Below are 88,268 nucleotides of genomic sequence, written 5' to 3'. Positions count from 1 at the left end.
TCCCAATATTCCTGGTGGTAATCCTCTGCCGGATACCAGGTCGCTGGCCCCTCGATCGTGGTCACGGCCTGCTGGCCCGGATGCTCTGCATTCCAGCGCGCAATTGCCGCCTCGGCATCGGCGCGGTCGAGATCGTCACTGAGGAAAATCGCGCTGCGATATTGCGTGCCGACATCATTGCCCTGGCGGTTCAGCTGCGATGGATCATGCGTACCCATGAAGACATCGAGGATCTCGGCGAGCGCAATCGCATCAGGGTCAAATGTCACCCGGATCGCTTCCGCATGGCCACTATTGCCGCTGCACACTTCGCGATAGGTCGGGTTTTCGGTCGATCCGCCAATATAGCCGCTTTCGACTTCGCTCACGCCCACCACATCGCGGAACACCGCTTCGGTGCACCAGAAGCATCCGCCGGCGACTATCGCCTGTTTGTTTGTATTCATCTGCATGGCCTCATTTTCGTGACAGATAGGTCGGACGTTACAGATTGTCATCAGGCCCAAGCGGCTGCGCGCGATGGACTTGCCGGCGGCAGGCGAATAAAGGCGGCGGCATGAGAGAGATCACTGTCGCCGCCCTGCAGCTCGCGCTCGGACGCGAGGATGAGGCTGAGAACATTGCCGAGGTTTCCGCGCTGGTCGAACAGGCCGCGGCGAAGGGCGCGCAGGTGGTGCTGCCACCCGAACTCTTCTCCGGCCCCTATTTCTGCAAGGTCGAGGAGGAGGCGCTGTTCGCGCTTGCGCGGCCCACGCTCGATCATCCTTCCGTCATCGCCATGCGCGGGTTGGCGGCGAAGCTGAAAGTGGCGATCCCGACCAGTTTCTTCGAACGCGACGGGCATCACTATTACAACACGCTCGCCATGATCGGGCCCGATGGCGAAGTGATGGGCACTTACCGCAAGAGCCACATTCCCGACGGGCCGGGCTATGAAGAGAAGTTCTATTTCCGCCCCGGCAATGATGGGTTCAAAGTGTGGGATGTCATGGGAACCCGCATCGGCGTCGGCATATGTTGGGATCAATGGTATCCCGAATGCGCGCGGGTAATGGCGCTGATGGGGGCAGAGCTACTGTTCTATCCCACCGCGATCGGCTCCGAACCCTATGACGTCGATCTCGACACCAGCCGCATGTGGCAGCGCGCGATGCAGGGGCATTCGGTGTCGAACTGCATGCCGGTCGTGGCTGCCAACCGGATCGGGGTGGAAGGCGAAACCGGCAGCGACCAGGCCTTTTACGGCCACAGCTTCATCACCGACGAATGGGGCGACAAGATCGAGGAATTCGGCGCAGAAGAAAGCGGCGTGCTCATCGCCACGATCGATCTAGACCGGGCCGCCAGACACCGCGCGGGCATGGGCTTCTTTCGGGATCGCCGCCCGCAACTCTATGGCCGAATCTGCGAGGATATCTGAGCAGCGCCTATGAGTAGCGTCTATCTCGTCGCGCTGGGTTCCAACCGGCGGCACCATCGCTACGGCTCGCCGCGTGCCGTGGTGCTGGCGGCGATGGAGGAGCTTGCCGCGCTTGGCACGGTGATGGCACGCTCGCGGGTTGTCTCGACAGCTCCACTGGGGCCTGCGCAACGGCGCTTTGCCAATGCCGCGGCGCTGGTCGAAAGCGAGCTCGATCCGCAGGCGATGCTGGCGGCGCTCCAGCGGATGGAGCGCGAGTTCGGGCGGCGGCGCTGGCGGCGCTGGGGCGACCGCGTACTCGATTGCGATATTGTGCTGTGGAGCGAGGGCGCGTGGCACAGCGAAGACTTGCAGGTGCCGCATCCGCAGTTCCGTGCACGCACTTTCGTGCTTGGTCCGGCGGCAGAGATCGCGCGCGGCTGGCGCGACCCGGTGAGCGGGCTAAGCGTGGCGCAACTGTTTGCGCGCTTGACCCAGCCACGCCCCGCCCCTAGGTGAGCCACCGCGCCACCCAGTCGCTTGGCCGGCGGGGCGGCATACAGCCACATTTCAAGGCTATGTGGGCCCGTAGCTCAGTCGGTAGAGCAGCTGACTTTTAATCAGCGGGTCACAGGTTCGAATCCTGTCGGGCTCACCACTTTTCGCAATGGCTCTAGATCGAACTGGCCTTTGTGTACCTCTGCCGTTTCGATTCGAGATCGGCTCTCACGGTTTCGATGGTTTCTTCCTCGATCGCGAACAGGAGATGTTCGATCACGGCCGAGAGGTGCGCGCGCATTGCCTGCCGTGCCCGATTGGCGTCGCGCGACCTCAGGGCCGCCACGATCGCCAAATGCTCATCGACAACCGGCTGCACATTGGCGGTGCGCGCTTTCTCCAACAGTAGTGCACATTCGGGCGAGGCGGACCGCATTTCCCACAGGGAGCGGACAACCTCTTCGACTGCCTTGTTGCGCGATGCCCGCGCAACGAGTTTGTGGAACGCCTCGTCCGGCGCTTCACCCCTTCCATCTCGCCGGTTCGCGGCAGAAATCTGGTTGACCAATTTGTCCAGCTCGTCGAGTTCATAGTCGGTGATGTGGAGCGCGGCGAGTGCGGCGGCTTCGCCTTCGAACAGGACGCGCGCCTCCATCAGTTCAAATGCGCTGACATCGAACTGCGGTTCTGCACCGTGGTCAGGCAAGGCGACGACATAGGCGCCCGAGCCGATCCGGACTTCAACCAGACCCAGGACCTCAAGCGCCAGCACCGCTTCGCGTATGGCAGGACGGCTTACCCCGTGGATAGCAGCCAGTTCGCGTTCCGCCGGCAGCCTTTGCCCGATCGCGTAGAGACCCTTGCGAAGTTCGGACAGCAAGGCCCGCGCGACCTTCTGATAGAGGCGTTCGCCGCTGATCGAATCTCCCCGGCCCCCATCGATTGGCCGCCCCATGGCATTCTTGAATGGCGAAGCTCTGGACATCGAAATACCCTTTTAGGTCTGACCAAATTGGTATAACCAATATTCACATCCAATGTCTGGAAATCAAGCTTTGGCTCAAGGTGAATTCATGAAGATCGAAAATGCACGCGTCATCGTAACCTGTCCCGGGCGCAATTTCGTGACCCTGAGGATCGAGACCGATCAGGGCGTCCATGGGATCGGTGACGCAACGATCAACGGGCGCGAGCTGTCGGTGGTGTCCTATCTCGAGGATCATGTGATCCCCTGTATCCTGGGCAAGGATCCGCGCCGGATCGAGGATATCTGGCAGTATCTCTATCGCGGTGCCTATTGGCGGCGCGGGCCGATTACCATGCGCGCCATCGCGGCGGTCGATGTGGCGCTGTGGGACATCAAGGCCAAGATGGCGGGAATGCCGCTTTACCAGTTGCTCGGCGGCAAGAGCCGCGAGCGGGTGATGGTCTATGGCCATGCCAATGGCGACAATATCGAACACACGGTCGAATCGGTCGGTCGCTACATTGATATGGGCTACAAGGCGATCCGTGCTCAGACAGGCGTGCCGGGCATCAAGGACGCCTATGGGGTCGGCCGCGGCGACCTCTATTACGAGCCGGCCGATGCGCGACTGCCGAGCGAGACCGGCTGGGACACGCGCAAGGCGCTCAACTATGTGCCCAAGCTGTTCGAGAAGCTGCGCGAAACCTATGGCTTCGATCATCACCTGCTGCACGACGGGCACCATCGCTACACGCCGCAGGAAGCGGCCAATCTGGGCAAGATGCTGGAGCCCTATCAGCTGTTCTGGTTCGAGGATTGCACGCCTGCCGAAAACCAGGAGGCGTTCAAACTGGTGCGTCAGCACACGACTACGCCGCTGGCAGTGGGGGAGATCTTCAACACGATCTGGGATTGCAAGGATCTGATCGAGAACCAGCTGATCGACTATATCCGCGCGACCATCGTTGGAGCGGGCGGGGTCACGCATCTGCGCCGGATCGCCGATCTGGCAAGTCTCTATCAGGTGCGCACGGGCTGCCATGGGGCGACCGACCTGTCGCCGGTTACGATGGGCACGGCGCTGCATTTCGACACCTGGGTGCCCAATTTCGGCATCCAGGAATATATGCGGCACAGCGAGGAAACCGATGCGGTGTTCCCGCATGATTACCGCTTCGAGGATGGGCACCTGATCTGCGGCGAGACGCCCGGCCATGGCGTCGATATCGACGAGGAACTGGCCGCCAAGTACCCCTACAGCCAGGCATGCCTGCCGGTTGCCCGGCTCGAAGACGGGACCATGTGGAACTGGTAACGGACTTCTGGACGTCTAGCGGCTGGCGGCCTCGATCAGGGCGTCTGCCAGTTCGCGCGGGCGCGAGAGGAAAGGCGAATGGTCAGCATCCAGTGTAACGACCTTCGCGCCGGGCGACATCGCCTGCATCCGCCTCTGGCTCGAGATCGGGATCGTGCGATCTTCGGTGCATTCGATATAGGTCCGCGGCAGGCTGCCCCAGCGCTCGGGCGTGGGGTAGAGCCTGGTCGAACGCGGCCCATGGGGCTCCGCGACAAGCCGTTGCATGGCGGGTTCGACCAGTTCGGCAGGCGATAGCTGAGCGAAAACCCGTTCGGGATGCTCACCAGTGATCACAGTGCCGTGCCCGCCGGCGGTGGGCTGGATCAATGCGTCGAAGGCCGGGTTGGATTCCTCCATCGCCTTGAACTCGGCGCGCGACATGCCGCTCGGCATCATCATGGCGCAGATATAGACAATAGCGTCCATCGCTTGGGGATCGGACTCCGCCGCCTGCGTCACCACCAGCCCGCCGCGGCTGTGCCCGGCAAGCACGACCGGGGACTGGCTGGCCTTGCGGCATTGCTCGACAGTGAAATTGCCCCAGCCCTCGAGCGTCACCGCGCCCAGTTCCTCTTCATTGCCGCCCATGCCGGGAAGGTCGGGGGCAATGACTTCATGCCCCTCCGCCTCAAGCAGGCGGCGAACTTCGTCGAAGCACCAGCCGCCGTGCCAGCTACCGTGGATCAGTACGAATGTCGCCATCGCTCAGGAGCCGTTCTCAGCGTGCCTCGCCGGTCCATGTGCGGAGAGCCGGATTGGTATGGTCGGGCATGGCGAGCGCTTGCTTCACGCCTTCGCGCGCATTCATCCGGTCGCGCCAATCGACCAGGCGGGGATAGTTCTTCGCGACCTCCAGTTCGGGGAACATGCGTTCGACCATCATCCCGCAATGGCAGAAGAAGTTGATGTCGGCGGTGGTGTACATCTCGCCTGCGAGCCACTTGCTCTTGCCGAGCTGGTCCTCGACCTTCTGGCAGGCATAGGTGATCTTGTCGGTCGCATTCTGCAGGTCTGCCTCGGAGAAGCCCGAACGCGCCGTCTTCCACTTCTTGCGCTGGTCTGGAAGCGGGATCTTCTCGACGAGCTTCTCGAAATCGCCGCTTTCGATGTTTCGCGCGATGACGCCGATCATCCGATGCCAGCCATGCATGGAGACATGGTTCATCACATGTTCGTCGACGAATTTGTTCCAATAGCGCATTCGCGCCTTCCCAACCGGATCATAGGGACGCAGCGGAATCTCCGGGAAAACGTCTTCGAGATATTCGTTGATCACTGTGGTGTGCGTGATGATCGTGCCATTGTGGTCAAGCACCGGTACCTGGCCTTCCGGATTGACCTTTATGAACCATTCGGAATGCTGTTCGAACTTGTGCAGGTCGACATAGACACTCTCGAACTCGAGCTGCTTTTCCTTAAGCGGAATCATGGACTTCAGGGAATTCGCGGCCGGTTCCGCGTGATAGTATTTCAGTGCCAAATTGCCTCTCCCAATATTCTATACCTGCAATGTTTCCATGATGCCGCCGTCCACCGAAAGCGACTGGCCGGTGATGTGGCTGGCGCGATCGGACAGGAGGAAGGCGGCTGTCCGCAAGCTCGACCGGCAGGCCGAGCCTGCCCTGCGGCACTTTCGATGCGAGGTGATCGCGTGCGTCTTGAGGCACCTCGGCCATCATCGACGTGTCGATGAAGCCGGGGATCAGGCAGTTCACCCTGATCCCTTGCGGTGCGAGTTCCAGCGCGGCAGCGCGCACGATGCCAAGCAGCGCGTGTTTCGACGCGACATAGCCAATATTGTTGGCCATCCCGCGAGCGCTCGCCAGGCTGCCGGTGGCCAGGATCGCACCGCCGCCATTCGCTGCCATCGAACCAGCAAGGTGGCGGATCGCCCAGAATGCGCTGGCGGCGTTGACCTGCATGAGCTGGTCGAATTGCTCATCCGAATAATCGCCGATGGGGTGGAAACCGCCGCCTACGCCCGCATTGAGGAACAGCCCTGAGATCGGACCGTTCTTCGCGCTGGCAGTATCGAGTGCGGCGAGAAGCCCGTCCTTGTCGCTCACATCCGCCGCGGTGAAGCCCGCGCCTTGACCAAGCTCCTGCGCGATGGCGGCAAGCACTTCGGCCCGGCGCGCGATCAGCGTCACCCTTGCCCCGCGCGAATGAAGCAGCCGCGCGCTCGCTTCACCGATGCCGGAAGAGGCACCGGTGATGACGATGTGGCGGCCGCCGAAATCCATCAGGCAAGGCCGAACAGTTTGGCTGCGTTGTCCTTCATGATGAGCGGCAGGACATCGTCCTTGAAGCCGACATCCTGCGCCGCCTTGATCCATTTGTCCGGGTGGATCAGCGGAAAGTCGCTGCCGAACAGCATCTTGTGGCGCAGTTGCGTGTTGGCATATTGGATGATCTGCGGCTGAAAATATCTGGGGCTCCAGCCCGACAGGTCGATGAAGACATTGTCCTTGTGCAGCGCCATGGAAAGGCTCTCGTCCACCCAGGGCCAGCTTGGGTGCGCGAGGATGATCTTCATATCGGGAAAATCGACCGCGACGTCATCGACCAGCATGGGCTGGCCGTATTTGAGCTTCACGCCGCCGCCGCCGCGCATTCCCGTGCCCATACCCGAATGGCCGGTGTGGAAGATGGCGGGCAAACCGTATTCCGCGATCACTTCATAAATCGGATAACCCATCCGGTCCGCCGGATCGCAGTTCTGCATGATGTGGTGGAACTTGAAGCCCTTGACGCCATAGTTCTCGATCAGGTCGCGCGCTTCGCGAGCGCCCAGCTTGCCCTTGTGCGGATCGATGCTGGCGAAGCCCATGCAGATATCGCTGTTTTCCGCGGCGAACTCGGCCACTTCGTAGTTCGAGACGCGCTTGGCCCCGATCCCGCTCTCGCAATCGACCGTGAACAGGCAGAAGGCGATGTTGGTCTCGCGGTAGAGGTCCGCGATTTCGGGCATCTTGGGCCGTTCGCGCGGTGCCTTGAAATAGGCGCTGGCTGCATCGAAGAATTTGCCCATCACCGCATCTTCCGGATCGTGACAGGAAACCTCTGCGTGCACATGCACGTCGATGGCGCGGATTTTGTCGATGTCGATTGGCATGGGGTCCACTCTTTGCCTTGGTGAGGGTGGGGCGGCACCGTGCCGCCCTTCCTTCCATCAGACTTGCACGATTACAGCTTCGCTGGCGAGACTGGCCTTGCGTGGCCGATTGTCACCAACTCTGTCATCGCGAACATCCTTTCCCAATGATACGGTCCCTGAAATTGGACTCGTTCCTAAAATTTGTTAGTAATACATACAATCATGATCTGCCGTTGCAACCGCAATTGGCTGGCTGGATGTGCCGCCAGTGGCCGGGACGGCATCGCGACAGGTCAAAAAGGGAAAGGACGGCCATTTATGCTTCGCTGGGTCATATCCGAAGGGGGCGACAGTCTGGACGACATGCGTCTGGACAAGATCGAGCCGGATTCTCCAGGGTCGGGGGAAGTGCTGGTTCGCGTCCGGGCCTGCTCGCTGAATTATCGCGATCAGGCGATCATGACGGGCAATTACTTTGGCGGGCGGGTCTATCGCGACCAGGTCCCGCTGTCGGATGGCGTGGGCGAGATCGTCGAGCTGGGCGAAGGCGTTACCGGCTTTTCCGTGGGTGACCGCGTGTCCAGCACCTTTTTCATGGACTGGGAAGATGGTCTGCCCAATCCGGCGGCCGGTCCGGCACTGGGTGCGCCACCCGCGCCTGGAATGCTGCAGGAACTGGTCGTGCTGCCCGCCCATGCGCTCATCCCGATGGCGAAAAGCCTGAGCTTCGAACAGGCCGCCTGCCTGCCCTGCGCTGGCGTGACGGCCTGGAACGCGCTGATGGAGGGGCCGCGCAAGGTGGGGCCGGGCCGCAGCGTGCTGGTGCTGGGCACGGGCGGAGTCTCGCTGCTGGCGCTTCAGATCGCCAAGGCTGCAGGTGCGACGGTGATCGCGACTTCATCATCCGACGAGAAACTTGAGCGCGTGCGCGCCCTGGGGGCCGATCACACGATCAACTATCGCGAGACGCCCGACTGGGGTGCGCGTGCGGCCGAGCTTTCTGGTAACGGCGTCGATCATGTGGTCGAAGTAGGCGGAGCGGGCACGCTCGCCCAGAGTATCGCTGCGGTCGGCTTCAATGGAGAGATTGCGCTGATCGGCGTGTTGACGCGCGCAGGCGACACAAGCCCGCACGGGTTGATGCTCAAGGGTGCCTCGATCCGGGGTATCTTCGTCGGTTCGCACAAGATGGCGCGGGATCTCAACGATCTGATCGACCGTCACAATATCGAGCCTGTCGTCGATCGTGTGTTCCCGGTCGAAAAGGCGCTGGACGCCTATCGCTACCAGGCCTCGCCCGATCTCTTTGGCAAGGTGGTCATTTCGCTGAACGGAGACGAGTAGGATGGATCGGCTGGGGTGGGGGCAAAAGCTCGGCGCTGTCGCGCAATTCGCCTATGTGGTCGAGGATCTCGACCAGGCGATAGGGCACCTCATCCGCGATTGTTCTGCCGGCCCCTTCTTCGTGATCGAACATTTCCTGCAGCCGGGGCAGGTCTATCGTGGGCAGGAAAGTACAGCCGATCTGCGCCTTGCGATGGGCTTTTCCGGGCAGAGCTGGATCGAACTGATGCAACCGCTCGACGATCACCCGTCGATCTATCGCGAAGTGATCGAGCAGCGCGGCTTCGGCCTGCATCACCACGGCATCGCCTTCGAGGATTGCGAGGCCGTGCTGGCGCAATACCAGGCGCGCGGCTGGCGCGAAGCCTATCGCTCGCCGGTCCCGACGGGCGGGGACGTGATCTTCATCGAAAGCGATGAGCCCTCCGCTGCACCCTTTCTCGAACTGCTGCCTGCGAGCCCGGCGATGGACGCGCATTTCACCGGCTTCTGGAAGGCCGCGCAGAATTGGGATGGGTCGGACCCGATCCGGCCATTCGCCTAGGAGAAATGTGAACACCACAAAACAAAGGGAGAGAATGCCATGGCAACCACAATGAAAGGCCCGCCGTCGAACCTGGCCGAGATCGTCGACGTGGGCTTTCCGTTCAAACATTATGTCGACCGGCTGAGCCCGGGCGGGCGCTATATCGACGCGCAGAGCGATGTCGACAGCCCCTGGGTTCCCTTCGGCGACAACGCTGCGATCAAGCACCTTGCCTTCGACGTGCGGCAGGGCATTTTCTCCAACATACTGTGGGTCAAGGAAGCCGCAGCGATCGGCACGCACCTCCATCGCGGTACGATCGTGATGGTCTGCCTGGAAGGGACAGTCCGCTATCTCGAATATGACTGGGTGGCGACGCCGGGCGGGTTGATCCTGGAAGTGCCGGGTGAAAGCCACACGTTGGTCACCGAGAACCCCGAGGGCTGCAAGCTGTTCGGCTGGATGCAGGGGCCGATCGAGTTCTACGACGAGAATGGCGAGAACCCGTTCACAGCCGATGTGTGGTGGTTCATCGACCACTATGAAACCTATTGCCGCGAGAACGACATCCCGATCAACGAGAAGCTCTATCTCTAGGAAGGGGGCGTGCGATGTATCTCAGGAATGCTTGGTATGTTGCGTGCTGGGCTCATGAGCTTGGCGACGCGCTGGAAACGCGCACGATCTGCGAACTGCCGATCTTGCTTTACCGCAAGACCGACGGGGAAGCCGTCGCTATCGGCGATCTCTGCCCGCACCGTTTCGCCCCGCTTCACATGGGGCGGCGAGAAGGGGATAATGTCCGCTGCATGTATCACGGTATGCTGTTTGGCGAGAGCGGCAAATGCGTGGAGAATCCGCACCATGGCGGGGTGATTTCTCCCAAGATGTGCGTCCCCAAATATCCGGTGGTCGAGAAATACGGACTGATCTGGGTCTGGACTGGCGATGCCGAGGCGGATGAAAGCCAGATTCCCGACTTTGGCTGCTACAGCGCATCGGGTTTCAAGACGATCCACGGCATGATGGACGTGCAGGCGAATTACCAACTCATCACCGACAACCTGCTCGATCTGACTCATGCGGATTTCCTCCATGACGGCACATTGTCGAGCGAGGCAATTACGACCAGCAAGCTGGAAACGCTGGAACAGGGATCGACCGTCTATGCCAACCGCTGGTGCCCGGACGGGGATCCGCCCCCGGTATGGGGTCAGTTGATGGAAAGCCAGATGGGAATGAAGCAGGACCAGCGAATCGATCACTGGCTCTATATGCGCTGGGACGCCCCGGCTCACCTGCTGCTCGATGTCGGCATCTCGCCGGTGGGGAAGCCGCGTGAGGACGGTGCCTGGGTCTATACCGGGCACCATCTTACTCCTGTCTCACCCACGCGAACGCTCTATTACTGGACGGTGGTTCGCAATCACGGGGTCGATGATCCCGATGTCGAGAAATTCTGGCAAATGTCGATCGAATATGCCTTCGGGGTTCAGGACAAACCGATGATCGAAGCGCAGCAGGCAGCGATCGGCACCTGCGATATCGACGAGTTGGGGCCCGTCGCCATTCCGGCCGATCTTGCCGGCGGCAAGGCTCGGCGCAAGCTGATGCAGCTTATCAAGGGTGAGGAGCGGGGCGAACGGCCAAGGCCGGGTGCGTCACCGCTCGATGAATTGCTGGCGCGGAGCGCCAAGAGTGCGGCACCCGTATTGCCGGTAGTTTGACGATCACAACATTCGCACAGGTCTAGACCTGTGCCTCCGCGCCGTGGGGCCGGCCGATCACGACAAATCTGGCGGGCTCCTGCAACCTTATGGCAATGGTGCGCGGCTGATGAAGGCCGGCGGCAAGGGCGGAGGGCTATTTGCCTTCCAGTGCCTTGTCCTCGTTGGCACGCTTGATCAGATACTGCCGGATCGCTTCGGCATCGTCCGCTGACAGAGCCGATTTGAACGATACCATGCCGTTGTGCTGCAACGCCCCGTCGATCACCACCGAGCGGATCGCGTCGGCAGAGCCGATCGCTGCCGAATGCCGCAGGTCGGGGTTGAGAACGCCGCCCACTGCGGCATCGCCATGGCAGACCGAACAATAGCGGCCATAGAGCGCACTACCCTGCAAGACCTGCTCCTCTGTCCCGCTGAAGGCAGGAGGATCGAGCACCATCTCGCTCAGCGCCGGCGGCGCGGGCAACTCGCCCTTTGCGCCCAGCTTGAACACCAGCAACCGGCTGATGTTGCGGACATTGCCCTTGTTGGCGACGACCCCGGTTGCGACATCCCAGACCCCGCCCCATCCGGCCATCACGGCAACATATTGCTCACCGTCGATCGAATAGGTCATGGGCGCAGCGATCACGCCGGTCTGCGCGCCGAAGGACCATAGCTTGCTGCCCTTGTCAGCACTGAAGGCGGCGAAATTACCGAAAGCATCGCCCTGGAAGACGAGATTGCCCGCCGTTGCCAGCGTGCCGCCGTTCCACGGCGCGGGATAGTCGACGCGCCAAGCTTCCTTCTGGGCAACCGGATCCCAGGCCACGAGCGCGCCGGTGGTGGCCGAGAGTGCTGCCGAGCGCACGCCCTTGTCTGCAGGCATGGCAACGCTGGCAAGGTCGACACCGGTTTGGAAACCGATGTCCGAAGCCTCCCAGTCCTTGGCGCCGAGATAGGGGAAGGCCGAGATATTGACCGGAATGTAGACCAGTCCTGTGTCGCGGCTCATGCTCATGGGTTGCCAGCTATGTGCGCCGCCGGGGCCCGGCGTGCCGATATAGGGCGTATCCGCCTCGTCATAGCGAGCAGCCGGATTGATCTCGGGCTTCCCGGTCTCCGGATCAATGCCAAGCGTCCAGCTTTGCGGAGCGAAGCTGCCAGCGGAGATAAATTGGCCGGTCGCGGCGTCAAGAACGTAGAAATAGCCGTTCTTGGGCGCGTGCAAGGCGACGTGGCGCGTCTTTCCGTCGATCTCCAGGTCGGCGATCGTGATCTGGGCGTTGCTGTCATAATCCCAGCGGTCTTCCGGCGTTTCCTGGAAATGCCAGCGATACTCGCCGGTATCGGCATCCACGGCCACGATCGAGCCGGTATAGAGGCTGTCGCCCGCCCCGCGGTCATTGGCGCCTGGATTCCACGGTTCGGCATTGCCGGTGCCGAACAGAACCAGATTGGTGGTAGGATCATAGGTGATCGAATCCCACACGGTGCCGCCGCCGCCCAGCTTCCACCATTCGCCGCTCCAAGTATCAGCGGCTTTCTTCATGGCGTCATTTTCGAAGCCGTCCGCCGGGTTTCCGGGCACGGTGTAGAACTTCCACACTTCCTTGCCGGTCGCATGGTCATAGGCCGCGATATAGCCGCGCGCCTTGTATTCGGCTCCGCCGCTGCCGATCAGCACCAGCCCGTTGGCGATGCGCGGCGCGCCGGTGATGGTGTAGTCTTCCTGATTGGGAACGACGGTCTTCGCCCAGTCGACTTCCCCGGTCTTGCGGTTGAGTGCGACAAGCCGCCCGTCGAGCGTCGCGACATAAACCTGGTCGCCATAAATGGCGACGCCGCGATTGACCGCATCGCAGCATGCGCGAACCAGCGTGTCGCGCGGGACCTCAGGATCGTAGCTCCACTTGAGCTCGCCGGACTTGGCGTCAAAGGCGTAAACCTTGCTCCATGCGCTGGTGGTGTAGAGCGTGCCGTCATAGACAATCGGCGTTGCTTCCTGGCCGCGAGCGGTATCGAAGTCATATGACCATGCCAGGCCAAGATCACCGACCGTTTCGGCGTTGATCTGCTGGAGTGGAGAGAAGCGCTGCTCGCCATAGTCGCGGCCGTAGGTGAGCCAGTCGGAATCGGGCGCGCTGGCGATAAGGGCATCGGTCACACCTTCGGTGGCAAGTTCGGACCGATCCGGTGCACTATTGCACGAAGCAAGGGCAAGGGCCGCAGCAGCCACGAATGATTGAATGCGCATCAATTAAGTCTCTCTCTCCATCGCCGCGTTTTTTCCGGCGTTGCCTCATAGAATTGCGGGCAGGCGTTCATTCGTCAATCGCCGAACGGCATCGCCGTTCCAACAAGAGGCCGCCCCCGAAACGGATCGGGGGCGGCCTGATTGGACTTGTGGCCTAGAAGTCCTTGCGGACAGTCACGGCCCAGGTGCGGGGCAGGCCGGGAGCACCCGAAATCGTTCCGGGGCTAGCGAACTGCTCGTACAGTGACGTGAAGTAGTATTTGTCGAACAGGTTCTGCACTTCGAGGCTGATCGACCACGGATCGTCGTCGTTCTGCTTCCAGGTCAGACGGGCATTTCCGATGAAGTATGAGTCGATCTTGTTGCTCGCGATGACCGTCGGCAGTGGCCCACCGCCGCCCAGCGCAACCACGCCGGGGATCACCGGGTCCGTCACAACCGGGGTAGGCGGCGTGAAGGCCGTGGTTACTTCGACCCGGTCGTAATTGACCGCTTCGGTATAGACGCTCGACTGATAGGATCCGTCGAAGCGCGCAGAAAGCGTACCGGGGCCGACATCGTAAATGTCATACTGGATGCCGAAGCTCCATTTCCATTTCGGCGTGTACGGAGTGACCATGTCCAGCGTCACCGCGGTAGGGCCGGTTATCTCGGTGTATTTGAAGTCGAGATAGCTCAGCGCGCCGTCCATCGAGAGACCCTCGATCGGATTGAGCATGGTTTCGAGTTCGAAGCCCTTCACATGAGCCGCACCGACATTGTTCGGCTGGAGGCATGGCGCGGTCGGGCAGGCCGACAGCGTCAGGATGATGTCCTTGTAGTCATTGTAGAAGGCCGAAGCATTCAACCGGACTGCACCATCCGCGAAGTCCGACTTGAAGCCGATTTCGTAAGCGGTCAGCTTCTCAGGCTTGAACTCCTTCACCTGGTTGCGGCCGAACGGATCGGTGGGGCCGAAGAAGGGCCGCGGATTGAAGCCGCCCGAACGGAACCCGGTCGAGACCTGGGCATACATCATCAAGGCATCGGAGAAGCGATAATCCGCCGCAACGCGCCAGTCGAAATTGCTGTCCTTGAACGTCGGTGGCGAAATATTGTTCAGGCCGACGAGCAGGCAATTGGGATCGTTGCCCACCGCCGTCGGGCCCGCAGTCGGCGCCCCCAGGAAGAAGGCACAAGGCAGCGGCCCCGGCACTGTCAGGTCGGGGTTGCGACGGAAGAATGTGTAACTCTTCGTGTCCCAGGTGTTGCGAACGCCGACATTGATGTTGAAAGCATCGGTCGCGTGGAAGGTCGCATTGGCGAACAGTGCCTTGCTTTTTGCCGGCGTCGGGTCCGGGCCGTGAACGAAATCGATCCCGGCATAGTTCAGATCGACGCGCGCGGTCAGCGTGCCGTCGCGGTCGAAGTAGATCCCGCCAAGCGTGAAATCGACCATGTCATCGAAGGCCGTTCCATTCAGGCGCAGCTCTGTGCTCCACTGCTCGTTCTTGAGCACCTGGCGAAGCTGCTGGTTGGCGATCGGCGAGTTGTCGACATCCTGCGCCCAGTCCGACTTGAATTTGCGCCAGGCGTTGATCGAAGTCAGCTTCAGCGTATCCGACAGTTCGACATCGATTGTGGCTGTTATGCCGTAATTGTCGAGATGCTGGTGCGGATTGAGAATCAGTGGCTTGTAGGGCGCTTGAGTCGTGGGCTCCCTCAGATCCGCAAAGGTCGAATAAGTAACGAATTTGCTATCATATCCGGTCAGCGTGTCGCAGCTGTTCTGGCCGTTCGGCACGAAAGCGCAATTGCCTGGAATAGCGGAACCGTCGATCGTGCTGGCCAGCCACGGGATCCCGTCCGGCGTTATCGAAGCGTTGTTGTAGTAGAGCAGGACCGACGCGCCGGCTTCCGACCGGTCGCGCGAATAGTCGCCCGAAACATTGACTTCGACCGTGTCGGTCGGGAGCCAGCGGAGCGATAGCTTGCCTGCTGCGTAGCTGGTTCCGCCAAGTGTGCCGAGGACAGGGTTCGGCCCGACCGACTGCGTCGGCACGCCTGAACCCGGATGGGTCAAATCATAGTCGAGCCGCTTGACATAGCCATCGCGGTTCTTGGTTGCACCGGCAATGCGCGCGAACAGATTGTCGCTCACCGCAAAGTCCGCAAAGCCGCGAACATCGACGCGGTTGTACGAGCCATAGGTTGCCTGGATCGACCCGCGACCTTCGCCCGAAGGCTTGGTCGAAAACAGCTTGATCGCGCCGCCGATCGAGTTGCGTCCCGCCAGCGTGCCCTGCGGCCCGCGCAGCACCTCGATGCGCTCGATATTGGTCAGGTTCCAGTTCTGCCCGACCTGGCGTCCGAGATAGACCCCGTCGACGTAGACGCTGACGCCGGGGTCGGTGGTGATCAGGTGGTCCTGCAAGCCGATGCCGCGGATGAACAGCTTGGCGAAGTTGAAGTCGTTACCGAAGCTGATCGAAGGAACCAGTGTCTGCAGCGCCTCGATATTGCTGGTATTGGTCTCAGCCAGTGCCTCCGCACCAACCGCTGAGACCGACAGCGAGACATCCGACAGCGATTGTTCGCGTTTCTGCGCCGTGACGATGATTTCGTTGCCAAGTCCCCGTCCACCGTCACTGGACTCCTCCTGGGCCTGAGCGGCGACCGGCGCAATGGCAACTGCCAGTGCAAGGCCGGCACCACTGCTCCTCAGGCGTGAAGAGATTCTTTGAAATTCGAACATTGCAGGATCCTCCCAAATCTTGAATGATTGTTATTCCACGTTGCCTCAAACTTTGCCCCAAATGCGTGCGCACGACAACGCGCTTTTCTGCTTCATCTCCAGATTTTGTAGCCCAGAGAAACAAATCCTGTAGGATTGCGGAAGCTGCGAGTCCAGACATTCCGGCCTTCAGAGGGAGTATCAGCCTGCTGGTGAAGCTCGAATATGTACAGCAATCCCAACGAAAATGGGCCCCGCCGCATCGCTGCGACAGGGCCCACATGAGCTTGTTTTCTGGATCGACGTTTAGCCGACGATCTCTTCGGGCTTGAAGAAGAAGTCGATCTCGATCTTCGCGTTTTCGTCGCTGTCCGATCCGTGCACCGTGTTCTCACCGATCGAAAGCGCATAGGTCTTGCGGATGGTGCCTTCGGCCGCGTCGGCAGGGTTGGTCGCGCCCATGATGTCACGGTTGCGCGTAACGGCGTCTTCGCCTTCCAGCACCTGCACAACAACCGGTTCGCTCATCATGAAGTCGCACAGTTCGCCGAAGAAGGGGCGTTCCTTGTGGACCGCATAGAAGCCTTCGGCCTGTTCGCGGGTCATGTGAATACGCTTGGAAGCGACAACGCGCAGGCCGGCTTCCTCAAGCATCTTGGTGACGGCACCGGTCAGGTTGCGACGCGTGGCATCGGGCTTGATGATCGAAAATGTGCGGGTGACCGCCATGATAGTGTTCCTTGGAGATAGTTTGGATATCGGGGAGATTTCGGCGCGCCCCTAGCGCCGCAGGGAGGTAACTGCAAGCCCCGTCGCTGCAGGAGCAGGCACCGGGCGGAGCCGCTAATTGTCCTCCAGCTTCTCGCCTACCATTAACTGGCCCGTGGTTTTTCCATCGTCAGGGTGTGCGTTGAAGGAGAAGGTGTGCCCTCCCTCGCTTTCGCCGCCGATCATCTTGCCGTCATTCACCGTCATTTCGAGCGAAACGTCGATCCCCGCCGCTTCGGCCTGCTTGCGATAGAACTCCGCCAGCACCTCTGGTTTGGCCGAGCTTTCGAACAGGACCAGAGCTCCCTTGGAATCGCCCTGCGAAAAGGTGGTGTTGCTCACCACCTTTGCTCCCGGAAAGACGGTAAAGCCGTTAGGCAGATCGATTGCTACATCCGGACCCGACCGCATCGTGGCCGTTCCATCAGCGCCCGTGAAAGTGGTGGTCGCGCTCGCGCCGTCATGCTTGACGGTCATTGTCCCGCCATCGCCGTCATCGATCGTGATTGTGTCGCGATTGCCCGATCCGCAAGATGCCAGCAGCAAGCTGGCAGCGAGACTCACCGCAGCGCGCATTGCGCACTCTCCTCTCTCGTTCCATTGCAACCCAAGGGCCGTTACAGCCTTGTCTTGGAACGCTTTTATCATGGAACGAGTGAAGTTCCTAGGGCGTGTTGCAATTCGGCGCCAGCTAGCCTCCTGCGCGCCACCTGCCCTGTTCGTCCTGCTTGTGAATTTCGCGCGCTACATCCTCTTTTCCGTCAAGCTGGCGCCACAGCGCACGGGCAGCTTCGGTTTCGCTTGCACCGAAAAGGAGCAGTGCCCGGTCGAAACCGAGTGCATTTTCCCGCCATTGCCCATCAGCCAGCAGAATCATTCGCGCGCCATTGGCTGCTTCAGCCTCGCCCGAAAGCAGGATCGGCTGCTTGTCCGGTTGCGGATCGGAGGCTTCACCGTGGGCAAGGAATTCCTCAGAGCCTGCGCGCCACAATTCCTTGCTCAACAGCTCGCGCTGGGAAGCGTCACCACTGACAACCAGCAGCCGCTCGCCTGCTTGGAGAACCTTGCGCGCCAGCATTGCCACGACCCGTTCGACCGGATCGCGGCTCAACTGGTAGAAATCTACGCGCATATTTTCTGCCCTATCGCTCCGCTACTTGAGGGAATTGGCTCGCCCTATCGCTCCGCTACCTGAGGGCGGGACTCAACCCTGCACGGAAGTGCGGATGAAATCGTCGAGCAAGCGCACGCCGTAACCGGTCGCGCCCTTGTCCCAACTATGGCCGGGTTTGTCGGCCCAGACCATGCCCGCGATGTCGAGATGCGCCCAAGGCGTACCATCGTCGACAAAGCGCTTGAGGAACTGGGCTGCGGTGATCGACCCGGCAAACTTCGGTCCGATATTCTGCATGTCCGCGATCGGACTGTTGATCAGCTTGTCATAGGCAGGGGAGAGCGGCAGACGCCACAGCTTGTCGCCGGTGCGCTTGCCCGAGGCGAGCAGTTCGTCTGCCAGATCGTCATCATTAGCAAACATCCCGCCATGCTCATTCCCCAGCGTGATGATCATCGCGCCGGTCAGTGTCGCAAGGTCGACAATTCGTGCAGGCTTGAACTCGCGCTGGACCCAGGTGAGCACATCGCACAGCACCAGCCGCCCTTCGGCATCGGTGTTGAGCACTTCGATCGTCTGGCCCGACATGGAGGTCACGATGTCGCCCGGACGCTGCGCTTTGCCATCCGGCATGTTCTCGACCAGTCCAACCACGCCGACAACATTGGCTTTCGCCTTGCGCTTCACCAGCGCCAGCATCGTACCGACAACGGCACCGGCACCGCCCATGTCCCACTTCATGTCACCCATGCCCGGTCCGGGTTTGAGCGAGATACCACCGGTATCGAAGGTAACACCCTTGCCGACAAAGGCAGTGGGGGCATCGCCCGGATTGCCGCCCATCCACTTGATCGCGAGGATGCGAGAAGGCTGCTCGCTACCGAGGCCCACGCCCAGCAGCGCACCCATGCCCAGCTCTTCCATCTGGTCGTCATCGAGCACGACCAGTTCGGCGCCTGTCCCGGCGAAAGCCTGCTCGCAGCGATGTACGAAACTGACCGGAAAAACCTTGTTGGCCGGTTCGGCGACGAGTTCGCGGGTGAAATCCACCCCTTGCGCAACTGCATCGGCATCGGCCCAGGCCGCATCGGCCCCATTCGGCGCATTGATGACCGTGACCGAAGCCAGCGTCTTCTTCTGCTCTTCCTTCAGCTTGGTTCGATAGGCATCGTGCCGCCACGAACGAAGGCGCAGCCCGAGCAGAACGGAGGCGGCTTGCGCGGCATTCAATCCGGCCTGTCCAAGGTCGAGAACCATCGCTTCCTCGCCCGAGGTGAGATATTTCGCCGCTAGCGCAGCGCCCGCTTTCTCGAGGTTGATGCTGCGCCCCTTCGCTTCGGTCTCGCCCGCTCCCGCCAGGGCATAACGCACCAGCTTGCCGTGGTGCTTGACGAAACCTTCGAAAGTCTGCCCTGCTCGCCCGCTATATCGCGCCGCATCGGCGCCGTCTGAAACCGCCGCATCCAGTCCTTCGGGCAGGCAATCCCGATTCGTAACAATGGCGTGAAGACGGATGTCGCCGGGTGCGGTATCACTGAATTCGATTTGCATGAATACTCCAAGCATGATGACTGCTGGCGGCGGCGCGGATGATTTTCAAATCGCCTGAGCCGCCTGTACCAATGGCGATTGCGATTAGGCGCGAGCGGTGCGATAGGCAAGCCATGTCCCCGAAGCCGCAGACCTGCCTGCAAGCATCAGATGGCCGCTTGTGCCGCTCCGCTGCACTTGCGCTTGCATTTCTGTTCGTTGGAGAATTCGCCATATCCGCGCCGGTTGCGGCTCAGGATGTTCCGGAGATTGCGGACACGCCAGCGGTGGATTCCGCGGTATCACCCGATCGGGTGATCGAGTTCGAAGCCGATACCATCGGTTACGACGACGACCGCGATGTCGTGACCGCCAGCGGCAATGTCGTGCTGCGCAACCAGGACAGATCGGTCCGCGCCGATGAAGTGAGCTGGGACCGGCGCGCGGGTACGATCCTGGCCAAGGGTAATGTCCGCCTGGTCGATGAACGCGGCAATCAACTCTACACGGAAAGTGTCGAGCTGACCGACACGTTCGAAACCGGTGCGATGGAAGAGATGCTGCTGGCCTTGCGCGCGGGCGGGCGCATGGCTGCGCGATCGGGCGAGCGCGGGGAAGACGGAACGGTGATTCTGGCCGACGCCGCCTATAGCGCCTGCCCGGTTGTTGACGCCGATGGATGCACCAAGAAGCCAAGCTGGCGCGTCACCGCAAACCGCGTAATCTACGATCCAAGTCAGAACCGCATTCGCTTCAAGGGTGCGGTGCTAGAACTCTTCGGCGCACGCGTCCTGCCCATGCCCGGCCTTGCAGTTCGCACCGATGGGAAGGCCGTGTCCGGTTTCCTCGTGCCCGACCTGCGCATCTCGGAATCCAACGGCGTCGAAGTTAGCGGCAGTTACTATTGGCGGCTGGCAGACAACAAAGATCTGTCGCTGGGCGCGCATATCTACACTGAAGCCCCGCCGATGGTTAACGGGACCTGGCGCCACCTGACCGGCAAAGGCGCGTACCAGATTACCGGCTACGCGACACACAGCAGTCGTATCTCCACATTCACCGGGGTTGAAACGAGCAAGGCCGATCCACGCGGATATATCGCTGCCAATGGAAGGTTCCAGTTTACCCCTGAATGGAGCTTCACCGGTTCGGTCCGCTTGGCGACCGACCGGACATTCCTGCGCCGTTATGACATCAGCCGCGACGACCGGTTGCGGTCCACATTCAATCTCGAGCGGATCAACGATTCCTCCTACCTCTCGCTCGCTGGATGGGCCACGCAGACCTTGCGCCTGAACTCAAAGCAGGGACAGGTACCGATGGCGCTGCCCGTGCTCGATTATCGACGCCGCATCGACGACCCGCTGCTGGGCGGCAAGCTGGAACTGCAGGTCAATTCGCTCAGTCTCGTGCGCGACACCGGGCAGGATACCCAGCGCGTCTTTGCCGGTGCACGCTGGGACCTTAAACGGCTGACCGGATTGGGCCAGGTCGTTACGCTTACCGGGCTGGTCCGCGGCGATGTCTATCACACCGATAGTACGGGATTGACTGCGACAGAGATATACCGCGGCAATCCGGGGTGGGAGACGCGCGGCGTTGCGCTGGGCGCGATCGATGTCGAATGGCCCTTTGTCGGCGAGGCTTTCGGCGGAACGCAGGTCTTCAAACCGCGCCTGCAACTCGTGGCCAGCCCGCCGATCCGCAATCTAGCCGTGCCCAATGAAGATGCGCGCGCTATCGACCTGGAAGATTCCAATCTCTTCGCGCTCAACCGCTTTCCCGGTTACGACCGGGTCGAAGACGGTGTGCGGTTGACCTATGGTTTCGACTGGCAGCTGCAAAGACCGGGCTGGCGGGTCAAGACCACTGTGGGCCAATCCTATCGCTTTGATCGCCGTCCGGACATTCTGCCTGACGGTACCGGACTGTCAGAGCGCGTTTCCGATTTCGTCGGGCGGACGGAAGTGCGCTTCCGCGATACCGTGAAACTCACCCATCGTTTCCGGCTCGACAAGGATAGTTTCTCGGTGCGCCGCAACGAGTTCGACGCAACAGTGGGCAATGAGCGGACCTATGCCGAAATCGGTTACCTGCGGCTCAATCGCGACATCAGGGGGCTGGAAGACCTGCAGGACCGCGAGGAATTGCGCGCCGCCGTTCGCGTCGGCTTTGCACGATATTGGTCCGCATTCGGCTCCGGCGTATTCAACCTGACGGACCGCAACGAGGACCCTACGCTCACATCGGACGGCTTCGAACCGATCCGTACCCGGCTGGGCATCGCCTATGAAGATGACTGCCTGGAATTCGGCCTGACCTGGCGCCGCGACTATATCAACGCCGGCGATGCGCGGCGCGGCGATACGTTCCAGGTATTCTTCAGCCTGAGAAATCTGGGATTCCGGTGAGTGCAAGCCGTTGGCAGCCACACTTCGATGCGCTATCCGCGCTTCGGCAACTCAGCTACGGTTAAGCCGTTCTTCGCCATGCCGCATCGCAATACTGGCGCCATTCGCGCCGCAAATGGATTGATCGTGTGAAAATCAGAAGTCTTTCAAACGGCCTTGCAACACTTGCCTTGATCGCTCTTGCGACCATGCCCGCCAATATTTCAGCACAGTCGGCACCTGCTGCCGACGATCCGCTGGGCATTCCGCAAAACATCACGATCATGGGCCATGACGATCCCAATAATCGCACGGCGACCGCGATTGTGAATGGGCAAGTCATCACCGGCACCGATATCGATCAGCGTGTCGCGCTGGTGGTTTCCGCTTCACAGAACGAGATTTCCGAAGAGGAAATGAACCGGCTGCGGATGCAGGTGCTGCGCAATCTGATCGATGAAACTCTTCAGATCCAGGAAGCCAAAGCGCAAGAAATCGAGGTTTCGCAGGCCGAGATCGACCAGACCTATGCCCGCGTCGCCTCGCAGAACTTCGGTCCTGACATTGAAAAGATGGATGCCTACCTGGAGAGCATCGGTTCTTCACCGGCTTCGCTTAAACGGCAGATCAATGGCGAGTTGGCCTGGCAGCAGATCCTGCGCCGGAATATCTCTCCCTTCGTCAACGTATCCGAGGAAGAGGTCAACGAACTGCTCAAGCGGCTCGAGGCCTCGCGCGGCACGGAAGAATTCCGCCTTGGCGAGATCTACCTTTCCGCCACGCCGGAAAACCAGCAGGCGGTGGCCCAGAACGCGCAGCGCATCGTCGAACAGCTTCGCCAGGGTGGCAGCTTCGTCGCCTATGCACGGCAATTCTCCGAAGCCTCGACCGCTGCAACAGGCGGCGATCTGGGTTTCGTCCGGCTCGCACAGCTTCCCAGCGAACTGGCGACCGTGGCTCGTGAAATGCAGCCCGGCCAGCTGGTTGGCCCGATCCAGATTCCAGGCGGCTATTCGATCCTCTACCTGATCGACAAGCGGCAGGTGCTCGCTGCCGATCCGCGCGATGCTATCCTTAGCCTCAAGCAGATTTCGATCAGCTTCGCCGAAGGTATTTCAGAGGCCGATGCAGCGCAGAAGGTCGAAGCCTTCACCACCGGCGTAAGGGCCATGCGCGGTTGCGGCGATGCGGAAGGCGCGGCGCAGGCAATTGGCGCAGACATCGTCACCAACGACCAGATCCGCGCACGCTCACTGCCCGAGCAGCTTCAGCAGCTCGTGCTCAATCTGCAGCTCGGCCAGACCACTCCGCCTTTCGGATCGATCGAAGACGGTGTGCGGGTGCTGATGCTTTGCGGCCGCGACGATCCGCAGGTCGAATCCGGCCCGGATTTCGACACGCTGATGGGTCAACTCGAGGATGAGCGGATCAACAAGCGCGCACAGCGTTACCTGCGCGACCTGCGTAACGACGCCTATATCGAGTACCATTGAGCGCGACGCAGCCCCTCGTAGCGCCGGTCGTCCTCTCGATCGGCGATCCGGCGGGGATCGGCCCCGAACTGATCGCAGAAGCATGGCACCGGCGCACGAGCGCGGGCCTGCCGCCGTTTATCGTGACCGGCGGTGTGGAAGTCCTGCGCGCGGCCAGCACGGCGCGCGGTCTGGACGTGCGGATCACGCCCGTATCCGCGCCGAACGAAGCGCTTGAAGCCTTTGCAGATGGACTGCCTGTCCTTGCAGGTCTCGACGCGGAATACAGGCCGGGACATCCGGATCAGTCCGGAGCCGCACTGGCACTGGGCTCTCTCGAACACGCGACCGAGATTGCCATTGCCGGGGCGGCAAGTGCACTGGTCACCGCGCCCATTGCCAAGAGCGAACTGGGCAAGATCGGATTCGACTATCCTGGGCAAACCGAGTTCCTGGCCGATGCCTGCGACATGGCGGCGCGCGATGCGGTGATGATGCTCGCCGGGCCGAGCCTGCGGACCGTGCCGCTGACGGTCCATTGCGCACTGTCCGGCGTGCCTGGACTCATCAGCCACGATCTGATCTGCCACAAGGCGCGGATCGTCTCGGCATCCTTGGCGCGCGATTTTGGCATAGAGCGCCCGCGCCTCGCCATTGCCGCGCTCAACCCGCATGCGGGCGAGGATGGCAAGTTCGGCAATGAGGAAGCGCGCATCATAGCGCCTGCCATCGCCGCTCTGCGCGAGGAAGGGATCGACGCGACCGGCCCGCATCCTGCCGATGCCCTATTCGCGCCTCATGCCCGCAGCCGCTTTGACGCGGCGCTGTGCATGTATCACGATCAGGCGCTGATCCCGCTCAAGGCGCTCGAGTTCGACCAAGGCGTAAACGTCACCCTGGGCCTGCCGATTGTCCGCACTTCGCCCGATCACGGCACGGCTTTCGACATTGCCGGCAAAGACATTGCCGATCCGGGTGCGCTGATCGCCGCGATCCGCATGGCAGGGGAATGTGCGGCACGGCGGACTGCGCAAGGGGCACATGGCTGAGCTCCCCCCCTTGCGCGAAGTGATTGCGAAGCACGGGCTCAGCGCTTCGAAGGCGCTGGGACAGAACTTCCTATTCGACGCGCAATTGCTTGACCGCATTGCGGCGATACCGGGCGACCTTGAAGGTAGGGCAGTGCTTGAGATCGGACCCGGCCCCGGCGGGTTGACCCGCGCGCTGCTGAAAGCCGGCGCTCGCGTCACCGCGATTGAGATGGATCGGCGTTGCCTGCCCGCGCTGGCCGAATTGGCAGAGACCTATCCCGGTCAGCTCAACGTGGTCGAGGGCGATGCGCTCAAGATCGACCATGCCGAGCTGATGGGCGAGCCCTTCGCCGTGATCGCCAACCTGCCCTACAATGTCGGTACCGCGCTGTTTACACGCTGGCTCGGCGGTGAGGACTGGCCGCCGCAATGGACCTCGCTGACGCTGATGTTCCAGCAGGAAGTCGCGCAGCGCATCGTCGCGAAGCCAGGCACCAGCGCATACGGGCGGCTTGCCGTTCTGGCACAGTGGCGCGGCCAAGCGAGCTTGGCGATGAAAGTGCACCGCAGCGCCTTTACGCCGCCGCCCAAGGTGATGAGCGCGGTGGTCCATGTCACGCCGTCGGAATTGCCAGAGGGTGTCTCTGCGCGCATGCTCGAACGCCTGACTGAAGCTGCCTTTGGCCAGCGCCGCAAAATGCTGCGCCAGAGCCTGAAGGGCGTTCCCGGTGCAGTCGATGCGCTTGAGACGCTCGGGATCGATCCGCAGCGCCGCGCGGAAACGCTGAGTGTCGAGGAGTATATTGATCTGGCTAGAACTCTGTCCCTCTAACGGAACAGACGGCAACCGCTGCTTTCAGCATCATAGCTATAGCCCCAGCTGCGATAGCCATTCGTATCGATATGGAACCGTCCCGCCTTGCCAGGTATGTCCAGTCTGAAATAGGCCCCGAGCCCCATCCTTTTGCCCGGTCCCAGATCGGACTGCAATGCACAAAGCCGACGAAACATCTCGCGCTTGTCTTGCTGCTCCGGCGCAATCAGGTCGAGGGCATGGAAGCCCAGATGCTTGCTGCGGCTTGCCCCGCCGATACAGCTATTGAATTGCTGCGTGCGATAAGATGAGATGACTTCCAGCTTGCCCAGCTCTGGAATCACCCAGTCGCGCAGGAGTTCAAGCGGCGGAACGATATTGTTCCATTTGCTGCGCGGCGGTAACAGAAATTGCGGTCGCTCGCATGGGCGCCTGAGGTTGGCGTCGGTGCGCAGCAATTGCCAATCGGGCACGACACCTGAGACATCCTTCTCGGCGAGAAATTGCGAGAATTCGCGAAAACCTTCGCGATTGGCCGGGTCTTCGCGCAACCATGCGGTGAAGGCTTCTTGCGAATAGGGAACCGGCCTGCCGAAAGCGGCGGCCAAGCCGCCACCTCGCTCGCGGGCATAGTACCATCCTGCCACGGCCACGGTTGCAAACAGCAGGATGAATACAAGGACTCGGCGCGTCATGCGCCCTCCCTTAGCTGGCCTTCTTCACCTGACGCCAGCTATGCAGCAGAGGCTCGGTATAGCCCGATGGCTGCGCAACACCCTTGAACACCAGATCGCAGGCAGCGCGGAAAGCCGGGCCGTCCTCATTGCCGACGAGCGGCTCATAGGCCGGATCGCCAGCGTTCTGCGCGTCGACCTTGGCTGCCATGCGGCGCATGGAATCCATCACCTGATCCTCGGTCACAACACCGTGTAGCAGCCAGTTGGCCATGTGCTGCGAACTGATACGCAGGGTCGCGCGGTCTTCCATCAGGCCCACATCGTTGATGTCCGGTACCTTGGAGCAGCCGACACCCTGATCGACCCAGCGCACGACATAGCCCAGCAGGCCCTGAGCATTATTGTCGAGCTCCTGCCGCAGCTCGTCCTCGGACCAGTTCGCGCCTTGCGCCAGCGGAATGGCGAGCAATTCGTCGAGCGGAGGAATCTCGCCCAGCCCCTTCTGGATTTCGAATACATCGGCCTGATGGTAATGCAGCGCGTGCAGCGTTGCGGCGGTAGGCGATGGTACCCAGGCGGTGTTCGCCCCGGCCTTCAGGTGCCCGATCTTCTCCACCATCATCTGGCCCATCAAATCGGGCGCGGCCCACATGCCCTTGCCGATCTGTGCCTTGCCGGAAAGGCCATGCTTGAGCCCGATGCCGACATTGCGCTTCTCGTAAGCGGTTAGCCATTTACTGGACTTCATCTCGCCCTTGCGGATCATCGGACCGGCTTGCATCGAAGTGTGGATCTCGTCGCCCGTGCGATCGAGGAAGCCGGTGTTGATGAAGACCACGCGGTCCTTCACAGCCTCTATGCAAGCGCCGAGATTGGCGCTGGTACGCCGTTCCTCATCCATCACGCCGACCTTGATCGTGTTGCGCGGCAGGCCAAGCAGGTCCTCCACCGCATCGAACAGATCGTTGGTGAAGGCACATTCCTCGGGCCCGTGCATCTTGGGCTTCACGATATAGATGCTGCCGTGGCGTGAATTGCCGTATTTGGCATGGCCTTCAACATCGAGCGCGCCGATCGCGCTGGTGAAGACTGCATCCATGATCCCTTCGGGCACTTCGCTGCCATCGGCCAGATGGATCGCAGGATTGGTCATCAAATGGCCGACGTTGCGCACGAACAGCAGGCTACGGCCCGGAACGCTGTGCTGATTGCCGTCATGATCGGTATAGATCTTGTCACCCGCCAGCTTGCGGGTGAGCGTCTTGCCACCTTTCTCGAATGTGTCTTCGAGGTCACCGCGGATCACGCCCAGCCAATTGGTATAGGCGAGCAGCTTGTCCTCGCCATCGACAGCCGCAACCGAATCCTCGCAATCGCAGATCGTGGTGAGCGCGGCTTCGCAATTGATATCGGCAATGCCCGCCTTGTCGGTCCGCCCGATCGGGCTTTCGCGGTCGAACACGACTTCGATGTGCAGGCCGTTGTTGCGGAACATCAGGCCCTTGTCGGTCTTGCCGACATACTGGCTCTCATCGGCTAGCTCGCCGTCGTGGTCGCCTTCGATATCGGTCCAGCTGCGGCCATCCGCCAGCGGCAGTGCCTGGTCGAGGAACTCGCGACCGCGTGCGATCACCGCCGCACCGCGCGCCTCGTCATAACCGCCCGGCCTTGCAGGCGGCGCATCGAGCGCGTCAGTGCCGTAGAATGCGTCATAGAGGCTGCCCCAGCGCGCGTTGGCGGCATTGAGAAGAAAGCGCGCGTTGAGCACCGGAACCACCAGCTGCGGGCCCGCCATGGTCGCGATTTCGGGGTCGACATTCTGCGTGCCGATGGTGAAATCGCCCGGTTCTGGCACGAGATAGCCAATGTCACGCAGGAAAGCCTGGTATTCGCCCTGATCGAGCGGTTTTCCACGCCGTTCGACATGCCATGCGTCGATCTTCGCCTGCAGCTCATCACGCTTCGCAAGCAGCGCGCGGTTACGCGGTGCAAACTCAGCCAGAAGCGCAGCAAAACCTTGCCAGAAAGTGCCCTGATCGCGGCCCAGCGGGGCCAGCACTTCGTTTTCAAGGAATTCGGCGAGTTTGGCGTCGATGGCGATGCCGGCACGGGTAGCGGTATGGGTCACGTATTCCTCACTGAGTTGCTCTGCCAACTGAACGGCAGGAGAAAATCGGTCTGACTTCCGGGGAGGAATGGCGCGCCATATGGCCAAAGGCCAGCGCTTTTGCAACTGGCCAGTCGTCCGATGCACACTCAACCCGTGCTATGCCGGGTTGGCGTTGCCCTACCCTACCGCTAAGGCGGTTACGAATGAAACTGGATAGCACACTAAAACGGCTGATCGAGCCGATCGATCAAGATGCGATGCTTGCGCAGGCGCAGGGCTGGAGCGCGATCAACACGGGCACAGCCAATCTGGCCGGGCTTGCCGAACAGGCGACGGCGCTGGCCGATGCCTTTGCCGCGCTGCCAGGCGAGGTGGAAATGATCGATCCCGCTCCCGTGACCGCTATCGACGCGGCTGGGCAGGAGGTCGAGCGCCAGTTCGGCCAGCATCTGGTGCTGCGGGTGCGGCCCGATGCCGAACGGCGGCTGATCCTGACCGGACATATGGACACGGTGTTTCCTGTCGACAGTGCGTTTCAGGAGCAGCGCTGGCTGGAGGAAGACGTTCTGAACGGCCCCGGCCTGGCGGATATGAAGGGCGGGATTGCAGTGTTCCTTCATGCGCTCATGGCCTTCGAGCAGAGCGAACATGCCAGGCGCATCGGCTATGACGTGCTGATCAATTCCGATGAGGAGACTGGCTCGCTCTCCTCCGCACCGTTGATCGAGCAACTGGCACGGGGCAAATATGCGGCACTGACTTATGAGCCATCCGCCCTGCCCGATGGAACGTTGGCCCATGCGCGCGGCGGCAGCGGCAATTACTCGCTCACTGTCACCGGCAAGTCCGCCCATGCAGGCCGCAATCCGCAGGATGGGCGCAATGCGATCGTCGCGGCGGCCGCGCTCACGATCGGTCTCAAGCAACTCCAGACCGAAGAGTGCCCGGTCAATCCGGCCAGGATCGATGGTGGCGCCGCGAACAATGTCGTGCCCGACAATGCTGTGCTGCGTTTCAATATCCGTCCCAAAAGCCCCGCGGCGGCAGAAAGCTTCGAGGCCGGGCTCGCGCGGCTCATCGGCGATGTGCAGCAGGCGCATGAGGTTGAGATTCACCGCCACGGCGGAATCACCCGCCCGCCCAAGCCGGTCGACCGGCGGGCGCAGAAACTGTTCGATCTGGTGCGCGATTGCGGGGCTTTGCTGGGGCAGGAGATCGGCTGGCAATCGACCGGCGGTGTGTGTGACGGCAACAATATCGCGGCAACCGGCGTGCCGGTTGTGGACACATTGGGCGTGCGGGGAGGCGCTATCCATTCCCCTGACGAGTATCTGATTGTATCGTCGCTGAAAGAACGCGCCGCATTGTCTGCGCTCGTACTGCATAATCTTGCCACGGAGGACGTATTTTGACCTTCCGCCTGCGCGCTGCACGCGCCGATGATCTTGAACCGCTTTACGAGATGGCCAAGCTGACAGGCGGCGGTTTCACCAATCTGCCGCCTGACCGGGCAGCCCTGGGTGCAAAGCTCGACCGTGCAAGCGAAGCCTTCGCCAATGAAGTCGACGAATTGTGCGACGAGCAGTTCGTGCTGGTGCTCGAAAATGCGGAAACCGGCGCTATCCGGGGCACATGCCAGTTGATGACCAAGGTGGGTCAGCAATGGCCGTTCTATTCCTACCGGCTCAACACACTGACGCAATATTCGCAGGAACTCGACCGCACCGTGCGTGCGGAAATGCTCAGCCTCGTCACCGATCTGGAGGGGTCGAGCGAAGTCGGCGGCCTGTTCCTCCACCCCAATGAGCGCGCGGGCGGGCTTGGCCTGCTGCTGGCGCGCAGCCGCTATCTCTTCATAAAGATGCACCGCGCCCGCTTTGCCGACCGGGTTCTGGCGGAGCTGCGCGGGATCATTGACGAGCGTGGCGGGTCGCCTTTCTGGGACGGTGTGGCAGGCCGTTTCTTCGGGATGAATTTCCAGGAAGCGGACTATTTCAACGCCATCAACGGCAACCAGTTCATCGCTGACCTGATGCCCAAGCATCCGGTCTATGTCGCCATGTTGGACGACGATGCGCGCAGCGTGATCGGCGTCCCCCACCCCACCGGCCGCGCAGCGATGCGAATGCTGGAATATGAAGGCTTCCGCTATGACGGCTATGTCGACATCTTCGATGGTGGCCCCACTATGGTCGCGCGCACAGACGAAGTGAAGAGCGTGAAGGAAACCGACGTGCTGCAGATTTCCGCAACGAATCTGGCCGAAGGGGAGCGCGCGATCATCGCCACCGGCAGGCTATCGGGCTTCCGCGCCTGTTACGGTGCGCGCGCTCTGGGCGAGGACGGGACCATAGCGATCGATTCGCAGAGCGCCGATGTGCTCGACGTAAAGACTGGCGATACCGTCTGGAGCGTAGCGCGGTGAGCCTTGCGGAGATCAATTTCGACGGGATCGTTGGCCCCAGCCACAATTACGCCGGGTTGAGCCTGGGCAATATCGCCAGCGCCAGTCACAAGGGTGATGTCAGCTACCCGCGCGCTGCCGCGCTACAGGGCCTCGCCAAGATGCGCGGCAATCTGGCGCGATTCGGCGCGCAGGGATTCCTTTTGCCACTCCCGCGCCCCAACCAGGGCCTGCTCGATGCGCTGGCGGTGGACGAAGGCGCGGATCGCGGATTGCTCGCCGCCGCATGGTCGGCCTCCAGTATGTGGACGGCGAATGCCGCGACCGTCAGCCCCGCGCCCGATTGCGCGGACGGCAGATGCCATCTCACACCGGCAAATCTCGTGACCATGGTTCACCGGGCGCAGGAATGGCCTGACACAAAAAAACAGCTCGCACTCGCCTTTGCCGATACTGAGCATTTCGCGGTGCATGATGCCGTCCCGTCCAGCTTCGGCGACGAAGGTGCGGCCAATCACATGCGACTATGCGCGAGCCATGGCGAAGCGGGCGTCGAGGTCTTTGTCTATGGCAGGCCCGGTGGTGCTTTTCCTGCGCGACAACACGAACAGGCGAGTCGCGCCGTGGCACGCCTGCACGGGCTTGACCCGGACCGATGCGTATTCATCGAACAAAACCCTGTCGCGATCGAAGCGGGCGCGTTTCACAATGACGTGGTGGCGGTCGCCAACGAAGGCGTGATCTTCGCGCATGAACTCGCCTTTGCAGACCGGATTGGTGCATATGAGGCGATGCGACGCGCCTTCCCCGCGCTGCAGGTGGTGGAAGTGCCCGACAGTGCGGTGAGCCTCTCCGAAGCGATCAAGACCTACCTTTTCAACGCGCAACTCGTCACGCGCCCTGAAGGGGGCATGGCGCTGGTGGTTCCCGATGATTGCCGCGACAGCCAGCCAGTGTGGAACTGGCTGGAATCGATGCTCGCAGGAAATGGCCCGATCCGCGAAGTCGTGCCAGTCGATGTCCGTCAGTCCATGGCCAATGGCGGCGGGCCAGCCTGCTTGCGCCTACGCGTGGTGGCCGATCCGGCGACTGTCGACCCGCGCTTCCTGCTCAGCGAGGCCAGGGCGGAAGGGATCGAGTCGGTGATTTCGGCGCATTGGCCCGAACAGATCGATCCGGCGGATCTGGGCAGCACTTCGCTCGCCGAAAGTGTCAGATTGGCACGCAGTGCGCTTCTGGAGGCACTCGACCTCACAGAATTGGGTTAACGCGCTGGACACCAAAACCGCGTTCCTTACAATTGACGTTTCATTAACCGTGGTTTTTCCTGGCAAGGTTCATTCGGTACCCGAACCGCCCGGCAAGACCGCAACGATGGAGCGGAAATGCTGCGCAAGATTGGCAGGCTGTTCGTGATCAAGACGCGCTGGGAGGCGTATCTGATCATCTACGCCCTCGCCCTTGGCGCGATGACGCGCGGCGCACATTACACGATCGCTTATCCCGGCTGGGGCGGTTACCTGCTTTGGGCAGCAACGGCGGGTGCCGTGTTCCTAGGTGGCGCCAAGATTCTCGACGCGATCCGCTACGAGCAGGAAGCCAAAGCGCGCGAGGCTGAGACAAACGAGGGCTAGCGATGACCGTTCCGACGCGCCGAAAGATATTCGACGTAGTTGGCGAATCTTTTCAAACTGACGCTGGCCTGCCGCGCCAATCGGTCCTGCTTGCAGCGGAACCCGGTGATCCCATTCGCTTGGAACGAGAACCAAGCAATCCACATGACGCAAATGCAATCGCGGTCTTTCTTGGAAAGCATGACATCGGGCATATTGGAAGAGTCGACGCAAAGATGCTGGCCCCAATCCTGGATCGCGGAACCCAATATCGAGCACAAGTTCATCGTATCAAAGGATGCGTTCCAAGCGCACCATCATCGGGTGCGGTCATCGCCATAGCATGGGAAAATCAGGAATTGCCGGCACCAATTCCTAGAGACGATGAGCAAGTGCAATATCGGGAAGAGAAAGTCAGTACGCTCAAGAAATCGTCAACTGGATGCTTTGGCCTAGTTCTGGCAATGCTCATCATTCCACCAATGGTAGGCGTTGTCGTAAACATCTTGTGAGCAGGAATGGGGTGGAGGGATTCTGTTGCTACGTTCCCCAAGTCTCCGTTTCGGGGACGAAAACCGTTTCGCCTTGGCAAGGTCGGTTTAACCAAGCTGGCGAAGGTGGGGCGGTTCTGTTGCTAGGCCCGCCCCGGGCCCCCGGAATCCGCTTCTGTTGCCCCGTGGGTCCAACGGCGCTTTAGCTTTGTAAATTCAGGCCGCTAGGCCGTCACATTACGCAGCAAGAGCGAGTGCTTCATTGTCATTGGCACTTGTGTGTTTTGAACAGTTTTACGGGGTACTCAGCCCGGGCGAAAACACAGTCTTTCAACACACGTCGATCCTGGTTCGGCCCCGTCAGAAACCCCGTGAAATCCGGAGGTTATGGTGGAGCCGCCGGGTACTGCCCCCGGGTCCGTTGTGTCTATTACACAGCGCAGTTTATCGCCATATCCGGTCGAAACCGGCAGGCCCTATATAGGCGATCCAACCTTAATGGGAAGTAGATGGGTGTTTGATTGCTGACACGCTGTGATCGGCGGCGCTTCCGCCGCAAGGGCGACCGCCCGTCCACAGCGACGCGATCATTGAGCACATAAGCAGGATTTCGCAGATCCGGATGGGCCCGCGAAACACAAGGACTCTGGATTCCTGCCTTCGCAGGAATGACGAGGTAAACCTACTTCTTCAGCGCGTCCCTGATCTCGGTCAGCAGATCGATCTCACTCGGGCCGGCAGGCGCCGCTTCCTCTTCCTTCTTTTCGAACTGCGCCGTTACCTTGTTGGCATAGCGCACCAGCATGAAAATGATGAAAGCGAGGATCAGGAAGTTGATCGCGGTCGAGACGAAGCTGCCCCAGGCCAGAACATTCGCCCCCGCCTCTCGCGCTGCTTCCAGCGAAGCGCCATCGGCCACTTCGCCGCTGAGCACGATGTACTTGCCGGAGAAGTCGACATCGCCAAAGATCATGCCAACGATCGGCATGATAAGATCGTCTGTCATCGAGCTGACGATCGTCGCGAAGGCGCCGCCGATAATGACCGCGACGGCCAGATCCATCACATTGCCCTTTGCGATGAAATCCTTGAATTCCGAAAGCATGTTCTTCGTCCCCAAATATCTCCGAACCGCGGGCAATCTTGCACCATCTCAATGCCTTGTCAAAGCGAAGCCAAACTCGGCAACTGCTTGAATATCCTTAGGGGTGTGCTATCTAGATAACACAGATTTGGCGGGCGCCCCCTGCCCGCCCAAGGGGAGTTATTCGATGAAATTCGCTGACCTTCGCCGCTTCGTGCTCGTTGCGGCCGCATCGCTCGGCCTCGCAGCCTGCGGGATCAATTCGGTGCCAACCGCAGAAGAAAATGCAAAGGCCAAATGGGCTGACGTTCAGGCGCAATTCCAGCGCCGGGCCAATCTGATTCCCAACCTGGCGGAAGTCGCCAAGGGCGCCGGTGAGAACGAAGGCAATATCCTGCGCGACGTGACTGAAGCGCGGGCCAAGGCAACGAGCATCAATGTTGACGCCAGCGACCTTGGCGATGCCGAGAAGATGGCCGAATTCCAGGCCGCTCAATCGCAGGTCGGTGCCGGGATCGGCCGCCTGCTGGCAAGCTTTGAAGCCTATCCGCAGATCCAGTCGACCCAGGCCTATCTCACGCTGCAAAGCCAGCTCGAAGGCACTGAAAACCGCATCGCGGTGGCGATCCGCGACTATAACGAAGCGGTACGCCAGTATAACACCACGATCCGCACCTTCCCCGATACGATCGGCGCAAACATAATCTACGGCGCGGAGCCGCTGGTACCATATGAGGCTACGACCGAGGGCGCCGAAGTCGCCCCGACTCTCGACATGACAACGAACTGAGCGGCGTGCTGCGGGCTGCCCTTGCTGCTGCGTTTCTCTTGCTCGCGGGATGCGGCGCAGAAGCGGGGCAAGCCGAGCAGGAACCGGCGCTGGAACTGACGGGGCGTGTCGTCGATGCGGCAGATGTCTTCACACCAGAGTTTGAAACGAGGCTGACGAAGATACTGGAGCAATTAGAGGAAGATACGCTTGTGCAACTGGTGGTAGCGACGACACCGAGTCTCGAAGGCTACGATATTGCGGACTATTCGATCAGTTTGGCGCGCGCCTGGGGCTTGGGTGATGCGAAACGCGATGACGGCTTGATGGTCCTTGTTGCTCCGAATGAACGGAAGGTCCGCATCGAGGTTGGCCATGGCCTTGAGGACAAGGTCAAGGATGAGGAAGCTGCACAAATCATCAGAGAACAGATGATTCCCCAGTTCCGCAAGGGCAACTATGAATCAGGAGTCAACGCAGGCGTGACCAGCCTCATTACCGAAGTAACACCAGTGGAAATGAAAGAAGCAGCGTGAATCGATTCACTATCCTCTTCTTGGCGATATGGGCGCTACTCGCGTCCCCTCTGGCCGCGCAGGAGTTTCCCGAACTGACCGGGCGCGTGGTCGATGCGGCGAATATCATTCCCGCCGATGTCGAGGCGCAGCTGACGGCCAAGCTCGAAGCGCTCGAGACCCAGTCGCAGCGCCAATTGGTTGTCGCCACGGTGCCGGACCTGCAAGGCTATGACATTTCCGAATACGGCTACCAGCTTGGGCGCGCGTGGGAGCTGGGCGATGCCGAGCGCGATGACGGCGCACTCCTGCTCGTCGCACCGAACGAACGCCGCGTGCGGATCGAAATCGGCTATGGCCTCGAGGGCATCATGACCGATGCCTTGTCATCGCTCATCATCCAGAACACCATCATTCCGCGCTTCAAGGCCGGCGATTTTCCAGGTGGAATCGTTGCAGGGACCGATGCGATCGTGCAGCAGTTGCAATTGCCAGAGGACCAGGCACGGCAGGTTGCGCAGCAGGCTGTCGAGCGACGCGAGAGCGACAGTGGAACACCGGTCGGAGCGCTAATCTGGTTCGCGTTCATTTTCTTCTTCTTCATCCTGCCGATGCTGCGAAACCGAAGGCGCAGGCGGCGTTACGGCCTGGGTGACACGGTGACCGACATCGTTCTGTGGGAAGTTGGCAAAGGTATCGCGCGCGGTGCCAGCGGCCACGGCGGAGGCTGGGGTGGCGGCGGCTTTGGCGGCGGTGGAGGATTCTCCGGCGGTGGCGGCAGTTTCGGGGGCGGTGGCGCCTCGGGGGGGTGGTAGATGGCTAGCTATCTCAGCGAAGAGCAGCACAGGATCGTCTCCAACGCAGTTGCAGAGGCGGAACAGCACACGTCGGGCGAGATCGTGACCGTGCTGGCCGACCGGTCGGACGGTTATACCGACATAGTATTGCTATGGGCAGCAATCGCGGCCTTCACGGCAATGACCATCTTCGCGATGTTTCCCGCACTGTTTCTGGAGAAGATCGACTGGTTGACGGGTGGCTGGGGCCATGACTGGACACAGGGCGAAGTGCTTTCGCTCCTGATCGGCTTCGGACTGCTGAAGTTCTTTGGCGTGTGGCTGTTCCTTCTTTGGGATCCACTCAAGTTCCTGCTTGTGCCGGGGCCGATAAAGCAGGCACGTGTTCGGGCGCAGGCAATCAAGCATTTCAAGGTCGGGGCCGAACGGCGCACGCATGGCCGCACGGGAGTGCTGCTCTATCTCTCGATGCGCGAGCACCGCGCCGAGATCGTGGCCGACGAGCCGATTGCTGAGAAAGTGCCTGCCGAAGTCTGGGGCGAAGCGATGGCCGACATGCTGGCCGAGATCAGACAGGGGCAATTGGCAGCGGGCATGGCCGCGGGCGTGCGCGATGTCGGCAAGGTACTGTCCGAACACTTCCCGCGTGCCGAGGACGACCAGAACGAGCTTCCCGACCGGTTGATCGAAGTCTAACGCCGCTTCGCATGATCGACCCCGACGCAAGCAAGCCTGAAGAAATCGTCTGGCAAGGAAAGTTCGTCACCGCCAAGCGGCGGGGACGGTGGGAATATGTCGGGCGCGCTCGCAACATCCGTGCCGCGGTTATCCTGGCGCTCGAGCACGGGCACGTCTTGCTGGTCGAGCAATATCGCGTGCCGCTGGGGTGCAATTGTCTGGAGCTTCCCGCAGGCCTGATCGGGGATCATGATGACGGCGAACAGGACGATCCTCTCGCCGCCGCAGGCCGCGAACTTGAGGAAGAAACCGGCTATCGCGCAGGCAAGCTCACGGATCGCGGAAATTTTTTCTCCTCCCCCGGAATGGTGAGCGAAAGCTTTACGCTAGTGCAAGCTGGCAATTTGGAGAAAGTCGGCCCCGGCGGCGGCGTCGATGGCGAAAACATCACCGTTCACAGGGTTGCCATAGGCGACCTGGACACGTTTATTGATGCCAAGCGAGCCGAAGGCTGCGGCATCGATGTGCGATTGCTGTTGCTGCTCGGTGGAAAGATACTCGAGGGAGAATAGCAATGGCAGGACGCGTCGCAGGCAAAATGGCGCTGGTAACTGGCGCGGCACAGGGCCTTGGCGCGGCGCATTCGCGCAGGCTGGCCGAGGAAGGTGCGCGGGTTCTGTGCACCGATATCAACGGCGAAGGTGCGCAAGCGACGGCTGCTGCAATCAACGCCGATCTGGGAGCTGGAACCGCCTTCGCAATCCAGCACGACGTGACCGATCCTACAGCCTGGGAAGCGGCGGTTGACGCGGCGCGCGAAAACCTCGGCGGGCTTAATGTGCTGGTCAACAATGCCGGGATCGGCGTTGGCGGCAATATCGAATCCTGCGATTTCGAGGATTGGAAGCGCTGTTACTCGGTCAATGTCGATTCGATCTTCCATGGCTGCCAGAAGGCACTGCCGCTGATGCGCGAACATGCGCCGGGATCGATCGTCAATATCAGCTCGATCGCCGGCCTGATCGCTAGCGATACCATGCCGGCCTACAATTCGTCGAAAGCGGCGGTGTGGATGCTGACCAAATCGATCGCGCTGCATTGCGCCAAGAAGAACATGAATATCCGCTGCAACTCGGTCCATCCGACCTTTGTCGACACGCCGATTCTGGATGGCACGGCCAAAAACCATGCGATCGACAAGGATGTGTTGATGGAGAAACTGGCGCGGCAGATCCCGCTCAAATTCGTTGGTGAGCCCAACGATATCGCCAATGCCGTGCTCTATCTGGCAAGCGATGAAAGCCGTTTCATGACCGGAGCTGAATTGAAGCTCGACGGCGGCATTTCGGCGATGTGAGGAAGTTTAGGAGGGCGGGTTGACCCCGCCCGGTTCCCGGTGGCCGCGCAGCGCGCCGAAGAACCGGATTCCACTTCTTTGTGCTGCGCGTGCCTAGTCCGCGATCAGCGCGATCGCGAGATAGATCAGGATGAAGGATCCGAAGCCGATCAACGTGCCGGCAACGAAGCCGATGCGGACGATCATCGGGTCAATCCCGAAATAGTCGGCCAGCCCGGCGCATACGCCGAAGACCTTGCCATTATGCTTGTCGAGATGGAAACCCTTGCTTGGCGGGCCGCCATTGTTGTTGCGTGTCACGTCGTTCATGCGATGACTCCGATGCCCGGTGTGGCGGGAATGATCGCGGTGGCCATGAAGACCGCCGAGATGGCGATGGCGGAAATGGCAGCTACGAAGCGGTTGCCAGTGTCCGAAAAGATAAACATCGATCAGGTCCTATTCTATCGGTGAAAGGTGGGTTCAGGCAAACAGCGTCGGGCTGGCCGGAACGATCGCCGTGGCCATGAATACGGCCGAAAGGGCGAGAGCGAATGCGGCAGCGAAAAGGCGGTTGCCGGTGTCGGAATTACCAAACATCTCTTGTTTCTCCTTGTTTCAGTTGTCGGTGGGCCATTCCCACCTGATGCCTGATCAATTGCAGAAGCCGTGCCAAAACCGAAAAATGGCGGAATTCTGCGGTTTTCTTCACTGCGCAAGATGAACCGTCCGTTCATCAATCCGAAAGGTTGGGATTTTTCACCAAAAATCAGGATCGGGGATTCAAGGGCGGAATTGCATGGTCAAATCCATGTGTTTTGGTAGGCCGTAATCATGGCGCTCGACCGCATTTCCCTCAGTCACTTTCGCAACCATCGCGAAACGGAACTAGGCGAAACGCGGCATCTCAACCTGCTTTTCGGGGAGAACGGGGCGGGCAAGACAAATGTACTGGAAGCGATTTCGCTGCTGGCCCCCGGGCGCGGTTTGCGTCGGGCAGCACTCGATGAAATGTCCGGGCCGCATGGCGATGGCGGTTTCGCGATCGGCGCGAGCCTGAAAGAACAGGGCCATGAAAGCGCACGCATCGGCACCTATGTCGAGCCCGACCGGACGGGGCGACGCCATGTAAGGATCAATGGCGCGGAAGCGAACGCGGGAAGCCTTGGCGAATGGCTTGCGATGGGTTGGCTGACCCCGGCGATGGACCGGCTATTCATGGACAGCGCAGGCGCGCGTCGCAGGCATGTCGACCGCATGGCACTGGCGCTCGATCCTGGACATGCCCGCAATGTCTCGCGCTATGAAACCGCCATGCGCGAACGCAACAAGCTGCTCGAGACCGGTGGCGACACCACCTGGCTCGATGCGATCGAAGCGCAGCTGTCCGAGCATGGGGAGCGCGTGGCTGCTGGCCGCAAGGCGCTCATTGCTGCGCTCACCGACGAGCTCACTGCCTTGCCCGACCAACCCTTCGCTCGCCCCCTACTCACCTATCGTCCCGGCGGCCCGACCGAGTTCGAAGCGCTGCGTGAGGATTTCCGCCGGCAGCGCGCGCGCGACCGGGCTGCCGGACGTGCGCTGACAGGCCCGCATCGTGACGAGCTGGAAGTTGTCATGGCGGGATCGGGACAGGCGGCTGCTCTCTGTTCGACCGGCGAACAGAAAGCCATGCTGATCGCAATGACGCTGGCTCACGCGGTACTCGCGGCCGAGGGACGGCCGGGCGTATTGCTGCTCGACGAAGTGGCGGCCCATCTCGATCCGGTGCGGCGTACTGCTCTGTTCCAACGCCTCAGGCAGGGCCGCGCGCAAGTCTGGCTGACAGGCACCGAAAGTGCGCCGTTCGAGGATATCATTGAGGAAGCAGCCGTTTGGCGCGTCAGCAATGGAACGGTCGAGCGGCTTTAGGGGCCCGGCCCTAGCGGGATGCGCCTACTCCAGCGCCTCTTCGACATCCTCCACCGTAGCCCCCACCAGCGTCTCGATTCCGATCTCGGTGGGATGGATGCGATCCTGCTGGATCAGCTCCGGCTTGTCATAGATCGATTCCTGGAAGAACGGCACCAGCGCCGCGCCATGCTTGGCAGCGAGATCGGGATAGATTGCGTCGAACGCCGCCTGAAATTCGGGGCCGTAATTGGGCGGCGCGCGCATGCCCATTAACAGTGCGGGTATCTTGCGCTTTCCCAATTCCTGCAGGATCGCGTCGAGGTTTGCGCGCGTCTGGTCGGGCGATAGCCCGCGCAACAGATCGTTTCCGCCCAGCTCGACGATAACCAGATCCGGCGTCTCTTCCTGCGCATCGAGCGTGAAAGTGAAGCGCTGCAGCCCCGCGGCCGTCGTATCGCCCGAAACACCGGCATTGGCGACCTGGGCATTGATCCCGCGCGCTCTCAGCGCATTCTGCAGCTTGGCTGGATAGCTGTTCTCGGCCCCCACGCCATAGCCGGCGAAGAGGCTGTCCCCGAAGGCGAGGATGCGCTGCTGCGGCCCCATGACGGGCACGGTCGCCTGGCCTTCTGCATCGATCCCCAGATCCTTTTCCGATTGCGGCTCGGCGGGGGCAGTCCCACCGCAAGCCGCGAGCATGAAACATAGGATCAGGCCGAGAGCTTTCGACCAGTTGCTGTTCACCATCTGCAAGTCTCCTTGTGCACCGCCCATGCCTATGCCAACGAGCATTCGTGACAAGCCCCTCTCTCGCAATTTCCGCCCGCAAGCTCACCCTCACGCTCGGCAGCGATGCCGCTCCAGTTGAAATCCTGCGCGGGATCGACCTCGATATCGCTCACGGCGAAGTGGTTGCGCTGCTTGGCCCGTCCGGGTCGGGCAAGAGCTCGCTCATGGCAGTGTTGTCCGGCCTGGAACGCGCCAGCTCGGGCACGCTCAGCGTTGCAGGGCAGGATTTTGCCGCGATGGACGAGGATGCACTGGCGCAGGCGCGTCGCGGCAGCATTGGCATCGTGTTGCAGGCTTTTCACTTGTTGCCGACCATGACCGCCGCCGAAAACGTCGCGACGCCAATGGAGCTGGCAGGCGAAAGCGGTGCGAGTGCGCGGGCAGCGGCTGAACTTGAAGCTGTGGGGCTCGGCCACCGGCTCGACCACTATCCGACCCAGCTTTCGGGCGGCGAGCAGCAGCGCGTGGCCATCGCCCGGGCCATAGCGCCGCGCCCATCGCTGATCTTCGCCGATGAGCCGACAGGCAATCTCGACGCGGCAACCGGCCACGAAATCATCGACCTGCTGTTCGCAAGGCGGCAGGAGGCTGGTGCAACGCTGCTCATCATCACGCATGATCCGGAGCTCGCCACACGTTGCCAGCGCGTCATTACCATGGCGGACGGTTTGATCGTTTCGGATACAGCCAAACTGCCTCGGTCCGGAGAGGATTGAGTGAACTGGCGCACCGCATGGACAATAGCCAGGCGTGATCTCAACACGCGGTTCCGGGGCTTGCGGCTGCTGCTGGTGTGCATCTTTCTGGGAACGGCCGCGCTTGCAGCCATCGGGACATTAAGCTCCGCAATCGAGCGCGAACTTGCGACACGCGGGCAGGAACTGCTCGGCGGCGATCTTGAAGTGGAGGTCTGGCAGCGCGACCTTTCCCCCGAAGAGAAAGCGGCGCTCGCCAGCTATGGCGCGATTTCCGGTGGCACCCGGCTGCAAGCCATGGCCAATACAGGAGAGGTCGCTGCACCGGTCGAGTTGAAGGCGGTCGACAGCCAATGGCCGCTTTACGGCACACTCACGCTTACCGACGGGCGCGAAGCCGCTGCCCCGATCGGAAATAGCGCCTGGCTGGCGCAGGGTGCAATCGACCGGCTCGACATCAAGCCCGGCGACCGCTTCCGTATCGGTACCGTCGAACTGGTGGCGGCAGGTGTGATCGACAATGAACCGGACCGGCTTTCGGAAGGATTCCAACTCGGTCCAACGGTGATCGTGGCTGAAGACGTACCGCAGCGCGCCGGGCTGCTTGCGCCCGGGTCGATGTACCAGAGCAAGTATCGCTTGGCCCTGGCAGGCAATCGCGATCCAGCCTCAGTGCAGCAGGAGTTGAACGAGGAGTTTCCCGATTCGGGCTTCACCTTCCGCACGCGTGACCGTGCTTCGCCGGGGGCCGACCGTTTTGTGAACCAGATGAGCGATTTCCTTACGCTGGTCGGGCTCGCCGCGCTGGTAATCGCAGGAATAGGAATTGGTGGCGGGGTATCGTCCTATCTCGAGGCCAGGCGAAGCAGCATCGCCACCCTCAAGGTACTGGGGGCGACGAGCAGCGACATCGGCAAGATCTACGCGATGCAGATCGCCGCGGCCGCTGTGATGGGCAGCCTGGCAGGGATCGCAACCGGAGTGCTGGTCACGCCGATCCTGGGCGCTGCGCTCAAGGGACTTCTCCCTGTCGAAGCGGGACTGGTGATCGAGCCCGCACCGCTCCTGCTGGCCGGCGCCTATGGTCTGCTGGTCGCGTTCGCATTTGCCGCGACTCCGCTCCTCCGCGCACGCAGTTTCCCCGCAATGGCGCTGATGCGGGCTCGCGTCGCGCCGCTCGCACGCGACATGCGGGCGCTTGCCTGGACTGGCGCAGGGATAGCGGCGATCTGTGTGCTAGCGCTTGTCACTACCGATCAACCCATGCTTTCGGCAGGCTTCCTGGGTGGGGCCGCCGCTGCGCTGCTTCTTCTCGCCGCAATCGGTTTCGGCATCCGCGCCGCCGCCCAGCGTATGCCGCGCTCCTCCAGCCCACTGGTCAGAGGCGCGCTCGCCAATCTTCACCGGCCCGGTGCACCCACAGGGGCGCTGGTGACAGCGCTGGGATTCGGCCTTGCGAGCTTCGTCCTTCTGGCAGGCGTGCAGAGCGCGATTGACGGCAATATTCAGAAACGCGTTCCGCAGCAGGCACCCGACTATTTCGTGCTCGATGTCCCGCGCGACCGTGCGGAAGCATTCGAAGCGTTGGTGCGCGAGAAATCGCCCGATGCCGAAATTCGCACTGTGCCCGCATTGCGCGGCGCGGTGCTGGCGTTCGGCCCGCGCGCCGACATGACACGGGTCGCAGACCTTGAGAGCATTCCCGAAGGCGGATGGGCGCTGCGAGGCGAGCGCGGACTGACCTATGCCGACGCGGTTCCGCCCGGCAATGTCGTAACCGAGGGCGATTGGTGGCCGAAGGACTATGCGGGCGAACCCTTGGTATCCCTTGACGAAAATTTCGCCAACGCAGTGGGTCTCAAGTCGGGCGATTATATCACCATAGGGCTTCTCGGCGTGGAGCGCAGCGCTAGAGTAGCAAACCTGCGACGGATCGACTGGGAAAGCCTGGGCTTCAACTATGTGCTGGTCTTCTCGCCCAATGCACTGGAAGATGCGCCGCACAATCTCGCTGCGACGATCGAGTTGTCCGGCGATACGGCCAGCGGCGACCTGCTGCGCGATCTGGTGCGTCAGTTTCCGTCCAGTTCGGTGATCGAGGTCGGGCAGGTCCTGAACGAAGCCCGCACCATCCTCGAACAGGTCGGATTGGCGACGCTGGCAGCTGCTTCGGTGGCGGTGCTGGCCGGGCTTGCCGTCCTGCTCGGCGCGATAGCCGCAGCGCGTGCTTCACGCACCTATGACACTGTGATCCTGCGCGTGCTGGGGGCCAGCCGCCGCCAGATTTTGCTGATGCAATTGGCGGAATATGGCTTACTCGCCCTTCTGCTGGCGCTGGTTGCGCTTGGACTGGGTTCCGCTGTTGCCTGGTATGTCGTGACGCAATTGTTCGAGTTTGACTGGCTGCCCGATTGGGGCGAGGTGTTCGCTGTACTCGGCATGGGCCTTGCACTGGTGGTCGCCTTCGCGCTGGCCGGATCGCTGCCGCTGCTCCGCGCCAAGCCCGCGCAGGCTCTCCGCGAGCTCTAGTCGCGCTCAGCGCTCACGATATCGACGTCAGTCAGGCCATCGAAACCGGGGCGGACATAGACTGCCAGGTTCTTGCCGCCCTTCCGCCCCCGGATGGCGCGCTCCGGCCCGCTTCCGGCGAGATATTCCGGATCGAACCCCGCCCTCACCGCCAGCGTAAAATTGAACTGCATCACGTCTTCGATGGCTAGCGGCGTGCGGTACGTCACGATACGTAGCTTGCACCCTGCCCGATCGCTCCCCGCAGCATCGACCACGGCACCGCGCGGCACGATCTCGGCATAGTCTTGCAGACGTGCCGCCCAGATCGTGCTGTGCTCGAGCCCTTGGGCGCAGGCTTCGGCAACTCCGGCCATGCGCGCGCGTTCCTCGGCGCTCAAATCTTCGGTGTAGCTGGCGATCTCGGGCTCGCTGATCGAAGCAGGAAGCTCGGCGATTTCGCCTCCGTCGAGCAGGGCCATTCGCGTTTCGTCGCGTGTGAGAGCGGTAATCTCAGGCCCATTTTCGATTCGCGGCAGTGAATGATCGTAGCCGATCGTCAGCGCAGCATTGCCTTCGTTCTGGAAAGCCAGATCGGGATCGGTCATCAAGCGGTCGTTGAGCGCCTGCTGCACCAGGGGGTCCATCTCAGGACCACTTGCCACCGGATCGCCTCCGCCCGAACAGGCACTCAAAGCGCAAGCTCCTGCGAGCGTCCAGATTGTCGATCGGATGGGGCTCATGACGATTGGTTGTTCGGCTCTCTGAGTGCGGACGCGTGTCCGCCATTAGCGTATCCCCTAACGCAACAGGGTTAATTTTCCTCCGAACACGCTCACACTCGATGAAGAAAGCGCCCCCAAGCCAATAGGCAAAGAGGCGCTTTCCGCGGCCTGGTGGAAGCCGCGCCGGAGCCGGTGGTGGAACCGACCCAAGTCTATGTTTTCTAAATTCTAATCAACGACAACGCGAATTGCTTCGATCGATCGAACGTCCCAGAATCGCACCGCCCGCCGCGCCGAGAATTGCGCCCAGTGTGCGATCGCCGCCGCGCCCGGCCAACTCATGTCCGGCCAGCGCACCAACCCCGGCACCAATCAGCAGCCCGGTATCGCCATCCCTGCGGCGGCAGTAATAGCGCCCGTCCCGCCCGCGCCAGATACGCGTGTCACGATAGACTGGCTCGCCATAGGAGCGGTAATAACGCGCATCGCGGCCATAATAGCTGTCCCGATAATGGCGGTGGTGCTTGCGGTAATGCTTGCGCTTGTATTTGCGCTTGTGCTGGAAACTCATGTCGCCAAGGACTTGCGTCGAATATCCATGCTGGATTTCAACCCCGTGCGGAGCAACCTCCGCTGCAGACGCAGGTGCGGCAATCGCTAGCGCAAGCCCTGCGCTGGTGGTGAATGCGACATGTTTTGCAATTGTGCGAATCATCGGTCTTCCCTCACATCGTCCAGCGGCCACCAACCGCTCGTCTTCATTCGATGTGTTCATGTATAAGGACAGCAACCTGAACGGATCGCAACGCACCATGCAGGTTCTGAAAGATGCGACGAAAGGAGGCCTGGCGTCGGATAAGCCGAATTGAATCCAGCGCTTGCCGGCCATTGCAGCCACGCCTAGGGGCCGGATCATGAACGACCAACCCGCCGCAGAATCCGCTCAGCCTTCGGGCTTGCCCGCAGCGCTCGGGGCCTATCTGACCTGGGGAATTCTTCCGCTCTATCTGATTCTGGTGAAGGCCGTCCCGCCGATTGAGTTCGTTGCCTGGCGCATTATCTGGACTTTGCCTATCTGCCTGGTGATCGTGCAATTTCGCCGCCAGTTCCCCGATCTTCGCGCGGCTTTTGCCAATCGGCGTGTGACGCTGGTGCTCATCGCGAGTGCCAGCCTGATCGGGATCAACTGGTGCGTCTATATCTGGGCGATCCAAAACGGAAATGTCTACGCAGCGAGCCTTGGCTATTACATCAACCCGCTGGTCAATGTTCTGCTCGGGACGCTGCTGCTTAAGGAAAAGCTCTCGCGGCTCCAGTGGCTGGCCGTCGGGGTGGCGAGCGTCGGCGTCGCTGCACTGGCCGCAGGTGCGCTGACCACGCTCTGGATCAGCCTGACACTGGCCTTGAGTTTCGGCTCTTATGGCCTGCTGCGCAAGCAGGTGGCGGTGGGTTCGCTGCCGGGCCTGACGATCGAAAGCGCAGTGCTGCTGATACCTGCAGCGGCGATAGCCGCATGGTATGCCATGAGCCCTGCCGGATCGTCGTTCACCGTTTCGATCGAGCTCAGCCTGGCGATCATTCTCGGTGGATTCTTCACCGCGATACCTCTGCTACTCTTCGCCATTGCGGCAAGACGAATGAACTATTCGACGCTGGGCTTCGTGCAGTTCCTCGCACCGTCGATCGTTTTCGTGCTGGGGCTGACCGTCTTCGAAGAGCCGCTGTTGCCAGCTCAAGCGATCAGTTTCGCGTTTATCTGGTGCGCGATCGCACTGTTTGTATGGGACATGCTGAGAGGCCGCTCGAGAGCGAAAGCGACGCCGGCAGGATGATATCGCAGTCTTAGGGTTCGAGCGTCCAGCCCAGCGTCTCTCCGGCATGAAAGGGCACGATCTCGCCGCTGGCGTTGGGTAACGGTGAGATGTCGGGAACCACGCAAGGCACCTTGCTCAGCGTGACGGTGCCTTCATTGACCGGCAGGCCGTAGAAGGCCGGCCCGTTGAGCGAAGCAAAAGCTTCAAAGCAATCGAGCGCACCTTCTTCGTCGAACACCGCGACATAGCTCTCCAGGGCATAGGGCGCGTTGAAGATCCCGGCACAACCGCAGGCGGATTCTTTCGCTTCGCGCGTGTGCGGCGCGCTGTCGGTTCCGAGAAAGAACTTCTCCGAGCCAGAGGTCGCCGCCTTGCGCAGTGCCAGCCGGTGCTGTTCGCGCTTGGCAACCGGCAGGCAATAGGCATGTGGACGAATGCCGCCGACCAGCATGGCGTTGCGGTTGATATGCAGGTGCTGCGGCGTGACCGTGGCCGCCACGTTTGCCCCGCTTGCCAGCACGAAATCGACTGCATCGCTGGTGGTGATGTGTTCGAACACGATCTTGAGTTCCGGAAAGTCATCCGCCACCCGTGACAGGTGCCGCTCGATGAACTCAGCCTCGCGGTCGAACACATCGATGTCAGGTTCGGTCACTTCACCGTGGACGCACAGCACGATCCCATCGCGCTGCATCCGCTCCAATACGGGATAGATCTTCGCCAGATCGGTTACGCCATGTGCCGAATTCGTCGTCGCGTTGGCCGGATAGAGCTTGGCCGCGGTGAATACGCCCTGCGCCGCGCCCCAGGCCAGGTCTTCGGGGTCGGTGCCATCGGTCAGATAGCAGGTCATGAGCGGAGTGAAGTGCATCCCGTCCGGCACCGCTGCCACGATCCGCTCGCGATAGGCCAAGGCCATCGCGGTATCGGTCACAGGAGGCACGAGATTGGGCATGACGATCGCCCGCGCGAACTGCCTTGCCGTATACCCGACCACGTCGCGGAGCATCGCTCCATCGCGCAAATGCACATGCCAATCGTCGGGGCGGCGGATCGTCAGGCTCTCTGTCATCACGCGGTGCTGTAGAAGCGCGCGCGCGATCTTTCCAGTCGCGTTTGCCCAACCGCCGATTCACCAGAGCAGCGGTTTGAGGCTTGACCAGCCGTCCTCAGACGCCACCTTGCACCCATGACCGCAACACGCCTTTTCGCCCGCACGATTGTCCGCCTCTCGCCGGAAAGCGAGGATGAGGACGTGACAGGCTTTCTCCAGGGTCTCGTAACCAACGATGTGGCAGGCACGCTGCCCGTCTATGCCGCGCTGCTCACACCGCAAGGCAAGACTCTGTTCGACTTCATCGTCTGGCCCGCGGGTAATGGCGAGATGCTGGTCGATTGCGAGGCCGCGCTGGCTGACGATCTGGTCAAGCGCCTCTCGCTCTATCGCCTGCGCCGGAAGATCGCGATTGCGCGGGACGATTCGCTGGCAGTCCATTGGGCAGGCCACATGGGCGACGGCGGCGCGCGCGATCCGCGCCTCAGCGCATTGGGAGAGCGCTGGCTGGCACCGGCAACCAACGAAGACCGTTCAGCCGATCATGCCTGGTGCAAACACCGCCTTTCGCTCGGCGTGCCCGAAGGCCGGGACGAGCTTGGCGATATCCTGTGGCTTGAAACCAACGCCGCCGAACTCAACGGCGTAAGCTTCGGAAAAGGCTGCTATATCGGACAGGAAAACACCGCGCGGATGAACTGGCGGCAAAAGATCAACCGCCGCCTGGTTGTCGTGCCGCTTGATCGTTCGGACGACAAGCGCCGCAAGGCCGCCCATGAGGATTTCGGGCTGGCGGTCGATCACCTGCGCGTCGAGGATATCGACCCTGCAACGTCACCCGAATGGATGCGCGAAGCGCTTACTGCGGCTGATCGATCTGAGGCCGATTGACCAGTTCGATCGAGCTTTCCAGCATCCGCTGCGCATGATCGCGGGCCGCGGTCGCGGGCAACCCCAGCGAGCGCGCCAGGGCAGAACCGATCAGCGCATCGCCCATTGCCATTAGCACCAGCGCCAGCGTTTCTTCATGCACGCGCATGACCTTGCCGTGCGAGGCCGCCTCTTCGGGGGCGATATCGTCCACCAGATGGTGAATCGTCTCGACGATCGGTGCCAGCGCGTCTTCATTGCCGGTCAGTATCATCCAGCTTGCAAGCGCACCTGCACCCTCCTTATCGAACGCGTCGAAGGCGAGGTCGACCACTTCGCGCGGAGAACCGAGCCCTGCCCGGCTGGCTTCGACCGCTTGCCTGATCGTTTCACAGACCGTTTCGGTAATGTGGCGCGCCAATTCCTTCTGCAGCCCTGCAGCAGACCCGAAATGGTGCAGCAGATTCGCATGCGTCCGCCCGATCCGGCCCGCTACCGCCTTCAATGTGACCGATTGCGGCCCTGTTTCTATCAACAGGTTCCGGGCTGCCTCAAGGGCGGAACTACGTGATTCTTCGGGTGTTAACCGCTTGCGACTTGCCATTGATTCTTATGCCTAATAAAATCCTAACCCGTGACGGGGCAGACAGACAGTGACCTAGAGCGCCCAGAAGCGCTCGACAAGGGCGATGCCGCAGGCATCATCGCGCGTGGCAGTGCCACTCCGGAGGAACATGCGCTGATCGTGCGCGACCGGCGGTTTGACCGCAATGCGCTGGTCCCGCGCTGGTGGCATTCGAATGATCCGGTCGCGACTGCGTGGTATAACTCGGTTTCAGCCAGCCTGCCGCGCGGCGAAGCCTTCTTCATCGATACCTTGCGCGAATTCCGCGAAGGCCTGCCGCCGCAGCTTTCGGGCGAGATCAAGGCTTTCATCAACCAGGAAATCAACCACACACGCGAACATGTCGCGTTCAATCGGCTGGTTGCCGATCACGGCTACAACGTCGAGAGCATCGACCAGGGCATCAAGGTGATGCTGGCGCTGACGGAAGGGCGCCCGAAAGAGTTCAATCTGGCAATTTCCATCGCGCTGGAGCACTTCGCCGCGATCATCAGTCGTCAATTACTGACCGATCCACGCTATCTGGATGGGGCAGACCCTGTCGCAGCCGATATCTGGCGCTGGCACGCCACCGAAGAGATCGAGCACAAGGGTCTGGTGTTTGATGTGTGGTTGCATGTGACTCGCGATTGGAGCGCGTGGAAACGCTACAAGACGCGCGCGCTGATCGCCGCGCTGATTACGCGCAAATATTTCGGCAACCGCATCCGCGACGCGATCGGCCTGCTCGAACAGGACGGTTACAGCCGCCGCAGGGCGAAGTGGAAACTCTACGCATTCCTGTGGTGGAAACCGGGCATGATGCGGCGGATGTTCACCCAATGGGCCACGATCCTGATGCCGGGATTCCATCCCTGGAAGCATGACGACCGAGCGCTGATCCGGAAACTCGACAGCCCCTATTCCGATGCGGTGATGCCGGCGGAGTGATCGCGAGCGCTTGGTCGATGACGTCCGGGCCTGCTTTTCCAGTAATCGCGGCTCCTTGCGAGGAAGCTACAGCGCGACTGTAGTTTCCACGCCCTGAACTTGCACTGAAAGGACTGCGCGTTAAGCTCTGGCCAATGCGCCTCCCTCTCACGCTTCCAATGGCCATGATGCCGATGCTGCTGGCAAGCTGCTCTCCCGCTGTTCCATCAAGCGGTTTGACAGCCGAAGTGCCAGGCGGGACAATTTCGGGCAAGCAAATTGACGGAACAACCGTATTCCTTGGCGTGCCCTATGCGGCTCCGCCAGTCGGGGATCTGCGCTGGAAGCCGCCGCAATCGGTCGTTTCATGGAAGGGCGTGCGTGACGGCACTCACAATGCCCCCGCCTGCATGCAGAATGACGAAGGCTGGAACCATGGTGCATGGTTGCGCGCCAGCGAGGATTGCCTGACCCTGGACATCCACACGCCTGCGATGGATGGAAAGGCCCCGGTTATGGTGTTCATTCACGGTGGGGCCGAGGTTGCCGGATCCGCCGACATCATGAAGGATTCTTCCTTTCCGCAGCAGGGTGTTGTCGGGGTCGATGTGCAATACCGGCTGGGCGCTTTGGGCTTTCTGAGTCACCCGGCACTATCGGCCGAACAGGGCGGCCATAGCGGTAATTACGCGATCATGGATTTGATCGCCGCGCTCAATTGGGTGAAGGCGAATATTGCGGACTTCGGCGGAGATCCGGACAATATCACGATTTTCGGAGAGAGTGCCGGGGCATTAAACGTCTCGGTACTGCTCGCCGCTCCCGATGCTCGTGGCCTGTTCCACAAGGCGATGATGCAGAGCGGCAATTTCAGCATTATCGCTCGCGACGTCCATGGCTATCGCAGCCTCGCTGATGCGGAGAAGATCGGGACCACGTTCGGGGAATTGGCCCAGGCTAAGACCGCAGAAGAGTTGCGGCGCATTTCGCCGCTCGCGATCATGACGTTGCAGACGCAAGCGATCGATCCGGTATGGGGCAATCTGAACTGGACGCGCCTGACGATTGACGGAAAGATCGTTCCATCCTCGCCAGATGAGTTGATTCTGGAGCATCCGCCCATCCCGGTTATTCTCGGAACCAACAAGGCAGAGTTTGGGCCTACCGACGAAGCGGGAATCGCCGCTTATTCCGAAATCTATTTCGGTGAGAATGGGGCGGAAGCGCTGGCCGCCTATCGCAGTGAGCAGGCCGACCCGCGCCGGGGAAATCTGGGCCTGAGGCTGGGAAGCGATCAGCTCTTCCATTGCGCAACCGACGAACTGGCCGATGTGCTCGCAAAGAATGGCTGGCCAATTTGGCGCTACGAATACGATATTGGCCCGGATGGCGGGTTGACCGCCCATGCCCTGGAGTTGAGCGATGTCTTCCAGCGCCGCGAAATCGGAAGCGGAGCGCATATGCAGGATTACTGGGCAGCGTTTGCGATCACAGGGGATCCCAACGGCAAGACGGAGATCGGCACTGACCGCCCGCATTGGGAGCGCTGGAATACCGCTGTACCGCAACAATTGGCATTGAGCATGGCGACCACTGGAATGGAGCCGGGCAAACCGCGCGAAGCGTTCTGTTCATTCTCGGATGTAGAGTAGCATTGCAGATCATTCGAAGCCGGATGTTCTCGGGGTTCACATTGTGCAACTGCACAATTCTTATTGACATCATTGTAAGTAAGAACTATTGACAATGGTGTAAGTAGCCCTTTGCGGAGTTTGTCGCTTGAACGCGCCTGCCAAAATCGATCTTGAAACAATGCACCGGACCGGCCCTACCCCTCCCGACCTGGAAATCACGGTTCGCGATGAGCGCTTCAATCGCGAAACAACCCCGCGCCGATGGTGGGCGGGCGAGCCCTTCGGTACCGCCTGGCACAATTCGCTTTCGGCCACCTTCCCGCGCGGGGAAGCCTTCTTCATCGAAGCCGTGAAGGCGCACCGTGAAGGCGCTTCGCCCAAGCTGGAGGCCGAGATTCGCGCCTTCGTGAAGCAGGAAATCAACCACACGCGCGAACATATTGCCTTCAACAAGCTGGCCGAGAATTACGGCTATGACATCAAGGCGATCGACAAGCGAGTGGAGGAGATGCTGGCCCTGACGAAGGACCGCCCCGTCATCCTCAACCTCGCCGCTACCATGGCGCTGGAACACTACACCGCCATGATGGCGCATGAGTTCCTCGCCAATCCGCAGCATTTTGAGAATGCCGACCCGGAAGTGCGCGACATGTGGCGCTGGCATTCGATCGAGGAAGTCGAGCACAAGGGCGTGGCCTTCGACGTGTGGAACCACGCGACGCGCGACTGGTCCAACTGGCGCCGCTGGAAAGTCCGCAGCCTGATGATGCTGGTTGTGACCAAAAACTTCTTCAAGAATCGCTGGGAAGATTCGATCAACCTGCTCGCTCAGGACGGGATCACCGGCTGGAAGGCAAGGTGGGGCCTGTTCAAATATCTGACAGTCAGCCCCGGCGTGATCCGCCACATTTTCCCGGCCTGGCTCGCATTTTTCAAGCCCGGCTTCCATCCGTGGGATCATGACGATCGCGCGCTCATCAAACGCTATGAAGGTGAATTCACCGATGCGCTGATGCCTGCGGAATAACAGTTACCCGAACCTCCCTGGAGCCCCGTTGCCGCAATGGCAGCGGGGCTCTTCTTCGTTCGGGAAGGATCGAACCGCTCTCAGGCCGCTTGCATGAGGCTGGGCATTTGTTCCTGCAGGTCGAGCTCGTATTCGGTCGCCAGGGCATCTTCGCCGCGCCCGCAGCTATACCTCCGAACGACCTTGCCGGTCGGCTCGAAACCGAGTTTGGTCAAGACCCGTCCCGAGGCCGGATTGTCGAGGAAATGTCCGGCGACGATCCGCCTGTGCCCCAGCATGTGAGCCACCTCAAGCACAGCTCTGGCAGCTTCGGTTGCGTATCCCTTGCCCCATTGCGGTCGCGCAATCCAATAGCCCAGCTCGACTTCGTTTCCATTGGGATGGATCCCGACACAGCCCACCAGCATGGCATTGTCCGCGCGCGTGATGAGGAAACGCGGGAACATGACATCGACCGGTTGCTGCACGAATTCACGCGCATCTTCAGGGTTGTAGGGCCAAGGCGCCCGGGCCAGATTTCGCACGACACCTTCATCGGCGATGCCGCCCAGCACCGGTTTCCAATCCTCAGGCCAGGGTGGCCTCAAGAGCAGTCTTTCGCTGCGATGGAACATCACTTCTCTCCTCATCGCCCCGCAGCGCCCAGATAGGGATGATGCGTGACAGTTGCATTGCGGCGAAAGGGATTTTCGCCAGGCTGTGAGGGAGAAACGACAAGAGGGAGACGGGCCCCCTGGCTTACCAGGAAAGGCCCCATCTCCCTCTACGTCTGCCGGTTTGACCGGCTGGGACCGTCCTGGTGGACGATCCCTTTCACGGATCGCCCGTTATTCGGCTGCTTCCGCAAGCATGTCTACCGACACGTACTTGCGGCCGAGCTTGCCCTTGTGGAATCGCACCACGCCGTCTTCGAGCGCGAAGAGCGTGTGGTCCTTGCCCATGCCGACATTGCTGCCCGGGTAGAACTTGGTGCCGCGTTGACGCACGATGATGTTGCCGGCGACCACACCCTGGCTGCCGAACTTCTTCACACCGAGGCGACGGCCGGCTGAGTCGCGACCGTTACGCGATGAACCGCCTGCTTTCTTATGTGCCATCGTCCGTAATCCTTACTTCTTGGCGTCGGTTTTCTTGGCCGCTGCCTTCTTGGCAGGAGCCTTCTTCGCCGGAGCTTTCTTGGCTGCAGCTTCCTTCGCAGGAGCGGCTGCCTTCTTGGCGGGAGCCTTCTTCGCGGCTTCCTTCTTCGGTGCCGCCGTCTTGGCTTCAGCCTTGGGAGCCTCTTCCTTCTTGGGAGCAGCCTCCTTCTTCGGCGCAGCCTTCTTCGCGCCTTCGCCCACGCCGGTAATGCGCAGCAGCGTCATCTGCTGGCGGTGACCGGCCTTGCGGCGATAGTTGTGACGGCGACGCTTCTTGAAAACGACGACCTTCTCGCTCTTTGCCTGAGCGATGATCTCCGCCGAAACGGTGACCTTGCCGGCATCGGCCAGCTTGTCGCCTTCACCGGCGAGCAGGACGTCGCCCAGCGTCACGGTGTCGCCGGCTTCTCCGGCGAGCTTCTCGACTGCGATCTTGTCTCCGGCGGCAACCCGGTATTGCTTGCCGCCCGTGCGCACTACTGCGAACATGGTGGTTATACTCTCAATCTAAAGCTGTGCCCCCTTCAACACGAGGGAGGCGCGCCCGACGCCCCGCCAATTGGCGGCGCCGGAAAGATGGGTGCCGTTAGGGGAAAGGCGGGAGCAAGTCAACGCCGGATCGCGGCTTTTTGGCTTTGCACACACTAGCGTGCAGCAAGAGCCGTGCTATGGGGCAAGTGATGAGATTGCAAGCCACCAGATCTATTGCAATAGCCCTTGTGGCCGCTGCCAGCGTGTCGGGATGTGCATCCAGTGGATCGCACTACCCTTCGCTTGCGATCAGGGATGCCGAACGTGTCCAGGGGAGCTTTGCAGTCGCCGAAGGGGAGAACCAGGTTCCTGTGCCCGCACCAGCGGGAGAAGAAACGCTTTCCCGTGTCCAGTCACTGGTCGGCCAGGCCCATTCCGCACATGACGGATTCCTGGAGGCAGTTTCGGGCGCGGAACGAGCCGTGAATAGTGCTGCCGGCCAGGCGGTGAGCGACAATTCATGGGCATCGGCGCAAGTCGCGCTGGCAGATCTCGAATCGCAGCGCAGCAATGCGACCCTTGCCCTTGGTGACCTCGATTTGCTCTATACTGACGCTACACTGAGCTTCATGGAGCGTGACAGAATCGATTCTGCGCGCAATGAAGTGCAGGCCTTGATAGGCCAAGAAGACGATACTCTCGCCCGCCTTTGGGCCTTATTGGTACAGTAATGGTAACTGGATGAATCTTACCTGCGTATCTTGCCCCGTTCGCGACAGCGCCGCCTGTTCGGTGCTGAACGATGAGGAACGCGATGCTCTCGCTTCGGTGGGCCGCACACGCACCCTCAGGCGCGGGGAGATGCTGTTTGCTGCGGGTGATGACGATGCAGCTTGCGCGACGCTGGTAACCGGCGCTCTCAAGATCACGGCGACCGACCGCGATGGCAACGAACAGATTCTGGCTCTGGTCCATCCCTCCGGTTTCATCGGCGAGATGTTCGTACCCTTCGCGCATCATGACGTGGTGGCGCTCACCAACAGCCAGCTTTGCGTCTTTGCACAGAAGGACATGCAGCGGGCGATCGAGGAATATCCGGCACTTGCTCGCGCCCTTCTGCGCCGCTCTCAGGAAGATTTGCACGCCACGCGCAGCCTGCTGGAACTGACCGCCCACGGTAGCGCCGAATCGCGCCTGGCCGCGCTGCTATGCGATTTCGCGCAAGCTGCGAGCGATTCGCCGTGCCATCCTGCAAAAGAGTTCGAACTGCCGCTCACCCGGGGCGAGATGGCCAATATGCTCGGCCTGACCATCGAAACTGTAAGCCGCAAACTGGGTGAGCTCGAAGATGCCGGTGCGATCCGCCGAATCGGCAAGCGTGGCATCGAATTTCTCGATCATGGGTATTTGCTGGCTCTGTCCGGTAAGGACGAGGACTAGGCAGCCCATTCGTTCGACTATTCCCACCTGTCCCGGTCGGAGTAGTCTTCGGCGCGCGGTTCGATCCAGTGCCAACCATCCGCGCGCTTCTCACGCTTCCAGAACCAGGATGCGCTCTTGAGATAGTCCATGCAGTAATCGACCGCATCGATGGCGCCGCGGCGATGCCTGGCAGCGGCGGAAACGCAGACGATCGGTTCGCCCGGCCTCATCAGGCCGACCCGGTGCACCATCAGTAGGCCCATCAGATCAAATCGGGCAAAAGCGCGATCCGCCAGCTCGTGCATACCTGGCAGCGTCAACGGTTCGTAGTGCGATAGCTCAAGCGCCTCCACGCCGGTATCGCTGCGTACTTCGCCGACGAAAGTACACACCCCGCCAAGCCCGGGATTGGCATTGGTGAAAGGTCCTATCAGCGCACCGGGATTGAACGGCGTGTCCAGCAGGCGAATATCGCGCATCGCGCTCACCCGCCGCTGACGGGCGGCAGCAGGGCAATTTCGTCGCCGTCCTGCGCCAGCAGATCGGTCTTGTCCGCCAGCACTTTGCCCGAACAGGCGACATTGACGCGCTTTTCCCGAAGCTGTTCGGCGACCTGCGGTCCGACCGCATCGAGCAGGCCCTCCCAGTCGAGCGGTGCAGTTGCCTCGCGCGCGTCCTCACCAGCCAGATCGCGAAGCGGCCCCAGAAAGACGATGGTTACACCCTTGCTACCGGCCAATTCAGCCTCCCGTTACTGACATGTGCCGTGGCTGGGCAGGCGCCGCTCCACGTTGCGAGATATCGAAATGGTGCCGTTCGGGCTTGATCGTCATAGCTTCGTTCAATGTCTGCTGCAGATTCGCTTCCGGATTGTCGGAACGCAGCGCCGCGCGCAAATCCACCCGCTCGCCGCCGCCAAGGCAGGGATAGAGCTGCCCGGTCGCTGTCACCCTGAGGCGGTTGCAGCCGGAGCAGAAATTGTTCGTCAGCGGGGTAATCATCCCCAACAGTCCGCCGGTTTCCTCGATTCGATCATAGCGCGCCGGCCCGCCGGTCGTTTCCGCACTTGGCGTCAGCGTCCAGCGCCGTTCGAGAATCTCGCGCACCTGAGACAGCGGCAGATAGTGGTCCACCCTGTCCTCTTCGACATCGCCCAGTGGCATGACTTCGATCAACGTGATGTCGTGCCCCTGACCATGCGCCCATGCGATCAGGTCCGGGATCTCGTCCTCATTGATCCCTTTGAGCGCCACCGCGTTGATCTTGACCTTCAGCCCGGCTGCGCTGGCTGCCGCGATCCCTTCCAACACCTGCGGCAAGGCGTCGCGCCGCGAAAGCTCGGCAAAACGCGCGGGGTCCAGCGTATCGAGCGAAACATTTACCCGGCGCACCCCTGCTTGAGCCAGCGCCTCGGCGTGGCTGGGAAGCTGCGTGCCATTAGTCGTGAGCGTAAGCTCTTCCAGCCCCCCATGCCCCTTTTCGCCCAGCTTGCGGCCAAGCGCCTGGAACAGCTCGATAATATCGCGCCGCACCAAAGGCTCGCCGCCCGTCACGCGGATCTTGGTCACGCCGCGAGCGATGAAGCCGAGCGACAGCTTGTAGAGCTCTTCCAGGCTCAGCACTTCCTTGCGCGGCAGGAACTGCATCCGCTCCGGCATGCAATAGGAACAGCGCAAGTCGCACCGATCGGTCACCGAAAGACGCAAGTAGCTGACTCGACGCTGGAATGTATCGACCAGCGGCCTGGAACTGCCTTCAGGCGTCAGGACATCGCGAATCCTACTCATGCGACGGACAATACTGCCCCGTGACGCCGGGCGCATCCCCCAAATAGGATAGCAACGCGTCGCGCGCGTCGTCGCTTGCAGCTCCGACCACATTAACGCGTTTCGGCTTGCTTGCCCGAGCGAGGTCGCGCGCAAGCGTGCGGCGCCAATCGTCATGATCGGTGGGCGCAGAGGGCAAGACGATTGCGAGAGCATCCACTTCGCCCGCCAGGAGATGCTCTGCCTGCTGCAGGTACTCGCGATGGAACTGCGCCGCCGCTTCAATTGGAGCGCCAGGAAGTCGATCTATCGTCAGGACGGCCTGCATCCCGCTTAACGCCGCTCGCGGTGCAGCGTGATACCGATCTTCTCATTCGCTTCGGCAATTGCCAGCTTCACGATCTTGACCGTCACCGCTTCAACCCGCTTGTCCTGAACGAACAGCGTGTCGCAGACATGGTCCGCCACCGCTTCGATAAGCTTGAAGTGGACGCCCGGAGGGAAAGCCTCGCTCGCGGCGAACTTGAGGTCCATGTAGTTCTTGCTGGCATCGAGCGGCGTATCGGGATCGTAATGGTCGGCCACGCTCAGGCGCGCCTGAATGGTGAAGCGCAGGGGTTGCGGCTTGCCGGTCTCTTCCGAATAGATTCCGGTCAGAACGTCGTGCTCGAAATCGGCGACTTCCAGGATCAGCGAATCACTCATTGCCATCTGCTTTACTGTGAATTGCTCCAGCGAGCGAAAATTGCGGTCGGGAGCAGTCTTCCCCCTTCACCCGTCTCGCGCACTGCCAGATCGCCATGTTCGACTGTGCCGGGCATATCGCGGAACAGCTCGTCCACCAGACCCGCAAGCGCCAGGCTGCTCATGCGTACGGCATAGACTGTCAGGAACAGAAAACGGCTATCGGCATCGAGCAATTTGCGGCTATCGGAAAGCAAGGCCGGGAGCCCTTCTTCCAACCGCCAGGTTTCGTTCTTGGGCCCGCGTCCAAACTTGGGCGGATCAAGGATGATCCCGTCATAGCGCCGCCCACGCCGCACTTCGCGCGCTGTGAACTTCGCCGCGTCGTCGACCAGCCAGCGGATCGGGCGTTCCTCCAAGCCGGAAAGCGCCGCGTTTTCACGCGCCTGCGCCACCGACTTCTTCGAGGCATCAACATGGGTCACCTGACCATATCGGCTCAGCGCCAGCGAACCGACACCGGTATAGCCGAACAAATTGAGCGTTTCCGCGCTGTCCTGACCTGCGAGTTGCTCGCCCATCCAGTCCCACACCGGTGCCATGTCGGGAAAGAACTGAAGATGGCGAAAGGGCGTTGGCTGGGCAGTGAAACGCGCTTCCCGCCAAGACAGACCCCAACCATCTTGCGGCACATCGCGGGAAAGATCCCAGCGTCCACCGCCATCTTCGTCCGATCCCGGAATGAACTCGCCCTGCGCGTCCCAGCTGTCGAGGCGCGGCGTCCACATTGCCTGCGGCTCGGGCCGAATGAAGCTATAGGGGCCAAAGCTCTCCAGCTTGCGCCCATGCCCGCTGTCGATAAGGCGATAGCCGTCCCAGCCCTCACCCACCATCAGGACGGGATCGGTGACAAGCTCGGCCATCGATCAGGCTGCTGGCGTAGCGCGTTCGGAAACGAAGTCGCGCACTGCCTCATACTCGCCCGGGAGCTCGACCAGAGCCTCCTCGCGCGCGAAGAGATCGCCAATCCTCGAGGGAAGCGATGGTCGCATACCGATCGCACGCTCGACCGCATCGCTGAATTTTGCCGGATGCGCCGTCGCCAGCGTGACCATCGGGATCGACGGATCGACGTCGGCTTCCAATGCGGCATGCAGCCCGATCGCCGTATGCGGGTCGATCACTTGCCCGGCGTGATCGAATGCCCAGCGCAAGGCTTGCGCCATTTCGTTCTGGTCCGCACGCGCGCTGGTGAATAGCTGCGATGCGCCTTCGCGCTGCGCATTGGTGAGGCGCATGGCCTTGCTTGCTTCGAAGCCGCGCATCTGTTCCGCCAGTGCCTTGCCGTCGCGCCCACCGCAATCGAACAGCAGGCGCTCGAAGTTGGAGCTGACCTGGATGTCCATCGAAGGCGCGGCGGTTGGTGTAACTTCGCCGGCAGAATAGTCGCCCTGGCTAAGCGCACGGTGGAGAATGTCGTTCACATTGGTGGCGACTACCAGTTTTGCAATCGGCAGCCCCATCTTGTGCGCGACATAACCTGCGAAAACATCGCCGAAATTGCCCGTCGGCACGCTGAAGGCCACTTGCCGGTGCGGCGCACCTAGCTGGACCGCGGAAGCGAAATAATAGACCACCTGCGCCATCAGGCGCGCCCAATTGATCGAGTTGACAGCACCGATGTTGAAACGGCTCGTCATGCTCTCATCAGCGAACATGCGCTTCACCATTGCCTGCGCATCGTCGAAGCTGCCGGTGATCGCGATATTATGGACATTGGGGGCGCGAACCGTGGTCATCTGGCGGCGCTGAACATCGCTGACCCGCCCGCTGGGGTGGAGCATGAAGATGTCGACGCCTTCGCGCCCTGCCACTGCATCGATCGCGGCAGAGCCCGTATCGCCGCTGGTCGCGCCAACGATGGTGAGGTTGCTCTTGCGGCGCGACAGGAACGTCTCGAACAGCAGGCCGAGCAATTGCAGCGCGACATCCTTGAACGCCAGCGTGGGGCCATGGAACAGCTCGAGCAACCATTGCCGCTCATCAAGCTGGACCAGCGGAGTCACAGCATCATGCGCGAACCGGCCATAGGCTTGCCGGCAAAGATCCAGCAGCTCGTCTTGCGTCAGGCTGTCCCCGACGAAAGGAGCCATCACCTTCGCAGCCAGCTCGGCATAGGGCAGGCCCGCCATGGCGGCGATCTCTGCTTCGCTGAAGCGCGGCCATTCGTTCGGCAGATACAGTCCGCCATCGCTGGCGAGCCCTGCCAGCGTGACCCCTTCGAAATCGAGCGCCGACGCGCTTCCCCTGGTCGAGACGTATTCCATCATGCGCGCGGTTAGACGCGCTGCGCGCAGAGAGCAAGCAAGGCTAACTTGCGGGCGTTCAATCCTCGCCTTTGAACCTTTTGCGCAGTGCCAGCCCGTAAATGACCAATGCGGTCAATGCGAAGAAGAACCACTGCCCGGCATAAGCAAGATGATTGTTGGGCAGATCGCGCGGATCGGGCTGCGCCAGTGGCTCAAGCCCGGCTTGCGGAGCGCTGGCAATCAAACGCGGGCCGGGCGCGACGATTCCTTCAACCCTGCCGCCTTCCCAAGTAGGCGACTGAGGGCTGCGTGACCAACCGATCGCAACGTCCACCGCCGCGTCGCTTCCGGGAGGGCTGCAGCTCGCATGATGCGCCCAGCCCTTGTCACCGCTGGCACTGGTCCCAGCTCTGGCATCGATTGAAAGCACGCGTTGGCAATCGATCCGGCTGCGGCGGAACAACACCTGTTCCACATCACCGGGATCGTGCGGCCAATCGAACTCTGAGGAATTTGAAAGCGCCGCCTCATAACGTGCGATCAGCGCTTCCTTCTCATCCTTGCGGCCAAGCTGCCAGATTCCAAGCGCGACCATAGTCGCTACTGCCGCAAGCACGAAGATTGTCGGGATTATCGGCAGGCGCCGGATCAAAGCTCCTTGCTCCCGGCCTCTTTCGCCTTGTTGCGATGCTCCGCCACCAATAACGCGGCCTTGGACACGCGCAGGCCCCAGATCACCGCCACTACCGTGAACGGTATCCAGATCAGTGCATGAACCCAGAATGGCGGCCGCACCGCAACGTCGAGCCAGATCGCCAGCCCGATCACCAGCGCACCGATAATCAGCGTCAGGAAAGCAGCCGGCCCGTCTCCGACATTGAAGCGCGAAATGTCGAGCCCGCACACGCGGCACCGGTCAGCGAACTTCACCCAGCCCGAAAACAGCGTGCGGCTGCCGCAATCGGGGCAGAGTCCGAATATGGCTGCTCTTGCGAGCTCTGGCTTATGCGTGTCCGACACACCACGGGTCCGGTTTGTGATCGACAGGCGGCCCGGCATGGTCCGGAGCGGGAAATCTCGATTTAAAGCCAAAGGCCTGCGGCGAAGGACCGAACCGGTCGATCAGCCAGAGTTTGGACAGGCCTTCCTCCACCGTTGGATGCCGCCCCGCTTCAATCCACCACAAGGCCTGATAGGCCCCGTCCGGTCGCTCGAACCATTCGCGGCGCTTGGCCATCACTGGCGTATGGGCAGAGCGATAGGTGAATGCGAACAGCGCATCGGCATCGCGCCAGACCGACATGTTCACGATCATCCGTGGATCGGGCGTGGCAGCAATGCCGGTGGCATTGCCGCCCCCTTCTTCCTTCAATCGCCAGATAAAGCCGTCAGACGCCTCGGCCAGCGCATTGATCCGGTCGAGATTGTCGAAGAACTCGGCAACCCGCTCATCCCCCTCTGCATATTGCAGGCGGGCGACATTGATCTGCGCGAGCTGCCAGTTCGCGGTCATCCGTGAACCGGTGCGCCCCAACCGCCCCAGATATAAACGACGACGAACAGGAACAGCCACACCACGTCAACGAAGTGCCAGTACCATGCAGCGGCTTCGAAACCGAAGTGCTGGCGCGGCGTGAAGTGGCCCTTGTAAGCGCGTACGAGACAGACAATCAGGAAGATCGTACCGACCAGAACGTGGAAGCCGTGGAAGCCGGTCGCCATGTAGAAGCCCGAGCCATAGGTGTTGCCACCGAAGCCAAAGGGCGCGTGCATGTACTCATAGGCCTGGATGCTGGTGAACAACACACCCAGGATAACCGTAAGCCAGAGGCCCTTCTTGAGACCGTCGCGATCGCCGTGGATCAGCGAGTGGTGCGCCCAGGTCACGGTAGTGCCCGAACACAGCAGGATCAGCGTGTTGAGCAGCGGCAGGGCGAAGGGATCCATGACCGCTTCGATCGCCTTGGGCGGGAACTGCCCGCCAACCGCTTCGCTCAATGTGCTGGGGAACAACGAGAAGTCGAACCAGGCCCAGAACCAACCGACGAAGAACATGACCTCCGAAGCGATGAACAGGATCATGCCATAGCGCAGGTGCAGCTGCACGACCGGCGTGTGGTCGCCGCGCTGGGCTTCCTTCACGACATTGCCAAACCAGCTGAAGAAGGTAGCGATCAGGCCGGCAATCCCCAGCCCCAGCACGATATGCCAATTGGCCATCTCGTGCATGAACAATACCATTCCGCTGGTGAAGGTCAGGCCCGATGCCGCGCCGATAAGCGGCCAGATATCGGGTTCAAGAATGTGATAATCGTGATTGACGTTACCGGCCATGAAATGATTCCCGTGAACTGATGCGCAAGCCCTTAATCACCCAAACGGCGCGGGTCTAGGGGCTTGGTAGGCTTACTTGGTTGAAGGCTCAATCGCCCGGTGGAAAGTGTAACTCAGGGTGATCTGTTCGACACCCTTCATATTCGGATCATCGAGCGCCGCCGGATCGACATAGTAGAGCACGGGCATGTGCACTTCCTGCCCCGGCTGGAGCGTCTGCTCGGTGAAGCAGAAGCACTGGATCTTGTTGAAATAGATTCCGGCCTGTTCCGGCTCGACATTGAAGGTGGCGGTGCCGGTAATCGGTACATCCGCATTGTTGCGCGCGGTGAAGGTCGCCATGTCGCGAATTCCGATCTCCACCGTGTCGGTCGACTGGTCGGGCCGGAATGTCCAGGGCATATCCCGCGCGGTCGACGCATCGAAACGGATCGAGATTGTCTTTCCGCCAACGCTTCTGGCGATCCGCGCGGCGATCTCTGCATCGCTCTCACTTGCACGCTGCGTCGTTCCGCCAAATCCGGTCACGCTGCAAAACAGGTTGTAGAGCGGTACCGCTGCAAAGCCGAGACCAAGCATTGCCAGCGCACCCATGAATGCGAGGATGGCAACCCGCGTATTCCTGCTGTCGATCGTGGCAGCACTCATTTGATCAATCCGTCATCCGCACGATCGTGATGGCATAGAACAACACGACGAAGAACATCAGCACCAGACCTAGCACGATATTCCGGCTCTTCTGCCGCTTGCGATATTCGGCTTCTTCCTCTGGCGTCATCACATCCATCCTTGCGCGGCGGCAACCCGGTCAACGACCAACGCGGCGAAAAGCGCAAACAGGTAAACTATGCTAAAAGCGAACAACCGCTTTTCAGGGCGCATCCTATCGCCCTCGCCTGCTGTGCGAAAGGCCACGGGCAGCGAAAGCGCAAGGAACGCCAGTGACAGGGCAAGTGCAGCGATCCCGTAGATCGCACCGGTTCCGCCGATGAGCCAGGGCGCGGTTGCAACCGGCATAAGCAGGACCGAATAGGCCAGTATCTGCCGCCGGGTCGACTTCTCGCCTGCGACCACCGGCATCATCGGAATGCCCACCTTGGCGTAATCAGACTGCACGAACAAAGCGAGCGCCCAGAAGTGCGGCGGCGTCCACATAAAGATGATCGCAAACAGCAGCACCGGCATCAGCGTGATGTCGCCGGTCACGGCAACCCAGCCGATCATCGGCGGGAAGGCCCCCGCCCCGCCGCCGATGACGATGTTCTGCGGCGTACGCGGCTTCAGCCAGATCGTATAGATCACCGCGTAATAGACGATCGACACCGCAAGAATGATCGCCGCAAGCCAGTTGACTGCAACGCCCATCACACCGACCGAGGCTGCGGACAGAGCAATCCCGAAATCGCGTGCGTCGGTGCGGTTGAGACGACCGGCAGGCAGCGGACGGGCCGCTGTGCGCTTCATCCCAGCGTCGAGATCGGCTTCCCACCATTGGTTGAGCGCGGCGGCGCCGCCCGCCCCCAGCGCGATGCACAGGATCGCGGTAAAACCGATGACCGGATTGATATGGCCCGGCGCGGCCAGCAATCCGCACAGTCCGGTGAAGATCACCAGGCTCATCACGCGTGGCTTCGTCAGCGCGAAGAAATCGCGCCAATCGGCCGGCATGGTCTGAGCGGTTGCGGTGGTCATCTCTACTCGCGCGTCATTCTCAAAAAGGGAGGGCGCACCCTGCGGCGCGCCCCCGGATATGAACCTCTGGCCCTTTCAATTCAAAGGGCCCCTATCCGATCAAGCCGTCGCCTGGCGGTGATCGTGATAGTCCTGATGCTCTTCGATAACCGGCAACGTTTCGTACTGGTGGAACGGCGGCGGGCTGGACAGCGTCCATTCCAGCGTCGTCGCGCCTTCGCCCCACGGATTGTCCGGAGCCTTGCGGCCGGCGACAAATGCATAGGCCAGGTTCGCGAAGAAGATCAGTACAGAGACCGAGACGATCTCATAGCCGAAGCTGGAAATCGAGTTCCAGTATTCGAATGCCGGAGTGTAGTCCGGGTAGCGGCGCGGCATGCCCTGCATCCCCAGGAAGTGCTGCGGGAAGAAGATGATGTTCACGCCCACGAAGAACACCCAGAAGTGCAGATGCGCGAGGAACTCGTTCATCATCTTGCCGCTCATTTTCGGGAACCAGTAATAGAAGCCCGCGAACAAGGCGAAGACAGCGCCCATCGACAGCACGTAGTGGAAGTGTGCCACCACGTAATAGGTGTCATGCAGATTGTCGTCGATGCCGCCATTGGCAAGCACGACGCCGGTCACGCCGCCAACGGTGAACAGGAAGATGAAGCCCAGCGCCCAGACCATGGGCGATTTGAACTCCATGCTACCGCCCCACATGGTGGCGACCCAGCTGAAGATCTTCACGCCGGTCGGAACGGCGATGACCATGGTGGCTGCGGTGAAATACATCTTCGTATTCACGTCCAGGCCCACAGTGTACATATGGTGCGCCCAGACGATGAAGCCGACCACGCCGATCGCGACCATGGCGTAAGCCATGCCGAGATAGCCGAACACCGGCTTCTTGCAGAAGGTCGCGACGATCTGGCTGATCATGCCGAAGCCCGGCAGGATCATGATGTAGACTTCAGGGTGGCCGAAGAACCAGAACAGGTGCTGGTACAGGATCGGGTCACCACCGCCGGCAGGATCGAAGAAGGTCGTGCCGAAATTGCGATCGGTCAACAGCATGGTGATCGCAGCAGCCAGCACCGGCAGCGCCAGCAGAAGCAGGAATGCGGTGACCAGAACCGACCAGACGAACAGCGGCATCTTGTGCAGCGTCATGCCCGGTGCGCGCATATTGAAAATGGTGGTGATGAAGTTTGTCGCGCCCAGAATCGAGCCCGCACCCGCAAGGTGGAGCGAGAAGATCGCGAAATCGACCGCTGGACCGACCGAGCCCGACGTCGCGAGCGGTGCATAGACCGTCCAGCCGGTGCCCGCGCCCAGACCCGTGCCGCCCGGCACGAAAAGCGAGAAGCAGAGGCTGAGGAAGCCGGCCACAGTCAGCCAGAACGAAATATTGTTCATGCGCGGGAAGGCCATGTCTGGTGCGCCGATCATCAGCGGCACGAACCAGTTGCCGAAACCGCCGATCATGGCCGGCATGACCATGAAGAACACCATGATGAGGCCGTGCGCAGTGATGAACACGTTCCACATGTGGAGGTTCGTATCCATGCTCGCTTCGCCGCCGAAGAATTCGACCCACCAGCCCAGGTACTGGATGCCGGGTTGCGCAAGTTCGGCGCGCATAACGCCCGACATGGCGCCGCCCACGATCCCCGCGATGACGGCGAAGATCAGGTACAGCGTGCCGATATCCTTGTGATTGGTCGACATGAACCAGCGGGCGAAAAAGCCCGGCTTGTGATCCCCATGCGCGTGATCGTCATGGTGCCCGTGTGCCGGGCTGTCGAAACCTTCTGCGGTGGTGGCCATCGTTCAGTTACTCTCAGATAGGATTTCGTTCAGGCGGTCGCGGCTTCGGCGGATTCTTCCGCGGGAGCCTCTTCGGTCGCTTCAGTCGCTTCGGTTGCGGCGGCTTCTTCTGCGCCGCCAACCGTTCCGCCCTGCTCGCGAACCCACTGTTCCCACTTGTCACGCGGGAGAGCTTCGACCGCGATCGGCATATAGCCATGGCGCGCGCCGCACAGTTCGGAGCATTGGCCGTAGTAAACGCCCGGTTCCTCGATCGTGAGCAGGCGCTCGTTCAGGCGACCCGGCACTGCGTCGAGCTTGAACCAGAGTGACGGCACGGCGAAGGAGTGGATCACGTCAGCTGCCGTGGTCTGGATGCGCAGCGGGACGCCTGCGGGCACGACCATGCGGTTATCCACACCCAGCTGCGGCGGCTCACCGCGCGCCAGCGCATCGGCTTCATCGAGCATGTTCGAGATCACCTCGAAATCGCCATTGTCGGGATAGGTATAGCCCCAATACCACTGATAGCCGGTGACCTTGACCGTCACCGCATCTTCCGGCGGCGATTCGTACTGGCTCTGCAGCAGCTTGAGCGAAGGATAGGCGATCACGGCCAGAATCAGGACGGGGACCAGCGTCCACACCACTTCGATCATCGTATTGTGTGTCGTACGCGACGGATTGGGGTTCGTCCGCCTGTTATAGCGCACCACCACAAACAGCAGGAGGCCCAGCACGAACAGGCTGATCACGGTGATGACCGGCAACAGAAATACATCGTGCATCCACAATGCGTCATGGCCCTTGGGGGAATACTGATCCTGGAAGAACCAGTTGCCGGAAACCGGCATGCCCTTACCCTCTGTCGGCGCCATCGGCACATAACCGGCCGGAGCGGCGGCAGCGGCTTCTTCGGCCGCCGGGGTTTCTGTTGCATCCTGCGCCATCGCGGCGCGCGGTGCGATTGCCAACAGCATTGCAATGGCAAGAACTGCGAAGAGATAGTGTGCCCGTTTAAGGGTTTGCCCCAAAATCATCAGTCTGACGCTTTCCGCTTCTCTGCTTTCATGTCCTGCGTGGCGTTCGCCAAGGAATACCACACAGGCGCGATGACCCACCCAGCACTGCGCCGAGTTTGCCGCGCCTATAGGCCCGCTTGCCCACTGCCTCAAGCGCTTCTAGGGAGAAAATTGTCCATGGCGGCGAGTTCGCCCCAGAATCAGCGCAAACGAGTGGAAAAGATCTCGCAATGAACGAAGAAGAAGTGCTGTCCGAATTCCGTAACTGCGGTGCCCTGCTCGAAGGGCACTTCAAGCTCTCATCAGGCAGGCATAGCGCCCATTACCTGCAATGTGCACGCGTGCTGATGAATGCGGAGCGAGCCGGAAATCTCGCCCGCGCGCTGGCGCAGAAGATCCCGCGCGAGATTCGCAGCCAGATCGAAGCCGTAGTCTCCCCGGCGATGGGCGGCCTCATCATCGGGCACGAAATGGGGCGTGCGCTGGGCAAGGACGCAATGTTCCTCGAACGGCCCGAAGGCACCTTCCACTTGCGCCGCGGATTTTCGCTGGAACCCGGCACCAAGGTACTCATGGTCGAAGATGTAGTGACCACCGGGCTTTCGAGTCGCGAGGCAATCGAAGCGGTCGGGCGCGAAGGCGGTGAAGTCGTAGCAGAAGTGTCGCTTATCGACCGTTCGGCCGGTGAAGTCGACCTGGGCGTGCCATATTTCCCCCTCATCGCGATCAGCTTCCCGAGCTATAACGAAGACGAACTGCCCCCTGAACTGGCCGCGATTCCCGTGACCAAGCCGGGCAGCAGGAGTTGATGTGACCAGCACATTCGATCCCGGCCTGCCCCAAGGCAGACTACGCCTCGGCGTCAATATCGATCACGTCGCGACGATCCGCAATGCGCGCGGCGGTGACCATCCCGATCCCGTTCGCGCCGCCGAGATCGTCGCCAGCGTTGGGGGCGACGGAATCACCGCACATCTGCGCGAAGACCGGCGCCATATCCGCGACGAAGACATTGCCCGCATCCAGGCTGCGACCGACTTGCCGCTCAACCTTGAGATGGCTGCGACCGAGGAAATGCTGGCAATCGCCCTGCGCCACAAGCCGCATGCCGCCTGCATCGTTCCCGAAAAGCGCGAGGAACGCACGACCGAGGGCGGGCTCGACGCTGCCGGGCTGCACAACCAGCTTGCCCCAGTGGTTTCGCGCCTCTCGGAGGCCGGGATTCGCGTGAGCCTGTTCATCGAAGCGACCGAGCGCCAACTTGATGCGGCACTGCGTCTGGGCGCTCCGGTGGTCGAATTTCACACCGGTGAATATGCCCATGCGCATCTCGACGGCGACAGCGACCGCACCCAACGCGAGTTCCAGCGAATCGCAGACATGGCAGCACTGGCAGCCGAGAACGGGATCGAGCCGCATGCGGGCCACGGGCTGACCTATGAGAATGTCCAGCCGATCGCGGCGATCCCGCAGCTCGCCGAACTCAACATCGGGCACTACCTCGTCGGCGAAGCGGTATTCGTTGGACTGGAAGCCGCCGTGCGGCGCATGCGCGTTTTGATGGATGAAGTGAGGTGAGCGAAGAGGAATTCACCTTCTTTTGGAGCGGACCGTTCTCACAATGGCACAACAGCCCCTTCACGATTGATGGGCAATATTACAATACAGCCGAACAATATATGATGGCTGAAAAGGCACGTGTTTTTGGTGATGAGCAAACGAGGGCACAGATCCTCGAAGCTCGCGATCCGGGAACCCAGAAAGCATTGGGGCGCCGGGTGCGCGGTTTCAGCCAAGACGAGTGGGACTCGGTCGCATGTGAAATTGTCTATCGCGGCAACCGCGCCAAGTTCACAACGCATCGTGATCTGCTTCAATTGCTCCTCGACACTGAGGGAACTACTTTGGCAGAAGCGAGCCCCGTCGACACTATCTGGGGCATCGGTCTTGCCGCGGACGCCGCCGATGCAAGGAATCCGAACAAATGGCTCGGTCAGAACTTGTTGGGCAAAACACTTCAACGGCTTCGCGATGATCTTCTCAATGAAGTTCGCTCCGGCGGGATTCCTGAACTCGTAGAGCGCGCCAAGAAGAAGGCAAAAAAATGATCATCGGTCTCGGCTCCGACCTGTGCAATATAGAGCGCATCCAGAACTCGCTCGACCGCTTCGGCGAGCGGTTCGAACTGCGCGTCTTCACTGACATCGAGCGAGCCAAGGCGCGGCGGCGCCCCTTCACCATCGCCGGAACCTACGCGAAGCGCTTCGCCGCCAAAGAGGCGTTCAGCAAAGCCGTGGGCACCGGTTTTCGCCGCGGGGTGTTCATGAAGGACATCGGCGTGGTCAACGCGCCTTCGGGTGCTCCGACGCTGGCACTGGACGGCGGCGCGGCAAAGCGGCTTGCAGAATTGACGCCGCACGGCCATGAGGCGCTCATTCATCTCACCCTAACTGACGATCACCCATGGGCGCAGGCCTACGTCATTATCGAGGCGCGCCCATTATGAACACACTGACCGGCACAGGCGACGTGACAAGCAAGAAAAACAAATCGGGCGAGAAAGTTAACTGGATCGCCGAAATTCGGGGCCTGGCCCTGATGCTGCTGGCGGTGCTGGCGTTCCACAGCTTGATCGCCAAGCCTTTCTACATCCCTTCGACCTCGATGATGCCGACGCTCTATGTCGGTGACAGGCTGGTGGTGAGCAAATATCCCTATGGCTGGTCCTGGGCTTCCGCCAGTTTTCACCTGCTGCCGCGCAGCGATTGGCGCGTCTGGCCTGCAACGCCCGAATATGGCGACATCGTGATTCCCGTGCATCCCGATCGCGACGAGGACTACATCAAGCGCGTCGTCGCGTTGCCGGGCGATAGGATTGCGGTGAAAGACGGTCAGATCATCCTCAATGGCAAGCCCGTTCCGCAGGAAGTGGTGCCGCCTGTACGCATTCCGGTTGAGCCTTCGCTGCTTTGCGATGGCACACCCTGCCTTTCCGCTTTCAATCAGTATCGAGTGCGCGAAGCCAACGGCCAACAGTTCTATGAGCCGCCGACCTATCGCGAGACCATGCCTAACGGCGCGAGCTATCTGATTATCGATCACCTGGATCGCGATCTCGACGACTACGACGAGATCACCGTCCCCGAAGGCAGCGTCTTCGTGATGGGCGACAATCGTGATCATTCGGCAGACAGCCGCGCATCGATCATGGACAAGGGCCTTGGAGGTCCTGTCCCGCTCGAGAACATTGGCGGACGCGCAGAGTTCATCACATTCTCGCTCGATGGTACAACCACACTGAATCCGATCAGCTGGTTTACGAGCTTGCGGCCAGATCGCGCCTGGACAACCTTACGGCCCGCGAAGGCAGAGATCGCCTCGCGTCGGGCCGAGGGCAAATAGGCAAGCGGAGAGAGAGGAGAAACGCGCAGCCATGGCCCGCAAGTTCCTCTATTTCGTAGCAATCCTGATTGTCCTGGTTATCGCAGCGCTGATCGTGCTGCGGATCTGGTCGCGCGAAATCGCCGAGTTCACTTTCGTTCCGAGCAGCGAGTTTGCCGAACAGGCACCGCTCGAAGACAATGCCTATCAGGACCCGGCGCTATGGTTTTCTCGCCCGGGAATCGGGCTGGACGATCCGGCGCGCTGGCAGCCGGCAACGCGCGGAAAAGTTCGCACATTGTCCGAAACGGCAGACCCGTCGCACGGCAATTTCGCCGTCTTCTTCGTGCATCCGACCAGCTATTTCGAAAGCGCCAATTGGAACGCTCCGATCGGGGACAAGGATTCGGAGGAACTGGCGCGTCTATACCTGCGTGCCATGGCCAGCCCGTTCAACCAGGCCAACGAAATCTGGGCACCGCGCTATCGCCAGGCGACATTCGGCGCTTTCCTGACCGACAAGCCCGAAGGAGAGAAGGCGATCGATGCTGCCTATGCCGATGTGGCGCAGGCCTTCGCTTTCTTTCTCAACACCGTTGGGAAGGACACCCCTATCGTTCTCGCAGGCCACAGCCAGGGTTCGCTGCATCTGCTCCGGCTCTTGCGTGAAGAGGCGCAGGACAAACCGCTCTCAAGCCGCATCGCGGCGGTCTATATCGTCGGTTGGCCGGTTTCGGTCGAGCATGATCTGCCTGCGCTGGGCTTGCCCGCCTGCGCTACCCCTGGGCAATATGGCTGCGTCATGAGCTGGTCGAGCTTTGCCGAACCTGCCGACCCTGTGGACCTGATCGACGCCTATTCCAATTCGACCGGATTCGACGGCGAGCAACGCGGCGACAGCCCGATGCTTTGCAGCAATCCCCTGACCGGCACGATCGGCGGGGAAGCTGGCCGCGAGAGCAATCTGGGCACGCTCGTACCCAATAGCAGCCTGGCCGATGGCGAATTGGTCCCGCAGGCCGTGCCCGCCCGTTGTGACGCGCGCGGGCTGCTTCTGATTGGCGAGCCACCCGAGATGGGCAACTATGTGCTGCCGGGGAACAACTACCACGTTTATGATATCCCGCTGTTCTGGCGGAATGTGCAGGCGGACGTAGCCGCACGGGTGGACGCATGGACGCAAAGCCGCTGATCACCGACAGCGCTGCGGAGTTTCGCTCGCTCCTGCCAGGCGGGGGCGTGCTGATGGGGCTCGATCTCGGCACCAAAACCATAGGAATAGCGACTTGCGATGCAGGCTGGCGCTTTGCGACTGCAGGCAAGACAATGTCCCGCGGCAAATGGGGGCGTGACCGCGATGCCCTGCGCACGCTGGTCGATGAGCGCCAGATTGCCGGCATGGTAATCGGGCTGCCGCGCAATATGGATGGCAGCGAAGGGCCACGCGCTCAGGCGAGCCGCGCCTATGCCCGAAATCTGGCGGAAGCGTTTGGTTTGCCGGTGCTGCTGTGGGACGAGCGCTGGTCAACCCAGGCCGCCGAAGCGGCGATGATCGGGCAAGACATGAGCCGGGCCAAGCGGGCCGAGCGAATCGACAGCCATGCCGCAGCCGTCATCCTGCAAGGTGCCATCGATGCGCTCGCGGGCAGTGCGTTCTAGGAAGCCAATTCCGCCCGCTTCCCTTTCGCCGTTTCCGCCAGCATCAAACATCCTGACAGCTCTGCCTCGCGCCAAAGATCATCGCGATCTGCGTTGCACCTCAGCAGCAACGAGCGCGCTTGGTAGCTTGCCAGCCGCAATCGGTCGCTCGGATGGCTTCTGCCGAACTGCTCGGCCAGATCGAGCGCTTCGCGATGGCCCGTTGCAACCGCCACGCGCAGGAAAACTTCGGTCGAGTTGGGGCTCAGTACCCGCGTGATCGAACCCGCCTCGAAGTCGAAGCCATATTGATCGAACCACGCCTGCGCGGGATCGACATGCATGATGTTGAGCGAAACCGAGAGGCTTTCGGGCGGGATCTGGCTGTGGATGTCCACATGCGCGCGGTAGAGTGCGATTTCGTCCTGCTGAAGCCCGCCACGCTCGATGAAGCGCAGCCGGGGCTTCTCACCTTCATATCCCGCGACGGCCTCATAATCGTATTCGTAATAGTCGCTGCGATAGCCCGGGCCCAGATATCCGCTGGTCAGGAAGGAGAAGTTGTGATCGTGCGGGACGCCGTAAACGAAGGTCTGGCCGCCGCTCGCCCGGAAGCACTGGTCGCGTTCCGATGGCCAGATATTAGCCCGCAGGAACACGTCGTCATGCATGGGGCCAAGCACAACGGCTTGCGGGCCGTAGCCGCTCTCGATCGCGGGATTGCGATGCTGCAACTTGAGCTGATCGATCAGCATATCGCCGAGGAAGGTCCGGTTGTTGTTCAGCTTGCGCAACCACAGCGCCGCCGCCGAAAGACGTTCCTCGCAGGAAGGATCGAAATTGATTGAAGCCAGACCGGAGATGCATTCCTCCAATTGGCAGATCTCGTCCGAAATAGCGTGGATCAAACGGGGCATGGTGTCCTGCTTTCTCCGAAGGATTGAGGGGATGGGAAGAGTTGCGGATGCGCGTCGGCAAGCTTCGCCAGCAGGCGACTGGCGGGAATACGAAGCTCATCATGCGGAGCGCCTGCAATCTCCGACAGCAATGAAACACCTTTAATCGGATCGAGAGCCAATGCATGGCGAACGGCCTCCCAACGCAAGTGATCCGGCCCGCATTTTGCTAGGTCTGCGATTGCAGGAAGCGCATCCCTCCGGCGCATTTCACCCAGCACCGCCAGCGCCATCTCCACCTGGCTCGTGCGCTTGTCGGCGCAGGCCTGATGGATGAGCGCGCCGGTGTTGAGCGCATATTCGCGCGTAGGCCGGGGATCGGAGGCATGGCGAACGAGCTGCAACAATGTGAAGTGCCCTTCGACCTCGAAAATCTGGCGCGACTGAGTTTGCGCAACGGTACGAATGCAATCCCCTGCGGACCAATAGTGCTCGCTGGTCGCAAGCTTGGCTTTTTCCTTCGTCAGGTCTGTTATGCCATGCATCCAACCCTTCGCCGCGCCTGCCAGCACGATTTCGTCCTGTTCGCGGTCGGCGAAACTCGCACTCGACGGAACTCCCGAACCTGGCCGCGGCGCATAGCTGAGAAGCGACAGCGAGACCGGACCGTTCGCGACGATCTGCATGATGACAAATCCGGGGGAGGAACTTTGCTGAAAGGGAATCTGGCCCAGTGGATTGCGCCGCAAAACCCGTGCCATGCATTTGGTCCAAGCCGCGACAAAGCCGTTTGCGGCGTCGGCATTCCGCAACAGTTCGGCAAGTCCGTCGAGCCGATCCAGCGGCTCGCCGCCCGCATAGCCCTGTATTTCTGCAAGAATTTTCGCGGTCGAAGGCAATTTGCGCCACGCCGCCTTGGCAGAATCCATCTCTGCCTGGATGCGGCGCTGCGAAGCACGATCACTCCGCAGCGCCTTCAATTGAGGATCGATCCGCATCGCTTGCCGGTCAGACCAGAGAGGTAACCGGGGTGGTTTCATAGACATAGACCATGATCGCGACGATCTTGTCGTCATAAGGTCCAGTACCCGGAGCGATACTGCCGAAAACGCCTGTTGCAATGTCCAGTCCTGGCAAGCTGGCAAGGTCCAGTTGAGGTAAATTCATGTGCTGGTCTCCATCCGAACTGCGCCGGCAGGATCGCCAGACGCAGGCCGGAAAAGTGACGAGCTCATGCAGTACAACTAAGTTAAAACTCTTTAACTACAAATAGTTATTGGATTTCTGGTAGTTATGGCGGTGCAGATCGACACAAAGGGACTGAACGGCATCTCAAGGCGTTCAAACGATGGACAACTTGATGAGAATTGAAGCGAAAGCGGGCTCTGCCAGGGATCGGTTGCAGCACAGCATGGCGACCGCGCCTTCCGACCTTGCGGTGCTATCGATCCGGCTGCGTGTCTTGCCCCAGGGCTTCGAGTTGCCGTTCGATCTCGCTCGGATCCAGCCTGATCCCGTCACCGTCGAGAACGATCTCCAGAGGAATGCCGCCTTCCGCGCCAGAAACCACCACCTGGCCATCGCGAATGCTCAGGCTGATGCCATCTTCGCCGATGGGAATGTCTTCCAGATTCGGAACGTCGAGCGGCTTGACGGGGCCGGAAGGATCGGGGCTGCCAGTGGGCCGCGGTGCCTTGTCGATCGACAGGGCCGAGCGCATGAAATCCTTCCAGATGCGCGCCGGCAGGCCGCCGCCGGTCACACCATCGAGCGACGAGTTGTCGTCATTGCCGACCCACACGCCCACCACCAGATCGCCTGCATAACCGACGAATAGCGCATCGCGATTGTCCTGTGTCGTGCCGGTCTTGCCGTAATTGGGCACGGACAGCATCGCCGCCCTGCCCGTCCCGCGGTTGACCGCCGCTCGCAGCAATTCCTCGATATCCTCATGCTCGCGCGAGGACATCGTGTGGTCGCCGCTGAACATCCAGTTGAGCCAGCCTTCTTCCTTGAGCGGGAAGGCATGCGGCTCGACCGGATAGCGATTGCCAGCCACCCCGGCATAGGCTGACGTCAGTTCAAGCAGCGACATGGTCGTAGTGCCCAGCGCCAGGCTGGGGTCGCCGCGCGGCAGCTTCGCCGTCACGCCCAGCTCGCGCGCCTTGGCAATGACCGCATCGCTGCCGAGCTGGTTGAAAATGCGAACCGCCGCCACATTGCTCGAACGCGCGAAGGCGTCGCGCAGCGTGATTGTGTCCGAATAGTTTCCGCCGGCATTCTTGGGCCTGTAGCTGCCGCTCTCGATCGGTGTGTTGTCGATCTTGTCGTCTGGCGTCATCCCCGCATCCAGCGCCGCCAGATAGGTGAACAGCTTGAAGGTAGAGCCCGGCTGGCGCTGTGCCTGCGTGGCGCGGTTGAATGGCGAACGCGCATAGTCCCTGCCCCCGATCATCGCGACCACTTCGCCATCGGGGCGCATGGCGACCAGCGCCACCTGCGCCTTTCCCAGGGGAGCGCGCGCGACGGCCCTGCTGGCGATGCCTTGCAGCCGCGCGTCAAGCGTAGTGGTGATTGTCTGGCGGGAGTAGCTCCGCTCCATATCCTGCCGCGCGATCGGCAATGCCCAGTCCGCGAAATAGGTGCCGGTGGGGACGGTGTTCCTGGCCCGCACATCCAGCTTCGGCGCGCGCATCCGGTCCGCTTCTGCCCTCGTGAGATAACCGGCATCGACCATCGCCCCAATCACGACCTGCATCCGCTGCTTGGCCAGGCTGTAATTCCTGGTGGGGGCCAGCCGTGAAGGCGCCTTCAGCAACCCGGCCAGCATTGCCGCCTGTTCGGGCCGCAGCTTTTCGGGCTGGCGATAGAAGTAATGCAGGCTCGCCGCGCGCAGCCCATACTGGTTGTCCCCGAAATAGGCGTTGGAGAGATAGCGCTCGAGGATCTCATCCTTGGTCAGCCACGCCTCCAGCCAGAATGCGATCAGCATCTCGCGCGCCTTGCGCGTGAGCGTCTGTTCGGGTGTGAGGAATGTGAACTTTGCGAGCTGCTGAGTGATCGTGCTGCCGCCCTGTGTCGGCCCACCCGTCGCGTTCGACCAGGCGGCACGCGCCAGCCCTCGCGGGTCCACGCCCCAGTGATCGTAGAATCGCCTGTCCTCGATTGCCAGGAACGCCTCGGTCACATGATCGGGCAACTTGGCCACTTCGACAGGCTTGTCGACCACCGCTCCGCTGCGCGCGATCGGCGTGCCATCCGATGCCAGCAGCGTGACCTGCGGCGGCGCGATAGGCTTGAGCGAAGCCGAAAGCGGCGCGGTGACCGCCAGCCATGCCACGATCAGGATGAGCAAGCCGATCAATCCGGCGATGAGCCTTACCGCCCACCAGCGCTTGCGCCGACCCTTCCAATAGGCGGGCCGCCACCATGGCAAGCGGTGGCGCTCCTCAGCCTCGACATGCCGGTCGATCCGATCCAGCTGCTCGTCCCAATCGTCGTAAGCCGGTCCGATCCGGTGACGTGTGAGAGGGCGATCATCCTCGTCCCAGTCCGCATCCCCGTAGTCGCCATAGTCATGGGACCGGCTTCCGCTGGAACCCAAGCGATCGGGAACAGCCGCCTTCGAACGGCGAAAGGGGTTGATCCAGGCGAACATTGTTGCTGTGTTACTCGATTAACACAGTATTTGCGAGGAATTTTATGGAGCCTGAACGGGCTTAGAGCTTCTTGGCCGAGCCTTCGGGCAAGTCTTCACCGAACACGCGCTGGTAATATTCGCTCACCAGCACTCGCTCCGCCTCGTCGCACTTGTTGAGGAAGCTGAGACGGAACGCAAAGCCGATCGAATTGAAGATCTCCGCATTCTGCGCCCAGGTCATCACCGTACGCGGGCTCATCACGGTCGAGATGTCGCCGTTCATGAAGCCTTGCCTGGTCAGATCGGCCACCTTCACCATATTGGCGATGGTCGCGTCATCCGTTTCCGGGCTCTTCGACTTGACGATTTCCTGCTCCACCTCGGCCTCGAGGTAGTTGAGCGCGACCACGATGTTCCAGCGGTCCATCTGTGCCTGGTTGATCGCCTGCGTGCCGTGATAGAGGCCGCTCGTATCGCCCAGCCCGACTGTATTCGACGTCGCGAACAGGCGGAAATATTTGTTGGGCGTGATGATCTTGTTCTGATCGAGCAGCGTCAACGCGCCCTGCGCTTCGAGCACGCGCTGGATCACGAACATCACGTCCGGCCGGCCAGCATCATATTCGTCGAAAGTCAGCGCCACCGGATGCTGCAGCGCCCAGGGCAGGATGCCTTCCTTGAACTCCGTAACCTGCAATCCGTCACGCAGCACGATCGCGTCGCGCCCGACCAGATCGATACGGCTGATATGCGCGTCGAGATTGACGCGCACGCTGGGCCATTTCAGCCGCGCGGCGACCTGTTCGATATGGGTCGATTTGCCCGTGCCGTGATAGCCCTGCACCATCACCCGGCGGTTGTGTGCGAAACCCGCAAGGATCGCGAGCGTCGTGTCCGGATCGAACACGTAGCCCGTATCGATCTGGGGCACACGCTCGTCCGCCAGGCTGAACGCAGGCACTTGCCAATCGATATCGATGCCGAATGTGTCGCGCACATCGATCGTTGTGTCGGGCTCTGGGAACAGCGTGTTGGCTGTACCGTCGTAGTCGGATTCCATCAGGTTCTGCATCGTGACAGCACGCCTATACACCTGCGCGTGGTGCTGCAAGCGCCCAAAGCCCAACATTTTCATTAGCGCCCGCCAGCCTATATTGGAGCCATGGCCGACCCAATCGAAACGCTGCGGCAAAAGCTCGTCATGCAGGTACGCGGCGTATTCAACGACGTCGAAGGCGGCCAGAAGCCTGTTCCGCCGTCGGAGGAAGCGCTGTTCGAGCGCGATTCGCCGATCCGCATGGTGCACGCCGATATCGTCGGCATGATGGTGGGCGGAATGCGCGGATTGCTGCTGCAGATGCTGCATCCCCATGCGCTCCAGGGTGTGCTCGACCATTCCAACTTCCGCGAGGATATGCATGGCCGTTTGCGCCGCACCGCGCGCTTTATCGCTGTGACAAGCTTTGGCCACCGCAACGATGCGAGGGCCGCAATCGAACGGGTCAATGCGATCCACGCCAAGGTAAGCGGGACACTGCCCGATGGATCGCCCTACTCCGCCACCGATCCGCGCACGCTGGCCTGGGTCCATGTGGCCGAGGCGACCAGCTTCCTCGCTGCCTATATGCGCCACGCGCGGCCCGACATGCCGGGACATGAGCAGGACGAGTACTACCGCCAGTTCGCCACAATTGCCCGCGCGCTTGGCGCCGATCCGGTCCCGATCAGTCGCAACGAGGCCGAAGAGATCTTCCGCGAGCTCCGCGGCGATTTGCGAACGTCAGTTCAGGCGCGCGAAGTGGCGCAAATGGTGCTGACTCAGAGGACCGAGGGAACTCCGCCAGCCTTGCAGGCGATGCTGGGTGCAGAGGCGGTAGCCATCCTGCCGCCCTTCGCCCGTTCGATGCTTGGCCTTGCCCGGCCTGGCCTGGCTGCGCTCCCCGCACGCGCCGCGACATGGGGCGTAGGCAAGACCCTGCGCTGGGCGTTCCGCCAGAATTAGGCGCCGAAGCTAGGTCAGTTTCTCGGGCAGTTCGAAGATATCGGCGAAGCGGAGCGCGGTCGCGCGGTCCCCTTCGATCGCAAGCCCGGCATCGCGCTCAAGCTCGTCGACGGGTGCACCCGCATAAAACATTCCCGCAATCACTGGCGCTGCCGGTGCGCGAAAGATTGCTTGTGCGGATTGCGGATCGCCGCGCTCGATCGGCAGGCTCCCGTCTTCAAGGCGCGCCACGAATGTCTCACCCGCGAGGTCGAAACCAATCGTTGCATTCCATCCTTCCGCCTTGGCCGGATCGAACATCGTCCGCAGCGAGAGCATCAGCGAAACCGGCGATAGCGGCAGCAACGGGTCATGCCCGCTCGACATCGCGGCCCAGCGGCCCAGTTCCTGGATAGCCGGTTCTGCGCGATAACCCCATTCGGTCAGTTCATAGACCTGAGAGGATGCCGGCGGCGCCAGCTTGCGTTTCACCAGCACTGCCGCATCCTCAAGGCTCGCGAGCCGCTCGGTCAACACCTTGGCCGAAATTCCGGGCAGGCTGGCGCGCAGGTCGGAAAAGCGGCGCGGCCCGAGCATTAGCTCCCTTATGATCAGCAGCGACCACCTTTCGCCCACCAGTTCGAGCGCGAAAGCTGTCCCGCATGCGTCGCCGTACCACTTCCCATGCACGGCTGAACCCACATTAGTTACTTTTTGTGACTTCATAGTTGCTTTTTGTAACTACACACTGCATCAAAATCAAGTTTGCGATTCGCGATCGAAAGGAGAGCCAAGATGTACATCCAGGGATTCGTCATTCCCGTACCCGAGAACAACAAGGATGCCTATCGAGAGGTGGCGGAGAAGTTCTGGGATATCGCCAGGGATTATGGCGCGAAGTCGCAGGTCGAATGCTGGGAAGTGGATGTTCCCGACGGCAAGACGACCGATTTCCGCCGCGCCGTGAAATGCGAGGATGGCGAGAAGATCGTCTTCTCCTGGGTCGCGTGGGACGACAAGGCCGCTGCCGATGCCGGGCATGCCAAAATCATGGATGACGAGCGGATGAAAACGCAATTCGGCAATCCCGATGGCAGCGATATGCCATTCGACGGCAAGCGGATGATCTTCGGCGGGTTCGAGCCGATTGTATGGAAGGAGGCCTGAGTTATGACCGATAGTGGTGCGATCATCTGGTACGAATTGATGACCTCGGACGGCGCGGGAGCAAAGACCTTCTATGACAAGGTCATAGGCTGGGACATTCAAAACCACGGAGCGGCTTCCCCCAATGGTGCGCAATACAGCTTCATAATGCGCAGCGACGGCAAGCCCAATGGCGGCATGCTGGAACTGACACCCGAGATGCAGGCACAGGGCGCCAAACCAGGCTGGTTCAGCTATATCCACGTGCTTGACGTTGACGATGCTGTGGAGCGCGTGACCAAGGCGGGAGGCAGCGTCTACATGCCCGCCACCGACATGCCGCAAGTCGGCCGCTTCGCCCTCGTGGCGGACCCGTGGGGCGCGCCGTTCTATGTGATGACGCCCGTTCCGCCTGAAGACGATCCCGATGCGCAAAGCGATGTGTTTTCAGTCGAACAGCCACAACATTGCCGCTGGAACCAGTTGCAGACGAGCGAGCCCGAAGCCGCAATCGCATTCTATTGCGATCTGTTCGGCTGGCGGCAGGAAGGCTCAATGCCGATGGGCGAACTGGGCGACTATAACTTCATCCAGCATGACGGAACAGGAATCGGTGCGATCATGCCGCTGATGCCTGACGTCCCGCAGCCGGTCTGGAGCTATTTCTTCGGGGTCGACGACATCGATCGCGCGGTGCGCGCGGTCGAAAATTGTGGCGGGACGCTCGATTCGCCAGTCCAGGAAATTCCAGGCGGAGAGTTCTCCGCACATTGCTTCGATCCGCAAGGTGCCGGATTCGGCCTTGTCGGACCGCGAAAGGGAGCATGATCTTGGCCGATTTCACATTCTACACCAATCCGATGAGCCGGGGCTGGATCGCGTGGTGGGCGCTGCACGAGGTCGGCGCGGATTACGAGCCGGTGATCGTCGACTGGGCCGCCAAGAGCGAAGCGTTCCTCGCCGCAAACCCCATGGGCAAGGTGCCCGCGCTGGTTCATCACCATGGCGGGCACGATCATGTCGTGACCGAATGCGCGGCGATCTGCCACTATCTAGCCGAAACGCACCCGGATTCCGGCCTGCAGCCAAGCGAACACGAGAAGGCCGACTATTTCCGCTGGCTGTTCTTCGCGGCAGGACCCGTCGAGCAGGCTGTCCTGTCGCGGGCGATGGGCTGGGAAGTGCCAGAAGGTCGTAACGTAATGGCGGGTTTCGGCTCGTTCGATCTCACCATGGATACGCTCAAAGGCTGGCTATCTACCCATGATTTCGTGTGCGGCGACCGCTTCACCATGGCAGACGTCTATGTCGGCAGCCATGTCGATTGGGGCCTGCAATTCGGTTCGATCCCCACCCGTCCTGCGTTCGAAGCCTATGCCAAGCGCCTTCGCGAACGCGACGGATACAAGGAGGCCAAGGCGATCGACACGAAGTTGATCGAGGAGAGCCAGAATGGCTGAGGTTGCATCGATTTTCCTGTGGTTCAACAAGGATGCCGAAGATGCTGCGCGCTTCTATGCAGAGACCTTTCCTGAAAGCAGCATCGGCGCCATTTCCCGCGCCCCGGGAGATTATCCTGCTGGCGAGGAAGGCGATGCGCTGACCGTTTCAATGACGCTGTGCGGACTGCCCGTGGTCCTGCTCAATGGCGGGCCCGAGTTTACCCCCAACGAGAGCTTTTCGATCCAGGTCAGCACCTCGACGCAGAAAGAAACCGACGAACTCTGGAATGCGATTACCGGCAATGGCGGACAGGAAAGCGCCTGCGGCTGGTGCAAGGACAAGTGGGGCTATTCCTGGCAGATCACCCCGCGCCAATTGACAGGCGGCATGGCGGACAGCGATCCCGCGGCACGTAAACGCGTGTTCGAGGCGATGATGACCATGCGCAAGATCGACATCGCCGCGATCGAAGCTGCGCGCGCAGGTGAGGCTGCCCATGCCTCGTAAGATCACCGGCGCAGCCTTCCTTTCGCTCGATGGAGTGATGCAAGCCCCCGGCGGTCCAATCGAAGACACAACAGGTGGCTTCAAACAAGGCGGCTGGATCTTCAAACTGTCGGACGATGGCGTGGGAGCAACCATTGGCAAGCTGTTCTCGTCCGAATACGACCTGCTGCTCGGGAGGCGAACCTTCGACATCTTCGCAGCCTACTGGCCTTATGTCGAAGGCGATGAATCCGGCATGGGCGACGCATTTACCAAGGCTGGAAAATACGTGCTGACGCGCGGCAGCCAGCCGCTCGACTGGGCGAACAGCCACCGCCTCACAGGCATCGACGAAGTCGCGAATCTCAAGCAGACCGAAGGCTCCGACCTTATCATCCAAGGATCATCGACGCTCTATCCCGCGCTCCTTGCCGCGGGTTTGCTCGACACGCTGATTACCATGACCTTTCCGGTGACGCTCGGCCCGGGCAAGCGGCTGTTTGGCGATGGCACGCCCGCGAACCATCTGGAGATGATCGATCATACCGTCACCGCCAAGGGAACAGTGATCGCGACCTACAAGCCCGGTGGCGCGCTGCCGCCCTATCCAGCCGAAGCGCCCGGATCGAGCAAGAGTGCTCGCGAAACCGAACGCCAGCAACGCATGAAAGAGGGAAACTGGTAATGTTGAAGCTCTACGGACACCCCTTCTCTTCCTATACGTGGAAGGCGCTGATCCCGCTCTACGCCAATGGAACCAAGTTCGAGTTCGGCATGGTCGACGGCGATCATCTCGACAATGTGGCGCTCGTTCAATCGACGGGGCCGCATGGCAAATTTCCGGTGTTGGTGGACGGCGAAACTACCGTGTTCGAGGCCACTTCGATCATCGAATATCTCGATCTCCATTGGCCAGGTGCGCAGCGGATGCTTCCCGACGAACCTTGTACCGCGATCATGACCCGCATGATTGACCGTGTGTTCGATAATTATGTGATGAATGTGGTGCAGGGGATCGTCGAAGAATATATTCGCGATCCCGAAGACCCGAACCCGCAGGTAATAGAGGGCGCGCGAAAGCGATTGGACCGTACCTATGGTTGGATTGAGAACTGGCTCGCCACCTATGATCGCCCCACTGGCTTGACGCTTATCGAATGCGGCGCTGCGCCCTCGCTGTTCTACGCCGATTGGGTTCACCAGATCGGCGACGCTTTCCCCCGCCTGCAGGAATGGCGGGCGCATCTGCTTGCGCTGCCCCCGGTTTCGCGCTGCGTCGAAGATGCACGGCCCTATCGCCATCTCTTCCCGCGCGGCGCGCCCGACCGGGACTGATCACGCAATCGCGCTCGATTTCCTGAGCAGCTGATAGGCTTCGACCACGCTGGTCAGCCGTTTCTCGTATTTCCGGTCGCCGCCGTTGCGATCCGGGTGATAGCGGCGCACCAGCTCCGAATAGCGCCTCCTGAGTCGCCGCCGGTCGGTGTCGAGGCCGAGCCCCATCGTGTCGAGCGCGCGTGCTTCCTCTTTGCTGAACCGGCCATCCATAGCGATCTGCGTCTCGCGCTGCGCGCGACTCCTGATCCCGTTTGCGCGCGCCGAAATGGCATCGAGCGGATCATCGAAATCCGCCCAGCGCGGCATTCCATCCACACCGGCCGTGGGGCGGAAGGAAGGGCTTTCGGTACGCCAGCCCGCTGCTGGCGATTGCGCATCGAGGATTTCCTCCGCACTCATGCCTTCGAACCAGTCGTAATCCGAATTGAATTCGCGGACGTGGCTCAGGCAGAACCAGCGGTACTCGCCGGGCCCGTCAAAGCCGCCCGGCCTGCCGCCGGGTGCACGGAACTCGCCGGGCTCCTGGCAGGCCGGGTGCCCGCACACCTGACCCGTATCTTCGAACCGCCCATGGAACCTCGATTGTGACATGACTCAAGGATGGGCATGGACAAGCGGAAAGTGAACCCCCAAATCAGGCCGATGAGCGGAACAATTGCACAAGAAATAGAGACGCGGCTGCGCGATACCTTCGCCTCAGCCCGGATCGAAGTCATCAATGACAGTGCGCAGCATCACGGCCACGCCGGTGACGACGGGAGCGGGGAATCGCACTTCACCGTCGTGATCGAAGCGGATGCCTTTACCGGCGTATCGCGTCTCCAACGCCAGCGCATGGTGCTCGCCGCGCTGGGTGACATCCCCGGCCAGCGAGTGCATGCTCTTGCAATCAAGGCTAGCGCACCGGAGGAGTGAGAGCGGCGCGGCCTAGTGGAAGCAGGAGCAGGACGCATGATCGAACAAATCATCAGCCCGGTAACCCACGATCTCGGCCAGTTCGAGGTTCGGCGCGCCCTGCCCAGCCCGGGCCGCACGATGGTTGGGCCCTTCATCTTTGTCGACCAGTTCGGGCCTGCGCAGCTTGATGTCGGAACGGGGATGGACGTGCGCCCTCACCCGCATATCAATCTGGCCACCGTCACATGGCTGTTCGAAGGGGCGATCGATCATCGCGACAGCCTGGGCAGCTTCTCGACCATCAGGCCGGGCCAGGTAAACCTGATGACCGCCGGAAGCGGGATCGTCCATTCCGAACGAAGCCCGGCGGACGAACGCAATGCCGGCCCGAAGCTCTACGGGATGCAGACTTGGCTCGCCCTCCCCGACGGGCGTGAAGAGATCGACCCGGCATTCGAAGCCGTGACCAACCTGCCCGTGGTCGAAGACCAATGCGCCAGGGCAATCGTCATCATGGGCGAATTGTGGGGCAAGCGCGCCGCCACCACGACCTACGCCGATACGATCTATGCCGAGATCGTTCTCGCGCCATCGGGTAGCCTGCCGATCGACGCCAACGCCGACGAGCGTGCGCTGATGCTGGTCGGCGGCGAGGCCAGCGTGGATGGCGAGCCGCTCGACCTCTATGAGTTGACCGTGCTCACACCCGGACAAGCCATGACACTGGCGTCCGGCCGCGGCGCACGGGTCATGCTGCTTGGCGGTGAGGCGTTTTCGACTCGACGCTATGCATGGTGGAACTTCGTCAGCTCTAGCCGCGATCGTATCGAGCAGGCGAAGGAAGACTGGACGGAGGGCCGTTTCCCGAAGGTTCCAGGCGACGAGGAAGAGTGGATTCCGATTCCGGAGCGTCCCAACACAGTGAGTGCCCCATGACCTATCAAAACAAGACCATCTGGATCACCGGCGCATCAAGCGGCATTGGCGCGGCGCTGGCCCGCGAATGGGACAAGCGCGGAGCGAACCTGATCCTGTCGGGCCGCGACGAGGCGCGACTTGCAGAAGTTGCCGCCGATTGTCGCGACACGCTGGTCCTGCCGTTCGATGTCCGCGACGATGCCGCGCTGGCGGAAGCCACGCAAAAGGCCATCGCGTGGAAGGGCGGGGTTGACCTGGCCGTCGCCAATGCCGGCGTTTCGCAGCGCAGCCGCGCGCTCAAGACCGACATGCAGGTCTATCGCGACATCATCGACATCGACCTCACCGCCCAGATCGCTTTCGCGCAAGGGCTGATCGGGCATATGGCCGAACGTGGTAGCGGCGCCCTTGCCTTCATCTCCTCGGTTGCGGGCAAGGTCGGCGTGCCGATGCGCACGGCCTATTCGGCGGCCAAGTTCGGGCTCGCGGGATATGCCGATGCCTTGCGTGGAGAGCTGTCGCAAACCGGTGTGAGCGTGCACACAATCTATCCCGGCTCGATCGCGACCAATGTCAGCCGCAATTCGCTGACAGCGGATGGTTCAAAGCGGGGCAAGAGCGACAAGGCCATCGAACAAGGAATCCGGCCGGAAGATGCGGCCCGCACAATGATCGACGCTATTGCAGCGGGCGACCGGGAGATCGTGGTCGCCGAAGGGGTCGAGCTCCAGTTGGGCGAATTGCGGCGCACGCCAGAGGCGCTGTTCGATCAGGTCGCGACCATGGTTGCCAACGGCTATATGGAAATGCTCGAAACAGAGAGGGATGAATAATGGAACAACAGCGCGTTTCGCTTGCCAATGGGATCGAGCTCGATGTGGTCGACATCGGCCCGCGTGACGCGCCTGCGCTAATCTTCCTCCACGGCTTTCCCGAGAGCCACCGCACCTGGCGGCACCAGATCGAACATTTCAGCGGTACCTTCCGCTGCGTGGCGCCAGACCAGCGCGGCTATCGCGGATCGTCCAAGCCGCAAGAGGTTGAGGCCTACACGCCCGACAAGCTTATCGGCGACATATTCCTCCTGGCCGATGCGCTGGGGATCGAGAAATTCACTATTGTGGGTCACGATTGGGGCGGCGCGATTGCCTGGGGCATCGCGATTGGCGGGCAGCACACCCGGGTCGAGCGCGCCATTATCGCCAATGCGCCGCATCCGGCCATCTTCCAGAAGCTGCTCTACACCAATCCTCAGCAGCGCGAGGCGAGCCAGTACATGCGCGGGTTCCGGGATCCGGCCAATGACGCGCTGGTCCGCGAACACGGCCTGGTGGGAATCCTGCTGCAGGAGGTAAAATGGGACCGGCCATCTGCGATGGAGCCCGAGGAACGCGAAGCGCTGCTGCGCGACTGGCAGGATCGCGATGCGGCATTCGGAATGCTCAACTATTACCGCGGCAGCCCGATCGATGTTCCGCCGATAGACGCGCCCTACGAAGTCCCTGAGGAATACACTCCGCCGCAATTACCAAAGCTCACGATCCCGACGCTGGTGATCTGGGCGATGGACGACCTCGCTCTGCCGCCCGAGAACCTCGAAGGCCTGGACGAGGTGATCGATGACCTGACCCTGGCCGAAGTGCACGACTGCGGCCATTTCGTGCCGTGGGAAGCGCCCGATGCGGTCAATGCGGCGATGGAGGAGTTCCTCGCGCGAACGGCTTAGGAGGCCATCCATTCGACCCAGGCGCCGTGCGGATGCGCAGTGCCAAGCAGATGCTTCTCGCCGTCGCCCGGCCAATAGCGGATGACCAGCTCGTGCTTGAAGGTCTCGCGGTTGGTTTCCAGCGACATCCAGGCCAGCGGCTTCTCATTGGTCGCGGAATCCGCCGCCTGCTCAATCGCACGCCTGATAGACTGCTGCTGGTCGTCGGGAACATATTGCCAGACGATCGAGTGGAACAGCACGCGAGTGACGCCTGATTCCTGCTCACGCTCCAATGCCTCGACGACAAAGCTGCCTGCATCCAGTTTGACCACATCGGGCGGTGTTTCGCTTGCAAGGTCGATGGCGGCATCGATTCTCGCCATGCGATGAGTCGCTTCGGGCCAGACATAGCTTTTGAGGCGGAGCGCCTGCTGGGGATCGGAAAGGTCGACCGGCGCAACATCGCATCCCCTGATTGAGACAATTTCCGGCCGTGTATCGGGCGGCGGCGTACCGCGCCATTCAGGCTCGATCCGCATCGGGCTGTTCTCAGGTCCGACTGCAATTCCGCCAAGAGCAAAGCGATAGCGCTCCATCATGGTGTTGATCCCGGCGCTCGATCCGATTTCGAGCATTTCGAAACGCGGGCAGACGCGCTCGCTCAGCCACATTAGGCCTGCCATCAGGCTGGCCGACCGTCCCGCTTCGTTGGTTTGCGGAGGCCCGTCGAGCCAGGGCAAGAGCCGGGCGTCATAGGTTTCCACCAGTTCGCAAATCAGCCGATCGATGCTGGGCTGGTCGGTGATCTGACCCGAATAGACACGGGCGAGCCGGTCATCCGCTCCAGTCAGAACCAGATTATGCAATCCGCCTGCAATTCTCAGCGGCATGGCATCCTTTAGCGCCAAGCCGTGCCAGTTCGAAATCCTTCGTGCTGTGGCGGTGTCCCCGTCCAAAATCGCGAGCAGCCCGCGAATGACGCGCCCTGTGCCGGGCGCCCCGCCCTCTTCCGCATGGCGCGCCTGCCATTCGATCGCATCGGCAACGGAAACAATGTCCATCACCGGCGCTTGCTTTCCTGCCATTTGAGCCATCGATCCATTGCCCTTTCGCCGCACCGCGCCTAAGTGGCGCGGCGCTATGAGTGATAAATCCGCCGGCCAACTGACCTTCGCCATTCCCAAGGGGCGCATTCTCGACGAAGCGCTGCCCGTGATGGCACGCGCGGGCGTCGTGCCGGAAGATGCCTTCCACGACAAGAGCAACCGATCGCTGAGCTTCGCAACGACAAAGCCCGATATGCGGCTGATCCGCGTGCGCGCCTTCGATGTCGCGACCTTTGTCGCGCATGGTGCGGCGCAAATCGGAATCGTCGGGTCGGACGTGATCGAAGAGTTCAATTACGCTGACCTCTACGCCCCGGTCGACCTCGATATCGGCCACTGCCGCCTGTCGGTTGCCATGATGGCCGATGAAGCCGAAGCGGCCAGCAACGCCAGCCATTTACGCGTCGCGACGAAGTACCCCAACCTCACTCGCCGCCACTTCGAGGCTCAGGGTATCCAGGCCGAATGCGTCAAGCTGAACGGCGCGATGGAGCTTGCGCCTTCGCTCGGGCTGGCGCGCCGGATCGTCGATCTGGTGTCATCGGGGCAGACGCTGAAGGAAAACGGGCTGGTCGAAACCGGCAAGATCATCGACATTTCCGCGCGGCTGATTGTCAATCGCGCCGCTCTCAAGACCGATCCGCGCGTAGGCGAGCTGGTATCGCGTTTCCGTGAAATCGCACAGGCGCGCGAGGCAGTCTGATGCAATTGCTAAACGCCAGCGATCCCGATTTCGCCATGCGCTTCGCGCGCATTGTCGATGACCGGCGCGAAAGCGACACCGACGTTGCCGTGCAGGTCACGGACATCCTGCGCGAGGTCAAGGCGCGCGGCGACAAGGCGCTGGTGGAGTATTCCGCCCGTTTCGACAGCCACCGTCTGTCGAGCGATGACGATTGGCGGATTACTGCCGAGCGCTGCCGCGAAGCCTATGAAGGGCTGGAGCCGGAATTGCGCGAAGCGCTCGAACTCGCAGCCAGACGCATCCGAGCCTATCACGAAGATCAGCTTCCCAAGGCGCGCGATTTCACTGACGAATCCGGAGTGCGGCAAGGCGCAA

The 88,268-nt window shown here is 61.3% G+C and carries 103 protein-coding genes, 1 tRNA gene and 1 other RNA gene (1 of these 105 only partly in view); 54 read left to right on the top strand and 51 right to left on the bottom strand.

The features are described 5' to 3' along the window. Nucleotides 1-446: peptide-methionine (S)-S-oxide reductase MsrA (msrA, locus tag ACQY6C_RS05645; RefSeq protein ID WP_427965923.1), on the bottom strand; the 446-nt coding region annotated here is incomplete at its 3' end. A 110-nt stretch (nt 447-556) separates the two neighbouring features. On the opposite strand from msrA, the gene aguB reads away from it, so the two are divergent. The 3 genes from aguB (at nt 557) to ACQY6C_RS05630 (ending at nt 2,057) form a co-directional block, all read left to right on the top strand. Continuing rightward, nucleotides 557-1,420: an N-carbamoylputrescine amidase gene (aguB, locus tag ACQY6C_RS05640; protein WP_427965920.1), complete on the top strand. Its 864-nt coding sequence runs from the start codon at nt 557-559 to the stop codon at nt 1,418-1,420. Between the two features lie 9 nt (nt 1,421-1,429). Beyond that, on the top strand, nt 1,430-1,918 hold the full coding sequence (gene folK, locus ACQY6C_RS05635; protein WP_427965918.1) for a 2-amino-4-hydroxy-6-hydroxymethyldihydropteridine diphosphokinase: 489 nt from the start codon (nt 1,430-1,432) through the stop codon (nt 1,916-1,918). A 63-nt stretch (nt 1,919-1,981) separates the two neighbouring features. After that, nucleotides 1,982-2,057, top strand: a tRNA-Lys gene (locus tag ACQY6C_RS05630). Nucleotides 2,058-2,072: 15 nt separating this feature from the next. Here the strand turns inward: ACQY6C_RS05630 and ACQY6C_RS05625 are convergent. After that, nucleotides 2,073-2,852: a FadR/GntR family transcriptional regulator gene (locus tag ACQY6C_RS05625; protein ID WP_427965937.1), complete on the bottom strand. Its 780-nt coding sequence runs from the start codon at nt 2,850-2,852 to the stop codon at nt 2,073-2,075. Nucleotides 2,853-2,970: 118 nt separating this feature from the next. Here ACQY6C_RS05625 and manD point away from each other — a divergent pair, with 118 nt between their 5' ends. Next, on the top strand, nt 2,971-4,179 hold the full coding sequence (manD, locus tag ACQY6C_RS05620; RefSeq protein WP_427965915.1) for a D-mannonate dehydratase ManD: 1,209 nt from the start codon (nt 2,971-2,973) through the stop codon (nt 4,177-4,179). Nucleotides 4,180-4,194: 15 nt separating this feature from the next. On the opposite strand, the gene ACQY6C_RS05615 is transcribed toward manD, so the two are convergent. The 4 genes from ACQY6C_RS05615 to ACQY6C_RS05600 are packed head-to-tail and all read right to left on the bottom strand — an operon-like array spanning nt 4,195 to nt 7,336. Further along, the gene (locus ACQY6C_RS05615) at nt 4,195-4,923 is read right to left on the bottom strand and encodes an alpha/beta fold hydrolase (protein WP_427965912.1); all 729 of its coding nucleotides are present in this window, start codon (nt 4,921-4,923) and stop codon (nt 4,195-4,197) included. A gap of 16 nt (nt 4,924-4,939) precedes the next feature. Next, nucleotides 4,940-5,650 carry a glutathione S-transferase family protein gene (locus ACQY6C_RS05610; RefSeq protein WP_427965910.1) on the bottom strand — a complete coding sequence of 237 codons (711 nt, stop codon included), beginning with the start codon at nt 5,648-5,650 and terminating at the stop codon, nt 4,940-4,942. After that, nucleotides 5,637-6,464: an SDR family NAD(P)-dependent oxidoreductase gene (locus ACQY6C_RS05605; protein WP_427965908.1), complete on the bottom strand. Its 828-nt coding sequence runs from the start codon at nt 6,462-6,464 to the stop codon at nt 5,637-5,639. Before ACQY6C_RS05605 ends, ACQY6C_RS05610 begins: the two co-directional genes overlap by 14 nt. Then, on the bottom strand, nt 6,464-7,336 hold the full coding sequence (locus ACQY6C_RS05600; protein WP_427965905.1) for an amidohydrolase family protein: 873 nt from the start codon (nt 7,334-7,336) through the stop codon (nt 6,464-6,466). The genes ACQY6C_RS05605 and ACQY6C_RS05600 overlap by 1 nt, the downstream gene beginning before the upstream one ends. 300 nt (nt 7,337-7,636) lie before the next feature. Between ACQY6C_RS05600 and ACQY6C_RS05595 the strand changes: the two genes are divergently transcribed. The 4 genes from ACQY6C_RS05595 to ACQY6C_RS05580 are packed head-to-tail and all read left to right on the top strand — an operon-like array spanning nt 7,637 to nt 10,915. Next, the gene (locus ACQY6C_RS05595; protein WP_427965903.1) at nt 7,637-8,662 is read left to right on the top strand and encodes a zinc-dependent alcohol dehydrogenase family protein; all 1,026 of its coding nucleotides are present in this window, start codon (nt 7,637-7,639) and stop codon (nt 8,660-8,662) included. Between the two features lies 1 nt (nt 8,663). Beyond that, the gene (locus tag ACQY6C_RS05590) at nt 8,664-9,206 is read left to right on the top strand and encodes a VOC family protein (RefSeq protein WP_427965900.1); all 543 of its coding nucleotides are present in this window, start codon (nt 8,664-8,666) and stop codon (nt 9,204-9,206) included. Between the two features lie 39 nt (nt 9,207-9,245). Continuing rightward, nucleotides 9,246-9,785, top strand: coding sequence for a 2,4'-dihydroxyacetophenone dioxygenase family protein (locus ACQY6C_RS05585; RefSeq protein ID WP_427965897.1), 540 nt, complete (start codon nt 9,246-9,248; stop codon nt 9,783-9,785). 14 nt (nt 9,786-9,799) lie between these two features. Beyond that, nucleotides 9,800-10,915 carry a Rieske 2Fe-2S domain-containing protein gene (locus ACQY6C_RS05580; protein WP_427965894.1) on the top strand — a complete coding sequence of 372 codons (1,116 nt, stop codon included), beginning with the start codon at nt 9,800-9,802 and terminating at the stop codon, nt 10,913-10,915. 136 nt (nt 10,916-11,051) lie between these two features. On the opposite strand, the gene ACQY6C_RS05575 is transcribed toward ACQY6C_RS05580, so the two are convergent. The 6 genes from ACQY6C_RS05575 to ACQY6C_RS05550 all read right to left on the bottom strand — a co-directional run bounded on the left by ACQY6C_RS05575 (nt 11,052) and on the right by ACQY6C_RS05550 (nt 19,300). Further along, a complete protein-coding gene (locus tag ACQY6C_RS05575; protein ID WP_427965891.1) occupies nt 11,052-13,154 on the bottom strand; it encodes a PQQ-dependent dehydrogenase, methanol/ethanol family in 2,103 nt (700 codons plus the stop codon). Between the two features lie 154 nt (nt 13,155-13,308). Then, nucleotides 13,309-15,888, bottom strand: a complete 2,580-nt coding sequence (locus tag ACQY6C_RS05570) for a TonB-dependent receptor (protein ID WP_427965889.1) — start codon at nt 15,886-15,888, stop codon at nt 13,309-13,311. Between the two features lie 285 nt (nt 15,889-16,173). Then, a complete protein-coding gene (gene ndk, locus ACQY6C_RS05565; RefSeq protein ID WP_173212263.1) occupies nt 16,174-16,596 on the bottom strand; it encodes a nucleoside-diphosphate kinase in 423 nt (140 codons plus the stop codon). Nucleotides 16,597-16,710: 114 nt separating this feature from the next. Further along, complete coding sequence (locus ACQY6C_RS05560) at nt 16,711-17,211, bottom strand: hypothetical protein (protein ID WP_427965886.1); 501 nt, start codon at nt 17,209-17,211, stop codon at nt 16,711-16,713. A 115-nt stretch (nt 17,212-17,326) separates the two neighbouring features. Then, the gene (locus ACQY6C_RS05555; RefSeq protein ID WP_427965883.1) at nt 17,327-17,767 is read right to left on the bottom strand and encodes a DNA polymerase III subunit chi; all 441 of its coding nucleotides are present in this window, start codon (nt 17,765-17,767) and stop codon (nt 17,327-17,329) included. A 72-nt stretch (nt 17,768-17,839) separates the two neighbouring features. Further along, complete coding sequence (locus tag ACQY6C_RS05550) at nt 17,840-19,300, bottom strand: leucyl aminopeptidase (RefSeq protein WP_427965880.1); 1,461 nt, start codon at nt 19,298-19,300, stop codon at nt 17,840-17,842. A 113-nt stretch (nt 19,301-19,413) separates the two neighbouring features. On the opposite strand from ACQY6C_RS05550, the gene ACQY6C_RS05545 reads away from it, so the two are divergent. From ACQY6C_RS05545 to rsmA, 5 genes are read left to right on the top strand one after another with little or no spacing between them, the layout of a single operon-like run. Next, nucleotides 19,414-21,690 (top strand): LPS-assembly protein LptD, encoded by a 2,277-nt coding sequence (locus tag ACQY6C_RS05545; RefSeq protein WP_427965878.1) that lies wholly within the window; start codon nt 19,414-19,416, stop codon nt 21,688-21,690. After that, a complete protein-coding gene (locus ACQY6C_RS05540) occupies nt 21,691-21,822 on the top strand; it encodes a hypothetical protein (RefSeq protein ID WP_427965875.1) in 132 nt (43 codons plus the stop codon). It begins immediately after the preceding gene. A 56-nt stretch (nt 21,823-21,878) separates the two neighbouring features. Beyond that, the gene (locus ACQY6C_RS05535; protein WP_427965936.1) at nt 21,879-23,162 is read left to right on the top strand and encodes a peptidylprolyl isomerase; all 1,284 of its coding nucleotides are present in this window, start codon (nt 21,879-21,881) and stop codon (nt 23,160-23,162) included. Beyond that, on the top strand, nt 23,159-24,190 hold the full coding sequence (gene pdxA, locus ACQY6C_RS05530) for a 4-hydroxythreonine-4-phosphate dehydrogenase PdxA (RefSeq protein WP_427965872.1): 1,032 nt from the start codon (nt 23,159-23,161) through the stop codon (nt 24,188-24,190). The genes ACQY6C_RS05535 and pdxA overlap by 4 nt, the downstream gene beginning before the upstream one ends. Then, the gene (gene rsmA / locus ACQY6C_RS05525) at nt 24,183-25,004 is read left to right on the top strand and encodes a 16S rRNA (adenine(1518)-N(6)/adenine(1519)-N(6))-dimethyltransferase RsmA (RefSeq protein WP_427965869.1); all 822 of its coding nucleotides are present in this window, start codon (nt 24,183-24,185) and stop codon (nt 25,002-25,004) included. The genes pdxA and rsmA overlap by 8 nt, the downstream gene beginning before the upstream one ends. On the opposite strand, the gene ACQY6C_RS05520 is transcribed toward rsmA, so the two are convergent. Then, entirely contained in the window at nt 25,001-25,681 is a 681-nt protein-coding gene (locus ACQY6C_RS05520) for a D-Ala-D-Ala carboxypeptidase family metallohydrolase (protein WP_427965866.1), read from the bottom strand. The two genes, rsmA and ACQY6C_RS05520, sit on opposite strands and share 4 nt — an antisense overlap. 10 nt (nt 25,682-25,691) lie before the next feature. Continuing rightward, nucleotides 25,692-27,791, bottom strand: a complete 2,100-nt coding sequence (locus ACQY6C_RS05515) for a malate synthase G (protein WP_427965863.1) — start codon at nt 27,789-27,791, stop codon at nt 25,692-25,694. 185 nt (nt 27,792-27,976) lie between these two features. Here ACQY6C_RS05515 and ACQY6C_RS05510 point away from each other — a divergent pair, with 185 nt between their 5' ends. The 5 genes from ACQY6C_RS05510 (at nt 27,977) to ACQY6C_RS05490 (ending at nt 32,302) form a co-directional block, all read left to right on the top strand. Beyond that, entirely contained in the window at nt 27,977-29,185 is a 1,209-nt protein-coding gene (locus ACQY6C_RS05510; protein WP_427965861.1) for a hydrolase, read from the top strand. Continuing rightward, nucleotides 29,182-30,198 carry an arginine N-succinyltransferase gene (locus ACQY6C_RS05505; RefSeq protein WP_427965859.1) on the top strand — a complete coding sequence of 339 codons (1,017 nt, stop codon included), beginning with the start codon at nt 29,182-29,184 and terminating at the stop codon, nt 30,196-30,198. The genes ACQY6C_RS05510 and ACQY6C_RS05505 overlap by 4 nt, the downstream gene beginning before the upstream one ends. After that, on the top strand, nt 30,195-31,445 hold the full coding sequence (locus tag ACQY6C_RS05500) for an N-succinylarginine dihydrolase (RefSeq protein ID WP_427965857.1): 1,251 nt from the start codon (nt 30,195-30,197) through the stop codon (nt 31,443-31,445). Before ACQY6C_RS05505 ends, ACQY6C_RS05500 begins: the two co-directional genes overlap by 4 nt. 117 nt (nt 31,446-31,562) lie before the next feature. After that, entirely contained in the window at nt 31,563-31,811 is a 249-nt protein-coding gene (locus ACQY6C_RS05495; protein ID WP_427965854.1) for a hypothetical protein, read from the top strand. 2 nt (nt 31,812-31,813) lie between these two features. After that, entirely contained in the window at nt 31,814-32,302 is a 489-nt protein-coding gene (locus ACQY6C_RS05490; protein ID WP_427965852.1) for an HIRAN domain-containing protein, read from the top strand. Between the two features lie 143 nt (nt 32,303-32,445). On the opposite strand, the gene ssrA is transcribed toward ACQY6C_RS05490, so the two are convergent. Then, nucleotides 32,446-32,790: a transfer-messenger RNA gene (gene ssrA, locus ACQY6C_RS05485) on the bottom strand. A 173-nt stretch (nt 32,791-32,963) separates the two neighbouring features. Next, entirely contained in the window at nt 32,964-33,386 is a 423-nt protein-coding gene (mscL, locus tag ACQY6C_RS05480; protein ID WP_427965850.1) for a large conductance mechanosensitive channel protein MscL, read from the bottom strand. A gap of 166 nt (nt 33,387-33,552) precedes the next feature. On the opposite strand from mscL, the gene ACQY6C_RS05475 reads away from it, so the two are divergent. Genes ACQY6C_RS05475 through ACQY6C_RS05450 form a run of 6 tightly spaced genes read left to right on the top strand, consistent with a single transcriptional unit; the run spans nt 33,553 to nt 37,481 of the window. Further along, nucleotides 33,553-34,155 carry a LemA family protein gene (locus ACQY6C_RS05475; RefSeq protein ID WP_427965847.1) on the top strand — a complete coding sequence of 201 codons (603 nt, stop codon included), beginning with the start codon at nt 33,553-33,555 and terminating at the stop codon, nt 34,153-34,155. 5 nt (nt 34,156-34,160) lie between these two features. Beyond that, a complete protein-coding gene (locus tag ACQY6C_RS05470) occupies nt 34,161-34,670 on the top strand; it encodes a TPM domain-containing protein (RefSeq protein ID WP_427965844.1) in 510 nt (169 codons plus the stop codon). Beyond that, nucleotides 34,667-35,464 (top strand): TPM domain-containing protein, encoded by a 798-nt coding sequence (locus ACQY6C_RS05465; RefSeq protein ID WP_427965841.1) that lies wholly within the window; start codon nt 34,667-34,669, stop codon nt 35,462-35,464. Before ACQY6C_RS05470 ends, ACQY6C_RS05465 begins: the two co-directional genes overlap by 4 nt. Further along, nucleotides 35,465-36,142 carry a TPM domain-containing protein gene (locus tag ACQY6C_RS05460; protein ID WP_427965838.1) on the top strand — a complete coding sequence of 226 codons (678 nt, stop codon included), beginning with the start codon at nt 35,465-35,467 and terminating at the stop codon, nt 36,140-36,142. An 11-nt stretch (nt 36,143-36,153) separates the two neighbouring features. Further along, nucleotides 36,154-36,696 carry an NUDIX hydrolase gene (locus ACQY6C_RS05455; RefSeq protein WP_427965835.1) on the top strand — a complete coding sequence of 181 codons (543 nt, stop codon included), beginning with the start codon at nt 36,154-36,156 and terminating at the stop codon, nt 36,694-36,696. Nucleotides 36,697-36,698: 2 nt separating this feature from the next. Next, nucleotides 36,699-37,481, top strand: a complete 783-nt coding sequence (locus ACQY6C_RS05450) for an SDR family oxidoreductase (RefSeq protein WP_427965832.1) — start codon at nt 36,699-36,701, stop codon at nt 37,479-37,481. A gap of 93 nt (nt 37,482-37,574) precedes the next feature. On the opposite strand, the gene ACQY6C_RS05445 is transcribed toward ACQY6C_RS05450, so the two are convergent. The 3 genes from ACQY6C_RS05445 to ACQY6C_RS05435 are packed head-to-tail and all read right to left on the bottom strand — an operon-like array spanning nt 37,575 to nt 38,060. Further along, nucleotides 37,575-37,790 carry a PspC domain-containing protein gene (locus ACQY6C_RS05445; RefSeq protein WP_427965829.1) on the bottom strand — a complete coding sequence of 72 codons (216 nt, stop codon included), beginning with the start codon at nt 37,788-37,790 and terminating at the stop codon, nt 37,575-37,577. After that, on the bottom strand, nt 37,787-37,909 hold the full coding sequence (locus ACQY6C_RS05440) for a recombination protein F (protein WP_427965827.1): 123 nt from the start codon (nt 37,907-37,909) through the stop codon (nt 37,787-37,789). Before ACQY6C_RS05440 ends, ACQY6C_RS05445 begins: the two co-directional genes overlap by 4 nt. A 34-nt stretch (nt 37,910-37,943) precedes the next feature. Next, nucleotides 37,944-38,060, bottom strand: coding sequence for an enoyl-CoA hydratase (locus ACQY6C_RS05435; RefSeq protein WP_427965824.1), 117 nt, complete (start codon nt 38,058-38,060; stop codon nt 37,944-37,946). Between the two features lie 234 nt (nt 38,061-38,294). Here ACQY6C_RS05435 and recF point away from each other — a divergent pair, with 234 nt between their 5' ends. Then, nucleotides 38,295-39,371, top strand: coding sequence for a DNA replication/repair protein RecF (recF, locus tag ACQY6C_RS05430; protein WP_427965822.1), 1,077 nt, complete (start codon nt 38,295-38,297; stop codon nt 39,369-39,371). Between the two features lie 24 nt (nt 39,372-39,395). Here recF and ACQY6C_RS05425 read toward each other — a convergent pair whose 3' ends face one another. After that, nucleotides 39,396-40,100: an arylesterase gene (locus ACQY6C_RS05425; RefSeq protein ID WP_427965819.1), complete on the bottom strand. Its 705-nt coding sequence runs from the start codon at nt 40,098-40,100 to the stop codon at nt 39,396-39,398. A gap of 47 nt (nt 40,101-40,147) precedes the next feature. Here ACQY6C_RS05425 and ACQY6C_RS05420 point away from each other — a divergent pair, with 47 nt between their 5' ends. Both ACQY6C_RS05420 and ACQY6C_RS05415 read left to right on the top strand, forming a co-directional pair. Further along, entirely contained in the window at nt 40,148-40,858 is a 711-nt protein-coding gene (locus ACQY6C_RS05420) for an ABC transporter ATP-binding protein (protein ID WP_427965817.1), read from the top strand. Continuing rightward, nucleotides 40,859-43,366 (top strand): ABC transporter permease, encoded by a 2,508-nt coding sequence (locus ACQY6C_RS05415; RefSeq protein ID WP_427965814.1) that lies wholly within the window; start codon nt 40,859-40,861, stop codon nt 43,364-43,366. Here the strand turns inward: ACQY6C_RS05415 and ACQY6C_RS05410 are convergent. Continuing rightward, a complete protein-coding gene (locus ACQY6C_RS05410) occupies nt 43,363-44,010 on the bottom strand; it encodes a hypothetical protein (RefSeq protein ID WP_427965811.1) in 648 nt (215 codons plus the stop codon). The genes ACQY6C_RS05415 and ACQY6C_RS05410 overlap by 4 nt on opposite strands. A gap of 292 nt (nt 44,011-44,302) precedes the next feature. After that, a complete protein-coding gene (locus tag ACQY6C_RS05405; protein ID WP_427965809.1) occupies nt 44,303-44,785 on the bottom strand; it encodes a glycine zipper 2TM domain-containing protein in 483 nt (160 codons plus the stop codon). A 199-nt stretch (nt 44,786-44,984) separates the two neighbouring features. Between ACQY6C_RS05405 and rarD the strand changes: the two genes are divergently transcribed. Then, on the top strand, nt 44,985-45,902 hold the full coding sequence (gene rarD, locus ACQY6C_RS05400; RefSeq protein ID WP_427965806.1) for an EamA family transporter RarD: 918 nt from the start codon (nt 44,985-44,987) through the stop codon (nt 45,900-45,902). Nucleotides 45,903-45,912: 10 nt separating this feature from the next. Here rarD and pyrC read toward each other — a convergent pair whose 3' ends face one another. Continuing rightward, the gene (gene pyrC / locus ACQY6C_RS05395; RefSeq protein WP_427965804.1) at nt 45,913-46,956 is read right to left on the bottom strand and encodes a dihydroorotase; all 1,044 of its coding nucleotides are present in this window, start codon (nt 46,954-46,956) and stop codon (nt 45,913-45,915) included. A gap of 117 nt (nt 46,957-47,073) precedes the next feature. On the opposite strand from pyrC, the gene ACQY6C_RS05390 reads away from it, so the two are divergent. Beyond that, nucleotides 47,074-47,829, top strand: a complete 756-nt coding sequence (locus tag ACQY6C_RS05390) for a YgfZ/GcvT domain-containing protein (RefSeq protein ID WP_427965802.1) — start codon at nt 47,074-47,076, stop codon at nt 47,827-47,829. Here ACQY6C_RS05390 and ACQY6C_RS05385 read toward each other — a convergent pair. Then, nucleotides 47,798-48,412: a TetR/AcrR family transcriptional regulator gene (locus ACQY6C_RS05385; protein WP_427965800.1), complete on the bottom strand. Its 615-nt coding sequence runs from the start codon at nt 48,410-48,412 to the stop codon at nt 47,798-47,800. The genes ACQY6C_RS05390 and ACQY6C_RS05385 overlap by 32 nt on opposite strands. A gap of 30 nt (nt 48,413-48,442) precedes the next feature. Between ACQY6C_RS05385 and ACQY6C_RS05380 the strand changes: the two genes are divergently transcribed. The 3 genes from ACQY6C_RS05380 to ACQY6C_RS05370 all read left to right on the top strand — a co-directional run bounded on the left by ACQY6C_RS05380 (nt 48,443) and on the right by ACQY6C_RS05370 (nt 52,003). Further along, on the top strand, nt 48,443-49,363 hold the full coding sequence (locus ACQY6C_RS05380) for a metal-dependent hydrolase (RefSeq protein WP_427965798.1): 921 nt from the start codon (nt 48,443-48,445) through the stop codon (nt 49,361-49,363). A gap of 134 nt (nt 49,364-49,497) precedes the next feature. Further along, the gene (locus ACQY6C_RS05375) at nt 49,498-50,994 is read left to right on the top strand and encodes a carboxylesterase/lipase family protein (protein ID WP_427965796.1); all 1,497 of its coding nucleotides are present in this window, start codon (nt 49,498-49,500) and stop codon (nt 50,992-50,994) included. A 160-nt stretch (nt 50,995-51,154) separates the two neighbouring features. Then, on the top strand, nt 51,155-52,003 hold the full coding sequence (locus ACQY6C_RS05370; protein WP_427965933.1) for a metal-dependent hydrolase: 849 nt from the start codon (nt 51,155-51,157) through the stop codon (nt 52,001-52,003). Nucleotides 52,004-52,083: 80 nt separating this feature from the next. Here the strand turns inward: ACQY6C_RS05370 and ACQY6C_RS05365 are convergent, their stop codons facing one another. The 3 genes from ACQY6C_RS05365 to rplU all read right to left on the bottom strand — a co-directional run bounded on the left by ACQY6C_RS05365 (nt 52,084) and on the right by rplU (nt 53,628). Then, a complete protein-coding gene (locus tag ACQY6C_RS05365) occupies nt 52,084-52,617 on the bottom strand; it encodes a GNAT family N-acetyltransferase (RefSeq protein ID WP_427965794.1) in 534 nt (177 codons plus the stop codon). Nucleotides 52,618-52,830: 213 nt separating this feature from the next. Next, a complete protein-coding gene (gene rpmA / locus ACQY6C_RS05360; RefSeq protein ID WP_128892221.1) occupies nt 52,831-53,100 on the bottom strand; it encodes a 50S ribosomal protein L27 in 270 nt (89 codons plus the stop codon). 12 nt (nt 53,101-53,112) lie between these two features. Then, complete coding sequence (gene rplU / locus ACQY6C_RS05355; RefSeq protein WP_427965792.1) at nt 53,113-53,628, bottom strand: 50S ribosomal protein L21; 516 nt, start codon at nt 53,626-53,628, stop codon at nt 53,113-53,115. 230 nt (nt 53,629-53,858) lie between these two features. Here rplU and ACQY6C_RS05350 point away from each other — a divergent pair, with 230 nt between their 5' ends. Both ACQY6C_RS05350 and ACQY6C_RS05345 read left to right on the top strand, forming a co-directional pair. Continuing rightward, nucleotides 53,859-54,341 (top strand): hypothetical protein, encoded by a 483-nt coding sequence (locus tag ACQY6C_RS05350; RefSeq protein WP_427965790.1) that lies wholly within the window; start codon nt 53,859-53,861, stop codon nt 54,339-54,341. Nucleotides 54,342-54,351: 10 nt separating this feature from the next. Continuing rightward, nucleotides 54,352-55,050: a Crp/Fnr family transcriptional regulator gene (locus ACQY6C_RS05345; RefSeq protein ID WP_427965787.1), complete on the top strand. Its 699-nt coding sequence runs from the start codon at nt 54,352-54,354 to the stop codon at nt 55,048-55,050. A gap of 17 nt (nt 55,051-55,067) precedes the next feature. Here the strand turns inward: ACQY6C_RS05345 and ACQY6C_RS05340 are convergent, their stop codons facing one another. The 16 genes from ACQY6C_RS05340 to coxB all read right to left on the bottom strand — a co-directional run bounded on the left by ACQY6C_RS05340 (nt 55,068) and on the right by coxB (nt 66,648). Then, nucleotides 55,068-55,511 (bottom strand): molybdenum cofactor biosynthesis protein MoaE, encoded by a 444-nt coding sequence (locus ACQY6C_RS05340; RefSeq protein ID WP_427965785.1) that lies wholly within the window; start codon nt 55,509-55,511, stop codon nt 55,068-55,070. 5 nt (nt 55,512-55,516) lie between these two features. After that, nucleotides 55,517-55,771, bottom strand: a complete 255-nt coding sequence (locus ACQY6C_RS05335; RefSeq protein WP_427965784.1) for a MoaD/ThiS family protein — start codon at nt 55,769-55,771, stop codon at nt 55,517-55,519. A 1-nt stretch (nt 55,772) separates the two neighbouring features. After that, nucleotides 55,773-56,819: a GTP 3',8-cyclase MoaA gene (gene moaA / locus ACQY6C_RS05330; protein ID WP_427965782.1), complete on the bottom strand. Its 1,047-nt coding sequence runs from the start codon at nt 56,817-56,819 to the stop codon at nt 55,773-55,775. Further along, nucleotides 56,812-57,126: a Rossmann fold domain-containing protein gene (locus ACQY6C_RS05325; protein ID WP_427965780.1), complete on the bottom strand. Its 315-nt coding sequence runs from the start codon at nt 57,124-57,126 to the stop codon at nt 56,812-56,814. The genes moaA and ACQY6C_RS05325 overlap by 8 nt, the downstream gene beginning before the upstream one ends. A 5-nt stretch (nt 57,127-57,131) precedes the next feature. Beyond that, complete coding sequence (locus ACQY6C_RS05320; protein WP_427965778.1) at nt 57,132-57,503, bottom strand: dihydroneopterin aldolase; 372 nt, start codon at nt 57,501-57,503, stop codon at nt 57,132-57,134. 11 nt (nt 57,504-57,514) lie between these two features. After that, entirely contained in the window at nt 57,515-58,405 is an 891-nt protein-coding gene (locus ACQY6C_RS05315; protein WP_427965776.1) for a class I SAM-dependent methyltransferase, read from the bottom strand. 3 nt (nt 58,406-58,408) lie between these two features. Continuing rightward, complete coding sequence (gene thrC, locus ACQY6C_RS05310) at nt 58,409-59,809, bottom strand: threonine synthase (RefSeq protein WP_427965930.1); 1,401 nt, start codon at nt 59,807-59,809, stop codon at nt 58,409-58,411. A gap of 58 nt (nt 59,810-59,867) precedes the next feature. Continuing rightward, nucleotides 59,868-60,440 (bottom strand): SURF1 family cytochrome oxidase biogenesis protein, encoded by a 573-nt coding sequence (locus ACQY6C_RS05305; protein WP_427965928.1) that lies wholly within the window; start codon nt 60,438-60,440, stop codon nt 59,868-59,870. After that, on the bottom strand, nt 60,440-60,811 hold the full coding sequence (locus tag ACQY6C_RS05300) for a DUF983 domain-containing protein (RefSeq protein WP_427965775.1): 372 nt from the start codon (nt 60,809-60,811) through the stop codon (nt 60,440-60,442). The genes ACQY6C_RS05305 and ACQY6C_RS05300 overlap by 1 nt, the downstream gene beginning before the upstream one ends. Further along, nucleotides 60,795-61,304: a DUF3291 domain-containing protein gene (locus ACQY6C_RS05295; RefSeq protein ID WP_427965773.1), complete on the bottom strand. Its 510-nt coding sequence runs from the start codon at nt 61,302-61,304 to the stop codon at nt 60,795-60,797. The genes ACQY6C_RS05300 and ACQY6C_RS05295 overlap by 17 nt, the downstream gene beginning before the upstream one ends. Then, nucleotides 61,301-62,125, bottom strand: coding sequence for a cytochrome c oxidase subunit 3 (locus tag ACQY6C_RS05290; protein WP_427965771.1), 825 nt, complete (start codon nt 62,123-62,125; stop codon nt 61,301-61,303). Before ACQY6C_RS05290 ends, ACQY6C_RS05295 begins: the two co-directional genes overlap by 4 nt. A gap of 72 nt (nt 62,126-62,197) precedes the next feature. Then, nucleotides 62,198-62,773 (bottom strand): cytochrome c oxidase assembly protein, encoded by a 576-nt coding sequence (locus ACQY6C_RS05285; protein ID WP_427965770.1) that lies wholly within the window; start codon nt 62,771-62,773, stop codon nt 62,198-62,200. Nucleotides 62,774-62,777: 4 nt separating this feature from the next. Beyond that, nucleotides 62,778-62,903 (bottom strand): hypothetical protein, encoded by a 126-nt coding sequence (locus tag ACQY6C_RS05280; RefSeq protein WP_427965767.1) that lies wholly within the window; start codon nt 62,901-62,903, stop codon nt 62,778-62,780. Next, nucleotides 62,903-63,817 carry a heme o synthase gene (locus tag ACQY6C_RS05275; protein ID WP_427965765.1) on the bottom strand — a complete coding sequence of 305 codons (915 nt, stop codon included), beginning with the start codon at nt 63,815-63,817 and terminating at the stop codon, nt 62,903-62,905. Before ACQY6C_RS05275 ends, ACQY6C_RS05280 begins: the two co-directional genes overlap by 1 nt. A 99-nt stretch (nt 63,818-63,916) precedes the next feature. Further along, nucleotides 63,917-65,629, bottom strand: coding sequence for a cytochrome c oxidase subunit I (gene ctaD / locus ACQY6C_RS05270; RefSeq protein WP_427965763.1), 1,713 nt, complete (start codon nt 65,627-65,629; stop codon nt 63,917-63,919). Between the two features lie 29 nt (nt 65,630-65,658). Then, nucleotides 65,659-66,648, bottom strand: coding sequence for a cytochrome c oxidase subunit II (coxB, locus tag ACQY6C_RS05265; RefSeq protein WP_427965760.1), 990 nt, complete (start codon nt 66,646-66,648; stop codon nt 65,659-65,661). A 212-nt stretch (nt 66,649-66,860) separates the two neighbouring features. Here coxB and pyrE point away from each other — a divergent pair, with 212 nt between their 5' ends. From pyrE to ruvX, 7 genes are read left to right on the top strand one after another with little or no spacing between them, the layout of a single operon-like run. Continuing rightward, nucleotides 66,861-67,439 carry an orotate phosphoribosyltransferase gene (gene pyrE, locus ACQY6C_RS05260; protein ID WP_427965757.1) on the top strand — a complete coding sequence of 193 codons (579 nt, stop codon included), beginning with the start codon at nt 66,861-66,863 and terminating at the stop codon, nt 67,437-67,439. A 1-nt stretch (nt 67,440) separates the two neighbouring features. Then, on the top strand, nt 67,441-68,208 hold the full coding sequence (locus ACQY6C_RS05255) for a pyridoxine 5'-phosphate synthase (protein WP_427965754.1): 768 nt from the start codon (nt 67,441-67,443) through the stop codon (nt 68,206-68,208). Further along, a complete protein-coding gene (locus ACQY6C_RS05250; RefSeq protein WP_427965751.1) occupies nt 68,205-68,738 on the top strand; it encodes an NADAR family protein in 534 nt (177 codons plus the stop codon). Before ACQY6C_RS05255 ends, ACQY6C_RS05250 begins: the two co-directional genes overlap by 4 nt. Beyond that, nucleotides 68,735-69,136 carry a holo-ACP synthase gene (acpS, locus tag ACQY6C_RS05245; protein WP_427965748.1) on the top strand — a complete coding sequence of 134 codons (402 nt, stop codon included), beginning with the start codon at nt 68,735-68,737 and terminating at the stop codon, nt 69,134-69,136. The genes ACQY6C_RS05250 and acpS overlap by 4 nt, the downstream gene beginning before the upstream one ends. Continuing rightward, a complete protein-coding gene (gene lepB, locus ACQY6C_RS05240; RefSeq protein ID WP_427965745.1) occupies nt 69,133-70,032 on the top strand; it encodes a signal peptidase I in 900 nt (299 codons plus the stop codon). Before acpS ends, lepB begins: the two co-directional genes overlap by 4 nt. A 31-nt stretch (nt 70,033-70,063) precedes the next feature. After that, nucleotides 70,064-71,203 (top strand): DUF3089 domain-containing protein, encoded by a 1,140-nt coding sequence (locus ACQY6C_RS05235; protein WP_427965742.1) that lies wholly within the window; start codon nt 70,064-70,066, stop codon nt 71,201-71,203. Beyond that, nucleotides 71,185-71,670, top strand: a complete 486-nt coding sequence (gene ruvX, locus ACQY6C_RS05230) for a Holliday junction resolvase RuvX (protein WP_427965740.1) — start codon at nt 71,185-71,187, stop codon at nt 71,668-71,670. Before ACQY6C_RS05235 ends, ruvX begins: the two co-directional genes overlap by 19 nt. Here the strand turns inward: ruvX and ACQY6C_RS05225 are convergent. The 5 genes from ACQY6C_RS05225 to ACQY6C_RS05205 form a co-directional block, all read right to left on the bottom strand. Then, on the bottom strand, nt 71,667-72,566 hold the full coding sequence (locus ACQY6C_RS05225) for a transposase (protein ID WP_427965737.1): 900 nt from the start codon (nt 72,564-72,566) through the stop codon (nt 71,667-71,669). The genes ruvX and ACQY6C_RS05225 overlap by 4 nt on opposite strands. After that, complete coding sequence (locus ACQY6C_RS05220; RefSeq protein WP_427965734.1) at nt 72,554-73,543, bottom strand: hypothetical protein; 990 nt, start codon at nt 73,541-73,543, stop codon at nt 72,554-72,556. The genes ACQY6C_RS05225 and ACQY6C_RS05220 overlap by 13 nt, the downstream gene beginning before the upstream one ends. A 10-nt stretch (nt 73,544-73,553) precedes the next feature. Next, nucleotides 73,554-73,712: a hypothetical protein gene (locus ACQY6C_RS05215; protein ID WP_427965731.1), complete on the bottom strand. Its 159-nt coding sequence runs from the start codon at nt 73,710-73,712 to the stop codon at nt 73,554-73,556. A gap of 274 nt (nt 73,713-73,986) precedes the next feature. Continuing rightward, nucleotides 73,987-76,203 carry a transglycosylase domain-containing protein gene (locus ACQY6C_RS05210; protein ID WP_427965728.1) on the bottom strand — a complete coding sequence of 739 codons (2,217 nt, stop codon included), beginning with the start codon at nt 76,201-76,203 and terminating at the stop codon, nt 73,987-73,989. Nucleotides 76,204-76,264: 61 nt separating this feature from the next. Further along, entirely contained in the window at nt 76,265-77,257 is a 993-nt protein-coding gene (locus ACQY6C_RS05205; protein ID WP_427965725.1) for an AAA family ATPase, read from the bottom strand. 90 nt (nt 77,258-77,347) lie between these two features. Here ACQY6C_RS05205 and ACQY6C_RS05200 point away from each other — a divergent pair, with 90 nt between their 5' ends. Continuing rightward, nucleotides 77,348-78,187 carry an oxygenase MpaB family protein gene (locus ACQY6C_RS05200; protein ID WP_427965722.1) on the top strand — a complete coding sequence of 280 codons (840 nt, stop codon included), beginning with the start codon at nt 77,348-77,350 and terminating at the stop codon, nt 78,185-78,187. 9 nt (nt 78,188-78,196) lie between these two features. On the opposite strand, the gene ACQY6C_RS05195 is transcribed toward ACQY6C_RS05200, so the two are convergent. Next, nucleotides 78,197-78,892, bottom strand: coding sequence for a winged helix-turn-helix transcriptional regulator (locus ACQY6C_RS05195; protein WP_427965719.1), 696 nt, complete (start codon nt 78,890-78,892; stop codon nt 78,197-78,199). Between the two features lie 69 nt (nt 78,893-78,961). Here ACQY6C_RS05195 and ACQY6C_RS05190 point away from each other — a divergent pair, with 69 nt between their 5' ends. Genes ACQY6C_RS05190 through ACQY6C_RS05165 form a run of 6 tightly spaced genes read left to right on the top strand, consistent with a single transcriptional unit; the run spans nt 78,962 to nt 82,576 of the window. Further along, entirely contained in the window at nt 78,962-79,333 is a 372-nt protein-coding gene (locus ACQY6C_RS05190) for a DUF1428 domain-containing protein (RefSeq protein WP_427965716.1), read from the top strand. Between the two features lie 3 nt (nt 79,334-79,336). Next, nucleotides 79,337-80,140, top strand: a complete 804-nt coding sequence (locus ACQY6C_RS05185) for a VOC family protein (protein ID WP_427965713.1) — start codon at nt 79,337-79,339, stop codon at nt 80,138-80,140. Nucleotides 80,141-80,142: 2 nt separating this feature from the next. Then, nucleotides 80,143-80,772, top strand: coding sequence for a glutathione S-transferase family protein (locus ACQY6C_RS05180; protein WP_427965710.1), 630 nt, complete (start codon nt 80,143-80,145; stop codon nt 80,770-80,772). Then, complete coding sequence (locus tag ACQY6C_RS05175) at nt 80,765-81,262, top strand: VOC family protein (RefSeq protein ID WP_427965708.1); 498 nt, start codon at nt 80,765-80,767, stop codon at nt 81,260-81,262. The genes ACQY6C_RS05180 and ACQY6C_RS05175 overlap by 8 nt, the downstream gene beginning before the upstream one ends. Then, on the top strand, nt 81,252-81,926 hold the full coding sequence (locus tag ACQY6C_RS05170; protein ID WP_427965705.1) for a dihydrofolate reductase family protein: 675 nt from the start codon (nt 81,252-81,254) through the stop codon (nt 81,924-81,926). The genes ACQY6C_RS05175 and ACQY6C_RS05170 overlap by 11 nt, the downstream gene beginning before the upstream one ends. Continuing rightward, nucleotides 81,926-82,576, top strand: coding sequence for a glutathione S-transferase family protein (locus tag ACQY6C_RS05165; protein WP_427965702.1), 651 nt, complete (start codon nt 81,926-81,928; stop codon nt 82,574-82,576). The genes ACQY6C_RS05170 and ACQY6C_RS05165 overlap by 1 nt, the downstream gene beginning before the upstream one ends. Here ACQY6C_RS05165 and ACQY6C_RS05160 read toward each other — a convergent pair whose 3' ends face one another. Then, entirely contained in the window at nt 82,577-83,170 is a 594-nt protein-coding gene (locus tag ACQY6C_RS05160) for a J domain-containing protein (protein ID WP_427965699.1), read from the bottom strand. It abuts the gene before it with no gap. Nucleotides 83,171-83,221: 51 nt separating this feature from the next. Here ACQY6C_RS05160 and ACQY6C_RS05155 point away from each other — a divergent pair, with 51 nt between their 5' ends. Genes ACQY6C_RS05155 through ACQY6C_RS05140 form a run of 4 tightly spaced genes read left to right on the top strand, consistent with a single transcriptional unit; the run spans nt 83,222 to nt 86,120 of the window. After that, nucleotides 83,222-83,494, top strand: a complete 273-nt coding sequence (locus ACQY6C_RS05155) for a BolA family protein (protein WP_427965696.1) — start codon at nt 83,222-83,224, stop codon at nt 83,492-83,494. 36 nt (nt 83,495-83,530) lie between these two features. Further along, nucleotides 83,531-84,412: a pirin family protein gene (locus tag ACQY6C_RS05150; protein WP_427965693.1), complete on the top strand. Its 882-nt coding sequence runs from the start codon at nt 83,531-83,533 to the stop codon at nt 84,410-84,412. Beyond that, on the top strand, nt 84,409-85,227 hold the full coding sequence (locus ACQY6C_RS05145; RefSeq protein ID WP_427965690.1) for an SDR family NAD(P)-dependent oxidoreductase: 819 nt from the start codon (nt 84,409-84,411) through the stop codon (nt 85,225-85,227). The genes ACQY6C_RS05150 and ACQY6C_RS05145 overlap by 4 nt, the downstream gene beginning before the upstream one ends. Then, nucleotides 85,227-86,120: an alpha/beta fold hydrolase gene (locus ACQY6C_RS05140; RefSeq protein WP_427965687.1), complete on the top strand. Its 894-nt coding sequence runs from the start codon at nt 85,227-85,229 to the stop codon at nt 86,118-86,120. The genes ACQY6C_RS05145 and ACQY6C_RS05140 overlap by 1 nt, the downstream gene beginning before the upstream one ends. On the opposite strand, the gene ACQY6C_RS05135 is transcribed toward ACQY6C_RS05140, so the two are convergent. Beyond that, a complete protein-coding gene (locus ACQY6C_RS05135; protein WP_427965684.1) occupies nt 86,117-87,187 on the bottom strand; it encodes a DUF2332 domain-containing protein in 1,071 nt (356 codons plus the stop codon). The two genes, ACQY6C_RS05140 and ACQY6C_RS05135, sit on opposite strands and share 4 nt — an antisense overlap. Before the next feature lie 55 nt (nt 87,188-87,242). Between ACQY6C_RS05135 and hisG the strand changes: the two genes are divergently transcribed. Then, nucleotides 87,243-87,911 (top strand): ATP phosphoribosyltransferase, encoded by a 669-nt coding sequence (gene hisG / locus ACQY6C_RS05130; protein WP_427965681.1) that lies wholly within the window; start codon nt 87,243-87,245, stop codon nt 87,909-87,911. Further along, nucleotides 87,911-88,268, top strand: partial view of a histidinol dehydrogenase gene (hisD, locus tag ACQY6C_RS05125; RefSeq protein ID WP_427965679.1) — the beginning only. 932 nt of this gene lie beyond the right edge of the window; the window shows 358 of its 1,290 coding nt (coding positions 1-358); the start codon lies at nt 87,911-87,913; its stop codon lies beyond the right edge, outside the window. The genes hisG and hisD overlap by 1 nt, the downstream gene beginning before the upstream one ends.

The sequence above is a fragment of the Altererythrobacter sp. genome (assembly GCF_050299635.1).
Classification (GTDB): Bacteria; Pseudomonadota; Alphaproteobacteria; order Sphingomonadales; family Sphingomonadaceae; genus Erythrobacter.
Note: the sequence above shows the minus strand (reverse complement) of the source record. Positions and strands in the feature narration are given on the sequence as shown.

Bases quoted from the DNA above. Each gene is read 5' to 3' on its own strand.
- aguB (WP_427965920.1), top strand. From the start codon at position 557: ATGAGAGAGATCACTGTCGCCGCCCTGCAGCTCGCGCTCGGACGCGAG.
- folK (WP_427965918.1), top strand. From the start codon at position 1,430: ATGAGTAGCGTCTATCTCGTCGCGCTGGGTTCCAACCGGCGGCACCAT.
- ACQY6C_RS05625 (WP_427965937.1), bottom strand. From the start codon at position 2,852: ATGGGGCGGCCAATCGATGGGGGCCGGGGAGATTCGATCAGCGGCGAA.
- manD (WP_427965915.1), top strand. From the start codon at position 2,971: ATGAAGATCGAAAATGCACGCGTCATCGTAACCTGTCCCGGGCGCAAT.
- ACQY6C_RS05615 (WP_427965912.1), bottom strand. From the start codon at position 4,923: ATGGCGACATTCGTACTGATCCACGGTAGCTGGCACGGCGGCTGGTGC.
- ACQY6C_RS05610 (WP_427965910.1), bottom strand. From the start codon at position 5,650: ATGATTCCGCTTAAGGAAAAGCAGCTCGAGTTCGAGAGTGTCTATGTC.
- ACQY6C_RS05605 (WP_427965908.1), bottom strand. From the start codon at position 6,464: ATGGATTTCGGCGGCCGCCACATCGTCATCACCGGTGCCTCTTCCGGC.
- ACQY6C_RS05600 (WP_427965905.1), bottom strand. From the start codon at position 7,336: ATGCCAATCGACATCGACAAAATCCGCGCCATCGACGTGCATGTGCAC.
- ACQY6C_RS05595 (WP_427965903.1), top strand. From the start codon at position 7,637: ATGCTTCGCTGGGTCATATCCGAAGGGGGCGACAGTCTGGACGACATG.
- ACQY6C_RS05590 (WP_427965900.1), top strand. From the start codon at position 8,664: ATGGATCGGCTGGGGTGGGGGCAAAAGCTCGGCGCTGTCGCGCAATTC.
- ACQY6C_RS05585 (WP_427965897.1), top strand. From the start codon at position 9,246: ATGGCAACCACAATGAAAGGCCCGCCGTCGAACCTGGCCGAGATCGTC.
- ACQY6C_RS05580 (WP_427965894.1), top strand. From the start codon at position 9,800: ATGTATCTCAGGAATGCTTGGTATGTTGCGTGCTGGGCTCATGAGCTT.
- ACQY6C_RS05575 (WP_427965891.1), bottom strand. From the start codon at position 13,154: ATGCGCATTCAATCATTCGTGGCTGCTGCGGCCCTTGCCCTTGCTTCG.
- ACQY6C_RS05570 (WP_427965889.1), bottom strand. From the start codon at position 15,888: ATGTTCGAATTTCAAAGAATCTCTTCACGCCTGAGGAGCAGTGGTGCC.
- ndk (WP_173212263.1), bottom strand. From the start codon at position 16,596: ATGGCGGTCACCCGCACATTTTCGATCATCAAGCCCGATGCCACGCGT.
- ACQY6C_RS05560 (WP_427965886.1), bottom strand. From the start codon at position 17,211: ATGCGCGCTGCGGTGAGTCTCGCTGCCAGCTTGCTGCTGGCATCTTGC.
- ACQY6C_RS05555 (WP_427965883.1), bottom strand. From the start codon at position 17,767: ATGCGCGTAGATTTCTACCAGTTGAGCCGCGATCCGGTCGAACGGGTC.
- ACQY6C_RS05550 (WP_427965880.1), bottom strand. From the start codon at position 19,300: ATGCAAATCGAATTCAGTGATACCGCACCCGGCGACATCCGTCTTCAC.
- ACQY6C_RS05545 (WP_427965878.1), top strand. From the start codon at position 19,414: ATGTCCCCGAAGCCGCAGACCTGCCTGCAAGCATCAGATGGCCGCTTG.
- ACQY6C_RS05535 (WP_427965936.1), top strand. From the start codon at position 21,879: ATGCCCGCCAATATTTCAGCACAGTCGGCACCTGCTGCCGACGATCCG.
- rsmA (WP_427965869.1), top strand. From the start codon at position 24,183: ATGGCTGAGCTCCCCCCCTTGCGCGAAGTGATTGCGAAGCACGGGCTC.
- ACQY6C_RS05520 (WP_427965866.1), bottom strand. From the start codon at position 25,681: ATGACGCGCCGAGTCCTTGTATTCATCCTGCTGTTTGCAACCGTGGCC.
- ACQY6C_RS05510 (WP_427965861.1), top strand. From the start codon at position 27,977: ATGAAACTGGATAGCACACTAAAACGGCTGATCGAGCCGATCGATCAA.
- ACQY6C_RS05495 (WP_427965854.1), top strand. From the start codon at position 31,563: ATGCTGCGCAAGATTGGCAGGCTGTTCGTGATCAAGACGCGCTGGGAG.
- ACQY6C_RS05490 (WP_427965852.1), top strand. From the start codon at position 31,814: ATGACCGTTCCGACGCGCCGAAAGATATTCGACGTAGTTGGCGAATCT.
- mscL (WP_427965850.1), bottom strand. From the start codon at position 33,386: ATGCTTTCGGAATTCAAGGATTTCATCGCAAAGGGCAATGTGATGGAT.
- ACQY6C_RS05475 (WP_427965847.1), top strand. From the start codon at position 33,553: ATGAAATTCGCTGACCTTCGCCGCTTCGTGCTCGTTGCGGCCGCATCG.
- ACQY6C_RS05460 (WP_427965838.1), top strand. From the start codon at position 35,465: ATGGCTAGCTATCTCAGCGAAGAGCAGCACAGGATCGTCTCCAACGCA.
- ACQY6C_RS05455 (WP_427965835.1), top strand. From the start codon at position 36,154: ATGATCGACCCCGACGCAAGCAAGCCTGAAGAAATCGTCTGGCAAGGA.
- ACQY6C_RS05450 (WP_427965832.1), top strand. From the start codon at position 36,699: ATGGCAGGACGCGTCGCAGGCAAAATGGCGCTGGTAACTGGCGCGGCA.
- ACQY6C_RS05445 (WP_427965829.1), bottom strand. From the start codon at position 37,790: ATGAACGACGTGACACGCAACAACAATGGCGGCCCGCCAAGCAAGGGT.
- ACQY6C_RS05440 (WP_427965827.1), bottom strand. From the start codon at position 37,909: ATGTTTATCTTTTCGGACACTGGCAACCGCTTCGTAGCTGCCATTTCC.
- ACQY6C_RS05435 (WP_427965824.1), bottom strand. From the start codon at position 38,060: ATGTTTGGTAATTCCGACACCGGCAACCGCCTTTTCGCTGCCGCATTC.
- recF (WP_427965822.1), top strand. From the start codon at position 38,295: ATGGCGCTCGACCGCATTTCCCTCAGTCACTTTCGCAACCATCGCGAA.
- ACQY6C_RS05425 (WP_427965819.1), bottom strand. From the start codon at position 40,100: ATGGTGAACAGCAACTGGTCGAAAGCTCTCGGCCTGATCCTATGTTTC.
- ACQY6C_RS05405 (WP_427965809.1), bottom strand. From the start codon at position 44,785: ATGATTCGCACAATTGCAAAACATGTCGCATTCACCACCAGCGCAGGG.
- rarD (WP_427965806.1), top strand. From the start codon at position 44,985: ATGAACGACCAACCCGCCGCAGAATCCGCTCAGCCTTCGGGCTTGCCC.
- pyrC (WP_427965804.1), bottom strand. From the start codon at position 46,956: ATGACAGAGAGCCTGACGATCCGCCGCCCCGACGATTGGCATGTGCAT.
- ACQY6C_RS05390 (WP_427965802.1), top strand. From the start codon at position 47,074: ATGACCGCAACACGCCTTTTCGCCCGCACGATTGTCCGCCTCTCGCCG.
- ACQY6C_RS05385 (WP_427965800.1), bottom strand. From the start codon at position 48,412: ATGGCAAGTCGCAAGCGGTTAACACCCGAAGAATCACGTAGTTCCGCC.
- ACQY6C_RS05375 (WP_427965796.1), top strand. From the start codon at position 49,498: ATGCGCCTCCCTCTCACGCTTCCAATGGCCATGATGCCGATGCTGCTG.
- ACQY6C_RS05370 (WP_427965933.1), top strand. From the start codon at position 51,155: ATGCACCGGACCGGCCCTACCCCTCCCGACCTGGAAATCACGGTTCGC.
- ACQY6C_RS05365 (WP_427965794.1), bottom strand. From the start codon at position 52,617: ATGTTCCATCGCAGCGAAAGACTGCTCTTGAGGCCACCCTGGCCTGAG.
- rpmA (WP_128892221.1), bottom strand. From the start codon at position 53,100: ATGGCACATAAGAAAGCAGGCGGTTCATCGCGTAACGGTCGCGACTCA.
- rplU (WP_427965792.1), bottom strand. From the start codon at position 53,628: ATGTTCGCAGTAGTGCGCACGGGCGGCAAGCAATACCGGGTTGCCGCC.
- ACQY6C_RS05345 (WP_427965787.1), top strand. From the start codon at position 54,352: ATGAATCTTACCTGCGTATCTTGCCCCGTTCGCGACAGCGCCGCCTGT.
- ACQY6C_RS05340 (WP_427965785.1), bottom strand. From the start codon at position 55,511: ATGCGCGATATTCGCCTGCTGGACACGCCGTTCAATCCCGGTGCGCTG.
- moaA (WP_427965782.1), bottom strand. From the start codon at position 56,819: ATGAGTAGGATTCGCGATGTCCTGACGCCTGAAGGCAGTTCCAGGCCG.
- ACQY6C_RS05325 (WP_427965780.1), bottom strand. From the start codon at position 57,126: ATGCAGGCCGTCCTGACGATAGATCGACTTCCTGGCGCTCCAATTGAA.
- ACQY6C_RS05320 (WP_427965778.1), bottom strand. From the start codon at position 57,503: ATGAGTGATTCGCTGATCCTGGAAGTCGCCGATTTCGAGCACGACGTT.
- ACQY6C_RS05315 (WP_427965776.1), bottom strand. From the start codon at position 58,405: ATGGCCGAGCTTGTCACCGATCCCGTCCTGATGGTGGGTGAGGGCTGG.
- thrC (WP_427965930.1), bottom strand. From the start codon at position 59,809: ATGGAATACGTCTCGACCAGGGGAAGCGCGTCGGCGCTCGATTTCGAA.
- ACQY6C_RS05295 (WP_427965773.1), bottom strand. From the start codon at position 61,304: ATGACCGCGAACTGGCAGCTCGCGCAGATCAATGTCGCCCGCCTGCAA.
- ACQY6C_RS05290 (WP_427965771.1), bottom strand. From the start codon at position 62,125: ATGGCCGGTAACGTCAATCACGATTATCACATTCTTGAACCCGATATC.
- ACQY6C_RS05285 (WP_427965770.1), bottom strand. From the start codon at position 62,773: ATGAGTGCTGCCACGATCGACAGCAGGAATACGCGGGTTGCCATCCTC.
- ACQY6C_RS05280 (WP_427965767.1), bottom strand. From the start codon at position 62,903: ATGACGCCAGAGGAAGAAGCCGAATATCGCAAGCGGCAGAAGAGCCGG.
- ACQY6C_RS05275 (WP_427965765.1), bottom strand. From the start codon at position 63,817: ATGACCACCGCAACCGCTCAGACCATGCCGGCCGATTGGCGCGATTTC.
- ctaD (WP_427965763.1), bottom strand. From the start codon at position 65,629: ATGGCCACCACCGCAGAAGGTTTCGACAGCCCGGCACACGGGCACCAT.
- coxB (WP_427965760.1), bottom strand. From the start codon at position 66,648: ATGATTTTGGGGCAAACCCTTAAACGGGCACACTATCTCTTCGCAGTT.
- pyrE (WP_427965757.1), top strand. From the start codon at position 66,861: ATGAACGAAGAAGAAGTGCTGTCCGAATTCCGTAACTGCGGTGCCCTG.
- acpS (WP_427965748.1), top strand. From the start codon at position 68,735: ATGATCATCGGTCTCGGCTCCGACCTGTGCAATATAGAGCGCATCCAG.
- lepB (WP_427965745.1), top strand. From the start codon at position 69,133: ATGAACACACTGACCGGCACAGGCGACGTGACAAGCAAGAAAAACAAA.
- ACQY6C_RS05235 (WP_427965742.1), top strand. From the start codon at position 70,064: ATGGCCCGCAAGTTCCTCTATTTCGTAGCAATCCTGATTGTCCTGGTT.
- ruvX (WP_427965740.1), top strand. From the start codon at position 71,185: ATGGACGCAAAGCCGCTGATCACCGACAGCGCTGCGGAGTTTCGCTCG.
- ACQY6C_RS05225 (WP_427965737.1), bottom strand. From the start codon at position 72,566: ATGCCCCGTTTGATCCACGCTATTTCGGACGAGATCTGCCAATTGGAG.
- ACQY6C_RS05220 (WP_427965734.1), bottom strand. From the start codon at position 73,543: ATGCGGATCGATCCTCAATTGAAGGCGCTGCGGAGTGATCGTGCTTCG.
- ACQY6C_RS05215 (WP_427965731.1), bottom strand. From the start codon at position 73,712: ATGAATTTACCTCAACTGGACCTTGCCAGCTTGCCAGGACTGGACATT.
- ACQY6C_RS05210 (WP_427965728.1), bottom strand. From the start codon at position 76,203: ATGTTCGCCTGGATCAACCCCTTTCGCCGTTCGAAGGCGGCTGTTCCC.
- ACQY6C_RS05205 (WP_427965725.1), bottom strand. From the start codon at position 77,257: ATGCAGAACCTGATGGAATCCGACTACGACGGTACAGCCAACACGCTG.
- ACQY6C_RS05200 (WP_427965722.1), top strand. From the start codon at position 77,348: ATGGCCGACCCAATCGAAACGCTGCGGCAAAAGCTCGTCATGCAGGTA.
- ACQY6C_RS05195 (WP_427965719.1), bottom strand. From the start codon at position 78,892: ATGAAGTCACAAAAAGTAACTAATGTGGGTTCAGCCGTGCATGGGAAG.
- ACQY6C_RS05190 (WP_427965716.1), top strand. From the start codon at position 78,962: ATGTACATCCAGGGATTCGTCATTCCCGTACCCGAGAACAACAAGGAT.
- ACQY6C_RS05185 (WP_427965713.1), top strand. From the start codon at position 79,337: ATGACCGATAGTGGTGCGATCATCTGGTACGAATTGATGACCTCGGAC.
- ACQY6C_RS05175 (WP_427965708.1), top strand. From the start codon at position 80,765: ATGGCTGAGGTTGCATCGATTTTCCTGTGGTTCAACAAGGATGCCGAA.
- ACQY6C_RS05170 (WP_427965705.1), top strand. From the start codon at position 81,252: ATGCCTCGTAAGATCACCGGCGCAGCCTTCCTTTCGCTCGATGGAGTG.
- ACQY6C_RS05165 (WP_427965702.1), top strand. From the start codon at position 81,926: ATGTTGAAGCTCTACGGACACCCCTTCTCTTCCTATACGTGGAAGGCG.
- ACQY6C_RS05160 (WP_427965699.1), bottom strand. From the start codon at position 83,170: ATGTCACAATCGAGGTTCCATGGGCGGTTCGAAGATACGGGTCAGGTG.
- ACQY6C_RS05155 (WP_427965696.1), top strand. From the start codon at position 83,222: ATGAGCGGAACAATTGCACAAGAAATAGAGACGCGGCTGCGCGATACC.
- ACQY6C_RS05150 (WP_427965693.1), top strand. From the start codon at position 83,531: ATGATCGAACAAATCATCAGCCCGGTAACCCACGATCTCGGCCAGTTC.
- ACQY6C_RS05145 (WP_427965690.1), top strand. From the start codon at position 84,409: ATGACCTATCAAAACAAGACCATCTGGATCACCGGCGCATCAAGCGGC.
- ACQY6C_RS05140 (WP_427965687.1), top strand. From the start codon at position 85,227: ATGGAACAACAGCGCGTTTCGCTTGCCAATGGGATCGAGCTCGATGTG.
- ACQY6C_RS05135 (WP_427965684.1), bottom strand. From the start codon at position 87,187: ATGGCAGGAAAGCAAGCGCCGGTGATGGACATTGTTTCCGTTGCCGAT.
- hisG (WP_427965681.1), top strand. From the start codon at position 87,243: ATGAGTGATAAATCCGCCGGCCAACTGACCTTCGCCATTCCCAAGGGG.